Consider the following 115,343-nt stretch of genomic DNA (forward strand, 5'->3'; position numbering starts at 1 on the left):
TAAGGCATGCCGCCAGCGTTCAATCTGAGCCAGGATCAAACTCTTCAGTTTAATCTCTGTTACTTTGCCGTTTTACCGGCACCATCATTGCTGATGGGTCGCTCACTCAAAAAACTGACAGGCTACTTCCGAAGAAGTATCCTATTTCATTATTTCTTGTGAACATTTGATATATTTTAAGTATTACGCCAATCCGAAGATTGACGCTGCACTGACATCAAATGCCCACACTTATCGACTGTTAATTGTTAAAGAACTGTATTCGGTACTGCTTTCGCGCTATCGACAAAGCGTTGTGTTTGTCAGCTGCGAAGAAGGAAGAGTATGAAGCGTTTCGGCCATTTCGTCAACCTTCTTTTTTACTACCCAGCCTCGGAAGGCTGTCCCTTTTGTGCCGCAAACCAGTGCGTCTCATCGGGGAGGCGAATCATATCAAAGACCGTCGAAGTTTGGCAAGCGCTTTTCCAGGAAAGCGTGCATGCCTTCTTTTTGTGCAGGCGTACCGAAGGCGGCCTGGAATAAACGGCGCTCGTAGGCGACACCATCGGTCAAGGTCGTTTCAAACGCGCGGTTGACGCAATCCTTGATCATCATGGCCACCGAGGTCGGCATGGCGGCGATAGTCTTGGCGGCAGCCAGGGTTTCCTCCAGCAACTTATCGGCCGGCACCACGCGCGATACCAGGCCGATGCGCTCCGCTTCCGCTGCGTCGATGGTGCGCGCCGTCAGCAGCAGGTCCATGGCCTTGGCCTTGCCGATGGCGCGCGGCAAACGCTGCGTGCCGCCCGCACCCGGCGTGACGCCGACCTTGATTTCCGGCTGGCCAAATTTGGCGCTGTCGGCGGCGATCAGGAAATCGCACATCATGGCCAGTTCGCAACCGCCACCGAGCGCATAGCCAGCCACCGCGCCCACCACAGGTTTGCGCACGCGCAAGATATGTTCCCAGTTGCGGCTAATGTAGCCCTGGGTAAAGGTGTCCGGGTAGGTGTAATCGGCCATGGCGGCGATGTCGGCGCCGGCGGCAAACGCTTTTTCGCTGCCAGTGAGCACGATGCAGCCGATATTGTCATCCGCGTCGAATTTCAGCAAGGCGTCGCCCAGCTCATTCATCATGTTGTCGTTCAAGGCATTCAAGGCCTTCGGGCGATTCAGGCGGATGAGCGCCACTTTGTCCTGGATATCGATGATCAAGTCTTCGTATTGCATATAGTCTCCTCTGGATGAACACGGTGACAACGATTGTAGCGGCTAACGGCAGCGGCGCGGCAGGTGCACTGCTATTATTGTGAGCCTGATCATTTTCATATCGAGCAAGATATTTTCTCCTCCCTCTTCCAGTACTGCGCCCATTACCTGCGCGGCGACGGCAGCGCCGCCAGCGTGAATTTCCGCCGCCTGTGGTTCAGCAACGGCCTCAATTGCTTCGGCGCCCAGATCACCTCGCTGGCCCTGCCCCTGTGTGCGGTACTGTTATTGCATGCGACGCCGGAACAGATGGGCGTGCTGGTTGCCTTGCAGGCGCTGCCGTTCGCCCTGTTCGGCTTGCCCGTCGGCGTGCTGCTGGACCGGCGCAGCAAGCACCCGATCATGCTGTTCAGCGAAAGCATGTCCGGCCTGGCCCTGGCCAGCGTGGCAGTGGCCTATTGGTGCGGCGTGCTGTCGATGCCGTGGTTATATATAGTGGGGTTCATCATCGGCACGGGCTTCGTCGTGGGCGGCGGTGCCGAGCAGGTGTTTCTGACTTTCCTCGTGGGCCGCGATGGCTTGATCGATGCGCAGTCGAAATTTGCCGCCACCGAATCGGCGTCGCGCCTGATCGGCCCCGGCCTGGCCGGCGTACTGGTGCAAGTGCTGTCCGCACCCGTCGCCATCCTGTGCACGGCGTGCGGCTATCTGATTTCCGTCTTCAATTTGCGCGCCATGAGCGTGCGCGATCCACGGCCGGCGCCATCCGACAAGCACGCCTTGCGCGACATCGCCGACGGCTTGCTGTTCGTGTGGCGCGAACCGCTGCTGCGCGCGCTGGCCTGGGGCGCCGGCATCTGGCATTTCCTGTTTTACGCCAGCATGGCCTTGACGGTGCTGTTCGCCACGCGCGATCTGGGCATGAGTCCTGGCGTGCTGGGCATGACGCAGATGCTGGGCGGCGCCGGCGTGCTACTCAGCGCCTTCATCGTCAAGCCATTGACGAAGCGCTACGGCGCCGGCCGCACCATCCTGATCGGCCTGGCATCCACCTCCGTGTGCTTTGCCCTGACGCCAACGATTCCGGCAGCACTGTTCGGCAGCGCGGCCGCCAGCGCCGTGGCGTATGCCATATTGATGTTCTTTTTCGATTGCGGCGTGATGCTGTTCTTTATTCCCTACCTGGGCCTGCGCCAGAAGGTGACGCCCGACCCCATGCTGGGCCGCATGACGTCGACCATGCGCTTTCTGACGGTGGCGACGGCGCCGCTGGGCGCGCTGGCCGCCGGCTGGATCGCGGAACACTTTGGCGTGCGCAATGGTCTCGCTTGCATCGCGGCCGGCAGCATCCTGTTGACGGTGGCCATGGTGTGGGGCACGCCGCTGCGTAGCGTGCGCACCTGAAGCGATGAACGGGCATACACTGCTAAAAGATTGCCTTGGCGACACTATTCACGCCAAAGCCTGTGAGGTTTGATTTATATCAAGGTTTTAATTGATGTAAATCCATAAGCTGTCTTACATCACTTGAGGAGCACGCCATGTTTAACACCATCTTATTTCCCACCGACGGCTCGCCGTTGTCCGACAAAGCCGCCGAGACCGCCCTCGCCTTCGCCCAACTGAACAAGGCCAAGCTGGTCGCCATCAGCGTGGTGCAGCCCTTCCCGTTCTCGCCGATGGCCGACGGCGGCATCGTGCTCGACGCCAGCCTGTATGAACAGCAGATGCAGGAAGCGTCGCAACGCGCCATCGACAAGATCGGCGCAGCGGCAAGCGCTGCCGGCGTGCCTTTCGAAGGCGTGGTGGCCGTATCGCCGAGCCCGCACGATGAAATCGTCAATGCGGCGCAAACCTACCATTGCGACATCATCCTGATGGCCTCGCATGGCCGCAAGGGCTTGAACAAGTTGTTCGTGGGCAGCGAAACGCAAAAAGTGCTGGCCCACACCCATTTACCCGTCATGATCCTGCGCTAACCTTGCGCTAGCGCAATCCCCGCCCGGCGCCGCGATAAACTCAGCGCGCCGGCGCCTGCTTCGGCAACAACACCCACACGGCGCCGCTCTGTTTCATGCGGCCCGCATTCTCGGCCGCTTCCGCGCCAAAGCCAAAGAAATAATCGACACGGATCGGCCCGCGAATGGCGCCGCCCGTATCCTGCGCCATCACCAGGCGCTGCATGGGAATCTCGCTATTGGCTTGCGTGGTGGACAGGAACACGGGCGCGCCCAGCGGCAGGAAGCGCGAATCGATGGCCACCGAACGCTGCGGCGTCAGCGGCACGCCCAGCGCGCCCTTCGGCCCCACTTTCGGATCGGGCAAGCGCTCTTCCTTGAAGAAGACATAGCTGGGATTGGCGTTGAACAATTCATCCTTGCGCGTGGGATGGCCGGCGATCCACGCCTTGATGCCCTGCGCGGACGCCTGGCTCAGGGTCAGCTCGCCCTTGTCGACCAGGTAGCGGCCGATCGATTTATACGGATGGCCGTTTTGATCCGCATACGCCACGCGCACGGTTTCCTGCGTATCGGTCAGCTGCACGCGCCCGGAACCCTGCACTTGCAGGAAGAACGCCTCGACTTCGTCATCCACCCACAGCAATTCCTTGCCCGTGACGGACGTGGCGCGCTCGATGTCGGCGCGGGTTGCGTACGGTATCACCTTCTTGCCGACCAGCTTGCCCCGCAAGCGCATGTTTTTCAGTTCCGGATACACGCCGGACAAGTCCACCGAGACCAGATCGTCAGGCACCTTGTACAGCGGTGTCTGGTATGGACCGCCGCGCTTGCGCGCGCCGTGCAGCAATGGCTCGTAATAACCGGTCACCAGTCCAGTATTGGCGCCATCGGCGGTGACGACTTGATTTGGCACAAAGAAGGTCTCGAAAAACAGGCGGATGGCCTTGTCGCTGTCGGCATTGACCTGGCGCGCAATCGTGCACGATTCCTTCCAGTCCGGCCGTTTCACCAGCACGCCGCACGAAGCCATGAAGGCGGGCCAGGCGGCGCGCATGTCGTCGCGGGCCCAGCCTGGCAAGGCGGCAAACTTGGCGGGCACGAAGGTGGGCGCCGCCACATCCGTGGCATCCTTGGCATCGGCCGGCTTGGCAGGCACAGGCTTGACGACGGTCGGCGCAATGGCGGGCGCCTTGCCGCTGGAAGCAGCGGGCGGCGCGACGGGCGGCGTGGTGCAGGCGGACAAGACAAGCGCGACGGCGCCGATTGAAACGGGTAGACTACCGCGTGTAAACAGACGGCTGGTAAATGGGCTGCGGGTAAATAACATAGGGATGCGTATGTGGATCTTGATGATAGAGGCGCTGGTGGCGTTCTTCTTGCTGGCATTTATAGTCTGGTGGACCATGTATTCGGGCAAAAAGCCCGCACCGCCGGCACGCAAGCAGCTCAGTGAAGAACAGGACGCCACCGAAAAACTGAAATAAGGGGGCAAGCCCCCGGCGTTTCCTTAATGCAGGGTGCGCGGCACCGACAGCACGAACTCGGGAATCGGCGCTTCGAACTGATGGCCGTCTTCGGCCACGCAGAAGTATTCGCCGTGCATCGAGCCTTGCGGCGTGCCCAGCATGGTGCCGCTCGTGTATTCGAACTGCTCGCCCGGCTGCAACAGCGGCTGGTGACCGACGGCACCCAGGCCGCGCACTTCTTCCACCTTGTTGTTCGCATCCGTGATGACCCAGTGGCGCGAAATCAGTTGCGCGCCAGCCGTGCCCGTGTTGACGACGCGGATCGTGTAGCTGAACACGTGCCGCCCCTGGTCCGGTGCCGATTGATCGGGCAGATATTGCGTTTTGACCGTTACCGTAAATTCATAAGTCGCCATCGTCATTCCTCTTCAGACATTGCCAGTCATATTGTGTGTCGCGCGCGACGCATTGGCCATCGCGCGATGCGTATTCTGTGTTTCACCGTACTTCAATGAGGCATGGTAACGGCGTCAGGCGTAAAATAGCGCAAATCGCATTTTCTATCCTTTGGCTACTTCACCATGACAACATTCCGTATCGCTCCCAGCATCCTGTCCGCCGACTTTGCCCGCCTGGGCGAGGAAGTGCGCAACGTCGTTACCGCCGGCGCCGACATCATCCACTTCGACGTGATGGATAACCATTACGTGCCGAACCTGACCATCGGCCCGCTGGTGTGCGAAGCGATCCGCCCGCACGTGCAAGTACCCATCGATGTGCATCTGATGGTCAAGCCTGTCGATCGCATTATCCCGGATTTCGCCAAGGCTGGCGCGAACATCATCACCTTTCACCCGGAAGCGTCGGATCACGTCGACCGTTCCTTGCAGTTGATCCGCGACAATGGCTGCAAATCGGGCCTGGTATTCAACCCGGGCACGCCGCTGCACTACCTGGAACACGTGATGGACAAGATCGACATCATCCTGATCATGTCCGTCAACCCGGGCTTCGGCGGCCAGTCCTTCATTCCGCAAGCGCTGAAGAAAATCGCCGAAGCGCGCCGCATGATCGACGAATCGGGCCGTGACATCATGCTGGAAGTCGATGGCGGCATCAAGATCGACAACATCGCCGCCGCTGCCGCCGCCGGCGCCGACACCTTTGTCGCCGGCTCGGCCATCTTCGGCAAGCCGGACTACAAGGCAGTCATCGACGCCATGCGCGCCGAGCTGGCCAAAACGGTAGGCAACTGATGCAGGCGGGCACGGTGAAAGACCACGTACTGGCTGGCGTGCGCGCCGCCATCATCGACCTCGATGGCACGATGCTCGACACCGTGCCCGATTTTCATGTCGCCATCAATGGCATGCGCGCCGAACTGGACCTGGCACCCATCAGCGCCGACGCCATTAAGTTGATGGTGGGCAAGGGTTCGGAAAACCTGATCCGCACCGTGCTGGCGCTCGACTTCGATGACGCCGGCGTGGAACAGCGTTTCGAGCAGGCGATGGAGGGCTACCAGCGTCACTACCTGGCCATCAACGGCCAGTTCAGCACCCTGTATCCGGAGGTCGAAGCGGGATTGTCGGCGATGCAGGCGGCGGGCCTGCGCCTGGCCTGCGTCACCAACAAGCCGATCGCCTTCGCCCTGCCCCTGCTGAAACTGAAAAACCTGGACCAGTATTTCGAGATCGTCTATGGCGGCGATTCGCTGCCGCAGAAAAAACCGCACCCCATGCCGCTGCTGCAAGTGTGCGCGGACTTCGACCTGCCGCCATCCAAAGTGGTGGCCATCGGCGACTCCTCGAATGACGCGCAAGCGGCCAGGGCTGCGGCTTGCCCCGTACTGACGGTACCGTATGGCTACAATCACGGACACTCTATACACGATACCGATTCCGATGGTATAGTAAAGACACTGCTCGAAGCAGCCCGTTTTATTGGCATGCAAAACTAACCGGCATACTGACCAAACCCAACACCATATCGTGAACACGTTTCTCATCAAAAAACACAATGTCACCCAAACCGGCTCGATTGAGGCCTGGCTTTGGCGACGCTGGCAATCCTGGCAGGCTTAAGGGCCGAGCCGTTACGATTGCTGCCGGTTGTACGCACGTCGTTTGCGCATATTGCGCACGTTGCGTGTCCCGGCAAGTTTTTTGATAACCCACCGCAGGGTTTGTGCACTATGCACACTCATACCCTGACGGCATGGAGAGAAACATGACCGAACTCGAATTCAAATCGCTGGCCCAGCAAGGCTACAACCGCATCCCCCTGATCGCGGAAGCGTTCGCCGACCTGGAAACCCCGCTCACCCTGTACCTGAAACTGGCACAGTCCCAACAAGGCGGCAAGAACACCTTCCTGCTCGAATCCGTCGTCGGCGGCGAACGCTTCGGCCGCTATTCCTTCATCGGCTTGCCCGCCACGACCGTGTTGCGCAGCTATGGCAAACGCACCGAAATCGTCAAGAACGGCAGCGTGATCGAAGAACACGAAGGCAATCCGCTCGACTTCATCGAACAATTCCAGTCGCGCTTCAAGGTGGCCCTGCGCCCCGGCATGCCGCGCTTCTGCGGCGGCCTGGCCGGCTACTTCGGCTACGACACCGTGCGCCACATCGAGAAAAAACTCGCCGGCGGCGCGCCGAAAGATGACTTGAAGCTGCCCGACATCCAGCTGATGGTGACGGAAGAACTGGCCGTCATCGACAACCTGTCCGGCAAGCTCTACCTGATCGTCTACGCCGACACCACGCAACCCGAATCGTTTTCGAAAGCACAGCAGCGCCTGAAGGACTTGCGCATGATGCTGCGCCGCGGCGTCGATGCGCCCGTCACCAGTGCTTCCGTGCGCACGGAAACCATCCGCGACTTTTCCAAGGAAGACTACCTGAAGGCCGTCGCCAAGGCGCATGAATATGTGATGGCGGGCGACCTGATGCAGGTGCAGATCGGCCAGCGCATCCGCAAACCTTATGTCGATTCGCCTCTGACTCTGTACCGCGCCTTGCGTTCGCTCAACCCGTCGCCGTATATGTACTTCTATAATTTCGGTGACATGCAGATTATCGGCGCCTCGCCGGAAATTCTGGTGCGCAACGAGAAGACGGCGGACGGCGGCAAGAAAGTCACCCTGCGCCCCATCGCCGGCACCCGTCCGCGCGGCGCCACGCCAGAGCGCGACGCCGAATTGTCGGCCGAGCTGCTGGCCGACCCGAAAGAGATCGCCGAGCACGTGATGCTGATCGACCTGGCGCGCAACGATATCGGCCGCATCGCCGAAACGGGCAGCGTGCAAGTCACCGACCGCATGGTCATCGAAAAATACTCGCACGTGCAGCACATCGTCTCGAACGTGGAAGGCAAGCTGAAAGACGGCCTGTCGAACCTGGACGTGCTGCGCGCGACCTTCCCCGCCGGCACCCTGACGGGCGCGCCGAAAGTGCGCGCCATGGAAGTGATCGACGAACTGGAAATCACCAAGCGCGGCATCTACGGCGGCGCCTGCGGCTACCTGTCGTTTGGCGGCGAAATGGATGTGGCGATCGCCATCCGCACGGGCGTGGTCAAGGACGGCATGCTGTACGTGCAGGCCGCGGCCGGCATCGTGGCCGACTCCATCCCCGAAATGGAATGGCAGGAAACGGAAAACAAGGCGCGTGCCGTACTGCGCGCCGCCGAACAAGTGCAAGATGGCCTGGATGGAGGGTTTTAAGATGCTGCTGATGATCGACAACTACGACTCCTTCACCTACAACATCGTGCAGTATTTCGGCGAGTTGGGCGAAGACGTGCGGGTCTACCGCAACGATGAAATCACGATCGCACAGATCGAGGCGCTGAACCCGGACCGCATCTGCATCTCGCCCGGTCCGAAAGCGCCGGCACAGGCGGGCATTTCCGTGGAAGTGCTCAAGCACTTCGCCGGCAAGAAACCGATACTGGGCGTGTGCCTGGGCCACCAGGCCATCGGCGAAGCGTTTGGCGGCAACGTCATCCGCGCCAAGCAAGTCATGCATGGCAAGACTTCCTTTATCGCGCATACGGGCGTGGGCGTTTTCAAAGACTTGCCCAGCCCCTTCACAGTGATCCGCTACCACTCTTTGGCGATCGAACGCGCCTCGCTGCCTTCCTGCCTGGAAGTGACGGCGTGGACGGACGACGGCGAAATCATGGGCGTGCGCCACCGGGAATACGATATCGAGGGCGTGCAGTTCCACCCCGAATCGATCCTCTCGGAGCACGGCCACGCCCTGCTGAAGAACTTTCTCGAGCGCTGATTTTCCGCGCACGCCACGGCGTGCCATCAGTGTCCTCCTGCGCCATCATTGAAGAAGGAAGCATCATGCCGATCACACCACAAGAAGCCCTGCTGCGCTGCATCGAACACCGCGAAATCTTTCACGACGAAATGCTGTACCTGTTCCGCCAGATCATGTCCGGCGAAATGTCGCCCACCATGATCGCCGCCCTCACCATGGGCTTGCGCGTGAAAAAGGAAACCATCGGCGAAATCGCCGCGGCCGCGCAAGTGATGCGCGAATTTTCCACCAAGGTGCCCATGGCCGACACCACCAACCTGCTCGACATCGTCGGCACGGGCGGTGACGGCGCGCACACGTTCAATATTTCCACCGCCTCGATGTTCGTGGCGGCGGCAGCCGGCGCGCGCGTGGCCAAGCATGGCGGGCGCAGCGTCTCTTCCTCGTCCGGCAGCGCCGACGTGCTGGACTCGCTGGGCGTCAACATCAACCTGCAGCCCGAGCAGATCGCCCAGTCGATCGCGCAAACGGGCATCGGCTTCATGTATGCGCCCAACCACCACGCGGCCATGAAACATGCGGCGCCCGTGCGCAAGGAACTGGGCGTGCGCACCATTTTCAATATCCTGGGCCCCTTGACCAATCCCGCCGGCGCGCCGAACATTTTGATGGGCGTGTTCCACGCCGACCTGGTCGGCATCCAGGTGCGCGTGCTGCAGCGCCTGGGCGCGCAGCACGCCATCGTCGTGTATGGCCGCGACAACATGGATGAAGTGTCGCTGGGCGCGGCCACCATGGTCGGTGAACTGGTCAACGGCGAAATCCGTGAATATGAAATCCATCCCGAAGACTTCGGCATGTCGATGATCGCCAGCCGCAACCTGAAGGTGGCCGATTCCGTGGAATCGAAAGCCAAGATGATGGAAGCGCTGCGCGGCGAGCCCGGTGCGGCCGCCGACATCGTGGCCCTGAACGCGGGCACGGCGCTGTACGCGGCCGGCGTGGCCAGTTCGATCGAAGACGGCCTGGCGCGCGCGCGCACCGCCGTCAGTTCGGGCGCGGCCCTGGCGAAACTCGCTCAATTCGTGCAGGTCACGCAACAGCTGGGCACCCCGGCGCAAGCGTAAGCTGCCGCCCTCCTTTATAGAATAGCGACCATCATGTCCGACATACTCGATAAAATCCTGGCCGTGAAAGCCGATGAAGTAGCCAGGGCCAAGGCCCGCCGCAGCCTGGCCAGCCTGCGCGGCGACGTGGAAAGCGACAGCGCCCTGCGCGCCGGCCTGCGCGGCTTCGAAGCGAGCCTGCGCCAGCACATCGCCGCCGGCAAGCCCGGCATCATCGCCGAAGTAAAAAAAGCGTCGCCGTCGAAAGGGGTCATTCGCGCCGACTTCCGCCCGTCTGATATCGCCGCCAGCTATGCCGCGCATGGCGCGGCCTGCCTGTCCGTGCTGACGGATGAACAGTTCTTCCAGGGATCCGTGGAGTACCTGCAGCAGGCGCGCGCCGCCTGCGCCATCCCCGTGCTGCGCAAGGATTTCATGGTCGACATGTACCAGCTCTATGAAGCGCGCGCCATGGGCGCCGACTGCATCCTGTTGATCGTCGCGGCGCTCGACCATGGCCTGATGGCAGAGATGGAAGCGTGCGCCCACGAACTGGGCATGGGCGTGCTGATCGAAAGCCACGACGGCGACGAACTGACGGCGGCCCTGAAACTCAAGAGCGCATTGATCGGCATCAACAACCGCAACCTGCGCACCTTCGAAACGTCGCTCGACACGACCATCAAGCTGTTACCGCGCATCCCGCAAGACAAATTGATCATCACGGAATCGGGCATCCACGGCACGGCCGACGTGCAACGCATGCGTGATGCGCACATCCATAGCTTCCTCGTGGGCGAAGCGTTCATGCGCGCGCCCGACCCCGGCGTGGAGCTGGAACGCCTGTTCAGTTAAACCATGGTAGGCTGGTAGCATGAGATACGGAATTATCGTCCTTGCCGCCGCCAGCCTGCTATCGGCCTGCCAGACCGCGGCCCCGCCGGCGGTGAGTACGCCCACGTCCACGCCCCCTCGCACGCCGGCCGCGATACAGCTCGCGGCCAGCATCGACGCCTACAAGTCGCTGGTGGCGCAGCAGATCATGGCCGCCAACACCGCCTACACGTTCAGCGGGCGCCTGCCGCCCATGCTGCCGGCCATCGTCGTGCTCGACCTGAGCGTGGGCCCGGACGGCGAGCTGAAAAGCGTGCATGTGCACCGTTCGCGCGACAGCGAAGCATCGGCCGCGGCGCTGGCCGCCGTGCGGCGCGTGCCCACCCTCTTTCCGCCAGCGGCACACCTGATGCACCGCCACGCCCGGACCTTCGATTTCTCCGAAACCTTCCTGTTCAACGACCAGTACCAATTTCAGCTGCGGACCTTGTCCGGTCCTCAGTAAACGCGGCGGTATCGAGTTCGATGCGGTCGCGTCCCCGCTCCTTGGCCAGGTACAGGGCCGCATCGGCGCGCGACAACAGCTGTTCCAGCCCTTCCACCACCGACGCCTGGCAAGCGACGCCAATGCTGACCGTACACGGTGGCAGCTCCGCATGACTGGGCTCGCGCAGCAAGGCGCGGATGCGTTCGGCCACACCCAACGCATCATGCGCCGGCATGTCCGGCATCAGCACGACGAACTCCTCGCCGCCGAAACGCGCCACGCAATCCGATTCGCGCAGGGCGCCCTTGATAACGGTGGCCACATGCGCCAGCACCAGGTCACCCACCGCGTGACCGTGGCGGTCATTGATCGATTTGAAGTAATCGAGGTCGATGCTGAGCAATGTCAACGGCAAACGGCGGCGGCGCAGATTGTCTATCTCGCGCGCATAGGCGTCGCCAAAGCCGCGCCGGTTCAGCACCTGGGTCAGCGGATCGTGGGTCGAGCGGCGCTCCAGTATCTGCTGCAGGCGGCGCGTCGCCACCGTCATGAAGCCCACCGTCAGCAGCAGCGCCATGAAATTGGCAACCGCCAGATAGATGCCCGCCGGCGTGCCGGCCACCGTCAGGTTCACGCTGGCGCCGCCATGCAGCAAGGCAGACACGCCGCGCGCCAGCACCACGACGGCTTGCATCAGCATCAGCGCGGCAAAGAAAAAACTCGAGAAATGGCGCTCGCCGTGCCGCCACACCAGTTGCACCTGGCGCGCATAAAACAGGAATACCAGCAGGGAAAAGACCGCCACGCGCGCCGAGAAATCGGGGTGTACCAGCAACCACCAGCTATTGCCGGCGATGGCCAGGGCAAGTATCAGCAGATAGGCGCGGCGGCTGGGCGCCAGGCCAAAGAATTTTTCCGTGCCCAGCATCGACAGGCCGATGCCGGCCACCAGCGCCGCATTGGCCGCGATCATGGACAATGCCGGCGGCAGCACTTCACGGGTGCCGAACAGCAGGGACGCGCACACCAGCAACAGCAAGCCGGCCGCCCAATGCCCCAGGCCATGCACCTCGCGCCGGAAACTGCGATACACCGAGAACATGACGATGCTCATCGCCCCGCACATCAGGGTCGTCATCAGCATAATCGTTCGGGGATCGAGGGTTTGCACGTTGGGCGCGATCTAAAAGAAGCGGTTCGGCAATTTTAGTTTAGTTAAAGAAAAATTAGTTCATTTGCAGTAAATATGATGGCAAGCCGCCAGTTTCGGCGGATAAGTTGCATTTGGGAAATTGCTGTTTGAAATAGAAAACCGGCCAGTGACGGCCGGTTTTCTGTCTTACCGCATGAGCATCATGCCGCGCTAGGACGCTTCGGCCCCGTGGCTTTCTTCGGCGCCGGCAGCAGCGCCAGACTGACGCCGGGCACGCGGTCGCCCTGCAGCACGGCTGCAAACGTCATCAACTCGTCGCGGCGGAAGGCGTGGATGGCCACCTTGGCGCCGACGGCGTAGCGGCCCAGCAAGGTGTCCAGGTTGGCCGGGTGACCCGTCACGCGCAAGCCATCAATGGCCACCAGCACGTCGCCCGCCGACAGGCCTGCCAGGTGGGCGGCGCCGCCCTGGTGCACCTGCGCCAGCTTGGCATCGTTGCCGTCGCGGCCCAGGTTGACGTCCAGGCTTGCCTTTTCCGCCTTGCGCGCGTCGCTGTATTTCACGCCGAACGGCGCCAGCAGGCGCGCCAGCGGCACATCGTCCGTGCCGCGGATGTAGCGCTCGAAGAACGGTTTCAGGCGCGTGCCGGCAATTTCATCGAACAGGGCTTCGACTTCGGCCGGCGTCACGCCGCGGCCTTTGCCTTCTCCCTTGCCCTTGTAGAAATCGCGGCCATAGCGCTGCCACAAGGCCTGCATCACATCGTCCAGCGATTTCTCGCCATTCGTCTTCGTACGCAGTGTCAGATCGAAGGCCAGCGCGATCAGCGAACCCTTGGTGTAGTAGCTGACGATGGCGTTCGGCGCGTTTTCATCCTGGCGGTAGTACTTGCCCCAGGCGTCGAAGCTGGAATCGGCCACGCTTTGCTTCGTGCGGCCGCTGCCGCGCAAGACGCTGTTGACGGTTTTTCCGAGCAGCTTGAAATAGGCCGCTTCATCGATCAGGCCCGCGCGCACCAGCATCAGGTCGTCGTAATAGCTGGTGAATCCCTCGAACAGCCACAGCAGCGGCGAATAGCTTTCCGCCTGCAGGTTGTACGGCGCAAAGGCGGCCGGCTTGATGCGCTTGACGTTCCAGGTATGGAAGTACTCATGGCTGCACAGGCCCAGGAATTTCAGGTAGCCGTCGCCGATTTCCGTGCTGGTCGACGCCGTCGTCGGCAGGTCGGCACGCGCGCAGATCAGCGCCGTCGAGGCGCGGTGTTCCAGACCGCCGTATCCGTCGCCGACGGCCATGGTCATGAACACATAGCGGTCCATCGGCGCTTTCCTTGTCTTCGGCTCGAAGAAGGCGATTTGCGTTTCGCAGATGGCTTTCAGGTCGCGGCACAGGCGGTCCAGGTCCAGGTTCGGCACCTTGCCCGTGACGACGATATCGTGCGGCACGCCATGCGCGGTGAAAGTGGCCAGCGCGAAGTCGCCCATCTCCACCGGGTGGTCGATCAGCTCATCGTAGTTGGCCGCCTGGTAGCTGCCGAAGCCATAGCGTTTCGCTTTCAATTCCGGCAGGGTGGTGGCCACTTTCCACGTCTTGCAGGCCGCATCCTTCGGCTGCACGATATGCACTTCATGCGGCTCAGCCTCCTGGCCCAGCACGCGCAGGAACACGCTGGTGCCGTTGAAGAAGCCGTGGTTCTGGTCCAGGTGGGCGGCGCGCACGGACAAGTCCCAGGCATACACGTCGTATTCGACGGTCAACGGGCCCTTGCACGGGGCGGCTTGCCACGAATGCTTGTCCAGCTTGGTCAGCGCCACGGCCTTGCCCTCGGACTCGGCGCGGATGCTGACGATATTGCGCGAAAATTCGCGGATCATGTAGCTGCCCGGGATCCAGGCCGGCAAAGCAAATACCTGGCCGATGGCGGCCGGCGACTTGACGGTCAACGTCACCTTGAACATGTGACCGGCCAGGTCGGCTGCGGCAATGCTGTAGATGATGCCGGCGGCCGGTGTGGTTTTCACTGCGGTTTTTGCCGCGGCTTTGCTTGTGGCTTTGCCGCTTGCCTTGGCTCCCGCCTTGGCGGTGATTTTTTGAATCGGTGCTTTCTTCATGTTTTCCTCGTGTCTGGCATGGATGTTCTACAATCGCCCGGGCGCGCCAGGCGCCGGCGACAAATCGTCAGGTGTATCAATATCGCGCAAGATGCCGCTGTCGTCCACTGCTACTTCGCACACGGCATGGCTGTTGACGATGCTGCGCGCGCCCTGGTCGCCATCGAGTGCCAGCAGCAGCGGCAAGTGAAAGGTGCTGAACGCGACAGGATTGCCGCGCCGTCCCCGGAACACGGGCACGGCGATGCGCGCGCCATCGCCGATGGCGTGCGACAAGGCGGCGATTGTAGCCGCTTCCACACTAGGCATGTCGCCCAGGGCGATCAGCCAGCCCGGCGCACCGCGCACGTGACCGATGGCGCAGGTGAGCGAGGCGGCCATGCCCGTGTCGGCATCATGGCAGACGCGCACCTCGCAGCCCAGCGCACCGAGCTGGCGCGCGACCTCGGCATCGTCGGGGCGCACCACGGCCAGCACGCGCGGCAAGGCAGCCAGCATGTTCCTCGCTGCCGCCACCACCACCGGCAGACCCGCGTGCGGTCCTTCCGCCAATGGCTGCAATAATTTGTTCTGCACGCCGGCAGGGTCGAACCTGCGTCCCCTTCCGGCTGCCAGCAAGATGCCGACCGTGCTCAAAAAACCGCTACCGTCATGCGGCCGCCAAATCAAAAGGCAGCTTGCGCAAGCGCTTGCCCGTCAGCGCGAACAGCGCGTTGGCGAAGGCGGGCGCCAGCGGCGGCACGCCCGGCTCGCCCATGCCCGTCGGCGCATCGCCCGACGGCACCAGGTGCACCTCGATCACCGGCATGTCGGGCATGCGCGGCACGGGGTAGTCGCCAAAGTTCTGCTGCTCCACCACGCCATCCTTGAGCGTGATGGCTGCGCCGGGAATCGTCATGCCCAGCGCCATCAGCGCGGCGCCCTGCACTTGCGCCTCGATCGTCAGGGGATTGACGGCCAGGTTGCAATGCACGCCCGCCCATACCTGGTGCAGCTTGGGTGCGCCTTGTACCACCGACGCCGTCACCACATAGGCCACCACGGAATTGAACGATTCGTGCATGGCCACGCCCCAGGCTTGCCCCTTCGGCAGCTTCTTCTTGCCGTAGCCGGACTTGGCCACGGCCAGGTCCAGGGCGGCGATGTGGCGCGTATGCTTGGCGTCGATCAGCTGCTTGCGGTAGGCGACGGGGTCCATCTTCGCCACGTGCGCCGCCTCGTCGATCAGGGTTTCCATGACGAAGGCCGTGTGCGTCGAGCCGACGGAGCGCCACCACAGCACGGGCACGTTCGCCTTGGCCGTGTGCACGGACAGCTTCATCGGCAGGGTGTAGGGCTCGCCCATGCCTTCGACCATGGTGCCGTCGACGCCATTTTTCACCATGAAGGCTTCGAACGGCGTGCCGGCCATGATGGACTGGCCAACGATGGTATGGTCCCAGGCGAGGATTTTCCCTTTGGCGTCGAGGCCGATCTGCGCGCGGTGCACATGCGACGGCCGGTAGTAGCCGCCCTTGATGTCATCCTCGCGGCTCCACATCAGCTTTAACGGGCCGCCCTTGCCCGCCGCCCGGTATGCCTTGGCGACGTTAACGGCTTCGACCACGTAGTCGGACGAGGGCACGGCGCGCCGGCCAAAGCCGCCGCCGGCCATCATCGTGTGCAGGGTGACCTGCTCCGGTTTCAGGCCGGAGGTCGCCGCGATGGCCGCCTGGTCGCCCGTCTGGAATTGCGAACCCACCCACATCGTGCATTTGTCGGCCTGCAGGTCGACGACGCAATTGAGCGGCTCCATCGGCGCGTGCGCCAGGTAGGGGAATTCATACACGGCTTCGATCTTTTTCGGCGCCGAGGCCAGCTTGGCCATGTCGGCAGGTCTGGCGACCGTGCCCGGCGTTTTCGCCAGGGCCTTGAAGGCGGCCAGCTGCTTGTCGCTGCTGACCTTTTCCACGGCGCTCGTGTCCCATTCGATCACCAGCGCGTCGCGCCCCTGTTTGGCCGGCCAGTAGCCTTCGGCGATGACGGCCACGCCGCTGCCGCCACGGTCGGTTTTGACTTCCAGCACGTCCAGCACGCCCTTGATGGCTTTCGCCTTGCTGGCGTCGAATTTCGCCACTTTCGCGCCAAACACGGGCGGGCGCGCCACCATGGCCACTTTCGCGCCAGGCGGCTTGAAGTCGATGCCGAACTGCTGCTTGCCCGTGGATTTGGCGGCCGCATCCAGGCGTTTCACGGGTTTGCCGATGATGGCAAAGTCGCGCGGGTCCTTCAGCTTGACGGTGGCGGGCACTGGCTGGCGCATGGCCGCGTCGGCAAATTCGCCAAACGTGGCCTTTTGTCCGCCGGGGCCATACAGCACGCCCTTGGCGGCGCGCACCTGGTCGGGGCTGACTTTCCATTGCGCGGCGGCGGCGCCCACCAGCATGGCGCGCGCCTTGGCGCCGATTTCGCGGTACTGCGTAAACGAATGGGCGATGCTGCCCGAACCGCCCGTCATCTGCATGCCGTAGGCGGCATCCTTGTACTGCTCGCCGGCAGGCGCCAGCGCGCCGTGCACCAGGCTCCAGTCGGCGTCGAGTTCCTCGGCGATCAGCATGGGCAAGCTCGTTTGCACGCCCTGGCCGAATTCCAGCCGGTTCACCTGCACCGTCACCGTGTTATCGGGGGCGATGTGCAGGAAAGCGTTCGGTGCATACACGGGCTTGGCGGGTGCGGCATCGGCCGCCTGCGCCAGCTTGCCTGCACCCGGCAGGAAAAAGCCCAGCATCAAGCCGCCGCCGGCCACCGCGCCCGCCTTCATGAAACCGCGCCGCGACACGCCATCCGCCACGCCCGGCGAAGCCGATGCCAGCGCCGCGCCCAGGGTCACCCCGCCATGCTGCAATGCTTCCTGATTCAACCATTCGATACGCATGTCGCTCTCCTCAGGCCAGGGTCTTGGCCGCGTCCTTGATGGCCGCGCGGATCCGTTGATAGGTGCCGCAGCGGCAGATATTGCCGCTCATGGCGCCGTCGATGTCGGCATCGCTGGGCGCCTTGTTGGTGCGCAGCAGCGCCGTGGCACTCATCACCTGGCCGCTTTGACAGTAGCCGCATTGCGGCACGTCGTGCCGCACCCACGCCGCCTGCACGGCTTTGCCCACCTGGTCGTTTTCCATCGCTTCGATGGTGGTGATCTTTTGCGTGCCGACGGAGGAAATCGGCGTGATGCACGAACGGATGGCCTGGCCGTCGAGGTGCACCGTGCAGGCGCCGCACAGCGCCATGCCGCAGCCGAACTTGGTGCCCGTCATGTTCAGGTTATCGCGCAGCGCCCACAGGATGGGCGTGGAAGGATCGGCATCGACCTGCGTGTCGCGTCCGTTGATATTCAGGGTAATCATCTGCTGCTTCTCCTTTTTTGAATTGTTATGGCGTCTACAAACAACACTTAATGATACGACAGCGGAAAAAAGTGCAAAAAAAAGCGCGCCTTGCGAGGGCGCGCCGTCCAGCCTTCCTGGCGACAGCCCGGATTACTTAATGGTCGAGAATTTCTGTTCCAGCGTTTTCGCATCGACTGCGCCCGGAATGCGGCTGCCGTCGGCAAAGAAGATGGCAGGCGTGCCCGACACGCGCAATTGCTGGCCCAGGGCCAGGATTTTTTCATGCGGATTGGCGCAGGTGGCGGCCACCGTGGCTGGCGCCTTGCCGTTCAACATCCAGTCATCCCAGGCCTTGTTGCGGTCCGGCGCACACCAGACATTGCGCGACTTGACGATGGAGTCCGGCGACAGGATGTTGTACATGAAGGTGTAGACGGTGACGTTGTCGATTTCCTTCAGCGCGTTCTGGCGGAAGCGCTTGCAATAGCCGCAGTTCGGATCTTCGAACACGGCGATCACGCGCTTGCCATTGCCCTTGACGGTCTTCATGGCGGAATCGAGCGGCAAGTCGGAGAATTTGATGCGATTGACTTCGTCCAGGCGCACCTTGGTCAGGTCTTGCGACGTCTTGGCGTCGAAGACGTGGCCGACGAACAGGTATTGCGCGGCCTTGTCCGTGTACAGGATGTCGCCGCCCGTGCGCACTTCATACAGGCCGCCGTACGGCGTTTCCTTGACCGAATCGACCTTGGCGCCTTCGCCCAGACGCGGCTCGATCAGCTTCTTGATGCCCGCTTCCGTTGGCGTTTCCGCGCCGGCGCACGACATCATCAGGCCCGAGGCCAGTACCAATGCGATTCTGCTCATTTTTATCACTATCACTTCTCCACTTGAAACGCCTGGCGGGACTCGCCTCTGGCCCGGCATCGTTATCTCTTTGACAAAACGATCGCCGCAGACCAGCTGCGGCGACCTTGAATTTTCACTGCTGCCATTATCCGGCGATATCTTAAGATTCGCTGATATTTACTGATGTCCCAATGCGTGCGCAATCATTTTCCGCTTCAGGGCCGGTAATTTATCCAGCAAGTTTAATCCCAAATTGCGAACCACGCGCAACGGCTCCAGGTCGGCGCCAAATAATCGCGCCAGGCCATCGGTGGCCAGCTGCATCAGCAGCACGTCTTCCTTGCGCGCGCGCGCATAGCGGGCCAGCACGCGCTCGTCGCCGATGCCGCGGTGCGCTTCGCGTTCGGCGATCGTCTTGACCAGCTGCGCCACGTCGGCAAAACCCAGGTTCATGCCGTGGCCGGCCATCGGGTGCACCACGTGGGCGGCGTCGCCCACCAGGGCCACGCGCGGCGCCACCATGGCGTGCGGGCGCATCAGGGTCAATGGGAAGGCGCGCACCAGTTCTGGCTGCAACGGCGTCAGCTTGCCCAATTTGTCGTGGCAGTAGGCGGCCAGCCGCGCGGCCAGGGCATCGGCCGATTCGGCCATCAAGGTGTCGGCCAGCGCATCGGGCGCCGACCAGACCAGCGAGACGCGGTCGCCCGGCAGCGGCAGCAGCGCGACGATGCCTTCGCTGCCCGTGAACCACTGGTGGGCCGCGCCATGGTGCGGCTTTTCGCAGGCGAAGTTGCTGACCACGCCGCGCTGGCCGTAGGAGCGGTAATCGAGGCCGATATCGCACTGGCCCCGCACCCACGACTGGGCGCCGTCCGCGCCCACCACCAGCGCGCAGGTGATGGTGTCGCCGCCATCGAGGTGCACGACGGCCGAGTCATTCGTCCATTCCAGGCGGCTGGCGCGGCCCTGCACCACGTTGACGTTCGGCGCAAATTTCAAGGCGGCGTCCAGCGCCTGGCCCAGGTTGCGGTCTTCGATGATCCACGCCAGCGTGCCCACATGGGCGCCATACGCGTCGAAACCGAGTCCGCCCGCCTGCGCGCCGTCGCCGTTGACCAGCATGGCGTCGACGGGCGCCACCAGGTCGGCCTCCAGGGCGCCCCATACCTTCAGCGACGACAGCAGCTGGTGCGCCGTGTGATTGAGCGCATACACGCGCACATCCCAGCTGGCTTCGACCGGCTTGGCGGCCGAAGGGGATGTGGGCGCAGGAGGGCTCACCGGGGATAACAGGGTGACGCTTTGTCCTGCCTGGGCAAACGCCAGCGCCGTGGTTTTCGCGATGGCGCCATTGCCGACGATGCAAACGTCGCTGTGGCTATGCATGAAGCGCCGCATGGTAGGGGGAGTGGGACTGTTCATGCGGCCATTATAGCGTTTGCCCCACCCTTTTCAGATAGTCCGGAAGTACAGGACGCGTGTCCCAGATCAAGCGATGCCATGAAAGACGGGCAGCACGTGGTCCGCGATCTCCTGCATCGTCTCGGCCAGCGGGCGGCGGTTCTGCCGCAGCTGCAAGCCGATGTGCCGCACGCCGGCGTCGCGCATGGCCGTCAACTCGGCGATCAGGCCATCGCGCCCCGTGCGGGCACCAAAACGAAAGCGCTGCAGCGGCAAGTTCGGGTCTTCGTCCAGGTCCAGGTGAATGAAGCTGACGTAGGGTTTATCTTCCCCGGCGACGGCGTGCCATTGCGCCGAGCGCCGCGCATGGTCGTCCGGCGTGCCCGGATAGGCGAGCCAGCCATCCATTTTCTCGCCTATCCAGGCGGGCGACTGCTGCGCCAGCCCCGCCACCAGCAGCGGCAAGGGCGCGGACGGCTTGGGCAGCAGGCGGATGCCGGGCGGCAGATGCGTCTCGCCCCAGTCGCGCAGCATGGCTACCTGTTCGCGGAACGCTGCGCCGCGCTGCTCAAAGTCGCGGCCGAAGACGGGATATTCGACAGGACGGTCGCCGCTGGCCACGCCCAATAGCAAACGCCCGCCGCTCAACTGGTCGACGCTGGCCGCCGCTTTTAACGTCAATACAGGCTCGCGCAGGGGCAGCACCACGGCGGCCGTGCCCAGCAAGATGTTCTCCGTGATGCCGGCCAGGTAGCCAAGATAGGTAAATACCTCGAAGACCTGGGCCGCGTCGCCGAACGACGGGTCATACAAAGGCACGTCGCGCAGCCACAGGGCCCTGAAACCGAGGCGGTCGGCCAGTTTTGCCAGCGCCGCATGCTGTTGCAGGTCCGGTTCGCCCGGCACGCGGCCGGACGCCGCATTCGCCTGGCGCCCCGTGGACGACCAGTCATTATCGAGCGGCAGTTCCAGCCCGATACTGAAACCGCCCTGCCCGAGCTTCGTCATGGCGCCCATATCAATCCCACTGCGGCGCCAGGCCGTCCGGGTTGGCCAGGCGTTCGCCACGCTCCAGGGTCGCCATCTGCGCCATCTCGTCCGGCGACAGGGTGATGCGCTGGAAATGCAGGTTCGCTTCCAGGTTGGCCCGTTTGGTGGACGACGGGATCACGGCAAAGCCCTGCTGCAGCGACCAGCTCAGGGCCACTTGCGCCGGCGTCACGCCATGTCTTACCGCGATGGCCATGATGACGGGATCGACGACCACCTTGCCATACGCGAGCGGCATATAGGCCGTGATGTGGATGCCCTGGCTGCGCGCGAAGTCGATGACGGTGCGGTTTTGCAGGAAGGGGTGGATCTCGACCTGCTGCGTGGCGATTTCAGACGCGCCCACCGCAGCGATGGCTTGCCGCAGCTGCGCGTTGGTGAAATTCGATACGCCGATGGCTTTCGTCAGCCCCTGCGCCTTGGCGTCCGCCAGCGCCGCCATATACTCGGCGACGGGAATGGCGTCCTGCGGCGACGGCCAGTGGATCAGGGTCAGGTCCAGTTGCTCCAATTGCAGCTTGTGCAGGCTGTCCTTCAGGCTGGGAATCAGTTTGTCGCGCTGCAGGTTCTCGATCCAGATCTTGGTGGTGACGAACAGCTCGTCGCGCGGGACGGGGCTGGCGGCGATCGCCTGGCCCACTTCGGCTTCGTTGCCGTAGATTTGCGCCGTGTCGATATGGCGGTAGCCGACGTCGAGACCCGTGGTGACGGAATCGATGACGACCTGGCCCTGCAGGCGGAAGGTGCCCAGGCCGATTTCAGGGATGGCGGTGCGATTTGTGGTGGCGTTCATGCGGTAATCCTCTCAAGTCAATGTCGATGGCCACACTATGCGCCCATCCTTTGTTGAGAAAAATACCGCTGATATCAAATCATATTTGACCTACAAGCAAGTAAAACCATGTCCATGCAGGAAATCGGGGAAAAGTCGCAGCCGGCTCTTGCATTCCCGTTTTGGTCTGCTATAATTCGCCACCTTGGCCTGGTAGCTCAGTCGGTAGAGCAGAGGATTGAAAATCCTTGTGTCGGTGGTTCGATTCCGCCCCGGGCCACCAAGAATTCGTTTTACATTCAAAAACGCCACCTTCGGGTGGCGTTTTTGTTTATGGACTGTCTATACAACACGCAGGCCGTTTCCGGCCCGCAACCACTCCCCCGACGCCGTCAGCGCCGGGCAAACACCCCTCTTACCACATCAAATCATCAGGAATCTGGAACGCCGCATACGGATCGTCCTCGTCCACTTCCGTGCTGGCCTGTTTCACGCGCACGACGATGGCGGGGTCGCGTTCGGCGATCTTGTCGGCGATGATGCGCGGCACCAGTTCCACGGCGCCGTTCAGGCAGATGATGACCAGGCGGCCCGCCACCAGGTGGGCTTGCACGGCGGCCGTCACGTAGATGCGCTCGATCTTGTTATTAAATGTAAAGTTGTACGGCACGTCGCCGTTGTTGCCCTTGCTCTGGCGGTTCTTTTGCACCATTTGCGCGATCTGCGCCACGATGGCCTTCTGGTTGGCGGCCGCGTCGCGCTGGGCGTTCAATTCGCGCGCGCGCTCGGCATTCTTGCGCTGGGTCTCGAGCGCGGCCAGGCGCACTTCATCGACGCTTTGCGTGCCGCTCTTGCGCTCGTCCTTTTTCTGCTTGCTCTTGTCCTGGTTGGCCAGCTTGACCTTCTTCTTGTCGACCAGGCCGGCCTTTAAAAACTGCTCTTGCAACGAGACCATAACTACTCCGTATTGAGGGTGCGCCGGCCAAGGCAGCGGCATCGGCCGGTGGAAAGACGCTAGCATAGCAAAAAACAGGGGCGCTGCCGCCGCAAGATGGCTGCCCGGGCCAGCCGGCGGGCGCGTTCTGCCTGCCAGTAACAAAAAGACACACTCGAGTGGAAATTTTGTTGATAAATGTCATATAGTTAGTTACGTTTTGCATATCGGCATTCTCTGCCGATTGCATCGCCCCCTTCCACCGACTGCGTCTACAAGGATTTGCCATGAAACAATTAATCGCCCTCTGCATCGCCGCCGCGTTTGCCAGCACCGCCTTTGCCGCCGCACCGGAAGCGGCGCCCGCCGCCAAGACGGCCCAACAATCGAAGATGACGACCTGCAATGCGGACGCCGCCGGCAAGAAAGGCGATGAACGCAAGACCTTCATGAAGGAATGCCTGAGCGCCAAGCCAGCACCGGCCATGACGCAGCAAAACAAGATGAAAGCGTGCAATGTCGACGCCAAGGACATGAAGGGCGATGCCCGCAAAGCCTTCATGAAGGAATGCCTGAGCGCGCCGAAGAAATAAGCGCCTCGCCTGTTTGCCCCCCAACGCCAGCGTCGACGCTGGCGTTTTTTTTCACGGCGAGGCGTACGCCTGCATGAGGCGGTCAAGGAAACCGAACAGCTGGCCGTTCATGGCGTGCCAGTCGTGGCTGCGCAAGACCGCTGGCGGCTGCACGAAGCGGTGCGGCTCCAGCATGGCCAGTTCGGCTTCCGACGCGGCGATCAGCAGTTCGACCACCTCCGGCGTGAACTCCATATGGCACTGGAAGCCGTACACCAGCCTGCCGTATTCGATGATCTGGCGCGGACAGCCTTCGCTACAGGCGATGACCGTCGCGCTGTCAGTCAGGCCCGGCATGTCGCTATGCCAATGTCCGGTTTCCAGCACCTCGCCGAAATGGGCGAACTTGTCGTTCGCCCTTCCTTCCGCCGTCAGCATGACGGGGAACTTGCCGATCTCCTTTTCAGGGCTGTGCGCCTGGCGCGCTCCCAGGGCTGCGCCTATCAGTTGCGCCCCCAAGCAGACGCCGACGACCGCCTTGCCCGCCGCCGCACATGCGGCAATCAGGGCCTGTTCGGCTGCGGCGTCGAAATGCGGGCATTCCTCGCGCGTCGTCGACGGCGACTGCGGCCCGCCCATGACGACCAGCAGGTCGATGTCCGCGATGGACGGGGGCAGCGGCTCAAGGGCGTGGACGCGGGAATACGTGGCCGCGTAGCCGCGCTCGCGCACCCATGTCTCGTAGGCGCCCGGCGCCTCGAACGCTTCATGCACGATGAAATGGACTTTCATGATGTTCCCTTTCTGTGGCGAGGAATTAAAAAACTATGGCCGGCCCAGCACCTGGGCCAGCACGCCGGCGAACGCCTGCGCGCCCGCTTCATCCATGCTCGACACGGTGATCCGCAATCCCTGCGCCGGCGCCTGCACGCCGAACGCTTCACCACCGCGCACCAGCCAGCCATGCCTGGCCAGCGCCAGCACGGCCGCCTGGCTGCTGCCCGGCAGCGGCAGCCACAGGTTCAAGCCATCGGCGGGACTGGCGCAAACCAGGCCTTGCGCCGCCAGCGCATCGGCCAGGATGCCGCGGCGGCGCGCATAGTCTGCGCGGGCCAGGGCCACCTGCGCCAGCACGTGGGGCGACGACAGGCAGGCGCTCACGGCGTCCTGCAAGAGATGGCTGACCCAGTTCGTGCCGGGCGCCAGGCGCAGGCGCAGGCGGCGAGCGGTCTGTCCGTCACTGGCGACGACGGCCAGGCGCAGGTCGGGGCCGAATATCTTGGATACCGAACGGACCAGCGCCCAGCGCCGGGCGGCAGGGGGAATCACGTCCCGGTAGCCGGCGACGGACAGCAGCGAAAAATGGTCGTCAACGATGACCAGCACGTGCGGATAGGCGGCCAGCACCGCGCGCAGCTGGTCCGCGCGCGCAGCGCTCAGGCTGCAGCCGGTCGGATTGTGCGCGCGCGGCGTCACAATGACGGCTTGCGCGCCTTGCGCCAGTGCCCGTTCCAGCGCTCCGGCCTGCATCCCCTCGGCATCGACCGCCACGCCAACGGCGTGCAGCCCGGCGATGCGCAAGGTGTTGATGCTGCTGACGAAGCAGGGGTCTTCCACGGCCACCTTGTCGCCAGCGACCAGGTACGCGCCCAGCAGGCGCTCGACCGCATCGACCGCCCCATTCGTCAGGGTGATGTCGTGCCCTTCCGGGCAATCGCCGGCCAGCCAGCGCCGCGCCAGGGCTTCCAGCGCCGGGTCCAGCGTGGCCTCGCCATACAGGCGCGGGCGGTAGGGCTTGCGCGCCAGGGCCGCGCCGATATCGGGCAGCCAGGCCAGGTTCGGATTGCCGCCGCCCAGGTCGGCCAGCGGCGAGCCGGGCAGCAGGCCTTCCTGCTCGCCGGGATCGCGCTGCGCGCGGATGGCCGTGCCCAGGCGCCCTTGCGTGACCGCGATCCCGGCCGTCACCAGGCGCTTGTACGCCAGCGACACGGTATTGCGGTTGACGCCCAAGGTCGCCGCCAGCTCGCGCACGGTCGGCAGCGCCTGGCCCGGCGGCAGTTCACCCGCCTGCGTCAGCGCGCGGATGCTGTCGAACAGCTGCGCCGCGGTTTTCCCCGTCATCTTCATGATGGTCTCAGACATGATATATTTTGGCATAGGACAATCATACATCACTGCGGCGACTCCTGCCGCTCATAAGGCTGACACAAGGCTGACACATGAACAATGACACTCCCCTGCCCACTCCCACCATGCACGCGCAGCATGGGCGCTGGCCGCAAGCCGTTTCCGTGGACGACTTCCGCCGCAATCTGGCGGCGGTGCATGCGCGCATGGCGGCCGCATGCCAGCGGGTCGGGCGCGATCCGGCCGGCGTGCGTCTGCTGCCCGTCAGCAAGACCAAGCCCGAGGCGAGCCTGCGCCTGGCCTATGCCGCGGGTTGCCGCCTGCTGGGGGAAAACAAGCCGCAGGAAGCGGGCCGCAAGTGGGAAGCGATGGCGGACCTGGCCGACCTGCAATGGTCGGTGATCGGCCATTTACAGACCAACAAGGCCAAGCTGGTGGCGCGCTTTGCCAGCGAGTTCCAGGCGCTCGACAGCCTGCGCGTGGCCGAGGCGCTGGAACGGCGCCTGCAGGCGGAAGGGCGCGGGCTCGACGTATTCGTGCAAGTGAACACGTCGGGCGAAGCCAGCAAGTACGGCTTGCCGCCGGACGAAGTGGCTGCTTTCCTGCGCCAGCTGCCCGCCTTCCCGGCGCTGCGGGTGCGCGGATTCATGACATTGGCCCTGTTGTCGGCGGAAGCGGTGCGCGTGCGCCGCTGCTTCGTGCTGCTGCGCGAACTGCGCGACCGCCTGCGCCAGGACGCCCCGCCTGGCATCAGCCTCGACGAGCTGTCGATGGGCATGTCCGGCGATTATGAAATCGCCATCGAAGAAGGCGCCACCGTCGTGCGGGTCGGCCAGGCCATCTTCGGCGCACGGGACACGCCGGACAGCCACTACTGGCCCACGGCGCAGACGGAGTAGGCGGCCCGACGCGCCCCGCAGGTAGCCGCGCAGTCAACCATGCCGAATGATCAAGATGACATGCATAAAGATAGCGCGTAATATTTTTACCATACTGCTCAGCTCGGCAGCACAGCTCCTGGGGAAAGGACGGCAGCGTGGCCGCGTCAAACGATCTCGCGCACTGGCGCGGACAGATTTTTTCGCGCCTGCTGCAGGTAGTGTTGCTGCTTGGCATCATCACCGCCATCCCCAGCGCCTTGCTGGCGGCGCGCGAAGCTATCTGGCCCATAGTCGCCCTCGACGTGCTGGCCATCGGCTGGATCGGTCTCATCTGGCATCTGCGCGCCATGCTTTACCGCTGGCGCGTGTGGCAATTCCTCATCGTCGCCTACCTGGTGGGCGTGGGCCTGCTGTTGAAAATCGGCCCCGTCAGCCAGATCTACATGATGCTCATGCCCGTGCTGGCGGCCCTGCTGCTGGGGATGCGGCCAGCCTTGTCGACCCTGGCCCTGACTTCGCTGACCATCTTTTTCCTCGGCTTGCATCCCGACGTCGCCCTGCACGTGCAGGGCGTGCCCGACTCCCCCGTGCTGCGCGCGCTGATCGTGGCCCTGAACTTCCTGTTCATCGCCGCCGTGCTGACCCTGTCCTGCGCCTTCCTGCTGCGCCACCTGGAACGCAGCAGCCAGGCCCTGTCGCAGCTGAACGCCGACCTGCGCTTGACGGCCACGGCGCTGGCCCGCCTGAATGACATGGTAATGCTCGCCGAAGTGACCGATGCCCCCGGCGGCGCGGCGCCGGCCACGCGCATCATCTTCGTCAACGACGCCTTCGAGCGCAGCAGCGGCTATGCGCGCGCCGAAGTGCTGGGCCGCAGCCTGCTGTTCCAGCAGGGCCCCGCCACCGATGCGGGCGAACTGGCGCGCGTCGCCGCCGCCATGGCCAACGCCCAGCCGGCCAGGGCGGAATTGCTCAATTACAACAAGGCCGGCAAGGCGTACTGGGTCGAAGCGGAACTGGCGCCGTTCACGGATGCGGACGGCAAGCAGACGCACTGGGTGGCCGTCGAGCGCGAAATCGACGAGCGCAAGAAATCGGAAGCGGACATCCACCGCCTGGCCTTCTACGACGTGCTGACGGGCCTGCCCAACCGGCGCCTGCTGATGGACCGCATCGGCCACCTGCTGGCCGCCGCGCCGCGAGGGAATACCATCAGCGCGCTGATGTTCATCGACCTCGACCACTTCAAGCACATCAACGACGCGCGCGGCCACGCCACCGGCGACGCGCTGCTGCGCCTGGCCGGCGAACGGCTGGCGCAGCTGATGCGCAAGGCCGACACGGTGGCGCGCATCGGCGGCGATGAATTTGTCGTGCTGCTGGCGCACCTGGCAGAAGACCTCGACAGCGCCGCCCGCGCGACGGCCCAGGTGGCCGAGAAAATCCGCGCCGCCATCGCGCGCGACTTCGATATCGACGGGCAGTCCTATCATTGCAGCGCCAGCATCGGCGTGACCCTGCTGCCGAAAGCGGGCCAGCAGGCGCACGACCTGCTGCGCGAAGCGGACATCGCCATGTACCGCGCCAAGGCAGAAGGACGCAACGGCATCGCCTTCTTTGAAGCGGCCATGCAGGCGGGCGTGGAACGCCGCCTGACCCTGGAACGGGCGCTGGCGCGCGCCCTCGATGCCCATGCACTGTGCATGCACGTGCAGCCGCAGGTCGACCGCCATGGCCGGGTGACGGGGGCCGAATTGCTGATGCGCTGGCCGCAGGCGGACGGCAGCCATATCGCGCCCGGCATCTTCATTCCCATCGCCGAGGAATCGGGGCTGATCGTCCGGCTCGGGCACTGGGCCCTGCGCGAGGCGTGCCGCGCCGCCGCCATGCTGGCGCGGGCCGGGCAGCCCGTCGCCCTGTCCGTGAATGTCAGTCCGGCCCAGTTTCGCCAGCCCGATTTCGCCGCCCGCGTGCAGGCGGCGCTGGCCGAACACGGTACGCCGGCCGGCGCCCTGATCCTGGAACTGACGGAAGGCCTGCTGATCGACCAGCGCGACGCCTCGCTGGCGCGCATGCGCGAACTGGCGGCCCTGGGCATCCGCTTTTCCATCGACGATTTCGGCACCGGCTATTCCAGCCTCGCCTACCTGACCTCGATGCCGCTGTACGAACTCAAAATCGACAAGCGCTTCATCGACGACACGCCGCACGATGCGCGCGACACGGCCATCGTGCAAGCGATACTGGCCATGGCGCGCCATCTGGGCTTGCGCGTGGTGGCCGAAGGCGTGGAAACGCAGGAGCAGGCCGACTTCCTGCTCGCCCACGATTGCGACGGCTTGCAAGGCTACCTGTATGCGCGGCCCATGCCGCTGGACGACTTTCCCGGCTGGCTGGCCCGGTATCAGGCTTAGCTTTCCGACATTTCCTGCACGAAACTCCTCCGCTAGAATACCGGCCTCATAGCCTGTACCTTCACCATCCCCTTTGATTAAAGTGATCCCCGATGCGTCTGGTTCTTCCCCTGCTGCCGCTCCTGCTGCTCTCTCTGCTCCCCGCCGCCCATGCGGCTCCATCCACCGCGCCCACGCCCATCACCCTGGACCAGGCCATGGCCGATCCCGACTGGATCGGCACGCCCGTCGAAGCGGCATGGTGGGGCTGGAATGGCCAGCTCTACTACAAGCAGAAACGCCTCGGCTCGCCCCTGCGCGACACCTATCAATTGCCGGGCGCGAACGCCAAACTCAATAGCGGCAAGAAGGTCGACGATGCGCAGCTGGCCAATCTCGACGGCCAGCACATGGTGGTCAACCGGGCCGGCACGCGCGCCATCCTGCTGCGCAACGGCGACTTGTTCGAGCGCGACCTGAAAAGCGGCGCCTTGATCCAGATCACGCGCGGCGTGTCCGCCATCAGCGACCCGCAATACTCCGCCGACGGCGGCGCCGTGCAATACCGCAGCGGCACAGACTGGTTCAGCTGGAACCGGCTTGACCGCCTGAGCGCCCCCGTGGCCCTGTTGCGCGCCGTCAAGGACCCGGACGCCAAGCCGGAAGCGGACGCCCTGCGCGAACTGCAGCTGCGCCTGATCGTCAACCTGGCGCGCCAGAAGGAAGACCGCGACGCCAGCCGCGAACGCCGCCATGAAGAGCGCCGCCTGGACGCCACGCGCGCACCGGAACCGATCTACCTGGGCGACAAAATCACTATTTCCGGCAGCGCCCTGTCGCCGGACGGCCGCTGGCTGCTGTTCGTCACACAGGACAAGGCCGCCGAAAAGGGCAAGCTGGGCAAACTGGCCCGCTACGTCACGGAAACGGGCTATCCGGAAGCGGACGACGAGCGCACGCGCGTGGGCCGCAACATGCCGATCGCGCAAAGCCTGAAACTGGCCGACCTGCGCACGGGCCAGGTGCGCGAGATCGCCTTCGATAACCTGCCCGGCATCGCCGCCGACCCGCTGGCCGCCATGCGCGCCGAACAGAAGCTGCCGGCCCTGAAAGGCAACCGTCCCGTGCGCATCGACGCCCAGCGCGACGGCGTCGCCTGGACCGACGACGGCAGCAAGGCAGCCGTGCGCATCCGCGCCATCGACAACAAGGATGGCTGGCTCGCCAACGTCGACCTGGCCAACGCCGCCCTGCTGCCCGTGCACCGCATCAGCGACGCGGCCTGGGTCAACCGCCGCGCCGACGAATTCGGCTGGCTGCCCGACAACGCCACCCTGTGGTATCTGTCCGAGGAAAGCGGCTACGCCCACCTGTACACGAAAACGGGCGCGGCCCCGGCGCGCGCCCTGACCAGCGGCCAGTGGGAAGTGAGCGCCGTCGAATGGAGCCGCGACGGCAAAACCGCGTATTTCATGTGCAACCGGCAGGCGCCAGGCACGTATGAAGTGTGCGCCAGCACGGCCAAGGAGGGCGGCGCGCGCGAAGTCACAGGCTTGAAAGGCGTGGAAAACTTCGGCCTGTCGCCCGATAACGGCAAGCTGCTGCTGCGCTATTCCACCAGCTATATGCCGGCCCAGCTGGCGACGATTTCCATTGCCGGCGGCAAGGCCAATATCCTGACGGATACACGCAGCGACGCCTTCAAGGCGCGCAGCTGGGTCATGCCGGAACTGGTGCAAGTGCCGTCCACGCATGGCGCGGCGCCCATCTGGGCCAAGCTGTACCGCCCGGCCCAGCTGGAAGCGGGCAAGAAATATCCCATCGTCATGTTTGCGCACGGCGCCGGCTACCTGCAGAACGTGACCCAGCGCTATCCCGTCTACTTCCGCGAACAGATGTTCCACAACCTGCTGGTGGAGCAGGGTTACATCGTGCTCGACGTCGATTACCGCGCCTCGCTCGGCTACGGCAGCGCCTGGCGCACGGCCATCTACCGCCAGATGGGCCACCCGGAACTGGAAGATTTCATCGACGGCGCCCACTGGCTGGCAGCCCAGCACCAGGGCGACATCAAGAACGTGGGCATCTATGGCGGCAGCTATGGCGGCTTCATGAGCCTGATGGCCCTGATGCGCGCGCCGGAAATCTTCAAGTCCGGCGCCGCGCTGCGTCCAGTGACGGACTGGACCACCTACAACCACGAGTACACGGCGAATATCCTGAACACGCCGGACGTCGATCCGCAAGCGTATAAAATCTCGTCGCCGATCGAATACGCCGATAAACTGACGGGCAATCTCTTGATCGCCCACGGCATGATCGACGACAACGTGTTTTACCAGGATTCCGTGCGCCTGTCGCAGCGCTTGATCGAGCTCAAAAAGGATAACTGGGAAATGGCCAGCTACCCGATGGAGCGCCACGGCTTCGTGCAGCCGGAAGCGTGGTATGACGAGTACCGCCGCATCTATCAGTTGTTCCAGAGAACATTGAAATAAACCCCGATGCCCGCTTGATGCGGGCATTTTTCATGGACTCATTCAGTCAAACGGCACGGGCCGCGGCGTCGTATCCGACGATGGCGGCAGGATCGGCAGCACGATGTGCGGCTGCTTGCCCGTCAGGGTTTTCAGGAAGGCCACCAGCTTGCCATTTTCATCGGGCGTGAAGGTGCGGCCCAGCTGCAGGCGGCCCATCACGTCGACGGCTTGCGTCAGGGTTGCCGCCTCGCCATCGTGGAAGTAGGGATACGTCAGCTCCACGTTGCGCAGGGTCGGCACCTTGAAATTGAAGCGGTCCGCATCCTTGCCCGTCACGGCCGAGCGCCCCTCCGCCGTCATCGCCGTCTTGTACGGCTCGACGACACCCATCTTCTGGAAGGTGTTGCCGCCCACGGCGGGACCGTTATGACAGGCGATGCAGCCGCTCGATTTGAACAGCTGGTAGCCGGCCAGCTCGTCTTTCGTCAACGCGCTTTTCTTGCCCGACAGCCATTGGTCGAAGCGGGAACCGGGCGTCACCAGCACCTCTTCAAAGGCGGCGATGGCGCGCGTGACTTGCTCGATGGTCAATTTATCCTGTCCAAACACTTGCCGGAACTCCGCGCGGTAGGCGGGAATCGAGGCCAGTACGTCGATGGCAAGCTCATGCGTAAAAGCCATCTCGCCGGGATTGGCGATAGGGCCGCCCGCCTGCTCCTGCAAATCCTTGGCGCGGCCATCCCAGAATTGCGCCACGTTCATGCTGGAATTGAGCACGGTGGGCGAATTGATGGGTCCACGCTGCCAGTTATGGCCGATCGACGTCTTGATATTGTCCGTGCCGCCCATGCTCAGGTTATGGCAGCTATTGCAGGAGATAAAGCCCGAGCGCGACAGGCGCGGATCGAAAAACAGTTTCTTGCCCAGCTCGACCATGGCCGGATTGGCCACCTTGGCGGCGGTGATCGGCTGGATCGGCTCCTTGTCGGCGGCGTGCAGCACGTTGCCGAAAGTCAGGCTGGCGATGAAGAGGAAGGGGGATAAGGTGCGGCGCATAGTCTAACTCCTGGAAACATTCCCGAATCGGCGGCGCGCGCCGGCGCGGGAATGCAGCGCACCGGCCCGGTTGCCACCCGTACATCGCTGGTTGGATGTTGATTTATATTAACTTTGACTAGTTAATAAGGAAAATGACCGGGATCAAGGTTCTGCCCAAGTGCGAATCGCGCTTGCCATTTACGCAAGCGTGGCACATGATGAACGCATGCAAACGCCAACCTACTCCACCCTGCTGCGCGCCGCGTGCGCCAGCTTCCTGCTGCTGGCCGCCAGCGCCTGCGGCAGCGCCCCCACGCAAGATGATGCGCCGCCCGCCCCCGGCAATGCCGGCTTGCTGGCGCAGATCCAGGCGGAAGTGGGCGCCGCCGCGTGCGATTCCACCCAGCAATGCCAGACCATCGCCATCGGCGCCAAGGCTTGCGGCGGCCCCGAGCGCTATCTGGCGTGGTCCAGCAAAAGCAATGACGGCAAGAAACTCAAGGCACTGGCCCAGGCGCAAGCCGAGGCAAGCCGCAAACAGCAGCAGGCGGACGGCATGATGTCGACCTGCTCCATCATCACGGACCCGGGCGCCACTTGCCAGGCAGGGCGCTGCGTGCTGCAAAAGAGCGGCCTGGGCGGCAGCTCGGCCATGTAAAAAAGCCGCTGATTCAGCAGCTTATGAGGTTCGGCAACGCGTCAGGACTGCAATTGCAAGGTCTTGACGATCTTGCTTTCCACCTTCTCGCCCGCGCCCGACATGGCATTCTTGCTTTCCTTGCGCAGGAGCAATAAATGGTCGCCGCTGACGCCATACTGGCGCGTCTCGTCCGTCTTTTGCGTAAAGCTGATGACGACAAAGGCGCGCCCGCTCACATCCACGTGGAAATGGCTGGCCAGCGGCGTGCCGTCCGCCGCGATCCACACATCGAGGCCGCCTTCGAACTTCTTCACATACTTGCGGTCTTTCTCAGGCACCTTGTCGAGCGACAAGGTAAAGCTGAGCAGGCGCGCCGGCTTGCCCTTATAGCTATCCATTTTTTCGCCGCTGAACACGGCTTCCTCGATTTCGCGCGACAGGGTATCCGCCGCCGACACCATGGAACGCAGCTCCGGCGCCTTCATTTCCCCCAGCGCAAAGCCGATCGGCGCCTTGGCCTTCGGATCCTTCACCTTGGCGCGCTGCTCGGCCTCCACTTTCGCCAGCACCTCCTTGCTGTACAGCACCTGCAAGCCCGCCGGCCCGCCCTCGACCGCCACCGTGGCCTGGCCGCTATCCTCTTCCGCCGCCTTGCCCTCGCCTTCGCGGCGCCAGGTTTTCGATTCGACCTGCGCCTTGATCGGCATCTGCCCCTGCAAGCGCGCCAGCGCCGCGTTCAGCTCGGCCAACCCGTCGGCCCGCGCCGCGCCGCACAACAAACCGAACAAGCCCGCCACCGCCAGGCCTTGCACTCCAATACGTCGCTGCATCGCCACATCCCTTTCGGTCATACAAGGATGCCAAAACACCATGTTTTGGCCATCTGTTGCATTTGAACACAGCCAGCTCTGGTCAGGTGGAAAGTCTTTCTGCTATAATTCGCCGCCTTGGCCTGGTAGCTCAGTCGGTAGAGCAGAGGATTGAAAATCCTTGTGTCGGTGGTTCGATTCCGCCCCGGGCCACCAAGAATAAAAAAACGCCACCTTCGGGTGGCGTTTTCTTTTGTCCGCCACCGCCTTTCGCTCTCAGGCAAAACCGTACGCGTGACTTTTTTCTGTCGCCGCCGAACCCATTGTGCGAGAATGCCCCTCCCCACTGGATGGTGCGCATGATGATCAGACTCGCCGCAATCACAACCGGAATGACACTGCTGCTGGCAGCTTGCAAGCCCGCGGCCACAGTGCCCGCGCATGACATTCCTGCGGCAATGCGCCAGACCGCGACCACCCTGCTGCAGTCGAAACTGCTGCACGCGACCTCGATAGCCCTGGTTTATCGCGGCCAGGAGTTCATCCTGCATCAAGGCGAGCTGGAGACCGGCAAGGCCAATCCGCCCAACGATACAACGCTGTATGAAATCGGCTCAGTCAGCAAAACCTTTGCCGGCCTGCTGCTGGCGAACGCGGTGCTCGATGGGAAGGCGACGCTCGACGATCCCATACAAAAATACCTGCCGGCCGCCTACCCGAACCTGCAGTCGCAGGGGCAGCCCGTGCGCTTGCGCCATCTGATCACGCACACGAGCAATATGCCGGGCATGCTGCCATTGCAGGTGAACACCGTATTGCAGGATTTCACGGCGCACGCCACGCCGGCAAAACTCAACGCAGCCTATGCCAACTACGGACAACCCCAATTCTGGCAGGACTTGCATACAGTCAACATCAACGGTCCGCTGGGCAAGGACTACGCCTATTCCAGCGCCGGCACCGAACTCGTTGCGCACGCGCTCGAAACCATCTACGGCCTGCCCTATGAAGTGCTGCTCACGCAATTGCTCGCGCGCGAAGCCGGCATGCACGATACCAGGCTGAGAATCGCAGCTGGGGATAGCGACAGGCTGGCGCCCGGCTACCACAGCGACAATCCCGTCATCACGACACCGATGCCGCAACTGCCCTGGGGGGCCGCCGGCAACCTGAAGTCGACCATGCCGGACATGGCGAAATACCTGCGCCTGCAATTGAGCGCCCATCCCGCCGTCGTCGAATCGCACAAGCCGCTGCTACGCTTTCAGGATGACTTCAGCATTGCCTATTTCTGGAACATCGGCACGAATCGCCAGCTGGGCACGCATTACGTCCACCATGGCGGCGTGCCGCGTGCGCAAGGCTACGCCTACATCGTTCCCCAATATCAGCTCGGGGTCTACATCATCACCAACCAGAGCGGCGACGCCACCGCCGGCGCCATGGAAAGCGCGCTGGCGCATATCTTCGACACCGTGGCATCCATGGAAAGCGCGCAGTAGGCCGGGCCTTGTTTGGCACATCTTCGTGCCGCTGCTTCGATTCCGCCCCGGGCCAGCAAGAATGCAGCAGTACTGATCAAGACGCCACCTTCGGGTGGCGTTTTTGTTTGCTGGCGCCGAAAACAATAATGCCGTACGACAATATGACTTAAGTTACAATCATGCAATTTTATAAATTGCATTCCCATGACTCATTTGCGTATTATTTCAGCGACCAGCTTAATGCTCGCCTTGAGCGCCTGCGGCGGCGGCAGTACTTCACCGACATCGCCTCCCGCTCCACCCCCGACACCGCCCACACTGCCAACGCCCCTGCCGCCCGAGGTCAGCGCCGTTTCGCCCGCCAAGGCCAACATCGGCATGGTCACCACCTTTACTGTGACTGGCAGCAATCTGCCGGATAACATGCAGTTTGCGTTGACGGACTGCGCAGGTATCGCCGAGCTCAGCGGGGGTAGCAGCACGCAGCGTCAATTCAGCTGCACGCCGACCGGGCAATCGGGAGCGCGCCAGGGCGCCGTGTCCGCGAGCGCCGGCGCCGCATCGCCATTGCACAAGCTCTCCGTCGACTATCAGGCCATTGCCGCATTCGTCACCAGCCTGAATTGGCGCTACGCCGCCCTCAAATCTGATGGCACACTCTGGGGCTGGAACCCTCTCCAGCCCGTACCGGTCAAGATCGGCGACGGCTACGCCGATGTCGCAGTCAGCATCGCTGCCACCCTGGCCATCAAGAAAGACGGCTCGCTTTGGAGCTGGGGCAACAGCAATGACGCAGGCATCCAGGGCAATGGCACGAGCGGCTCAAACGCCACTCCTGTGCAGATCGGCAGCGATTTCGTCAAGGTCGTCGTCAAAGGCGAGAGAAGCGTCGCCGGCGAAAACGCCGAAGCCCTGAAAAAAGACGGCAGCCTGTGGGTCTGGGGCGCGCGTAGCCTGCAGCAACCCAACGCCATCGAACCGGAGCTGACGCCGCGCATGATAGACACGGGCTACGTGGATATCGCCCGTGGCAGTGGCGGGGCGTCACTGGGCCTCAAGCGCGACGGCTCGGTGTGGACATGGACCCAGAATCTGGCCAACCAGCCATTTACACCGGTCAAGATCGCGGATGGCTATGTTGCGATTGCCACCAGCTACGATGCGGTCTATGGCTTGAAGGCGGACCATTCGCTGTGGAACTGGGGCGGCAACGCGCCCAACCAGGCGCCCGCCGCCACGCCCACTGCCGCCACGCCGGTCAAGGTGGGAGATGGCTTCGTCAGCATATCGGCAGGCACTTATTATGCGCTTGCCGTCAAGTCCGACGGCACCTTGTGGGCAGGCGGCGATGGCAACAACGGCCAGTTCGGCGATGGCCAATTCAATCGCGGCGCCTTCCGGCAAGTCGGTACCGGGATTGCCGCCGCATGGGCTGGCAGCGCATGCTCCTTCATCCAGAAGACCGATGGCAGCTTGTGGGCGGCAGGCTTCTGCGACCTGGGGGATGGCAAATATGCGCGCTACATGCTCACGCCGGAACCCGTCACGCTGTAATTTTCCCTACTGCCCATCCGGGTCACCATCCTGGATTTAAGTGACATCAAAGGCCCGGCTCTGGCACAGCCATGGCCGTTTCAAGGTGACGCCAGCACAGGCGTAACTATTGAGAATGGACAAGTTCGATGAAGACTCTGGCAATTGTATTTAGCGCGTGTATGCTCGTCGTTGCCTGCGGTGGCGGCGGTGGCGACTCGTCGCCGGCCCCTGCAGCCCAGGCAGATTTGACCGTCAAATAAGCGTGCCAGGCAGCACCAGGCCCTCAGTCGCGGTGCTGCCACTCCAATTTGAACAGCCACAGCAACCTTCGGGTTGGCTTTTTTGTTTGTCCTTGCACAAAACCTCCACCCCGGCCCGCCGCTATGTACGCAAACGTACGGACTGCGGCTGTCCAAAAGCACATGCTGCAGGCAGACCACATCCCTTCCCGCCGCCAGCGCCCTGCGCGACACGGCGCAACGGCTACCTGATCCGATTCTCTCCGCCATACCGCCATGCGAAACTCGCGCCCGACGCCGTCGAGCCGTTCCGTACATCACGGCACACTGCCAAAGGATGCATCATGAAAACTACCCTGATATTGCTCGCGCTCGCCTCTACCCTCGCCCTGACCGCTTGCCAGCGCGAAGCGCCACCCGCGCCTACCGTCGTACAAGTCGTTCCCGGCCCTGCCGGCGCGCCTGGTCCTGCCGGCGCTACCGGTGCCAAGGGCGCCGAAGCCCCTGCCGGCGCGACGGGTGCCACCGGCGCCACGGGCCAGACGGGCGACAGCGGCATGCAAGGCAACGATGGCGCCAAGGGCGACGCTGGTGTTGCCGGCGATGAAGGCGCCAAAGGCGACACGGGCGCCAAGGGCAAGACGGGCGACACGGTGATTGTCGTTCCGCAACGCTGATACGCCTCACGCCAGACACCACAACGCCAACCCCTGCGGTTGGCGTTGTGCGTATGCGCAGTACCGCACAGTAACATCGGCCGCATCGGCCTACTCTGTTGTCATGACACAGGGAGATATCGCATGCTGACGATCATACTGATGCTGGCCCTGCTGGGCCTGGCTTTACTGTTTGCGCCCGGCCCCGTGCGCCGCGCCTTGCTTGCGCCGCACCTGCTCGCGCTGTTCAAGCGCATCTTGCCGACCATGTCCGAGACGGAACGCGACGCGCTCGAGGCGGGCACTACCTGGTGGGATGCGGACCTGTTTTCCGGCCGGCCCAACTGGCCCAAGCTGCTGGCGTATGGCCGCGCCATGCTCACTGCCGAGGAGCGCCACTTTCTCGAGCACGACGTCGAACGGCTGTGCGAACTGGTCAACGACTGGGAAACGCAGCAGCAACTCGACTTGCCACCGCAAGCCTGGGACTACATGAAAAGCCAGGGTTTCCTCGGCATGATCATCCCGAAACAATACGGCGGCAAGCAATTCTCCGCCTACATGCATTCGCAAGTGGTGATGAAGCTGTCGAGCCGCTGTTCTGCGCTGGCCGTGACCGTGATGGTGCCCAATTCGCTGGGGCCGGCCGAACTGCTGTTGCACTACGGCACCGAAGAACAGAAGGATTACTACCTGCCGCGATTGGCTGCCGGCACGGAGATTCCCTGCTTTGCGCTGACCAGCCCGTATGCGGGTTCCGACGCGGCCGCCATCCCAGACCTGGGCGTCGTGTGCATGGGCATGCATGAAGGGCGCGCCACTGTCGGTTTCCGCCTCAGCTGGAACAAGCGCTACATCACCCTGGCGCCCGTGGCGACCTTGCTGGGCCTGGCATTCCAGACCAGCGATCCCGACCATTTACTGTCCGACAACGATGCGCCCGGCATCACTTGCGCGCTGATCCCCGCCAGCCACGACGGCGTGGTGATCGGCCGCCGCCACCATCCCTTGAATGCCGCGTTCCAGAACGGCCCCACCTCGGGCCACGACGTCTTCATTCCCATCGACTGGGTCATCGGCGGCCAGGCGCAAGTGGGGAAAGGATGGCGCATGCTGATGGAATGCCTGGCCGCCGGGCGCGCCATCTCTCTGCCCTCGTCCAGCGTCGGCATGGGCAAGATGGCCGTGCGCGGCACCGGTGCGTATGCGGCCGTGCGGCGCCAGTTCAACATGCCAATCGGCAAGTTCGAAGGGGTGCAGGAAGCGCTGGCCCGCATGGGCGCCAACCTGTACTTGATGGATGCGGCCCGCACCCTGGCCGCGCACGCCGTCGACCTGGGCGAAAAGCCGGCCGTCATTTCCGCCATCGTCAAATACCACGTCACGGAACGGGGCCGCGCGCTTGTCAACGATGGCATGGACATTCTCGGCGGCAAGGGCATCTGCGTGGGACCGAACAATTTCCTCGCCAGCGCCTACCAGCAAATCCCCATCGCCATCACCGTCGAAGGCGCCAACATCCTCACGCGCAGCCTGATCATCTTTGGCCAGGGCGCCATCCGCGCGCATCCGTATGTGCTCAGGGAAATGGCCGCCGTCAGCGAAAGCGACGGTCGCAAAGCCGTGCGCGATTTCGATGCAGCCTTCTTTGGCCACGTGGGCTTTGTCCTGGGCAACCTGGCCATGGGACTGTGGTACGGCCTGGGCGGCGCGCGCCTGGCGGCCGTGCCCGACGCCGGCGCCGCGGAACTGGCGCCCTATTACCGCGCCCTGACGCGGCTGTCGACGGCCTTTGCCGTCATGACGGATATGTCGATGTTCGTGCTCGGTGGCGAACTCAAGCGCCGCGAGCGGCTGTCCGCCCGCCTCGGCGACGTGCTGGCGCAGCTGTACCTGGCTTCATCCGTGCTGAAGCGCTACGAGGACGATGGCCGTTTCGCCGCCGACCTGCCGTATGTGCACTGGTCGCTGCAAGATGCGCTGGTCAAGGCGCAGCAAGGCTTGACGGGCGTGCTCGACAATTTCCCCGCGCGCGGACTGGCCGTGCTGCTGCGCACCCTGCTGTTTCCGTTTGGCCTGCCACACCGTCCGCCGTCCGACGAGCTGGGCAGCGAGGTGGCGCTGGCCCTGCAAACGCCGGGCGCCGACCGCGAACGGCTGCTGGCCGACGGCCATGTCGCCAGCGACGCCGCAGATACTGTTGCCTGCGCCGAGCGGGCGCTGGCCTTGCTGCCCGACGTGCTGCACATCGAAAAACGCCTGAAAGACACGCCCGCAGGCGCGGCCCTGCGGCACTTGCCGCAAAGCTTGTCCGCCATGCAACAGTGGCTGGCCGCAGCCAAGGCGGCAGGCGCCGTCAGCTGCCAGGAGCACAATACCTTGCTGGAATATGCGCGCCTGGCCGATGGCTTGATCCAGGTCGACGATTTTCCGGCCGAAGCGGCGCAGCCAGCACACTTGCCCGTGCACTAGGCCGATACCGGCGGCCGCGCCGCCTAGGCGAATTTGCGACCTATACTGAATGGAGCGGGCGCGGTGCCCGCTCTTTGCAGAAAGGAGTCGATCATGACGCGCAAATTCATCGATTGCCGGGAATTTCCAAGCGACACACATTGCTCGGTGGCCATCTCGGCCGACAGCGAGGAAGAGCTATTGGGTATTGCCGTGGAACACGCGGTCTCGGTACACCATCACCACGACACGCCGGAGCTGCGCCAGCAGCTGCGTCAACTGTTCAAGGACGGCATGCCGCCCGAACACCTGCCCATGACGGGACAGGCCGGCAGCAGCGGGGCCTCGCACGCGCACTAGCCTGCCAGGGCTTGCGCCGGTTTCTGCAAGCGCAAGCCCAGCACGAGCGGCACCAGCGCCGCGTACACGACGATCACGGACAGCCAGACGGCACCGGGCCAGTACGCCCGGACGCCAAAGTAAATGCTGGAAAACACCAGCGGACACAGCACGGACGCCAGGCTCACGGCCGAGGCCAGCACGCCCTGGAACTGGCCTTGCCGGTCCTCGGCAACTTGCCGCGTCGCCAGCGACTGCAAGGCCGGCGCGCCGATGCCGCCCAGGGCGAACACGGGCATGATGGCGAAGATCATCCAGCTACGCGTGGCAAACGCCATGACGGTCAATGCCACGCAGGCGCAGGCCACGCCCGTCAGGATGGTGGCGCGTTCGCCCAGCAGTTTCACGGCCGGACCGGGCAAGAAGGCCTGGGCCAGCGCCTGGCACACGCCAAAAGCGCCCAGCGACAGGCCGATCCACAGTCCGTTCCACGCGAACGCATCGTGTCCCCACAAGGCCCAGCACACGCCATACACTTCCCCGGCCGCGCTGAAGGTAAAGAAGATGACGGTGATCGGCAGTAAGCTTTTCTCCGAGAAAACCCAGCGTAAGGGGCGCAAGGGATGCAATGCCGCCAGGTCGATTTTTCCGCGTGTCGGCGTTCGTGATTCGGGCAAGCTCAACCACGCCAGCAACAGATTGCCCGCATTCAAGACGGCTGCCGCCATGAACGGCAGGCGCAGCCCGTAGTCGCCCAGCGCGCCGCCCAGCACGGGGCCGATGATGAAGCCTGCGCCGAACATGGCGTTGAGCAAGCCGAAGCGGCGCGCCCGCTGGTTCTCGGCCGAAATATCGGTGAGGTAGGCGGTGGCCACGGAAACGTTGGCACTCGTCAACCCAGCGATGGCGCGCCCCAGCAACAGCATCCACAGGCTGGGCGCGAAGGCGAGGAACAGGTAATTGACGGCCGCGCCCGCCAGCGACAGCAGCAGCACGGGACGCCGGCCCAGGCGGTCGCTCAATGCGCCCAGTACCGGCGCAAAGATGAACTGCATCAGCGCGTACAGGGCCGTCATGATGCCGATATACGGCGCCACGTTATCGGCATGCGTGACGTCCCGCAGCAGCGCCGGCAAGATGGGAAAGACCAGGCCGATGCCGATGGCGTCGAGCACGACAGTGGCGAAAATGACGGGCAGCGCCGCCACGGGAAGGGATTTCTTCATATACTCAATCTAAATATGTACTCAGTACATAAATAGTATTCCCCATCTTGCCGCGCCATCAAGCGTTATCTGTACTCAGTACACTTCGTGTATGATCGGGGCAACATGACGATTCCTGCCGACCTCCGCTCCCGCAAACGCCTTGCCACCAGGCAAGCCATCTCGAATGCCGCCACGCGATTGTTCTTCGTGCACGGTTTCGAGCAAGTGACGGTGGACGAGATCGCGGCTGCGGCCAGCGTGGGACGCATGACGGTGTTCAACCATTTCCCCCGCAAGGAAGACATGTTCTTCGACCGCGAGGAAGAGGGACGCGAACTGCTGCGCGCCGCCCTGCGCCAGCGCGATCCCGCCATCGCTCCCATCGAAACCCTGCGCCTGCTGGCGCACCGCCTGGCGGCCGAGGACAGTCCCTACCTCACGTTTTCTGCCGCCGGCCAGGGTTTCATTGCCACCATCGAGGCCAGCGCTACCTTGAAGGCGCGGGCGCGGGCGATCCGCGACGAGCTGGCGCACGTGGTGGCGCTGGCGCTGACCGACGCCACGGGGCGCGATGCAAGCGATCCCCTCGCCCACCTGGCGGCCAGCCTGCTGCTGGCCACGTGGAGCACCGCCCTCATCGAAGCGCACCGTGCCTTCGCGCAACATGGCGACGCGCAACTGGCCAAGGCCGGCTTCCTGTCCCTGGTGGACCGGGGACATACGGGCTTGAACGCCGCCATGGCGGGCACGCCCTACGCCTGAAGCGACAGCCCCCTTCGTTCAGGCAGCCCATCGTCTGTCGCAGCGCAAGCCTTCGTACTTCCTTGTTTCATTTGCCAGCACCTGGGCTTGCGTACCGTCTGGCGCCTTCCTATCATGAAACCACGCGCTGGCAAACGATGCATGCAGGCCGGCACGCGGGGACAGTCCTCCTGCTTCCCGTCACCATACCCATAACCGCATGCAGCCGCTGGGAGGTACACGATGAATACCTTGACGAACGGCCAGCTCAATGAGTTGCAAGCCTCATTGAGAGGGCAACTGTTACAAACGAACGACGCCGGCTACGACAGCGCGCGCGCCGTCTGGAATGCGATGATCGACCGGCATCCGGCCCTCATCGCGCGCTGCGCGGGCACGGCCGACGTGCGCACGGCGCTGGCGTATGCACGCGACCACGGCCTGCCCCTGGCCGTGCGGGGCGGCGGCCACAATATCGCCGGCAGCGCCCTGTGCAACGATGGCCTGGTGATCGACCTGTCCGGCATGCGCTCGGTGCATATCGATCCGCAACAGCGCCGCGCCCACGTCGAAGGCGGGGCCACCTTGCACGACTTCGACCACGAGGCGCAAGCGTTCGGCCTGGCCACGCCGCTGGGCATCAATTCCACCACGGGCGTGGCAGGACTTGCCCTGGGCGGCGGCTTTGGCTGGCTCAGCCGCACGCTGGGCCTGGCGGCCGACAACTTGCTGGCGGCCGATGTCGTCACGGCCGACGGCCAGTTCCTGCATGCGAGCGCGACGGAGCATCCGGACCTGTTCTGGGCCTTGCGCGGCGGCGGCGGCAACTTCGGCGTGGTCACGCGCTTCGAATTCCAGCTGCATCCGGTGGGGCCGCAAGTGACGGCCGGCCTCATCGTGTTTCCCTACGCGCAAGCCAAGGCGGTGCTGACGAAATACCGCGATTTCGTCGACGGCATGCCCGATGCATTGACCGTCTGGGCCGTCTTGCGCAAGGCGCCGCCGCTGCCCTTCCTGCCGCCGGAAGTGCACGGCCAGGACGTGCTGGTTCTGCCCGTCTTTTCGCCCGTGCAATCTTCCGCCATGCAGGAAGCGATCGAGCGCATCGGCAGCTTCGGCCAGCCGCTGGGCATGCACCTGGGCAGCATGCCGTACACGGCCTGGCAACAGGCGTTCGATGCCCTGCTCACGCCGGGCGCGCGCAATTACTGGAAATCGCACAACTTCACGCAGCTCAGCGACGCGGCCATCGATACCGTCATCCGCCATGCCGGCAAGCTGCCGACGCCGCAATGCGAAATCTTCCTCGGCCTGCTGGGCGCGCAGGCGAGCCGGCCGGCGCCGCAGGATACGGCCTATCCGCACCGCGACGCCCTGTACGTGATGAACGTGCACACGCGCTGGGACGAGCCGGCCGATGACGCGCGCTGCATCGCCTGGGCACGCGAGTTCTTCAACGACGCGGCGCCGTATGCGACGGGCAGCGTGTACGTCAATTTCCTGACCGAGGATGAAAGCGGGCGCACGGCCGACGCGTATGGCGTGAACTATCCGCGCCTGGCGCGCATCAAGAAGCAATACGATCCCGCCAACCTGTTCCGCGCCAACCAGAACATCTGTCCGGCCGCCTAGGCTGCCACGGCGCAGCGCTTTGCAATCCCTTGATCCAGGGCAATGCAATGCGCTCGCCGCCCGCTTACAATCGCCGGCTTTGCCCCTCCTCCATGCGCCACGCTCCCGAACTTCTCCTGCCTGCCGGTTCCCTGGCCAAGATGCATGCCGCCTTCGACTATGGCGCCGACGCCGTCTACGCGGGCCAGCCCCGCTACAGTTTGCGCGTGCGCAATAACGATTTTTCGACCTTGCAAGCCTTGCAGGAGGGAATTGATGGCGCCCACGCGCGCGGCAAGCAATTCTTTGTCGCCAGCAATATCTTCGCCCACAACGCCAAGCTGAAAACGTATTTGCGCGACATGGAGCCTGTGATCGCCATGCGCCCGGACGCCCTGATCATGGCCGATCCGGGCCTGATCATGATGGTGCGCGACAAGTGGCCGGAGATTCCCGTGCACCTGTCCGTGCAGGCGAACGCCGTCAACTGGGCCGACGTGAAATTCTGGCACCGCATGGGCTTGACGCGCGTGATCCTGTCGCGCGAACTGTCGCTCGACGAGATCGAGGAAATCCGCCAGCGCTGCCCGGAAATGGAACTGGAAGTGTTCGTCCACGGCGCCCTGTGCATCGCCTATTCGGGCCGCTGCCTGCTGTCCGGCTACTTCAATCACCGCGACCCGAACCAGGGCACGTGCACGAATTCCTGCCGCTGGGATTACAAGGTGAAAAATGCCACCGAAGACGCCAGCGGCGACCTGGGCGGCATGCAAGTGGTGCCGCTGGAATTCCACCAGGCGCTGGCCGAGGCCGACAACAACGCGTTTTCCGCCCTGCACCAGCAGCCGCGCCACCCGCTGGCCGACCAGCCATATTTAATTGAAGAAGCCCAGCGTCCGGGCCAGCTGATGCCGATCCTCGAAGACGAGCACGGCACCTACATCATGAACTCGAAGGACTTGCGCGCCGTGGAACACATCGAGCGCCTGGTGAAAATCGGCGTCGATTCGTTGAAGGTCGAGGGCCGCACCAAGTCGCTGTACTACGCGGCGCGCACGGCGCAAGTCTACCGCCAGGCCATCGATGACGCCGTCGCGGGCCGGCCCTTCGACATCAGCCTGCTGGGCCAGCTGCAAGGCTTGGCCAACCGCGGCTATACGGATGGTTTCTACCAGCGCCACCACACGCAAGCGCACCAGAACTACATGCGCGGCGCGTCCGAGGCGGACCGCAGCCAGTACGTGGGCGACGTGCTGGGCGTGACGGACGGCTGGGCCAGGGTGGACGTGAAAAACCGCTTTGCCGTGGGCGACCGCATCGAAGCCGTGCATCCGGGCGGCAACCGCGACTTCACGATTACCCGCATGCTGGCCGACGATGGCGGCGAGATCCAGGTGGCGCCCGGCAGCGGCCACTTCGTGCGCATCGAACTCGACGTGTCCCTCGACAAGGCCTTGCTGGCCCGCTATTTGTAACCGCCAGTCTGGAGCGCGGGGTGGCGAACCAGTATGTAAGTGTTTGATTTGACAAGAAAAATTCCCGCTGGCACGGCCTGAATAATTTGTTTAGGCTTCAACATTGCTATACGATACGGCCACCCTGCGCCCGGGGGGCCTGATCGGCATCCCGTGCGTCCCTGACACGTTCACCGGAATCCCCGATGCCACCTGCCACCTCTGCCCTGATCACCAATGACGCCGTCGTCCTCGGCCTGCTCGCCATGACTCTGGGGGCCGTCTTCTGGACCGCCTCCCGCCAAAATGGCTTCTGGAAAAAGTTCTATACGTATATCCCGTCCCTGCTGATGTGCTATCTGATCCCGGCGTTGCTCAACACCTTCGGCATCATCGACGGCAACACGTCCGGCCTGTACGCCGTGGCGCGCGACTATCTGCTGCCCAGCGCACTCGTGCTGCTGTGCGTGGCCATCGATTTCGGCGGCATCATCCGCCTCGGCCCCAAGGCCATCATCATGTTTCTCACCGGCACACTCGGCGTGATGCTGGGCGCCCTCGTCTCGTTCGAAGCGCTGCGCCTGATCCACCCGGAAACGGTGGCGGGCGACACATGGCGCGGCATGACGACTGTCGCCGGCTCATGGATAGGCGGCGGCGCCAACCAGGCGGCCATGAAGGAAGTGTTCGAAGTGGACGCCACCCTGTTCGGCCAGTTCGTCGCCGTCGACGTGCTGGTGGCCAACGTCTGGACGGCCGTGCTGCTGTTCCTGGCTGGCCGCGCGGGCGCCTTCGACCGCTGGACGGGTGCCGATTTGACGGCCATCAATGCGCTCAAGGACAGCATCGAAAGCTACCGCGCCCAGCACGCGCGCGTCGCCACCCTGACGGACATCATGATCATCCTCGGCGTGGGCCTGGGCGTGACGGGACTGTCGCACTTCCTGGCCGGCCCCATCATCAGCTGGATCAATACCATGCCCGCCGCATGGCGCCTGCAGGATTACAGCCTGACGTCGAACTTCTTCTGGATCGTCGTGCTCGCCACCACCTTCGGCTTGCTGCTCAGCTTTACCCGGGCGCGCAGCCTGGAAGGCGCGGGGGCATCGACCATCGGCTCGGCCATGCTGTACGTGCTGGTGGTCACCATCGGCATGCACATGGATCTCGGCGCGCTGCTCGACAAGCCGTTCTTGTTCCTGCTGGGCCTGATCTGGATCGCCGTGCATGGCGGCTTGATGCTGCTCGTCGCCAAGCTGATCCGCGCACCCCTGTTCTTCATGGCCGTGGGCTCGCAGGCGAACATCGGCGGCGCCGCGTCGGCCCCCGTCATCGCCAGCGCCTTCCACCCGGCCCTGGCGCCCGTCGGCGTGCTGCTGGCCGTGCTCGGCTACGCGCTGGGCACCTACGGCGCCTACATCACGGGCTTGATCTTGCGCAGCATGGCGGGGTGACGCTCCTGGCAGCGCGGTAACGACAACGCCAGCCTTCGGGCTGGCGTTGTCGTTGGTTCTCGAATCAGCTTGCTACCGGCCATCAATAGTTGCTAGGGAGAGACATAAAACATAAATAAATAATAACTTTGTGCTATATATGGCATGAATTGAGATAATATTTTAAAGCAACATATTTTCAAGAAAGTAAATTCTTTAATTGCTTTAAAAGCATCATCGCACGCAACAGGGCATAGCCAGCCTCCCCCCCACTCATGAATGAACGTTTCCCCACTCCGTTGACTAATATCAAGTCAGTATGGACCGGCAGCATGCGTCCAACGCCCGCAGAAATGCGTGAGTTTCCTTACGATACGTCGTCGCCACTCCCCCATAAAAAGCTATTGGTATGCGCAGCGCCACGCGCATCGAGCAAACGCCTGGCCCGCCTGTTACTCGGCGCAGGGATCGGCGTGCCGCTGGAGTATTTCAACGACAATAGCGTGCAGGCGCTGACGGAGCGCTGGCAAATCAAGAAACAGGATTACCTCGCGCATATTTTTGCCAGGCGTTCTGCGAATGGCCTGTTCGCATCGAATATCCAGTTTCCCCAGATACAAAAGTGGCCGTATCCACACGACTTTACCGCCTTGTTCGAAGGAGCGACGGTCATTCATTTGATCCGCGACAACAAGCTCGCCCAGGCGGCATCCCTGGCGACCTGCATGATCACGGGGCGCTGGGGTTTCGAAATCGCCCCGGTAACAAAAAATTACTCGACCTGGCGCCTTAAACTGGCGGCGCGCAAGGCCATGCAGCTGATTGCCGTGGATGAGCAACTCTGGCAGGACTGGTTCAAGCAACGGGGTATCGAACCGCTCGTCATCAGTACCGAACGTGTCAACCGGCACGATCTGACGCTGATCGATGACATCGCCGCCTTGCTCGGCGTCAATGCCGATGCGGCAAGCGCCCAACGCATGCTGGACGTGGACCAGGGCGCCTACCCAGGGGACCAGGAACTGAAATCGCGCATACGCACGCTCGTCGAAGAACTTGCGGCACGCGGCTAGTCAACGCCCTGGCTTCCCCGTTTTCATTGAACACACACAACAAGACAGGACGAACATTGAATATCTTTATGGTGCGCCCCACCACTCGCAATATCGGCAACGATCTCATCGGCTACGCTACGGCAGAGCTCCTCTATGAGGTGTTCGGAGCGGCCACCAATGTCGTCAGCATTCCTGCCTTGAAGGGACCGCAATTTGGCGGCCTGGTGCCACGCCAGATTTACGACATGAACCGCCTCGCCGACGCCGTCATCGTGGGCGGCGGGAATCTGTTTGAAAACGGCCAGCTGTCCTATGATGCCCAGGCCGTCAATGCCTTGCGCCGGCCGATGATGCTGATGGGGCTATCCCACGGCCGCATCACGGGCCGCGACGGACAAATGGAAGACCGCACCGATGCGCTCAGCCCGACTGCGATACGGCACCTGGTCGAGCATGCCAAGGTGGCCATGGTGCGCGACACGGGTTCGCAGGAAATCCTCGCCGACCTTGGCGCCAAGGTGACGGTCGGTGGCTGCCCCACGCTGTACCTGCCGCCGAATGCCGAGGGCGATGCCGCCAAGGGCGGCGTGATCATTTCCATCCGTCACCCCATGCGCATGAGCGTTCCGGCCACCTTGCAGTGGCGCATCGCCGAAGACTTGCGCCGCCTGATTGCCGCCCTGCGTGCCGAATATGCGCAACCCGTCTACCTGGCTTGCCACGACTACATCGATCTCGAATTTGCCGCCGGCTTCCCGGAAGCGGCCCCCCTGTACTTTGACGAAGTCAGCCGCTACATCGAAGCGCTGCGCACCTGCAAGCTGCACGTCAGCTACCGCCTGCATGGTTTCCTGCCCTGCCTGGCCATGGGCTCGCACAGCATCAACCTGTCGTATGACGAACGGGGCCGCTCGATGCTGTCGACCATCGGCATGGCGTCGTGGGATGTTGATCTGATGCAAAGTGGCGACTGCGTGAGCGCCATCATGGACCGCGCGCGCTCGGTCGCGCAGTATCGCCGCGCGCGCCAGGACGCCCTGCCGCTGATACAGGAGTTGCGCCAGATCACGGTGCGCGGCTTGCAAACCTTGCGCACCCTGGCATCGGAGCAATGAAGATGAGCGCTCCATCCTCGACACAGGGCGTGTGGCTCAAGTGCCACGTCCGTGAACTCGCCCCGTGGGCAACGATGACCGAGCGCGTGCTCAGCGAAATTATTTCCACGGTCGAACAAATGAAGGGCGCCGCGGCAGCCCAGGTGCTGCGCCAGCATGGCATCGAGCGGCTGCACGAAGTGATCGACACCGACGACGTGACGTCCTTGCGCAACCAGGTGCTGGAACGCTTGCGCCAGCCCTTGCTGGCCATGGCGACGGCCGTCGGCCGCCAGGTCCTGGGCTGGGATGGCGATTTCTATGTGGATGACTATTTGATCCTGCGCATCAACTTCCCCTACGAAGTGGCGCGCAAGACCAATCCGGCGAGCGAAAATCCCGGCATTGGCCGCCTCAGCGCGGCCGTGCGCGAGCAGTTTCAGGCCCGTAAGGTCATTGACCCCGTGTACGCGCCGAAAGACTATCACCGGGGCCACCCGCCCGCCGCCTGGGCGCATGGTCCGCACATCGATAGCTGGGCCGGCCATTCGCGGGACGGACGCAATATCTGGTGGGCCATTGGCGAGGTGCCGGCGGAAGCGGGCATGGTGCTGTATCCGGAACTGGCCAACGCCTCGCTGCCCTGCGAGCGCCGCACGCTGTACCTGCAAGCGGGCTACCGCCTGCCGGTGCCGACTTATCTGCCGCTGGCGGCAGGCGAGATGCTGGTCTTCGATCCAGAAGTGCTGCACGGCACGCACCTCAATACGACGGACGCGACGCGCGTGGCCATCTCCATGCGCCTCAATGCTTCCCGCCCGACCTTCGATCCCGCCTGTTTTTACTCGCGCGAATTCTGGCGCCGGGCCGCCGATATCGAACAGGGCCACGATATAGTGCTGCACCTGCGACGCGAAGACAATTTCGGCGCGCCCGTCGTCGCCGCTCCCGTGCAGACGCCGGCAGCCGTTCCCGTCGTTGCCGGCCAGCTCGACCAGGCGAACGGCGTCATACATGGCCAGCTTCCTGCTGACGGGCCCGATACGCAGCGCATCATCGTCGATGCCGCGCCGTATCGCATCATGCTGGTGCGCACCAGCGACGGCACCCGCGCCTACGATGCGGCCTGCCCGCATTACGGCGTGGACCTGGCCGATGGCGGCTGCGACAGCGACAAAGTGTATTGCCCGGCCTGTGCCATCTCGTTCGACTTGCAAACAGGAAAATCGTCCTGCCCGTCATTGACACTGCAACCGTATGACATCCGGCAAGACGGCGCAGCCATCCGCATCCGTGTTGCGCCGCCAGAAGCCGTGGCGCCATGAGCGTCGCCCCCGTCAGCGTCATCATTTGCACCAGGAACGGCTGGTCCAGGGGGTTTCTCGACGACACCTTGCAATCGCTGCTGGCCCAGTCCCGGCCCGCGCAGGAAATCTTGCTGATCGACGATGCCAGCAGCGACGGCACTGCCGCTTACGTCCACGCTGCCTACCCGCACGTGACCATCGTGCACAATGCGGGCACCGGCCTGGCGGCCGCCAGGAATACGGGAGTGGCCGCCGCCCGTTGTCCATGGGTGGCCTTCATCGACGACGATGACATCTGGCTGCCTGAAAAACTGGCCGAACAACTGGCACAGGCAGAAGCATCCGACACGCCAGATGCGATTGTGTATGCATCGCAAGTTGCCACGCTTAACAGCCATGGCGGCAATCCCGTGGCCTGGGCAACGCCACGGCAATTTGCCGCCTGGCCCGCCTGCCTGTTGGGTTCTCCCATCCAGCCATCCGGCGTGCTGCTCAGCAAACGGCTGCTCTCCCGTATCGGGCCATTCAGCGAACAGCTGAAGGAAGGCGCCGCTTACGATTACTGGATACGCTGCCTGAGTGCCGGCATGTCCATACACTACAGTAGCAACGTCCTGCTGCACTATCGGCAACATCATCCGCAAATGACCGCAATATCGCGCAAGCTCGAGCATTTCCTGCATATCGACGCCATGCTCACGCCGCACCTTGCGCGACTGGCGCCAGCACTGGCCAACAGGATCCGCTCAGCGCGCAAGCTGAACAATCTGCGTTCCCTGCTGAACCATACCGGTATCCCGGCAGCAACACGTTACTGGCGCGCCAGCGCCCCTTGCCCGGTGCCCGGCCTGCGCACTCTTTCCTATTTCTTGCTAGATACTGTTGCATGCCGGGCTCCGCACCGGATTCGCCACACGCTGCGGCAGCGCGCCATGCAGCTGCTCATCGGCAAGGAAACGCCCTTGCCCGGGCTGCGCCCGAAACGATCCGGACACCTGACGTAAAGGTCCGCAACGCCAGCACTCACGCTGGCGTTTTTTGTTTTTCGGTCACTTTTTCCACCAGACCACTCTCTGTTTGGCCTCGCGGCTTGATGGGAAAGCGCGCCCCACAATGTAGCAGAAACCCCTCAAAACCAAATTTCCGCACCATTTTTGTGCAAAATCTGCGATGATAGTTGCCCAAATAACCGATTACCTCCATGGAATTCTGATGAAATACGCATCTGCTCACGAGTATGTCCAGCATGTCGCCGCACGCAATCCAGGTCAACCCGAGTTTCTGCAAGCCGTCACCGAAGTCATGGAGAGCTTGTGGCCATTCCTGGAACAGCATCCGAAATACGCGGAACAAGGCTTGCTGGAACGCTTGATCGAGCCGGAGCGCGTGGTGATGTTCCGCGTATCGTGGGTCGATGACCATGGGCAAGTGCAAGTCAATCGCGGCTACCGCATCCAGCACAGCATGGCCATCGGGCCGTACAAGGGCGGCATCCGCTTCCACCCGTCCGTGACCCTGTCCGTGCTGAAATTCCTTGCATTCGAGCAAACGTTCAAGAATGCGCTGACCACGTTACCGATGGGCGGCGGCAAGGGCGGCGCCGATTTCGATCCGAAGGGCAAGAGCCCGGGCGAAGTGATGCGTTTCTGCCAAGCCTTCGTGAGCGAACTGTTCCGCCATGTGGGTTCGGACACGGACGTGCCGGCCGGCGACATCGGCGTGGGCGGGCGTGAAGTGGGCTATATGGCCGGCATGATGAAAAAACTCAGCAACCGCGCCGACTGCGTGTTCACGGGCAAGGGCGCCAGCTTCGGCGGCTCGCTGATGCGTCCGGAAGCGACGGGCTACGGCACCGTGTATTTCGCAGAAGAAATGCTGAAAACGCAGGGCCGCTCGTTCGAAGGCATGCGCGTGTCCGTGTCCGGCTCGGGCAACGTGGCGCAATACGCGGTGGAAAAAGCCATGGCCATGGGCGCGAAAGTCATCACCGTCTCCGATTCGAGCGGCACCGTCATCGACGAGGAAGGTTTCACGCCGGAAAAGCTGGCCATCCTGATGGAAATCAAGAATCATCTGTATGGCCGGGTCAGCGATTACGCCGCGCGCACGGGCGTGCGCTTCGAGGCGGGCGTGTCGCCATGGCATGTGCCGGTCGACATCGCCCTGCCCTGCGCCACGCAAAACGAACTGGACATCGACGCTGCGCGCACCCTGATCGCCAATGGCGTGCAGTGCGTGGCCGAAGGCGCCAACATGCCCACCACCATCGAGGCCGCCAAGGCCTTCGAAGCGGCCGGCGTGCTGTACGCGCCGGGCAAGGCCAGCAATGCGGGCGGCGTAGCGACTTCCGGCCTGGAAATGAGCCAGAACGCGGCCCGCATATCGTGGCCGCGCGAAGAAGTCGATGCACGTTTGCTGCAGATCATGCAAGGCATCCACGCCGCGTGCAAGCAATACGGCACGCGCGCGGACGGTTCCGTCAGCTATGTGGATGGCGCCAATATCGCCGGCTTCGTGAAAGTGGCCGATGCGATGCTGGCGCAGGGTGTCATTTAACCCCAGGACAGATACGGGGAGCATCTTGAGAATTAACGACACCTGACAAAACCGTAGCGAGCGGAAGAGAGAGGTGGCCGAGAAGCGCAACCGTACTCGGGTACGGTGAGCATCGCAGGCCGCCTATATCGACGCGCAGTAGGTTTGGTCAGGTGTCCTACGACATTTCAGGCTTCATCAGACTCTTGCGGCTGATGGTGCGGCCCGATACCATGAACTCGCCGTTGCCACGGTAGTGCAGGGTTTCGGGCAGCTTGGGCGAGGTGGCCACGTGGGCTTTCACGCACTCGAAAATGAAGAAGCCGCCCTTCGGATTGCCTGCCACCTGGGCCAGCTTGCATTCGAAGTTGGCGTAGCACTCGGCGATCAGGGGCGCGCCCACCTGCTCGGCCGGCTGGGGCGTCAGGCCAAAGGCCGTGAACTTGTCCGTGTCTGCGCCGCTGCAATTGCCGATGGCGACCACCTGGTCGACCATGTCGGCCGTGGGCAGGTTGATCACGCACTCCACGCTGCGCTTGATCATTTCATAGCTGTGGTTCGCGTCGGAAATGAAGCAGCCCAGCAACGATGGCGAAAATTCCATCAGCATGTGCCAGGCCATGGTCATGACATCGCTTTCGCCCTGCCACGTTGAACTGACCAGCACCACCGGTCCCGGTTCGAGGAAGCGCCGGATGTCGGCGACGGGATAATCTTCTTTGTGGTAATTTTTCATGCAGTCTCCAGGACGCGGTACGCCACAGCATAGCCCAACGGCGCCTTGCCGGGCGCGCGGCTGGCCGCTGGCGGCGCTCGTCCGCGCCGCGATTTGTGCAGTTCATCGCAAATTTCTCCCCAATGGAGATGTTGCACAATAGAATACACTGATCAACTACTCAAGGAAACCGCCATGCGTCCTCTGCTCCTGTTGTCAGCCCTGTCCCTTGCCTGCCTCGCCACCCTCGCGCATGCCGACGAGCAAACCCGCACGGTCGGCGCCTTCAACGCCATCGATATCCGCGGCCCCATCAGCATCGAAGTCGAATCGGGCAAGGAGCAAAGCCTGCTGCTGCGCGGCGACCAGAAATTCCTCAGCGGCGTGATCACGGAAGTGGTCGATGGCGAACTGAAAATTTCCATGAAGGACAAGGACATCAAGAAGACCGAGGGCGACCCGCGCATCATCATCACCATGCCGACCTTGCGCAAGCTGATCGCGGAAGGCGCGGGCGAAAAGATATTGACCAAGCTCAATGGTCCAAGAGTCGACATCAGCTACAAGGGCGCGGGCCGCCTGGCCGCCGATGGCCAGGTCGACTGGCTGCGCCTGAAGGCGCAAGGCGTGGGCGAAGTCGATACGAAAGCCTTGCTGGCGAAAAACGTCGACGTCAATTTCGAAGGCATCGGCTCCGTCAAGGTGTATTCCTCGGGCGAACTGAACGCCGTGGTGCGCGGCATGGGCGAACTGACGTATTACGGCAAGCCGAAGATCGTGCACAAGTCGATCGCCGGCATCGGCAGCGTCAATGCCGCCAAGTAAGATTTCCTGAAAAAAACAAGGCCATCAGGCCAGGGGAGACCGCATGACCGCAATACCCGAAACCCAGGATAACGATGCGCCGCTGGTGCTGCGCGAAGACGAGGGTGGCCTGGTCACCCTGCGCCTGAACCGTCCCCTGCAATTCAATGCCCTGTCGGAAGCCATGCTGGCCGCGCTGCAAGAGGCGTTCGATGCCATCGCGCAGCAACCGCACGTGCGCTGCGTGGTGCTGGCCGCCGAAGGCAAGGCCTTTTGCGCGGGCCACGACTTGCGCCAGATGCAGGCCACGCGCCAGCTTGCGTATTATCAAACCCTGTTCGCGCAATGCTCGCGCGTGATGCAAGCCATTCAAACCTTGCCCGTGCCCGTGATTGCCCGCGTGCACGGCATCGCCACGGCGGCCGGCTGCCAATTGGTCGCCAGCTGCGACCTGGCCGTGGCGGGCGCGTCCGCGCGCTTTGCCGTCTCCGGCATCAACGTGGGCCTGTTCTGCGCCACGCCATCGGTCGCCCTGTCGCGCAATGTGTCGCCCAAGCGGGCCTTCGACATGCTGGTGACGGGCCGCTTCATCGACGCCGACACGGCCGCCGACTGGGGCCTGATCAATGAAACGGTGGCCGACGCGGCGCTCGACGAGGCAGTGGCGCGCCTGGCCCAGCAGATCATGGAGAAAAGCCCGACGGCCATCCGCTACGGCAAGCAGATGTTTTACCAACAGCGCCAACTGCCGCTGGACGAGGCGTATGCGTATGCGGGCGACGTGATGGCGCGCAACATGATGGAAGAGGATGCGGAAGAAGGCGTGGCCGCCTTTTTAGAGAAGCGGCCGCCCGACTGGGCGACCGTCAGGTAGCTTAACGCTGTTCCTTCATCTGCTGCTGGGCCGAAAGACTCAAGGTTCCCAGGTCTTCCTTGCCCAGCAGCGGCAATTGCGCCAGCAGCTGCATCAGGGCGGAACTGCCCGTCACGTCCAGCTCGGACGATTGCACCAGCACCGTGCCGGCACCCGTGAAATCGATCTGCTTTTCCTCGCCCGACAGGGTAAAACCCGTAAGCGCGCCGGCGGCCGAGGCCCAGCCCTGCACGTGGGCGTAATCGTAGTGATACGAGGGACTGGGGCAGTCGGCCCAGCCCAGCACGGCCTGCTCGTCCACGCGGCACGGCAATTCCAGGAAATGCACGGGGCCGTTCGACGAGGCGATGACTTTACCGGTGCCTATCATCGTCAGATAGCCGGGCAAGGTCGATTCCTGGCAAATCACATCCTTGGTAAAACCCAGCAGGTTTTTCGCGCGGATGGTCATGTTGGCGTTGTCCAGGTCGTAGCACGCCAGGTCGTTGCCGTTGTCGCCGAGGATCAATTGGCCCTGCCCTTGCGCCACGACAAAGTGGTGCACGTACTTGGGCGCATTGAAGGCGTTGCGCACGATCAAGTCGAGCACGCTGCTGCCCATGGCTTCGAAGCGCAGCTCGCCATAGAAGGCGATCATCTTGCCCTTGCGAATGAAGATCTGTTCCTTGACGTCGATGACATACGAAAAACGGTTCAGGTTATCGTTCTTCGGCAAGGTATCGGGATTGTAAATCGTCATGGCTTACCTTTCGCTCGCTTGGATATAGACCGTGCCCTGGCCCGTGAATTTCACCTGGTACGATTCGCCGGACGCCTGGCCGACGAAGGTTTTCCAGTTCAAGTCCGTGACGATGGTCGAGCTCAGCTGCCCCGTGTGGCCGATATACGCTTGCGGGTCGACAAACACGGGCACGTCCGACGTGACGGGCAAGCCGATGGCATTGCCGTCCGACAAAATCGCCACTTCGCCCGTGCCTTGCAAGGTGGTGGTAAACAAGCCCTGGCCCGAGGCCATGCCGCGTACCACGCCCTGCACGCCGCCTTGGTTGCCCAGGAACATGGTGCCGGCCGTCAGGCGCGCATCGAAGGCCAGCAGGGAATCGCTTTCCACATAAAACGTTTCGCCGCGCACGGGGACGATGCTGACGAACAGGCCGCCCTGTGCGTAAAACACGCTGCCCGTGCCGCGCGCCGACATCAGGGCGTAGCCCTCGTTCGTGACGGCGCGCATGGCCAGGCTTTGCACGCCCTGGCCGGCCAGGAAGGAGCGGCTGAACGCCACGTCGCCCTGGTAGGACACCATGGCGCCCTTGCGGGCGAATACTTCTTCATTGCCGAGTTTAACCTCGAGCATCTTTTCATTGATTTGCTGATAGACAGGCATGGCGGGTCCTCGCTGACTTAACGTTCGGCGGGCTGGATGAACACCACGCCCTGGCCTGTGAATTTATGCTGGTACGATTCGCCCGAGCTCTGGCCGATCATGGTGCGCCAGTTGACGTCGAAAACGAATTCCTGGCGGATGTCGCCCTTGAAGCCGACGAAGGCGTCCGGGTCCACGCGCAGCGGGTGCGCGGGCGTCACTTCCAGCATGATCAGGTTGCCGCGCGAAATGACGGCCAGGTTGCCATGCCCTTCGACGGTGGTGGAAAACAGGCCCTGGCCCGAACTGGCGCCGCGCAGACCCGCAAAGCTGGTGCCCGTCTTCAGGCTCGTGTCGTAGGCCAGCAAGCTGCTGCTTTCGATGGTCAGCTTTTCACCCGTCAACGGAATAACGGTGATCTCGGCCGCATTCTGCGCGAAAAACACGGTGCCCGTGCCGGCGGCCTGCATCACCTGCATGCCTTCGTTCGTCACCTTGCGCTTGAGCGCGCCGAACAGGCCCTCGCCGCCGAGCAGGGATTTCTCAAATTTGATGCTGCCCGTATAGGCGACCATGGCGCCGGCAATCGCCAGCACTTTTTCATCCTGCAGGCGCACTTCCAGCAGGCGGTCGGTATTGGTGCGGAAACTGGTCACGCGCGACTCCCCAAGAATGCCAGGGCACAAAGCCATGGCTATCCGACAAGATACCGTTGGCGTTACCACCATGCAAGTGCTATTCCTCCCGAACGGGGGTGGGTGAATAAAAAAAAAGCGTGCCCGGAGGCACGCCTTGCGTTCAAGCAAAGAACGGTTTACTCAGCCAGCACCGGCTTGGCGCCGCGCGCGTTCTGGAACAGCGGCACGGGATCGTTGGTATTGACCTCGACCACCGTCACGCCCTGCACCACGCCAGCCACCTGGTAGCCGACGGCGCCCAGGTGGCGCTTGCCTTCGGCCAGGTTGGACCAGCTCAGCGAGACAGTCGCCGTGCCGCCCGTGTAGGCCGTGCCCGGCATCAGCGCCTTGAAGCCGCCATTCGACAAGCCCGGCGCCAGCACCCACGACGACAAGGTGTAGTCGGCCTGGCCGTTTTGCGGCGCAAAGCCGATCACGCACACCTTGTAGGTGCCGGCGGCGGGCAGGCGCAGTTCCACTTGCTCATTGGAACTTTCATTGCCGCTGCTGCCGACCAGCACATTGGCGGCGTTGTAGACCTCCATGTCCATGTCGGTATTCGCGCCGCCCGTCGTTTCCGCATCGTAGGTGGCAAAGCGCGCCGCCAGGGTGCCGGCCGGGATCACCACATTGTGCACGTTCACGCCCGTGGCGCCGCCCGCCTTGCAGGCAGCCGATGCGGCGGCGCCCGTCGTCGCCTGGCCGATCGTGCGCGCCTGGCGCACGGCTTCGACGAGACCCGACTTGACGCCCACCAGCGCGCCCGAGAAGCCCGTGCCCAGGGTCAGCACCTTGCTGCCCGTGGCCGCTTCGCTGCTGACCAGCGGAATAGCCACCAGCGCCGTGCCGCGCGCCGTCAGCGGGCTGCGCACCGTGTGCGTGCCATCCGTCCAGCTCAGGGCGCCGTAGGTCCAGGTATTGGCCGGCGCCGTGGTGCGCGTCAGCTTGACCTGGTACTGGCCCTTGGCGCCCGGCGCCAGGCTCAGGCTCGTTGGCGTCACCGCCACCGTATAGCCCGGCAAGCTGGCCGAGACGTTGTAGACGGCGCTGCTGGCGCCCACGTTGGTCACCGTGCGCGTCAGGGTTTGCGTGCCCAGCACGTTGGCCGCCGTCAGCGACGCCAGGTTCAGGTTATAGGCCGCGATGGTACCGATGGCCTGGCACGTGGCAGCGCTGTAGACCTTCAGGTTCAGGCCGCACAGGAAGCGCGCATAGTCGATTTCCGACATGTCGTACACGAGGCCAGGATCGGCCGCGCTGTTCGGCGCGATGTGGCCGGCGCCCTGGCCCCACGGCAGCTGGCCCGAGTTCTTCGCCGTGGCATCCCACGACACGGAACCGTTCAAGCCATCCGAATACGTGCTGAAGGCCGTCGTCATCAGCGCCGACTTGATGGCCGCGGGCGACCAGTCCGGATGCTGCTGCTTGAGCAGTGCCGCCACGCCCGCCACGTGCGGGCTGGCCATCGAGGTGCCGGAATAGAAATCCCACTCGGCCGCCGGCGCCACGCCGCCCGCTGCCACGGCATCGCGCTGCGCCTGCGTCAGGTCGGCCGTCACGCCGGCCAGCACGTTGGTGCCGGGCGCCGAGAGATCCGGTTTCAGGATGTTCGCGTTGGCCACGTTCGGGCCGCGCGAGGAACGGTCGCTGACGATCGGCGCCAGCACCGTCGTGTCGGCGGTGGTGTGGATTTCGCCCAATGCCGCCGTGCCGTCGGGTGTCGCCGCCATGAAGGCCTTCAGCGCGTCGCCCTGCGCCTGCGCCAGGTGCACGGTCGACAGCGCGTGCGCCTGGTTGATGACGGTGTTGGCGCCGCCGGCCACGTTGGCGATGATCACGCCCGCCGCACCGGCCGTTTTGGCATTCGCGCTCTTGTTGACCAGCACGTTGCCGCCACGGTCGCACACGAGTATCTTGCCCGCCACTTTCGCCGGGTCCAGATACGCCGACGTGGCATCGGCCACTCCGAAGCAGCGCAGCAAGTTGACATCCGTCGGCAGCACGCCTGCCAGGCCCGCGTCGCGCGACTGGATCAGCGGCAGCGCCGGGGTATTCGCATTGCTCGATGCGCCTTCCAGTTTCGTGCCGCTGCTGAGAGTAACGTTGGCCGCGTACAGGCGGTTGTGGGTGGAATTGGCCACCGTTGCCAGCCATGGGCTGATGTGCGAGACGGGAGCCGGCACGTCGGGCGCAGGCGTGGCCGGGCCGGAATTGCCGCCCGACGTGGCGACAAACACGCCGGCCGCCGCCGCGCCGAGGAAGGCCACTTCCGTCGGTTCGTCGAAGGCGCCGCCGCCCGCGTTCGGGCCGATGGAGAAGTTGATGACGTTGACGCCATCCTTGACCGCCTGATCGATGGCGGCCACGCTGTCGGCCGTGGCGCAACCGTTGCGGCCCGTCGAGGCGGCCGTCCAGCACACTTTATAGGCGGCGATGCGGGCGCGCGGCGCCATGCCCGACGCCTTGCCCAGCGACACGCCGTTCGAAGTGGCCAGGGCGCCATTGTTGCCGCCCGCCGTGGACGCCGTATGCGTGCCATGGCCGCCGTGCCCCGTCAGGCCGGCGACGGAATCGCGCGGCGACATGAATTCCGTCCAGTGCAGCGCCGACGTGGCGGCGCGGTAGTAGCGCGCGCCGATCAGCTTATTGTTGCAATTCTCGGCGCTAAAGCCTTCGCCCGTCTGGCAAGTGCCCTGCCAGCTGGCCGGTGGCGCGCCGTACACGACATTGTTGCCGCTGTGGCTGGGCACGCCATTCTCGTCGAGGCGGTCGGCAAAGGCCGTGTTCTCGGGCCAGATGCCGCTGTCGACGATGCCGATGATGATGTCTTCGCCCGCGTGCGCCTTGCCGCCCAGCTGCTCCCAGATGCCGCCCGGCTTGTCCAGGCCCAGGAAGCTGGGCGTGTAGCTGGTGTCGAGCTGCAGGATGGAGTCGGCGCTGATGCTGGCCACGCCGCTGTTTTTCTTCAGGGCGCGCACTTCATCGTCCGTCAGCAAGGCGGAAAAGCCGTTGAAGACGACGCTGTACTGGTGCGTGATTTCCGCCGCGCTGACGGTGCCGGCCACGGCAGCCTGTTTGGTGTCGAGGTAGTTCAGGTAAGCCTGCACATCGGCCGCGCCCACGTTGATGCGCGCGCCCGGGGCCGGCTTGGTGGCGGCCAGGCCGTCGACCTGGCCCGTGTAGGTGGCGGCCGGCTTGTCGACCAGTTGCACGATGTAGGAGCGGCGTTCCTGCGCCTGCGCCGCTTGCACCAGGCTGGCGGCCAGCAAGAGGATGCCGAGTGAAACGGGACGTAATTTCATCTCATGCTCCTTGCACGGTGGAGGCGGCGAACTTGCCGCTGCGGCGGCGCGACAGCATGCCGATGGCGCCCAGTCCGGCCAGCATCAGCATGTAGGTCGACGGTTCCGGCACGGCGCTGATATTGATATTGTCGAGCGCGAACTGGCCCTGGTTGAAGGCAGGGAAATCGAGGGAATTGCTGCACGCGCCCGTGTCATTGAAAATGCACGCATTGAAGCTCAGGCCCGTAAACGCATAGTTGCTGAAACCGCCCAGCAGGGAAGCGCTCTGGAAATGGTAATTGCCATCGCTGCCCTGGCCGGGAAACGCCAGCGAGGTGCTGATCACCTGGCCGTCGCTGAGGGTGCCGCTCAGCTGCAGCTGGCCCCAATTCTGGTTCGGCAAGCCGGACACGGGGGCGATAAAGGAATAATCGAAACCGGCCAGGGTGAATGCCTGGTGGTCGGCGCGCGTGAAATTCACGCCGCCATCGTTGAGGATAGCCAGGTAATTGCCGGTGGCGCCCTGCGGGCAGGCGGCGATATCGCACGACGAACCCACGCGGCCATCGAGGATGGCGCCCACGCCGCTGACGCCGCCGCCGGCCGCCGTCGTCGGGTCGGCCAGGAACAGCAGGTTGTAGCTCGACGTATTGAGCGTCTGGCCGCTTTCATACACGTCGGGATGCAAGTTGTCGAAAGTCAGGACACCGGCCAGGGCCGGTGCCGAGCCCAGCACAGACAAGGTGGCCAGCGCGGCAAGGACGGCGACGCGACCGCGGGTAGCGGGCGGATTGGCGGTGGCGGGCGATACCCGCGCATGTGATAAACGATTCATTCTATTCCCTTGATTGTTGTGGATAGATAGGTCGGCAGGTCTGACGCCCGCTTTCAGCTTTTTCACAAAAGTGTCAACAAATATAGCAAATCGTATAAAACAAATATCATATTTTTAATATCATTTATTTATTTTTTATCTAACTCCGCGAAACTTTGTTTTGTTTTATCTATGAAAGTTTGAGGAATCTCAACGTTACATTTGAACAACAAGAACGCGCACTGCAGACGCGTACGCCAGCGGACCGGCCCGACTTCGGATAAGCTCGAAAACCGCGCCTGCCGCGTCGTCCTCCCCGTCACATCGCGGTACACCTGTTCCATCCTGGAACACTTGCCTGTCCCCTCCGCCCCGCATGAGCGGCCCCTCGCGCCCTTGCGCCGATGGCATGAAGCTTGCACAACAAGAAGATCGACCGTGCTCAGGGAGCAGCATCATGGAACACCATCAATTTGGCGCCCAGGCAAGCGCGCACGCCCGGCCGCGCCGGACCGTCCTGCTGTGCTGTGCGCTGGCGCTGGCTTTTTTCCTGCTGGCCGCCAGGCTGGACCTGGCCGAACGGCTGACGCAGTCGCTCTGGCGCCAGGAACATTGGCAGCTCGATGAACTGGCCCTGAGCCTGCTGGTGCTGGTGCTGGCGCTGGCCGGCTTTGCCGTGCGGCGCGGACGCCAGGTGGCGCTGCTGCTGGCGCAAAACCGCGCCCTCACGCAGCGTCTGCTGCGCGCGCAGGAAGAGGAACGCTGCGCGCTGGCGCGCGAGCTGCACGATGAAGTGGGACAGGACTGCACGGCCATCCGCGCCGCCGCCAGCTACATCCTGCGCGCGCGCGAGGGCGACCAGGCAAACGTGCAGGCGTGCGCCGCCAGCATCGCCCGCTCGTCGGAAGCGCTGCACGCGATGGTGCGCACGATGCTGCGCCGGCTGCGCCCGCCCGTGCTCGACAGCCTGGGCCTGGAAGCAGCGCTGCAGGCGCTATGCGACAGCTGGACCCAGCAGCATGGCATCGCCTGCCATTTCGCGGCGCACGCCATCCCCGCCGGCCTCGACGACAGCACCGCCACCGCCATCTACCGCCTGGTGCAGGAAGGCTTGACGAACGTGGCGCGCCACGCGGGCGCCGACCGGGCCACGGTGGAATTGCGCGCCGATGCGCACGGCTTGCTGCACCTGGCCATCGAAGACAATGGCCGTGGTTTGCGCCAGGACAAGACGCCAGCAGACGGTTTCGGCATGCTGGGCATGCGCGAGCGCGTGGCGGGCTTGCGCGGCCACATCCGCTGGATCAGCGCGCTGGGCAACGGCTTGCGCATCGAAGTGGCCCTGGCGGCACGGTGCGCGGCATGAGCGCCATGAACGCCATGCACAGCGGCATGCGGCCGATCCGCGTGATGCTGGTGGACGACCACCCCGTGGTGCGCACGGGCTACCGGCGCCTGCTGGAACAGGGCGGCGACATCGCCGTCGTGGCCGAGGCGGGCAATGGCGAAACGGCGTATGGCTTGTACCAGGAGCACGCGCCCGACGTCTGCGTGACGGATTTGTCCATGCCCGGCATCGGCGGCCTGGAATTGCTGCGCAAACTGCTCGCGCGCGACGCGGGCGCCCGCGTGCTGGTGTTTACCATGCACGACACGCCCCAGCTGATCGCGCGCGCATTTGACGGCGGCGCCTGCGGCTTCGTCAGCAAGCAGGCCGACCCGGAACACCTGGTCAACGCCGTGCGCGCCGCCCACGCGGGCCGGCGCTACCTGGACCCGCACAGCGCACCCGGCGTGCTGCAGGGCACGGCCAACATGGAAGCGGACCGCTTGAGCAGCCTGAGCCAGCGCGAATTCGAAATCTTCCGCCTGCTGGCCGAAGGCCGCAGCGCCGCCGACTGCGCCCGCCTGCTGCACGTCAGCAGCAAGACGGTGGCCAACCACCAGACTTGCATCAAGGAAAAGCTCGACGTGCCCGGCCCCGCCGCCCTCGTGCACCTGGCCCTGCGCAATGGCATCATCGAGCAGGTCCATCCTTAAAACGCGTAGCGCACGCCCACGTTCACGCTGCGCGGCGCGCCGGCCGCATAAAACGTCGCATTGACCATCGGATACTCGCCGTTCACGGCGGGCAGCGGGCGAGCGGCGAAATTGCCGTTGGCATCGAAACCCGTCGCGCCCAACTGGGCCGCCGTCGCATATTTCCGGTCGAACAGGTTATTTACCTGGGCAAACACGCTGAGGCGGGGCGTCAGCTGGTACTTGCCGTTCAGCTCGACCACGGCATAGCCGCCGCTCTTGCCCGCGCCCAGGTAGGCTGGCCCGCCCGCCTGGTGCGCATTGTTTTCATTGCCGCGCGCATACGCGCTGGAGACGGCCGTCATGGCCAGGCCCACCGTCCAGTCGCGTCCACCCTGAATATCCACATGCGCCTTCAGGATATGGCTCGGCGTCAAGGGAATGCGCTTACCGGGCGTGATGACGATATTGCCTTCCAGGCCGGGCGCGTCCGCATCGCTGCTGCTGTTGGCGCTGCCGTTGACGAGCTCCCGGCTTTGATACGTCGCCTGCAGCCACGTGTAGTTGACGCCGAAATCCAGCATGCCCGCCTTGCCATCAAGCGCCAGCTCCACGCCCTGGTGGCGCGTCTTGCCGAAATTCTTGAAATAGCCAAACCCCGCCTGGTTGTCGGCCACGAACAGGATATCGTCGTGATTTTCCGCGCGGAACACGCCCGCACTCCAGCGGGCCACCTCGCCCCACTGGCCGCGCACGCCCGCTTCCCACGTCTTCGTGATGACCTGCTTTAATGGCGGGTCGCCGGCCATGGCGTTGGGCAGGCGGCACGGGTTTTCCGGGTCGGCGCAACCGAGCTCGATGGCCGTCGGCGTGCGGCTGCCTTCGTTGTAGCCGAGATACGCGCTCACGCCCGCGGCCGGCGCATACGCCAGGCCAATGGCAGGATTGAAGCGGCTGAAACGGTGGTCGCCGTCCAGCGAGCCGCTGCCGCCGCCGGGCGTGATGGCGTCGCGGTTGCGCACCGTGCTGCGGTTGTAGCGGCCGGAGACGGTCAAGGTCAGGTCTTGATTCAACGCAATGCTGTCGCTCGCATACACGCTCCACGTGCGCATGCGCCCGCTCAAGTCGACCCGGTTGTCGACGGGCGTGCCGTCGTCATCGATTTCCGTGCCGTCGGCAAAGAAGTTCACAGGCGTGATGCTGCGGTCCGGATTCAGGTAGCCGAACTGGCTCGTCTGGCGGAACGTGGCGTGGCTCGTGTCATAGGCGGCGCCGGCCGTGACGGCATGGCGCGCTCCCGCCACGTCGGCCAGCGCGGTGAACTGGCCCGAAAGCCCATAGTTTTCCTGCCGCGTATGGCTGCGGTTGAGCATGCCATTGCATTTTTCGGCCGGCTCGTCGTTCAGCAGCACGTTGGCGATGCAGCGCCATTTCGGGAAGGGCGTATTGGCCGCGTTCGCCCCGCTGGCGGGAAAGCCCGTGTAGCCGGCCGCCGCCAGGGCCGCCCGCTCGGCCACGCCCGGCTGGTAGACGGACTGGTCGAGCGACTCGTCGTTCAAGTCGCCATTGAACGTGTGCGTGTCGATCTTGCGGTAGTACACATTGCCGGACAGCAGCAAGGCCGCGCCGGCCTGGTGCTTGCCCGTCAGGTTCAGCAGGGTCGATTTGTTCTGCGTCAAATCCGGCTTGGTATACACGCTGCGGTAATCGCGCGCCAGCAGGCGCTGTTCCTGCAAGCCGTTGCCCGTCAGCGCATTGTCCGCGTGGGCTACGGTAACGGCGATATCCGTGCGCGCATCGCTCCAGCCCAGCTTGCCAAACACCTGGCGCACGTCGGACGGCGAATCGTCGCGCCAGCCGTCTTCCTTGAAGCGGTTGCCCGTCACATACCAGTGCCAGCCTTGCGCATTGCTGCCGCCATGCTCGACCTCGACGGCGCGCCGTTTGTCGGAACCCAGGCGCGCTTCGATGGCGGTGCCGGGGCTGCTGCGGCCATCCTTGGTTTGCAGCGCCAGCGCGCCGCCCAGGGTATTCAAGCCGAACAGGGGGTTCGAGCCGGGCATCAGGGTCAGCGACTCGATGGCCATGCGCGGGATCAAGTCCCAGCTGACGACGTCGCCGAACGGCTGGTTCAAGCGCATGCCGTCCAGGTACACGGACAACCCTTGCGGCGTGCCCAGCAGGGGCGACGCCGTATAGCCGCGGTAGCTGACGTCGGGCTGGAACGGGTTGTTCTGTACCTCGTTCACGTAGACGCTGCCCAGGTTGCGGCGCAGGAAGGCGGAGATGTCGAGCGCGCCGCTGCGGGCGATCTGCTGCGCGCTGGCCGTCTGCACGGGCGCGGCCAGGGTGTCGCGCGGCTGGTCCACGGTGGGCAGCGGCATGCTGCCCGTGATGATGACAGTGGGCAAGTCACCCGAGGTGGCCAGGCTCGCGGCCAGGCTGGCGTCAGCGGCAAGGTCGGCGGCCTGCGCCTGGCACAGCGCCATGGCGGCGGCGGCCAATAAAGTCAGTTTCATGCTGGTCCCCAGTGGTTTTATCGTGGTTTTTATTACTGTCCAGTATCGGACAGCCACCATCGGGGAACCAGGGAAAAACTCCCGCCGTGCGGGGGGAACTAGCGTTGCAAGGGCAGGTAACTCTGTTTGAGCTGGCGCAACACGAAACTCGATTTGCTGTGGCGGATGCCGGGAATTTTATATAGACGCTCGCGCAGCAGGCGTTCATAGTCGCGCGTGTCGCTCACGGCGATGCGCAGGTAGTAATCGTAGTCGCCCGAGACGAGAAACGCTTCCAGCACTTCCGGGATCATGGCCAGCGCGTGGCCGAATTCGAACAGGGCCTGGTCGGAATGGTCGTCCAGGGTCACTTGCACGATGACGGTGTCGGCCAGCCCCACCTTGGCCGCGTTGACGTTCACCGTGTAGCCTTCGATGACGCCATCGTCTTCCATGCGCTTGATGCGCGCCCAGCATGGCGACGAGGTCAGGCCCACCTTGGCGCTCAGGTCGTGCAGGCTGATGCGGGCATCCTGCTGCAGGGCCGTCAGGATGGCGAGGTCGAATTTGTCCAGCTTCATTCTGTCATATCCTTATTTCACAGCAAATTTTACTGAATATCGCATTCTATACGAGAAAACCAGCAGCCTTTTCTGCCCCATCAGGCAGAAAATAAGGCCATGAAACCCGATCCCGCTCCCCTCCTCGCTCCCGCCGCCGACCTTGCGCCGCGCAACGGCGCCAGCACCCTGATCGACACCCTGCTGGCCCTGGGCGTCGACACCGTCTTCGGCTACCCGGGCGGCGCCGTGCTGCCCCTGTACGACGCGCTGCACGCGCAGCCCCGCCTGCGTCACGTGCTGGTGCGCCACGAACAGGCGGCCGTGCACGCGGCCGAAGGTTATGCGCGCAGCACGGGCCGGCCCGGCGTCGTCTTCGTCACGTCCGGTCCCGGCATGAGCAACACCACCACGGGCTTGCTCGACGCCCTGTGCGATTCGGTTCCCGTCATCTGCATCAGCGGCCAGGTGGCCAGCACCAGCATCGGCACCAACGCCTTCCAGGAATGCGATGCGCTGGGCATTTCGCGCCCCGTCACCAAGTGGAACCGGCAAATCCGCGCGGCCGAGGAAACGGCCGCCGTCATGCACGAAGCATTTATCCAGGCCACGCAGGGCCGGCCCGGCCCCGTGCTGGTCGATTTTCCCAAGGATCTGCAGCTGGCGCCCGTCACGCAGCACGCGCCGCTGCCGCCCGCCGCATCTGCCGCCGCCACGCCCCTGCCGGCAGCATCCGATCTGGAACGGGCCGCCAGCCTGATCGCCGGCGCGCGCCAGCCCGTGTTCTATGGCGGCGGGGGCCTCGTCAATTCCGGCCTGGATGCCTGCGCCGCCTTCCAGCAACTGGTGAAACTGGCCGCCGCGCCGTGCACCCTGACCTTATTGGGCCTGGGCGCCTTTCCCGCCTCGCACCCGGCCTTCCTCGGCATGCTGGGCATGCACGGCACGCTGGAAGCGAACCTGGCCATGCACCATGCCGATCTGATCGTCTGCGTCGGCGCCCGCTTCGACGACCGGGTCACGGGCCGCCTGGATGCGTTTTGTCCTGGCGCAAAGGTCATCCACATCGACATCGACCCGGCCTCCATACACAAGGTGGTGCACGCCGACGTGGCCTTGCGCGGCGATTGCGCGCCCATATTGGCCGCCTTGCTGGTGCAGCTGCGCGGACGCCTGCTGGCGGACCGCCAGCCGTGGTGGCAGCGCATCGACGCCTGGCGCGCCCAGGACAGCCTGGCGTTCGACGATACGCCGGAGGTGATCGCGCCGCAGGCGCTGATGCGGCGGCTGCAGGCGGCGCTGGACGGCATGGACGGCGGCGACGCCATCGTTTCCACCGACGTGGGCCAGCACCAGATGTGGGCGGCGCAGCACTTGCGCTTCGAGCAGCCGCGCCGCTGGCTCACCTCGGGCGGCGCCGGCACCATGGGCTATGGCTTGCCGGCCGCCATCGGCGCGCAGATCGCCCATCCGGGCAAGCGCGTCGTGTGCGTCAGCGGCGACGCGTCGATCTTGATGAATATCCAGGAACTGGCCACGGCGGTGCAGCACCGCCTGCCCGTGAAAGTGGTGTTGTCGAACAATGGCTACATGGGCATGGTGCGCCAGTGGCAGGAACTCATCCATGGCGGGCGCTACAGCCACAGCTACACGGAAGCGCTGCCCGATTTCGTCGCCCTGGCGCGCGCGTTCGGCTGGCAGGCGCGCACGGTGAGCCGGCGCGAGGAGCTCGACGCGGCACTGGCGGCCTGCCTGGCATCGGAGGGCCCGTACTTCCTCGACGTGCGCGTGCACGGCGCGGAAAACTGCTTCCCCATGATGGCGCCCGGCGCGGGGCACCATGAAGTGACCTTGCGCAAAGGCGTCGTCTACACCGGGTAACAAATCCTGTTCAACTCCACACCCTGTATATCCAGTAGCTTTCATCGTCGCGCATGGCGCGCGCCAGCTCGGTGGGGCTCAAGCCCGTGATTTCGCGCGTCTCGCGGCAAAAATGGGCCTGGTCGGCGTAACCGCCGCTGGCGGCGACGTCGGACCAGGACGCCGTGCCCTGCAGGATGGCGCCGCGCTCGTCGAGAAACAGCTGTTCCGCGCGGCGCATGCGGCGCAAGGTGCGCATGGGCTGGCCGGCCCAGGCCTTGATGCGGCGCTCGATATTGCGCGCGCTGCTGGCCAGGCCCGTCGATGCCGCCTGCACGGCCAGGCGGCGCACCCAGTCCTGCACGGCGCCGGCCGGATGGTCGCCGCTCTTGCGCGCCAGCGCCCAGCGCGGCGCGAGAAAATCCTCCACCAGCCTGACGCGGACCGCATCGTCGGGCGCCGCCAGCACGGCGTCCGACAGGGCCAGCCAGTCCCCATCGAACAGCGCGTCGAGCGGGCGGAACTGGTCCAGCAAGCCATCCATCGAGACGCCCGACAACGCATGCAGGGCGGCCGGGTAGAACATCACCACAAACGTATGCACGGGGCCGGGGTTGTAGCTGACCAGCGGATACGAGCGGGGGCCGCCGAACAGCGCGGGCGGCATGCGCACGTCCCGCAGCGACAGGCCCGGCGCTGCCGCTTCCACGTCGCCCGCGACGGTCCAGACGATGCTGCACATGGGCGCGGCGGGAAAGCGGTTCAGGCGCTGCGCCGGCGGCAGCGGCACGCAGCCCGTGGTGTCGCGCACGAGGAAGGCTCGCACGCAGGAAGCGAGCGCCGTGCGCGGCGCGATCAGGCGGGTCAGGGGCGTAGGGGCGGCAGGCATGGCGACGATTGTACCGGCAATTTCCGGCCGCGCCCGATGTCGTATTCGTTCAAGACGCGGACGCGCAAGCGCGCTACAGTGAAGTCATTGTCGCCATCCACCAGGAGTACGCCATGCCCCCGCTCGACCATGCCGCCGCGCCCGCCACCACGGCCCTGCGCCAGATTCGCCGCCTGCCGGGGCCATTCGCCCTGCCCATCGTCGGCAACAGCCTGCAGATCAAGCTCACGCGCATCCACCGCGACGTGGAAGAGTGGGTGCGGCACTACGGCCCCTACCTGCGCGTCTGGTTCGGCCGCACCCTGGTGCTGGTGGTGGCCGACAGCGAGGCTGTCGGCGCCGTGCTGCGCGACCGGCCCGACGGCTTTCGCCGCCCCCTGAGCAGTTCCATCGTTTCCGAGGAAATGGGCGGCATCCCCGGCCTGTTCCTGGCCGAGGGCACGGAATGGCGCAACCAGCGCCGCATGGTCATGGCCGGCATGGCGCCCGGCGCCGTCAAGGCCTACTTCCCGGCGCTGGCGACGGTGGCGCAGCGCCTGCGGCGGCGCTGGCATCTTGCCGCCACGCAAGGCCAGGCGATCGACCTCGATGGCGACCTGAAACGCTATACGGTCGACATCATCGCCGGCCTCGCCTTCGGCACGGAGGTCAATACGCTGGAAGCGGGCGAGGACGTGATCCAGCGGCACATGGACGCCATCCTGCCCGCCGTGGCGCGGCGCAGCCTGTCGATGTTCCCGTACTGGCGCTACGTCAAGCTGCCCGTCGACCGCCGCCTGGACCGCGACGTGGCGGCCCTGTCCGCCGCCGTGGCCGACCTGGTGCAGCAGGCGCGCACGCGCATGGCGCGCGATCCGGCACGCCGCGAGCGTCCGCCCAACCTGCTCGAAGCGATGATCGCCGCTGCCGACGAAAAGGACAGCGGCGTGAACGACCGCGCCGTGGCCGGCAATGTGCTGACCATGCTGCTGGCGGGCGAGGATACGACGGCCAATACGCTGTCCTGGATGATTTACCTGTTGCAACGCCATCCGCACACCCTGGCGCGGGCGCGCGAGGAAGTACGGCGCCTGGCGCCCGACGCGGCCCGCTTCACGATCGAGCAGATGGATAGCCTCGACTACCTGGGCGCCTGCGCCAGCGAAGCCATGCGCCTGAAGCCGGTGGCCCCCTTCCTGCCCGTCGAGGCGCTGCGCGACACGGTCATCGCCGATATCGCCGTGCCGGCCGGCACCCTCGTGTGGTGCGTGATGCGCCACGACACGGTGTCCGATGCGCACTTTCCCGAGGCGCAGGCATTCCAGCCCGAACGCTGGCTGGCCGAGGGCGGCGAGGCGAACAACAAGCGCGCTTCGATGCCCTTCGGCGCCGGCTTGCGCACGTGCCCGGGCCGCTATCTGGCCTTGCTGGAAATCAAGATCGCCATGGCCATGCTGCTGGGCAGCTTCGACATCGCCGGCGTCGACACGCCCGATGGCGGCGAGGCGCAGGAACTGATGGGTTTTGTGATGTCGCCCATCGGCTTGACGCTGCGCCTGGCGCGGCCGCAGTGATACCATGGGGGAAGTCCCATTCATTCGACCTCCCCATGACCATCCGCCTGGAATCGCCGCAGCAAGCCGACGTGCAAACCCTGATCGCCGAGCTTGATGCATATCAACAGACCCTGTATCCGGCCGAGTGCGTCTACTCGCTGGACCTGGCGTCCGTGCCGCCGGACACCCTGCTGTTTGCCGTCGCCCGCGATGCGGCCGGCGCGGCACGGGCCTGCGGCGCCATCGTCGTCACGCCCGCTTTCGGCGAGCTCAAGCGCATGTACGTGCACCCGGACAGCCGGGGACTGGGCCTGGCGAAACGTTTGCTGGCCTTGCTGGAAGAGCAGGCGCTGGCGCGCGGCTGCCGCTTGCTGACCCTGGAAACGGGCATCCACCAGCCCGAGGCGATCGCCCTGTACGCGCGCCACGGCTACCAGCGGCGCGGACCGTACGGCGACTATCCCGACGACCCATTCAGTGTCTTCATGGAAAAACCGTTGCAGGTGGCCGCATGAGCGCGCCCAGCGACAGCCTGCTCGACATCCGCGCGCGCCTGCGCGCCTTTGCCGACGAGCGCGATTGGGACCAGTTCCACACGCCGAAAAACCTGGCCATGGCCCTGTCCGTGGAAGTGGCGGAATTGGCGGAACACTACCAGTGGCTGGCCACGGGCGCGGATTGCGAACTGGACGAGGCGAAGCGCACGGGCATCCGCCACGAACTGGCCGACGTGCTGATGTATCTGGTGCGCCTGGCCGACAAGAGCGGCGTCGACCTGCACGCGGCCGTGCTGGAAAAGATGCAACTGAACGCACAGAAATACCCGGCGCAGCAGGTGCGCGGCGACGCGCGCAAATACAGCGAGTACTGATAGCGAGTACAGACACGCCCACCCGTGCGTGGCGGATGCGAAAAAAGGCGTAGCATCAAGCCATGCGTATTTATCGATTACTGCTGATCATAGGCTTGCTCCATGGCCCTATTGCGCTGGCGCAAACCGCGCCCGTGCCGCAGGTGAAGGTGGACGCCACGCGCGACCCCGTCGACAAGTCCTACCGCAAGATGCTGCAGGGCGTGGACCGCTTCGAGCGCGACCATGCGCTGGCGCCGCAGGCCGTGCTGCGCTTCCGCTTGCTGCCGCGCCAGCCCGGCGTGGACATGGCCGGTGTGCAGCTGCGCATCGCCGGCGACACGGTCAGCATCCCCTTGCCCTTGGCCGAGGACAACAGCTTTGCCCCCGTGCGCAATGCGCAAGCGGCGCGCGAGGACGCCGTGCTGCTGGCCAACCGCAAGGCCACCACCATGAGCTGGCGCGCCCAGGTCATCACGCCCGGCTTGCCGCCCGGCACGCGGCGCCTGGGCGACCTGCGCCTGGAATGCCGCGCCGGCATGGATTCCGGCCTGATCTCGAACGACCCGCAAATCATCGCCTGGCTGTCCAGCATGCTCTACAGCACAGATAAAGTGTGTTCCGAGCCGGATGGCAATTATCTGTTCTTCACGGACCGTCCCCTGTTCGGCGTCACCCTCGTGCACGGCGAGCGCCGCCTGGCATTGCCGTTCACCATGCTGTACGCGGGCGGCGAGCAAACGCCCGCCTCGCTGCCCTATTGCGATTGCCAAGTGCTGCTTGACCGCACGTATTACGCGCCCTTGTGGGATAGCAACTGGCCGGACGACACCCTGCTGGAATTTACTTACATGGACGAGGTGGCGCCATGAAGTGGCTTTCGCTGATCTTGTTGACGCTGCTGGCCGCCTGCTCCGGCACGCGCGCCTTGCAAGCAAGCAAAAATGTGCCCTACGCCACCCTGGAACAGACGGTGCAAGTGGGCAACAGCACGCGCGAACAGGTGCGCGCCGCACTGGGCGACAGCACGTCCATCCGTTTCGACAGCGGCAAGGAAGTGTGGATGTACACCTATCCGGCGGCCTCGGGCGCGCAGGGGGAATATGTGATTCTGTTTGGCGGGGATGGGGTGGTGAAGCAGGTGCGCGGCGGCGAGGTGTATCAGGTACGGAAGTGATTCCCGCCAGCATGGCGCTGGCGGGACTGACATGCTTATCGTGCCTTCAGCAAGGCCCGCGACGCGACGCCCGCGCCCACGCTGCGGCCCACGCCGGCAACCTTGCGCTTGGGCGACGCCTTCAATTTGAAGATGCCGATCGACTGGGCCACGCTGTCGGTGCGCTGCGCCAGGTTGGTGGCGGCCGCGGCCGCCTGCTCCACCAGCGCCGCATTCTGCTGCGTGATGCCATCCATGTGGATGACGGCCTGGTTGACTTGCCCGATGCCCTGGTTCTGCTCGCGCGTGGTCGAGGAAATCTCGTCCATCACTTCCGTCACGCGGGCTACCGAGGCGATCACTTCCGCCATGGTGGCGCCCGCATTGCTGGTCAGCACGCTGCCCGCGTTCACGGTGGCGATCGAATGGTCGATCAGGTTTTTCACTTCTTTCGCGGCCGTTGCCGAACGCTGCGCCAGACTGCGCACTTCGCCGGCCACGACGGCGAAGCCGCGACCGTGCTCGCCCGCGCGAGCTGCTTCCACGGCCGCGTTCAAGGCCAGGATATTCGTCTGGAAGGCGATGCCGTCGATCAAGCCGATAATGTCGAGAATCTTGCGCGACGACGAGCTGATCTCATCCATCGTGGTGACCACTTCGCTGACGATGGTGCCGCCCTTGGCCGCCACGGTGGACGCTTGCGCCGCCAGGTCGTTGGCCGTGGCCACATGGTCGGCGCTGTTTTGCACGGTCGACGTCAGTTCTTCCATGCTGGCCGCCGTCTGCTCGAGGCTGGACGCCTGCGATTCCGTGCGGCTGGACAAGTCCATATTGCCCGTGGCAATTTCCGCCGTGGTGATGCGGATATCCTCGAAGTTGGCGCGCACGTCGCCGATGATGCTGTGCAAGTTGATGTTGGTCTGGCGCAAGGCCGCCATCAATTGCCCCATGTCATCGTCGCGCACCTTGTCGATGACGCCCGTCAAGTCGCCGCCGGCCATCTTGCGCGCCACCGTGATGGCGTCGCCCAGCGGCGCGACGAGGGAATTGTGCAGATGGGCCCAGAAATACAGCATCAGCGCCACGGCAGCGGCGGCGGCACCGCTGAGCCAGCTGCGCGTGGCCGTGCTCGTGTCGCCGTCGATATTCCACACGGCGCAGCCGAGGATGGCCAGCACCACGCCGAAGACGATGCAATGCAGGGCCAGGTCTTGCGACAGGCTCAACTTGCGCCACTCGGCCAGCTTGGCAGCCCAGCCCTGGCGCACGACGCGGCCATTGCGGATCGCCAGGTTGGCGGAATTGCCGTCTTTGAAACTTTTATACAGGGCTGCCGCTTCGTTGATCTGCTCGCGCGTGGGCTTGGTGCGCACGGACATATAGCCGATCGGGCGGCCGCTTTCGATGACGGGCGTGATGTTGGCGAAGACCCAATAGAAATCGCCATTCTTGCAGCGGTTCTTGACCATGCCGGTCCAGGGCATGCCCGTCTTGATGGTGTCCCACAGGTCGGCAAACGCTTCGGCCGGCATATCGGGATGGCGCAGGATATTCTGTGGCGCACCCAGCAGTTCCATTTCTGAAAAACCGCTGACTTCAATGAAATACTGATTGGCGTAATTGATGTTTCCCTGTAAATCCGTGGTGGAAACAATCGTCATGCCTTCATTTAATACGTATTCATTTTGCGTGATAGGCGTATTGACCCGCATCGTCGCTCCTCTATTTTTTTTCAACTAGCATAACAAAAACATAAAAACAATATACCACATCAAGCACCCATGATATATCGCCTCGGCGACAGTGACGCCAGTCAAACAATTTAATAAAAGTCAATTTATTTATATTTTAGGATTTACTTTGATTCAACTTGATTGATTTTATTGAAATGCAAAATTTAAATTGCGTGCACATACAATAATTAATAAAAAATTATGTATCGATGCAGCAGGCAATAAAGATGGCGTTTACGCCGATAAAAAGATGCAAAGGAGCGGTGGCCATTGCCGGCAGATGGCGATACCTGCCGCCAACCATAACGCGGCAATCATGTTTATTTCTTGAGGGAAAATAAAAACTGGCGCGAATGCGCCAGTGGGGGATGTGTCTCCAATCCGCGACACAGGCGCCGGAGCGCCCGTGGGAATGGCTTACTTGTACGTTTTACGTGGCGGCGACTTCGGACGCGGCGGGGCAGGCTTGCGCTCCGTCGTGCCATCGTCCAGGCTGATGCGCAGTTTCTGACCAGAAACGACAACCGATTTCAGGTGGTCGAGGATTTCCGGCGGCATGCCTTCCGGCAAGTCCAGCACGCTGTAGTTGTCAAAGATATCGATGCGGCCGATATGCTTGGCTTCCAGGTTCGCTTCGTTGGCGATGGCGCCGACGATATTGCTTGGCGTTACGGCGTGCTCACGGCCCACTTCGATGCGGTAGGCCGTCACGCCCGGGCGTGGACGTTCCTTCTTCGGCGCGCGCGGGGCAACTTCGCCCGCGTCCGCCGGCGCATCCTTGAACGCTGGCGCGGACTTGGCGGCGAACGGCTTGCGCGGCGCGGCTGGCGGCGCCAGGTCCGGTGCGTCGCCGTCGCGGCTGATGCGCAGCTGCTGGCCCGCCACCCACACGGTTTTCAGCTGGTCCAGCAATTCTTTCGGCATGCTGTCTGGCAAGTCCAGGACGCTGTAGTCGTCATAGATTTCGATGCGGCCGATGTTTTTCGAATCGATGCCCGCTTCGTTGGCGATGGCGCCCACGATATTGCCCGGCTTCACGCCATGCTGATGACCTACCTCAATGCGGAAGGTTTGCATGCCGGCGTCGGCCGGACGCTGGATGCGTTCCTTTTTCGGGAAGGCCGGGCGCTCGCTGCGCTCGTTACGGTCGAAGCGGTCGCCCCGTTCCGGACGGTCGTTGCGTTCGAAGCGGTCTTGGCGCACTGGACGGTCGTCTTGCCACGTGGCTTGCTCGCGCGCCTTGTTCTTGTCCAGCAACAAAGGCACATTGCCACGCGCCATCTTCGCCAGGGCGGCGGCGATTTCGATGGCGGGAATGTTCTGCTCGCGTTCGAAATCTTCGATCAGCGACTGGAACTGTTCCAGTTCGCCCAGGGCCAGGGTTTCGCTGATCTGTTCCTTGAACTTGGCGATACGCACGTCGTTGACGGCCTGGATCGTCGGCAGTTCCAGCATGCCGATCGGCTGGCGGGTCGAGCGTTCGATGGCTTTGAGCAAGTTCTTCTCACGCGGCGTGATGAACAGGATCGCTTCGCCGCTGCGGCCGGCGCGGCCCGTGCGGCCGATGCGGTGGGTATAGCTTTCCGGATCGTGGGGCACGTCGTAGTTGACGACGTGGCTGATGCGCTCGACGTCCAGGCCACGGGCGGCCACGTCGGTGGCGACCAAAATGTCGATCTTGCCGTCTTTCAACTGCTGGATCGTGCGCTCGCGCTGGGCTTGCTGGATGTCGCCATTGATGGCGGCAGCCGAGAAGCCGCGGGCTTGCAGCTTGCCGGCCAGCTCTTCCGTACCCAGCTTGGTGCGGGCAAAGATGATCATGCCGTCAAACGCTTCCGCTTCCAGGATGCGGGTCAGCGCGTCGAGCTTGTGCATGCCCGACACCAGCCAGTAGCGCTGGCGGATGTTGTCGGCCGTGCCCGTCTTGGCGGCGACCGTCACTTCGGCCGGGTTCACCAGGTAGGTGGTGGCGATGCGCTTGATGACGGAAGGCATGGTGGCCGAGAACAGGGCCGTTTGATGGCCTTCCGGCGTTTCTTGCAAGATGCGTTCGACGTCGTCGATAAAGCCCATGCGCAGCATTTCATCGGCTTCGTCGAGCACCAGGGTTTTCAGCTTGGACAGGTCGAGCGAACCCTTGTCCAGGTGATCGATGACGCGGCCAGGGGTACCGACGACGACGTGCACGCCGCGGCGCAGGGCCGACAGTTGCGGGCCGTAGCTTTGGCCGCCGTAGATCGGCAGCACGTGGAAGCCGGGGATGTGGGCGGCGTACACCTGGAACGCTTCGGCGACCTGGATGGCCAGTTCGCGCGTCGGTGCCAGGACCAGGGCTTGGGGTGAGCTTTGTTTCAGATCGATGCGCGACAGGATAGGCAAGGCGAAGGCGGCGGTCTTACCCGTGCCTGTTTGCGCCTGGCCCAGCACGTCGCGGTTCGCGAGCAATAATGGAATCGTCGCCGCCTGGATAGGCGACGGTGTTTCGTAACCGACATCCTTGAGCGCGCGAATCAGCGGCTCGCTCAGGTTAAGGTCGGAAAATAAGGAAATTGGTGTATCAGACATGAAATCACTCACAAGTTCGCTCGAATCGCCCAATGCGAAAGAGTGTATCTGCTAGTTTACTCTTTACTGGACCTTACCGGGTGGCTGCATGCCGCAGAACGCCGTTTTTTGCGCCATATCTACGTAAAAAAGGCAGAAAAATCGGCGATCCGCACGCATTTGGCGCGTGATTTTGCCAACATTAAACGATACACAACAATATGCCGGCTGCGCCTGTTCTGCGTGGCAACAGCTACGGCGGGCGCCGCGCCGCCATGGCGCCCGCCCCCGTTTCAGGTGCGCAAGAACTCCAGCAAGTCCTCGTTCAGCCTATCCTTGTGCGTCGTCGCCAGGCCGTGCGGCGCGCCCGCATACACGAGCAATTTGCTACCGATGATGAGCTCGGCAGTGCGCCGCGCCGAGGCGGCGATCGGCACGATCTGGTCGTCGTCGCCATGGATCACCAGGGTCGGCACGTCGAATCTGGCCAGGTCGCCCGTGAAATCCGTTTCCGAAAACTGCTTGACGCACAGGTAGGCGGCCGGCATGCCCGCCTGCATGCCTTGCCGCCAGAAACTGTCGCGCACGCCCTGCGACGGCTTCGCGCCGGGCCGGTTGTAGCCATAGAAGGGCTCGCTCAAGTCGCGGAAAAACTGGCTGCGGTCGGCCTGCACGCCCGCGCGGATGGCGTCGAACGCGGACAGCGGCAAGCCCAGCGGATTATCGGCCGTCTGCAGCATCAGCGGCGGCACGGCGCCCACGAGCACGGCGCCGGCCAGGCGCTGCGTGCCGTGGCGGCCGATGTAGCGCGCCACTTCGCCGCCGCCCGTCGAATGGCCGACGAGGGTGGCGCCCGTCAAGTCCAGCGCGGCGATCAGGGCGGCCAGGTCGTCGGCATAGGTATCCATGTCGTTGCCGCCGAACGGCTGGCTGGAACGGCCGTGGCCGCGCCGGTCGTGCGCGATGACGCGGTAGCCGCGCGAGGCCAGATAGAACATCTGGTCTTCCCAGGCGTCGGACGACAATGGCCAGCCGTGGCTGAAAACGACGGGCGGGCCGCTGCCCCAGTCCTTGTAGTAGATCAAGGTGCCGTCGGCGGTACGCAGGGTATTGCTCGATTGCAAGTCAGGGCGAGTCATGGAACGCTCCTTGTCGGTGGACCAGCAGCCATTGTGGCCCCAATCGGCTGGCGCGCGCCGCGCGCTACGCCAGAGCATTGCGGTAGAGTAAGATTACCGCTGCTTTGCTTTCCCGTATTCACTTTTGGAGTTGTCATGCGTTTTCCCTTCGTCCTCGTCGCCAGCCTGTTCAGCACGGCTACCCTCGCCCAACCGCTCGTTGCCGAGGCGCCCCTGCGCGCCCACCTGTCCTTCCTGGCCGACGACTTGCTGGAAGGACGCGGCACGGGCCAGCGCGGCGGCGACCTGGCCGTGCGCTATCTGGAAACGCAGGCGGCCGTGGCCGGCTTGCAGCCGTTGCCGGACGGCACGTATCGCCAGGCGCTGACCATCGTCGGCAGCAAGGCCTTGCCATCGAGCACAGTGACCTTCAGCGCGGGCGGCAAGACCTTGTCCCCCGCCTTCGGCCAGGACATCGTCTTTGGCGCGGCCAATGGCCAGCAGAAAGTGGAGTTCGACGCGCCCGTCGTGTTCGCCGGCTACGGCATCCGCGCCCCCGAAGAGCAGTGGGACGACTTCAAGGGTGCTGATTTAAAAGGAAAAATGGTCATCCTGATGGTCAACGACCCGCAGCCGACCGTTGCCGAACCGAACCGCTTTGCCGGCAAGTCGCTGACCTGGTACGGCCGCTGGGTCTACAAGTACGAGGAAGCGCTGCGCCAGGGCGCCGCCGGCGTGCTGCTGATCCACACGACGGCGTCCGCGTCGTATCCGTGGTCGGTGCCGGCCAACGGTTTCGGCCATGAACGCTTCAACCTGGCCGGCGCGGGCAATGCGATGGAAGGCTGGCTGCAGGAAGACATGGCGCGCGCCCTGTTCCAGGCGGGTGGGCAAGACCTCGATGCCTTGCGCGCGCAGGCGGAAACGCGCGAATTCCGTCCCGTGGCCTTGAACGCCACGGTCAAGGTGGTCTTGAACAGCCAGATCCGCAGCATCGAGCAATTCAACGTGGCCGGCATCGTGCCGGGCACGGATCCGAAACTCAAGGACGAAGCCGTGATTTACTCGGCCCACTGGGACCACCTGGGCAAAGATGACGAAGGCAACAGCCGCAGCGGCCAGAGCGACCACATCTACAACGGCGCCATCGACAACGCCTCGGGCGCGGCGGCCCTGCTGGCCATGGCGCAAGTTGCGGTAAAACAACCTGCACGGCGCACGCAGATCTTCCTGTGGCCGGCCGGCGAGGAAACGGGCATGCTGGGCAGCACGGCCTACACGCGCAAGCCCCTGTGGCCGCTGGCGAAAACGGCCGCCGACCTGAACCTCGACAGCATGAATTTCGTCGGCAAGACGCACGACATCGGCGTGGCCGGCGCCGAGCGCAGCAGCCTGTACGCGAGCGCCGCAAAGGTGGCCAAGCGCATGGGCCTGCGCCTGGCGCCCACCATTCCCGACCTGTCCGGCGCGTTTTACCGGGCCGATCATTTTGCGTTTGCCAAGGCTGGCGTGCCCGCCTTCAACGTGGGTTCGGCCGTGTTTTCCGGCGACGGCTCGTTCGACTTCGTCAAGGAGCCGAAAGCGTCCAGCGAGCGCCTGGTGGCGTTCAAGAAGGATTACCACCAGGTAACGGATGAATACCACCCGTCGTGGGACCTGTCGGGCATGGTGCAGCAGGCGCAGTTCACCCTGAATCTGGGCTATGAAGTGGCGAACGACAAGAATTTGCCTACATGGAACAAGGGCGAAGCGTTTGGCAAGGTCAAACGCTAGGCGCCATGAAAAACACCGGCCTGTGCCGGTGTTTTTTTAAGAGTGCTGGACAAAATGTTCAGGGCTAGGCGTGTTGCCGAAGACAGTACGAATGTACGGCGAGGCAACGCAACAACGCCATGGACTTTTTGTCAGGCGCTCTAAATTGCCATGATGCGTTTCAGGTCGACGAAGGCCGTTTCATACAAGTGCTGGAAGGCGCCGATCATGACGTCTTCCACGCCTTCGGCCGCGTCGAACTCGCTGGCCCATTCCGCCACGCAGGAAGCGCCGCCCGGCTCGCCCGTGACGCGCAGGGTGGAGCGGTAGTTCTTGACGGGGATCGGCCCCGAGACGATGGTGTAGCTGTAGCTCTTGTCCGCCTCGCTGTAGCTTTGCAGGCGTTCGGCGATGATGGCGCCGTCCGTGGTTTTCAGGCGGCGCACGCGGCCGCCGTGTTCGGACAGGCTGGTCTTGATCGAGCTCGACCATTCAGCCAGCGACTGGAAGCCGCCGATAAAATCCCACACGCGTTCGGCGCTTGCCGCCAATGTTACAGAAACAATTACTTGGGCCATCTTTAATTCGGTTCCTCATCCAGGTTTGCCGGGCGTTGCCCGGCACAGCCGCTATTTTAGCGCCCATGCGGCTTTGCTGCTGGGCGGATATCGACATGGACGTCGGCGGCTGGCCTGGCTGACGGGAACGCCTTACAGGTTTTCCGCCAGGAAAATCAAGGAATTGCCGTGCGCGTGGGCGGCGGCGCGCTGCTGGTAGCTGTCGCGGTGGGTGCAGTTGAAACCGTGCTCGGCGCCCGGGTAGATGTGGATTTCCACGTCTTGCCGGTCTTCGAAGCGTTCGGCGATCTTTTGCACGGCTTCCGGCGGAATGTGGCTGTCCTGGCCGCCGAAATGCATGAGCAACGGCACCTGGATGCGGTCGGCCAGGTCCAGCTTGTTCTGGATGCCGCCGCCGTAATAGGCGATGGCCGCGTCGACCAGGCCAGCCGCGGCCGTCTGGAACGATAAACGGCCGCCGAAGCAGTAGCCGACCGAAGCCAGCTTGCCCGTCACTTCCGGACGCGCGCGCAGGACGGCGATGGTGGCCTTGATATCGCTCAAGGCATGTTCGTTATCGGTAGCCTGCATCAGTTCGACGGCGCGCTTCCAGCCGTCCGCGTCATAGCCCAGTTCGATGTGCGCACCGGCGCGCCAGAACAGGTCGGGCACCAGCACCACGTAGCCATCGGCCGCGTACTGGTCGGCCACGGCGCGGATGTGCTCGTTGACGCCGAAAATTTCCTGCAACAGGATGATGGCGGGGCCCTTGCCCACGTGCGGCACGGCCAGGTAAGCCTGGAAGCTGCCGTCCGGGCCGGCGATATCGATCCACTGCGATGTTGTGCTCATAGAAACTCCAGTCTGAGGTTGGGGGGAATGCCACAGCCAGGCATGTTACTGGTTTTTCCCTCTTTCTGCGCCCACCCTTTGTCCTGGCTCAATACATCTCGCGCAGGTAAATCACCGGGCCCGACTTGAAGACGCCAAAGACGACGGTGCCCACGGTGCTGGGCAAGTACGCGATGCCGGGCACGGACACATCGACGCTGCCGGTCTTGCCGGCGCCGGGCGCCGCCACAATCAGGCGTCTATTCGGCGGCAAGATGCCTTTGTCGAACGTATAAGTAATAACCGTGTTAGCGGGGAATGCAAAGTCCTTGCACACCAGTGTTTTCTTACAATTGGCAAACACCACCTGCGCGCTGCCGAAGGCGCTGATGCTGTCCAGCAGACTGGTGACCCAGGTCTTCCCGTCCCAGTACTGCGCCTGCACGGCCAGGCGCACGGGATAGCGCTCGGAACCGTAGTCATGCGGCACCATCAGGCGGCCCGTGAACACGGTCAGCTGCGCTTCCTTCCCATCGGCCGGCGCCGAGCTCACATTGCCAGCCGCCGGATAGGCATACGTCGCGCGCAGCAGCAGCCCCGTCGGCGATGCCAGCGCTGTCGGCTGCTTGGGCACGGCATAGGCGGCGGGGAAGCTGTAGGCGATGGCGCGCGTGGCAACGCCATTGGTAAAACTGGTGACGGGTACGCCCGTCACGGCCGCAGGTACTGTTGCCCCATCCGTCAGCGTGCTGCCCGATGGCGCCGTGGGCGGATAGCTGTTGTTCCCCGTGGCCGCGTCATACGGAACCAGCGGCACCTGCGTTTTGTTGATGTCGGCATTCCTGGCGTCGAAGTTCTTCGTCTCGTTGCCGGCGGCCGTCTGGGCGCGGATGGTCAGGTCGAAGGGCTGGCGCGAATACACGGCGCGGTTGCCGGCGCACACGAGCGGCGCGCTGCACGGGAAAGGAAACGGCATCATCACGCCCCCCCCGATATCCACTTGCTTGACGACCAGTTCCGTCACAAAGTGGTGCGGATAAAAGAGCACGGGGTCGCTCGTCCCCGGCGACGTCAGGCTGCTGCCCAGATAACCGTTTTGCAGCGCGGCCGTGAAATTGATCTTGCCCACTTCGGGCCAGACCAGCGGCGGCGCCGCGATGATGCCCCCTTTTTTCAAGAAATCGAGATCGCCGCCGACCGTCGGATTGGCAGGCGTGTTAACGTCCGGGTTTTCGTAGACCGGCGCCAGCAAGATATTGCCAAGCACGACTTTTTGCACGGCGACACCGCTTTCGTTGCCGAAATTCTTCGTCACGGCACCGGCCGCGTTGACGGCCGACAGCATGATGGTCGTACCGGACGTCAAGGGCGCCGCCGCCAGGCCCGCGCGCTGAATCAGCGCCAGCTTCGTGAACAGAAATTTCGCTGGCGCCACGATGACCGTGCCGCTGCCGCTCATGTCCAGGCCGTTATCGCTGCCGCTTTTCGGATTGTAGGCAGCCGTCAGGAGCAACGCTCCCGCATCGGCATACAGCATGTTCGGCTTGGCCACGCCATCGGCGCCAAACGTCACATTCACCTTGGTGCTCGCCACGGCGCAGCTGCTCTGGTCGCTGCCAGCCAGGGCGACATAGCTATTTTGGACGCTGTCAAAGATGCGCGCAGGCAATGTTCCCTTGTCCGGATTGCTGTACCCGCAAGTCAGGTTCAATTGCTTGGTCTGGCTGGCGAACATGGGCACGCACACGTCCCTGTTGCCGGACGAGGTCTGCAAGGCGCTGATTTCCAGTACGGCCACGTCCTCCGCGTAGCGCGGAACGCCGCTTACCTGGAAGCCGCTGGAGAGAAAGCTGATCTGGCAATTGCTCGTATTGCCGCCGCTCTTGCACACCAGCGCGCCCGTCGTGGCGGGCGTGCTGACCAGGCTCAGGGTGGCGATGCCCACCGTGGTCTGGCGCACCGTGACATTGGCGTTGACGCCGCTGGCATCGATCTGCGTCGGCACGCCGCCCGGGCTGACGGTGACGCTGGGACTACCCTTGTACACCGCGCTGCAGCTGGCGTCGGCGCAGGCAGTCACCGTCACCGTGGGCACCTGGCAAGTGAGCGCCGTCAGCGGGTGCTCGATCTGGAAATGGTGCAGTCCACTCGGCGTGCCGGGCCCGCACTTCGGCCCCATCGGTTCATTGAAGGCCCAGCCGCTGTTGTTCGTCACGCAACTGCACGGGTTCGACGGCGTATACGCCTTGCAAGTGATGGTTTGCTGCACCCGGCCCTGCCAGCCCAGGGTGATGTGGTCGACCAGCGCATTGCCCGTGATATACGCGTTGGACGAGTCCAGCGTGACGTTGCCGCCCTCGACATTGCCCTTCACGCCATTGCCGGAGGCGATGCTCAGGGAGCTGGACGCTTTCACGTCGCCCGTGACCAGCAGACCCGAGGCCTTCAAGTCGATGGTCGGCGACGTCAGGTTGCCCTTCACCTGGCTGCCCGAACCGACTGTCAGCGAGGTGCTGGCCGTGATATCGCCCTGCACCTGGCTGTTCGCTGCTTCGATGCTGACGACGGGCGCCTTGGTGGTGCCATTCAGGTTGCTGCCCGAACCAAGGCTGAAGGAATTGACCGCCGTCACGTCGCCAGTAATCGACACGCTGGAACTGGTGGTGATGCTGCTGCCGTTGACGGGTCCCGTTATGGTCGAGCTGGAGCCGATGCTGACGTTGCCGCTGGCCTTCACGCTGCCCGTGATCGTGACCTTGGAGTTGCCGCTGATCGAGCCGCCGCTGATGGCGCCATTCAGCGTCGAGCCGGAGGAAATGTCGATATTGCCCGTGGCCGTGATATTGCCCGTCACCTTCACGGGCGTGCCGCCCAGGGAGACGGACGCCGCCGAGATATCGGCCACGAGCACGGTGCCGCCCTGCGACCCCACCTTGAAATTGCCGCCCTTGGCCGTCAGGCTGCCGCCCGTGATCTTCAGGTTGGGCGGATTGACATTGCTGATGTCGATATTCTTGTTGGCCGTCAGGGCCGCCGTGCCGCTCATGCTCAGGCCCTGGTTGTAGTCGATGCTCACATCGCTGTTGACTGTCACGCCATAGCCGCTGGCGATGACGACGTTGTCGGTGCTGCCCATGATCAAGCTGGCGCACGTGTATTGGGTGCTGGACGCCGGCAGGGTGCAGCCGCTGACGGCGCCGCCATTGAAATTGAGCGTGGCCGCGTGGGCAAGGGATGCGCCCAGCAGCAATGTCAGGGCGGCAAAAATGTGGAGTAAGCGCACGATATCGAGGAATCCGGTGGGTGGGGAGCCAGCGGGCGCGCGGATTATTTCATGCTAACCTACGCCATCGCTGTTGTTGCATTATGGCAGTATTTATCCCCCTCGCGCATATCGCATGATCAAGCAAAGCCCCAAAGAATTCCCCCTGCGCACCGTCGACATCATCGTCTATCCCGGCTTCAAGGCGCTCGAAGCCATCGGCGCCATGAAAGTGTTTGACTACGCCAACACCCATTTGCGCCTGCGCAATCTGCCCGGCGGCTACGACGTGCGCATCGCCTCGACAGCCATCGGCCCGGTCGAGTCGGACACCCTGATGTCGCTGCACGCCAGCAAGGCGCTCGATGTGAACCGCCTGCCCGACCTGGCCGTCATCGTCGGCTGCCACCACGTCGAGCAAGTCTTGCAGGACATTCCCGCCCTCGCCGCCTGGGTGGCCGAGGCGGCGCCGCGCATCGATACCCTCGCAGCCCTGTGCACGGGCTGCTTCTTCCTGGCCGAGGCCGGCGTGCTCGACGGCAAGAGCGCCGCCACGCACTGGAGCGCCGTGGATAGCCTGCGCCAGCGCTATCCATTGATACAGGTCAATGCCGATGCGATTTTCGTGCGGGAAGGGAAATTCTGGACGTCGGCCGGCGTGACGGCCGGCATCGACCTGGCGCTGGCCCTGGTGGAAGACGATTTCAGCCGCGATATCGCGCTGGAAGTGGCGCGCGACCTGGTCGTGTATCTGAAGCGGCCCGGCGGCCAGTCGCAGTTTTCCGTGCACCTGTCGAGCCAGATGACGACGCACCCGACCATCCGCCAGTTGCAGGGCTGGATCATGGAGCATCTTGCCGAAGAGCTTACCGTGCCGCTGCTGGCGGCCAGGCTGGCCATGAGCGAGCGCAATTTTACGCGCGTGTTCCAGCGCGAAACGGGCACCAGTCCCACGGAATTCATCGACACGGCCCGCTTTGAAGTGGCGCGTCGCTTGCTGGAAGACAATGTGTCTTCCTTAAAACAGGTGGCAGTGCAAGCGGGCTTGCACAGCGAAGACAGGTTGCGCCGCCTGTTTCAAAAGAAACTCGCCATCACGCCGCGCGATTACCGCGAGCGCTTTTCCAGCACGGCGCGCTAGGCGCTGCGGGAATCAGCGCGGCTTGCCGTGACGCACGTGGCGCGTCGCCAGTTGGCGGCTCTGCCGGGCCAGCGGCGTAAACAGCAGTGCGCACAGCAGATACGTGGCCAGCAGCGCCAGCCAGATGGCGGGCGTGGCGAGGCTGGCGGCATTACTCCACCACAAGGCCAGCAGGGAAGACAGGGCCGCGCCGAGGAAGACGGGCAGCATGCGGCGCAAGGTCGCGAGGTAGGCAGTGGCAAACATGGACGGCTCCCGAAGCAAGGCGGTGATGTCTTCACACTAGCAGGGGCAGGCAGCGAAGTACAGCGCGCCGCCCTGCCCCGTCCGTCAAGTGTTGCGCAATGAGTACAGTCAGATAAAATTAATACAACACGACGGACCGGATCGATTCGCCGCTCTTCATCAGGTCGAAACCTTCGTTGATGCGTTCGAGCGGCAAGCGGTGCGTGATCAGGTCGTCAATGTTGAGCTTGCCTTCCATATACCAGTCGACGATCTTCGGCACGTCCGTGCGTCCGCGCGCGCCGCCGAAGGCCGAACCGCGCCATTCGCGTCCCGTCACCAGCTGGAACGGACGGGTGGAAATTTCCTGGCCCGCCGCCGCCACGCCGATGATGAAGGACTTGCCCCAGCCCTTGTGCGTGCACTCGAGCGCCTGGCGCATCAGGGTGGTGTTGCCGACGCATTCAAACGAATAATCGGCGCCGCCATCCGTCAGTTGCACGATGGCGTCGACGACGTTTTCCACCTCGTTCGGGTTGATGAAATGCGTCATGCCGAACTTGCGCGCGATGGCCTGGCGCGCCGGATTGATGTCGATGCCGATGATTTTATCGGCGCCCACCATCTTCGCCGCCTGGATCACGTTCAGGCCGATGCCGCCCAGGCCGAACACGGCCACGTTGGCGCCCGCCTCGACCTTGGCCGAGAACAGCACGGCGCCCACGCCCGTCGTCACGCCGCAGCCGATGTAGCAGACCTTGTCGAACGGCGCGTCGGAGCGGATTTTCGCCAGCGCGATTTCCGGCACGACGATGTAGTTGGAAAAGGTGGACGTGCCCATGTAGTGGAACAGGGGCTGGCCATTCAGCGAAAAGCGGCTGGTGGCGTCCGGCATCAGGCCGCGGCCCTGCGTGGAGCGGATGGCCTGGCACAGATTGGTCTTTTGCGACAGGCAGAATTTGCACTGGCGGCATTCCGGCGTGTACAGGGGAATGACGTGGTCATCCTTTTTCAGGGTCGTCACGCCCGGACCCACGTCGACGACGACGCCGGCCCCTTCATGGCCGAGAATGGCGGGAAAGATGCCTTCCGGGTCGGCGCCGGACAGGGTGTAGTAATCGGTATGGCAGATGCCCGTGGCTTTCAGCTCGACCAGCACTTCGCCGGCGCGCGGGCCGGCCAGGTCGACTTCTTCGATGGTCAGCGGGGCGCCCGCTTTCCAGGCAATCGCGGCTTTGGTTTTCATGTGTGTCATTCCTGCTCGGTTTCAGATGCGCCATTATCGGGCGCCGGCGGGCGCGGCGGCGCAAGTGCCGGCGCGCTTGTCTGAAAACGCGGCGCATTTGTCCGATGCCACCGTACGTTTGCGCCAGCTCAAACTTCCCGCCGCAAAGACGCGCATTCTTGGCACAAGCCCATCCCCTCTTGAGCAGCCATTGCGTCGTGCCCGCAGGAGACTGACATGCGCCATTTCCTTTCCCGCTTGCCGCTGCCCTGGCTGGCCCCGCTGCTGGCATGCTGCCTGGCGCTGCTGGCTGCCTGTGGCGGCGGCCATCACCACCCAGCGCCGGGCGCCACCACGGGGAACCTGACAGTCACCATCGGCGGCTTGCCGGCCGGCGTGGCGGGCGCCGTCACGGTCACGGGGCCTGCGTCGTACAGCAAGACGCTGACGGCCAGCACCACGCTCACTGGCCTGGCGCCCGGCGCCTACGCGGTTGGCGCCGCCAGCGTGACGCAAGGCACGGGGACGCTGGCGCCCACGCCCGTCACGCAGCAGGTGCAAGTCACTGCGGGGGCGACGGCCAGCGCCAGCGTCACGTATGCGGCAGCCACGCCGCTGGCCCTGCGCCTGCAGGAAGTGGCCAGCGGACTGGATGCCCCCCTCTTCCTCACGGCGCCGCCCGGCGACAGCCGTTTGTTCATTGTCGAACGGGCCGGCCGCATCCGCGTGGTGCAGAACGGCAGCCTGCTGGCCACGCCCTTCCTCGACATCAGTACGCTCACCACCACCAGCGGCGAACGGGGCTTGCTGTCGCTGGCCTTCCATCCGCAGTACGCCAGCAATGGCTATTTCTTCATCTATTACACCAACCTGGCCGGCGACATCGTCATCGAGCGGCGGCAAGTGTCGGCCGGCAACGCCAACGTGGCCGATCCCTTGTCCGCGCTGGCCATCCTCACGATTGCCCACCCCACCTTCAGCAACCACTATGGCGGCTTGCTCAGCTTTGGCCCGGACGGCTATCTGTATGCGGGCACGGGCGACGGCGGCAGCGGGGGCGACCCGCCCGGCAACGCGCAAAACACGAATGTGCTGCTCGGTAAACTGCTGCGCCTGGACGTCAACGCCAGCAGCGTCGCCCAGCCGTATGCCATTCCACCCGGCAATCCCTTTGCCTCGGCAGGCGGACGCCCTGAAATCTGGGCCTACGGCTTGCGCAATCCGTGGCGCTACGCCTTCGACGTGCCGGCCCTGCTGCTGTATATCGCCGATGTGGGCCAGGCCAGCTGGGAAGAGGTCGACGTGCGGCCCGTGGGCCAGGCGGGCAACAACTATGGCTGGAACATCATGGAAGGCACGCAGTGCTACAACAGCGTCAGCTGCAACCAGGCGGGGCTGGTCTTGCCCGTCATCACCTACGGCCACGATGCAGCCGGCGGCTGCTCGATCACGGGCGGCTATGTGTACCGGGGCGCGGCCCTGCCGGAACTGGCGGGGCAATACCTGTATTCCGACTACTGCAGCGGCTGGCTGAAGAGTTTCAGCTACGGCAATGGCACGGCCTCGACCGTGACGGACTGGGGCATCGCGAACGTGGGCAACATCGTGTCGTTCGGCCAGGATGCTCAAAACGAGCTGTACATGCTGAGCGGCACAGGGAAAGTCTACCGGATCGTACGCAAGTAGGGCCCCTGCGCGATGCCTGCAGCACACGGACGATGGGACGTTTTTCGACGGGACGCGGGGAACCGGCTAGAATTGGTTTTTTCCGCCGCGCCCTGCGCCCCAGCTCAAGAGAACACCATGGCCCGTTTGAAACTTGAATTCCCCGAAGACCAGTACTGCTATTCCTCGCAACTGACAGTACGCACGACGGACATCAACGCCGGCAACCATCTCGGCAACGATTCCATGATTTCCATGATTTCCGAGGCCCGCGCCCGCTTCCTGTTCGAATATGGCGTGCGCGACATCGAAGCGGACGGTACCGGCATCATCGTCACCGACCTGGCCACCACCTACCGCGCCGAAGCCCATGCACGCGACCAGTTGCTGTTCGAAGTGGGCGTCATGGATTTCAACAAGTATGGCGGCGACATCACCTTCCGCATCACGCGTCCGCGCGACAGCACCCTGATCGCCATGGCCAAGTCCGGCTTTGTGTTTTTCAACTATAAGCTCAGCCAGGTCGTGCCCATGCCGGAAGATTTCGGCAGCAAGTTCCCGCAGGTGAACTGGATCGATTGAGGCGCGGTACATTCCGGCCATCATCCTGTATCCTTGTCAGGATGATATGTAAAATTGACCTGCGCCGCGCCGGCGCCTGCCTGCTGGCCGCCGTCTGCGCGATGGCCGCCCCCGGCATCGGCCATGCCGCGCCGCAAACCGTTATCCTGTACGGCGACGACGACTATGCGCCGTACAGCTATGTGGAAAACGGCGTCTTCAAGGGCATGTATGTCGATATCCTGCGCCAGGCGGCCAGCGCGATGCCCGGCTACCGGCTGGAACTGCAGCCGCGCCCCTGGAAGCGGGGCCTCGATGCGCTGGAAAAGGGCCAGGTTTTCGGCCTGTTTCCGCCCGGACGCAAGACGGAACGGCCCTACGTGCAGCCGTATTCGGCCATGCTGTACCGCGAATCGGTGGTGCTGTTTTGCCATGACGCCGTCATGCGCACGCCGCGCACGCGGTTTCCCGCCGACTTTGCCGGCCTGACCATCGGCGTCAATACGGGGTTTTTACTCTCGGAAAAACTGATGGCGCCGGCCCGCGAGGGACTGCTGCGCCTGGAAGCGGCCAAGGGCAATGAAGCCAATCTGAAAAAACTGGCCTTGCGGCGCATCGATTGCTACGCCAGCGACCGCGGCGCGGCACGCCACACGGCGCGCCGGCTGGGCGGCGAACTGGCCCGTTACGGCTTTGCCTTGCACGAAGTGCTGGAATTGTCGTCCGAAGCCACGTATATCGCCTACAGCGCGCGCAACACGCCGGCCTACAAGGCCGATTTCGTAGCGCAGATGAATGCCGCCCTGCTGGCCCTGCGGCATAGCGGCCAGCTGGCGCGCATCGAACACGCTTATTTGCGTTGATCAGCCCGGCACTTCGCGCCGCGGCAAGATCATTTGCGTACCGGACTCTTCACTTGCGCGCCGAACGTGCTCGCAAACCAGTCATCGATCATCTGCTTCTCATAGCGCAGCTTGTCGCCGCTGGAATAACGATTGATGCGCGTCAGATAGGACATATCGGACAGGGCCGCATCGGCGCTGCCGATGACCTTGCCATCTTGCTCCAGCACATAGTGCAAGCGTATGCGCGGCCAGTCGGCCTGGCCGGTCATCACGCGGAAATCCTGCGCAGAGCGCATGGCGGGATTTTCACGGCCAGCCATGTCCAGATCCGTCACATCGATCTTCAGGGTTAGCCCGGGCTTGAGCGCCTCTCCCCGTTTTGCGAAGTGCGCCGCCAAGTCCTTGAGGACATTCTCACGCTCCGTCCGATCGAAAGACACATCCGAGAATTGTTCCGGCTTGGTGAAATGCACTTCCGTGCCCGCCCAGGCGGCAGTGCTCGCCAGCAAGGCAAGACCAGCAATGAAGGTACGCGTCGTTTTCGTTTTCATGATGAGTCCTTTCAAGAATGTGGATGGCCTGCGGCCATTTTTTACTTCTCAATATAGCGCGATGCGTTTCATTCTAAAGGGAAACTAATACATTGTTACTTTTCTTGCACCGCGTAACGAACGAAGCTTCGTCCCACCGATTTTTTTTACAGATTCATTGGCAATATTAATTAAAACAAAGTATTGTCTTGAAAATATAGTTGCCTAAGCGATAAAGTATACATAGTGCCGGCAGCGTGGATTTAAAGTGCTTTTTTGATATGCATGTTGCATGAGTTTAGTCAATTATTCTTGCTTGTTGTTAATACTTGGCTGTCAGTCTACAATCGATAAAATGCGCCCGAAAAACGCGCAACGCCAGTAGTGGCGCACAGGCAAGCCTGGCGCGGGCGTCTCAGTATTGCGTCAGTTATGCCTTTTAGCGGAACTCGCCCTTATGTCATTTTTGTCTTCAGCATCGCCCAAGTTACCTCCCTGGAAAGTCCTGCTCGTCGACGATGAACCCGACATCCATGACATCACCGAACTGACACTGAGCCGTTTTCGCCTCGAGGGCCGCGCCCTGAGTTTCGTGCATGCCTACAGCGGCGCCGAAGCCAAGCAGGTGCTGGCGCGCGAAGCAGGCATCGCGCTGGTGTTTCTCGACGTGGTGATGGAGCGCGAAGACAGCGGCCTGGAAGTGGCGCGCTGGATGCGCGAAGACCTGGGCAACCAGTTTACGCGCATCGTGCTGCGCACGGGACAGCCGGGACAGGCGCCGGAAGAGCGGGTGATCGTCAACTACGACATCAACGACTACAAGGAAAAGACGGAACTGGACCGCACCAAGCTGTTCACCACCACCTTTGCCGCCCTGCGCGCCTACCGCGACATCATGAAGGTGGAAGAGGCGCGCCAGGCCCAGCTCCATTACCGCGAGGGACTCGAGCGCGTCATCGCCGCCTCGGCGCACATCTTCAAGCAGCGCAACCTGCGCGACTTCGCCAGCGGCCTGCTACAGCAAGTCGTCGCCCTGCTGCGCCTGGAAACGAGCATGCTGCTGCGCCTGCGCGGCGCCAGCGCCATTTCGGGCGAACAGGATTATGAAATCCTCGCGCAGATCGGCGACACGGACGACGGCATCCTCAGCCCTTCCCTGCTGTCGCAGCTGGACGACGCCAAGAGCAACAAGATCTCGCGCCTGCACGGCGACACCTATGTCGGCTATTTCCCGAACAGCAGCGGCAAGGCGTCCTTACTGGTACTCAAGGGCGTGGAAGAAATCTCCGACCTCGATGCGCAATTGCTGGAAGTCTTCTGTTCCGGCGTGGCGATCGCCTTCGACAACATCCTGCTGACGCAGGAAATCACCGATACCCAGGCCGAGCTGATCCTGCGCCTGGGCGACGTGGTCGAATCGCGCTCGCACGAAGGGGGCAACCACGTGCGCCGCATGGCCGAAGTGTGCCAGCTGCTGGCGCAGGCGTCCGGCATGTCGGACGAGGAAACCATGGTGCTGCGCCATGCGGCGCCCATGCATGACATCGGCAAGATTTCCACGCCCGACGCCGTGCTGCTCAAACCGGGCAAGCTCGACGCGGCCGAATGGGAAATCATGAAGCAGCATCCGACGGTAGGCATGTCCATCCTGGACGGCTCGCAGCGCCCGCTGCTGAAGGCGGCCGCCGTGATTGCCCACCAGCACCATGAAAAATACGACGGCAGCGGCTACCCGCAGGGCCTGGTCGGCGAGCACATCCACAAATACGCGCGCATCGCCGCCGTCGCCGACGTCTTCGACGCCCTCATGCACAAGCGCTGCTACAAGGACGCCTGGCCCCTGGAGCGCGTGGTGGGCTACCTGCGCGAAGTCAGCGGCAGCCACCTCGATCCGCAATATGTGGAATTGCTGATTGCGAATCTGGATGCAGCGCTTGCGTTGAATCAACGTTTTCCAGACTAGCAGACCGGATTACGCGGTTCGTCCAAGAACCAAGTGCCCCCTGAGCAATACGCACGCCGGCAAAACACGCTTCGGCCCACGCCCCCAACACGGGCATTCCGGGCCAAGCGGACCTGAAAAACGTCGAGGGCAAGGCGCAGCGACGCAGACAGTACGCATGTACGGCAAGGAGCTGCAACGCCGCCATCGGCATTTTCTCAGGCCCGCGTCTCCGGCCCGCCGCTTTTAGGTTTTCAAGGACACATCATTGAACCCGAGCGGGAAACGGATTTTATAGTGCAATCCCATGCCTGGCGCGCTGACCACCTTCACCGTGCCGCCCAGCGGTCCCGTCACCAGGTTGTAGAGGATATGCGCGCCCAGGCCGCTGCCGCCGGAACCGCGCTTGGTCGTGAAGAAAGGGTCGAACAACTGGCCCAGGGTGGCGCTGTCCATGCCCATGCCGTCATCGCTGTAGTCGAGTTCCAGCATCTCGCCGGCCGTGCGCACGCTGATCCTGATCTTGCCCGGCTCGCCTTCGACAAAGCCATGCACGAGTGAATTGACCACCATGTTCGTGACGATCTGCGAGACGGCGCCCGGATAGCTGCGCAGCTGCACCTCGGGCGGGCAATCGATCTCCACCTTGACGGGCTTGCCCTTCAGCTTGGGCTGCAAGGACAGCAGGATTTCATCGAGGTATTTGCGCAAGTTAAAGCTGCGCAATTCGTCCGACGACTGGTCCACGGCCACCTGCTTGAAGCTGCGCACCAGCGCCGCGGCGCGCTGCGTGTTCGTCGTCATGATGCGCAAGGTCTGGTCGATGATGTCGAAAAATTGCCGCAAGCCATCTTCATCGAGCTGGCCGCCTTCCAGGTCTTCGCGCGTGAGCTTCAATTCCTGCACCAGGTGGCTGGTGGCCGTCACGCAAATGCCCAGCGGCGTATTGATTTCATGCGCCACGCCCGCCACCAGGCGTCCCAGCGAAGCCAGTTTTTCCTGGCGCACCAGTTCCGACTGCGCCTCCTGCAAGGCGCTCAGGGCGCTGTTCAGGGCCGCGTTCTGCTCTTCCAGCGCTTCCTTGGCGCGGCGCATGGCGCTGTCGGCCTGGATGCGGGCCATCGCCACGGCCACGTGGCTGGCCATGAAGGCCAGCACGTCCAGTTCCGCCTGGCCATACACGACGGACGTGTCATAGCTTTGCACGATGATCACGCCATATTTCCGGTCGCCCAGCAGCATGGGCGCGCCCATCCAGCTGGCGATGCTGGTATTGCCCAGCGGCTCTTCCATCTCGCCGCGGGCCACCAGCGCCGCATAGCTGTCCGCATCGAGCAGGCAAGCCTGGCGCCGCGCCAGCACATAGGAACTCATGCCGATGCCGTAATGAAAGCGTTTCACGGGCGCCTGCGCATCCTTCTCGTCGACGAAATACGGGATCGTGATGTCCTTGTTGTCCGGGTGATACAGGGCGATGAGGAAATTCTTCGCCGTCACCAGCTCGCTGATGATGGCGTGCAGGCGCGCGTACAGGGTCGTCGCATCGGATGCCTGCGCCGACAGGTTGGCGATTTCATACAGCGCATGCTGCAGGTTTTCCGCGCGGCGCCGCTCGGCCACCTCGTGCGCCAGCAGGGCCGTGCGCTCCTGCACCGCCTTTTCCAGGCGGTCCATGCTTTGCATGCCTTGCAGCGCGCTCGACACGTGCGTGGCGATCAGCGCAAACAGGGCCTGGTCTTCCAGGCTGAAGCGGTGCTGGGCGTCGTAGCTCTGGATGACGATGGCGCCCAGCACCTGGTGCTGCTGGTCCAGCAGCGGACAGCCGATCCAGTGCTCGGCCGCCGTGCCCCCGCCCCAGGCGCCGCCGCCGATGGCGCGCATGGCGTCGTCGTCGGCCGTCATCACCAGCTGCTTGCGGTTGACGATGACCCACGCCGTGGGCGACTGCGCCGCGCTGGCCAGGCGCACGCCCTCGTCCGGGTCGGGCGCGGCGTCGAATTCGTCGACAAAATAGGGAAAGCGCACGAGGCCGTCGTCGCGGTCGCTGAGCGCGACATAGAAGTTCGCCGCATACATGATGCGTCCCAGCGCCGCATGCACCGCCTGCAGGAATTCACTGATATCGCTGCAGGTGCTCGAGCGCTGCCCGATTTCCAGCAACACGGTTTGAACGGCTTCCAGGCGACTGAGGCGGCTTTCCATGGGTGACTATGTACCTTGTGCAAGTATATGTTCTGAAAATCAATATTATCAGTTCAGCCCAGCCTTGGCACGGCATAAAACGGAGAATCTTGCCTTGAGGCAGAGCAACACACGCCACGCGCGCATTTGCCACGCTGGCAATACAGTGGCAGACTAGGCCCCTTCCTACAGACCAGACCGTCCTCATGACTGCCACGCTACGCGCCTCGCTTCGCCCCTACACCCTCGCCGGCCTGCTGGCCTTTGCCGCGCTGGGCATGCCGCCGCTGTGCGCCGCGCCAGCCAAGGCGCCGGCGGCGGAAACGGCCGATGGCGGACGCTATTTCGGCCCCCTCGTCGCGGGCAAGATGCATGGCCAGGGCCGGCTCGAATATGCGAGCGGCGCGTTTTACGAAGGGGGCTTCGCGCGCGGCGTGTTTTCCGGCCAGGGCAAGCTGCGCCAGGCGTCCGGCGTCGAATACACGGGCGCGTTCAGTCAGGGCGCCTTCGACGGCCTCGGCCGCTACACCTCGCCCAAGGGCGAAATTTATACGGGCAACTTCGTCAAGGGCAGCTTCGAGGGCGTGGGCCGCTTCCAGGGCGCCGACGGCGCCACCTTCGAAGGCCATTTCAAGCACTGGCGCCCGCACGGCGCCGGCAAGCTGACCGACACGGACGGCACCGTCTTCGAAGGCGAATTCGTCCAGGGCCAGGTGCAGGGCAAGGCCACCGTCACCACCAGCGACGGCATCCACTACGAAGGCGAGCTGAAGGACTGGAAATTCGAAGGCCAGGGCGTGCTGCGCACGGCCGAAGGCGACGAATACCGGGGCGGCTTCAAGAATGGCCAGTTCGACGGCAAGGGCGTGCTGCGCTACGCCGTGGCGCAGGCGGACGGCCGGCGCGAAGACAGCGGCAACTGGACGGAAGGCCAGCTGGACGACCCGGCCCTGGACAAGCTCACGCGCGACAATATCGAGCTGGCCCTGTACAACCAGCGCACCTTGCTCGACGGCGCCCTGGCGCGCATCGCGCCGCGCGATGCGGCGAAAAAGATCAATCTGTATTTGCTGGGCGTGGCCGGCGATGGCGCACAGGAAGTGTTTCACCGCGAAACGGCCTTCGTGCAGCGCCAGTTCGACCGCGATTACGGCACCGTGGGCCGCTCCCTGATGCTCGTCAACAGCCGCAACACGGTGGCGCAGCAGCCGATGGCCACGCGCACCAGCATCGCCGCCAGCCTCGACGCGCTGGGCGCGAAGATGGACAAGGCCAACGACATCCTGTTCCTGTTCCTCACCAGCCACGGCTCGCCCGAGCACGAACTGGCGCTGGCGCAAAACGGCATGGACCTGCACAGCCTGCCCGCGCAGGAACTGGCGTCCATGCTCAAGCACAGCGGCATCCGCTGGAAAGTCATCGTGATCTCGGCCTGCTATGCGGGCGGCTTCATTGCCCCCTTGAAAGATGACAATACCCTCGTCATCACGGCCGCGCGCAGCGACCGCACCTCGTTCGGCTGCGACGACCAGAACGATTTTACGTATTTCAGCGAAGCGTATTTCAAGGAAGCCTTGCCGAAAAGCAGCAGCTTCACGGAAGCGTTCGACAAGGCCAAAGTACTGGTGCAGGCGCGCGAGGCGGCCGATTTCAACGAGGGCGGCATGGAAGCGGAAGAGCATTCCGAGCCGCAACTGTTCCAGGGCAAGGCCATCGCCGCGCAATTGAAAGCGTGGCGCGCCCAGCCGCGCTGACATGGGCACGCCCGCCCGCCTTTCTGTACAATAGCCGTCACCATGCGTAAATTCTTCCTCATTTTGCTGCTGTTCGTGCTTCCGCTCCAGATGTCCTGGGCCGCGGCGAGCGCGTATTGCCTGCACGAGGAAGGCAAGGCGGCGCAGCACCTGGGCCATCACAGCCACCAGCACAAGGCGGATGCGGACAAGCAGCCCGCCGGCGATAAAAAAGTGACGGACCAGCAGAAAAAAGGCCAGCCGCACAGCGATTGCAACGTCTGCCACGGCATCGGCCACGCGTGGCTGCCGGCCGGCTCCAGCCTGCCCGTCGGCGACATGGCCTCCGTGAACGCGGACACGTCCCCCTTCTTTTACGCTTCCCACATCCCGGACGCTCCCAAGCGCCCCGACTGGTCGTCGGCCACCTAGGCCGACGGGACGTCCCCTTTTGTCATAACGCAATACGCGCCCTGAGATAATCCGGGCGCAGGCCTGCGCGTCCCGTCGAATTCTTTTTCCATACCTTGGAGAATTCGATGCACCGATCCATGTATCTATTGCTACTCTCTGCTGGCCTGCTGGCCGGCAACTTTGCCCATGCGCAATCTGGCGTGGAACCCGCCGCGCCCCTGACCCTGCCCGCCGCGCTGCTGCTGGCCGAAGGCGGCAACGCCACCCTGTCGGCCGCCCGCCATGAATTGGCGGCGCAAGGCGGCGCCCTGCTGCAGGCGCGCGCCTTGCCCAACCCGGAACTGCAAACCGTGCTGGAAGACACGCGGCGCGCCACGCGCAGCACCACCGTGCAACTCAACCAGCTCATCGAGCTGGGCGGCAAGCGGGGTGCGCGCACCGCCGTCGCCCAGCGCGGCGCAGACCTGGCGCAGGCGGACCTGTCCCTGCAACAGGCCGACACGCGCGCCGCCGTCACGTCCGCCTTTGTCGACGTGCTGGCCGCGCAGGAAGGCTTGCGCCTGGCCGACAGCGCGCAAGCGCTGGCCGCGCGCGCCAGCGACATCACGGCGCGCCGGGTGACGGCCGGCAAGGCGTCCCCGGTCGAGGAAACCCGCGCCAGGGTGGCCGAAGCGAGCGTGCGGCTGGAACTGAACCTGGCGCGCAGCACCCTGGCCAGCGCCCGCCAGCGCCTGGCCGCCCTGTGGGGCAACGCCACGCCCCGTTTCACCCTGGCAGAGGGACGCCTGGAAACCTTGCCGGAGCTGCCCCCGGCCAGCGAACTGGCGGCGCGCCTGGAGCAAGCCCCGGCCGTGCGCCAGGCGCAAAGCGCCCTGGCCCAGAGGCAAGCCATGCTGGACGTGGAACAGCGGCGTTGCACGCCCGACGTCACGCTCAGCATCGGCATGAAGCGCTCGGAAGAACTGGGCCGCAACCAGGCCATCATCGGCCTGGCCCTGCCGCTGCCCCTGTTCGACCGCAATGCGGGCAACAAGCTCGACGCCTTGCGCCGCAGCGACAAGGCCAGCGACGAGCTGGCCGCCGCCCGCATCGCCGTGCAAACGGCCGTGGCCGCCGCCAGCGAACGCCTGGCCACGGCCCGGCTCGACGTGGAAAGCTTGCGCCAGGACATCTTGCCTGGCGCGCAAAGCGCCTACGACGCGGCCAGCAAGGGCTTCGAGTTCGGCAAGTTCGCCTTCCTCGACGTGCTCGACGCCCAACGCACCTTGCTGCAAGCCAAAAACCAATACCTGCGCGCGCTGACGGAAGCGCAGCACGCCGCCGCCGACATCGAGCGCCTGCTGGGCACACCAGCTCCCCTGTAAGGAAGACCCGACATGAATATCACACGCAACAAAAAGCAGGCGATCGCCATCGCTTCCATCGCCGCCGCCGGCATCGTGCTGGCCGTTCTCATCCTTGGCACGGGCAAGTCCAGCGCCCCGGCAGTCCCGGCCGCCAAGGCGGAAGCACATGCGGAAAAGAAAGACGAACATGGCCACGAAGAAGTGGAAGGCAAGCTGGAATTGACGGCTGCGCAAAGCCGCGCAGCCGGCGTCGTCATCGCCACGGCCGCGCCCGGCCGCATCAAGACGACGGTGGCCCTGCCCGGTGAAATCCGCTTCAATGAAGACCGCACGGCCCACGTCGTGCCGCGTCTGGCTGGCGTGGTGGAAGCCGTGCACGCCGACCTGGGCCAGCTGGTCAAGAAGGGGCAAGTGCTGGCCGTCATCGCCAGCACGGAACTGTCGGAACAGCGCAGCGCACTGCTGTCGGCGCAGCGGCGGCTGTCGCTGGCCCGCTCCACGTATGAGCGCGAAGAAAAACTGTGGCGCGAGAAGATTTCGGCCGAGCAAGATTATCTGCAGGCGCAGCAAGCGTGGCGCGAAGCGGAAATCGCCGTGCAAAACGCCCAGCAAAAGCTCAGCGCGCTGGGTGCCAATGGTTCCGGGACCGGAGCCAGCAAGGGCCCGCTGAACCGCTACGACATCCGCGCGCCGTTCGACGGCATGGTGCTGGAAAAACACATCACCTTGGGCGAAGCCGTCAAGGAAGATGCAAACATCTTCGTCATTTCCGACCTGTCGACCGTGTGGGCGGAAATCGCCGTGCCCGCGAAAGACCTGGCCACCGTGCGCATGGGAGGCAAGGCGGAGGTGAAAGCGTCCGCGTTTGATGCCAGCGCGCAAGGCACGATCACCTATGTGGGCGCGCTGCTGGGCGAGCAGACGCGCACGGCCAAGGCACGCATCAGCTTGCTGAACCCGGACATGGCGTGGCGCCCGGGCCTCTTCGTCACGGTGGAAGTCGTGTCCGGCGAAGCGGACGCGCCCGTCACCGTGCAGAGCACGGCCATCCAGACGGTGGAAGACAAGCCCGTCGTCTTCGTGCAGGTGAAAGATGGCTACCAGGCCACGCCCGTGGTGTTGGGCCGCAGCGATGGCAGCTTGACGCACATCAAGCAGGGCCTGGCCGCCGGCACGCCGTACGCGGCGCAAGGCAGTTTCGTCCTGAAGTCCGAGCTGGGCAAGGACTCCGCCGGTCACGAACACTGATCACGTCAAGGCTAAGGAAACCATCATGTTTGAACGCTTGATCCGCTTTGCCATCGACCAGCGCTGGCTGGTGATGCTGGCCGTGGCCGCCATGGCCGGCCTGGGCATCTACAGCTATCAAAAGCTGCCCATCGACGCCGTGCCCGACATCACCAATGTGCAGGTGCAAATCAATACCCAGTCCGCCGGCTATTCGCCGCTGGAAACCGAACAAAGGGTCACCTTCCCCATCGAAACGGCCATGGCCGGCTTGCCCAACCTGGAGCAGACGCGCTCGCTATCGCGCTACGGCCTGTCGCAAGTGACCGTGATCTTCAAGGATGGCACGGACATCTATTTTGCGCGCCAGATGATCAACGAGCGCTTGCAGGAAGCGAAAGAAAGCTTGCCAGCAGGCATCACACCGAAGATGGGTCCCGTTTCCACGGGCCTCGGCGAAATCTACCTGTGGACGGTGGAAACGCAGGACGGCGCGAAGAAGCCCGACGGCACGCCGTACACGCCGACGGACTTGCGCGAAATCCAGGACTGGATCATCAAGCCGCAGTTGCGCAATGTCACGGGCGTGACGGAAATCAATGCCATCGGCGGCTACGCCAAGCAATACCAGGTGGCGCCCTACCCGGAAAAACTGGCCGCCTACGGCATCAGCCTGCAAGACGTGGTGACGGCGCTCGAGCGCAACAACAGCAACGTGGGCGCCGGCTACATCGAACGGCAGGGCGAGCAACTGCTGATACGCGCGCCGGGCCAGGTGGCGTCCAAGGACGACCTCGGCAACATCGTCGTCGCCAATGTGCAGGGCGTGGCCATCCGCATCCGCGACGTGGCCGACGTGGTGCTGGGGCGCGAGCTGCGCACGGGCGCGGCCACGGAAAACGGCCGCGAAGTGGTGCTGGGCACGGTGTTCATGCTGATCGGCCAGAACAGCCGCGCCGTCTCGCAAGCCGTCGACAAGAAAATGGTGGAGATCAACCGCAGCCTGCCGAAAGGCGTGCACGCCGTCACCGTGTATGACCGCACGGTGCTGGTCGACAAGGCGATCAATACGGTGAAGAAAAACCTGCTGGAAGGCGCCGTGCTGGTGATCGCCATCCTGTTCCTGTTCCTTGGCAATATCCGCGCGGCAATCATCACGGCCATGGTGATTCCGCTGGCCATGCTGTTCACGTTTACGGGCATGGTGCAATACCACGTGAGCGCAAACCTCATGAGTTTGGGGGCGCTGGACTTCGGCATCATCATCGACGGCGCCGTCGTGATCGTGGAAAACTGCGTGCGCCGCCTGGCCCATGCGCAGCAAAAACTGGGACGGCCGTTGACCTTGCAGGAACGTTTTCACGAAGTGTTTGCGGCATCGCAAGAGGCGCGCCGGCCCTTGCTGTATGGTCAGCTGATCATCATGGTCGTGTACCTGCCCATCTTCGCGCTGACGGGCGTGGAAGGCCGCATGTTTACGCCGATGGCCCTGACGGTCGTCATCGCCCTGCTGGGCGCCATGCTGCTGTCGATCACCTTCATCCCGGCCGCCGTGGCGCTGTTTATCGGCGACAAGGTGGCGGAGAAGGAAAACGCCATCATGCGCGCCGCCAAGCGCTGGTATGCGCCGCTGCTGGACAAGGTGATGCGCAACACGCCCGTCGTGCTGACGGGCGCGGCCGTGGCCGTGGTGCTGTCGGGCTTGCTGGCCACGCGCATGGGCAGCGAATTCGTGCCCAGTCTGAACGAGGGTGACATCGCCATCCAGGCCTTGCGCATCCCCGGCACCAGCCTGACGCAATCGCTGGCCATGCAGCAACAGCTGGAAAAAAAGCTGATGAGCAACCACAAGGAAATCGCGCGCGTGTTCGCCCGCACGGGAACGGCCGAGATCGCGTCCGACCCCATGCCGCCGAATATTTCCGACGGTTACATCATGCTCAAGCCCCGCGACCAGTGGCCGGAGCCGAAGAAATCGCGCGGGCAATTGCTGGCGGAAATCGAAGCGACGGCCAGCAGCTTGCCCGGCAACAACTACGAGTTTTCGCAACCGATCCAGCTGCGTTTCAATGAACTGATTTCCGGCGTGCGCAGCGACGTGGCCGTGAAACTGTTCGGCGACGACATGCTTGTCCTCGACGGCACGGCGGCAAAGATCGCTGGCGTACTGGGCAAGATTGCGGGCGCCACGGAAGTGAAAGTCGAGCAGACGACGGGGCTGCCCATGCTGACGGTGCAGATCGACCGCGAGCAGACGGCCCGCTATGGCCTCAACATTGCCGACGTGCAAGCGGCGATTGCCACGGCCATCGGCGGGCAGGAAGCGGGCACGTTGTTCCAGGGCGACCGCCGCTTCGACATCGTCGTGCGCCTGCCCGACAGCCTGCGCAGCGACCTGGAGCAACTGAAACGCTTGCCCATCGCCCTGCCCCTGGGCGCGGCGGCGGAAGGCCGCGCGCGCTTCATCCCGCTCGGTGAAGTGGCCAGCCTGCAAGTGGCGCCGGGGCCGAACCAGATCAGCCGCGAAGATGGCAAGCGCCGCATCGTCATCAGCGCCAACGTGCGCGGGCGCGACATCGGCTCGTTCGTGGCCGACGCCACGCAGCAGCTGCAAGCGCAGGTGGCCATTCCTGCCGGCTACTGGACCAGCTGGGGCGGCCAGTTCGAGCAATTGCAGTCGGCCACGAAACGCCTGGAGCTGGTGGTGCCCGTGGCGCTGGCCCTCGTCTTCGTCTTGCTGTTCGCCATGTTCGGCAACGTGAAGGATGGCTTGCTCGTGTTCAGCGGCATCCCGTTCGCCTTGACGGGCGGCATCGTCGCCCTGTGGCTGCGCGACATTCCCATGTCGATCTCGGCGGCCGTGGGCTTCATCGCCCTGTCCGGCGTGGCCGTGCTGAACGGCCTGGTGATGATCGCCTACATCCGCCAGCTGCGCGAACAGGGCATGCCCTTGCAGGAGGCGATACGCGTAGGGGCCATCACGCGCTTGCGGCCCGTGCTGATGACGGCGCTGGTGGCCTCGCTGGGTTTCGTGCCGATGGCCATCGCCACGGGCACGGGCGCTGAAGTGCAGCGGCCGCTGGCCACCGTGGTGATCGGCGGCATCCTGTCGTCGACAGCCTTGACCCTGCTGGTGCTGCCGCTGCTGTACCGGCTGGCGTACCGCAAGGAAGACGAGGTGGAAATGCACACCGCGCCCGAAGGCGCGGCGGTACAGCTGAGTAAATAGAGGGAAGCGCTACCGCAATCGGCTTAACCCGGCCGGCGGTAGCCGCCTTCGATCCAGTTCGCCGCCGACGTGGCGTTGAACTTGAACGCGGCCGAGGTACGCACCTTGGCGATCTGCTCGCCGTCGGCGTCGTAGGCGCTCAGTTCCGCATACGGGTGGTCTTCGTCGGGCACGATGTCGAACATCACCTTGATCTGCCCCTCGTCGGTGGCGACGAACAGGTTCTTGTGCAATTGCGCATGCAGCTGCTGCTCGTGGCGGCGCAGCACTTCCGAGGCCGTCTTGACCAGCGTGTTGAACGCGTTGACGTCGAGCGGCTTCGGGTTTTTCTTGTCGCGGCCCATGGTCCACGGGCCCACCAGGGCTGGCTCCGGTTCGCCATCCTTGATCATGGCCACGGCCCAGCCTTCATCTTCCTCGTTCTTGATCACGCGCGCCGTCCAGCCATTGCCTACCCACAGGCGCGGCTCCTGGATCGGGGCGTCGTTGTCCTGCTCGGCTGCTTCGTCGGAAAAATCGGGGAAATCGGTACTCATGGCGGTGCTCGTGATGGAAGGTCGGGGCTAGCATGATAGTCGAAAACGTCCACCCGTGCCGCCTTGCCGCAAGCGCGACGGCACGTCATACAACACGAGGCAGCCTGCCGCCGCGGCGGCTGTCAGCACATGGACATGGCAGGCCGGTTGGGCCAGGTCAGCGGCGGACCGGGCGGTACCCAGCGCGGGTCGATGGCCGGCAGCGGCGCATGGTAATTGAAGGGGTTGATGATGATCGGCGGTATCGCCGATGGCGCGCCGACGGGCTCGGCGCAGGACTGCGTGGCGCTACGCTGGCGCATGATGCGATGGTCAGGGGGGGATAGCGATTGATCCCCGGTATCTGCAAACAAAAGCATGTTGCCCTCCTTGCGAGACTGAGGTATTCAGTATAGGACGGCTTGCGCGCATTACAAGAAAAGAAATCTTGTTCCAGATCAGCGTTTTTCTGCCCCCCAGCGCCTTCCATACCGTGAAAATGACGGCCTGTCGCACGCCGCTGGCGGCGAGCCGGGCGCATCCCTACAGTGTGAGCATGCAACACCCCATCACCCACACACCGAGGCCTATCATGAAAAAATTGCTCACCTTCGTCCTCATCGTCATGCTCGCCTGCCTGTTCCTCGACAAGATCAGCGGCAGTGGCAGCGACATGCACATGCAGTTCAACGGCGACGATGTCGACGGGCCGCTGGAGTGGCTGTTCGGCCTGGTGTTTGCCGGCGGCGGCTTGCTGATCGCCGCCATCGCGGTGGTGTGCGCCGCCGTCATCACGGGAGTGGTCCTGGCCGGCGTGGGCGTGGTGCTGATCGCGGTAGTGGCGCTCTGCGTGGTGCTGGCACTGGCCTTGAGCACGCCCGTGCTGCTGCCGCTGCTCATTCCCGTCGCCATCGTCTGGCTGATCGTCAGCCGCAACCGCAAGCAGGCGCAAGCAGGCGCAAGCGCGTCAGCACAGCCTGTAATCACTGCGCCATGAACTTGCTGAGCACGCCGTCGCCGCCGCCGTCATTCTGTTCGATGCGGTTGCGCCCGCCCCGCTTGGCCCGGTACAGCGCCTCGTCGGCGCGCGCCAGCACGGCGTCGCAATCGGCATCGGTACCGGCCATGGCGGCCATGCCGATGCTCACCGTGATGGTGATCACAATGCCGCCATCGATGGTCAGCGAACTTTCCGCCACGCGCCGGCGCAGCCGTTCGGCGAACACGGCGGCGGCGCTCAGATCCGTGCCAGGCAGCAAGATGGCGAATTCTTCGCCGCCCACGCGGCCCGGCACGTCGACCTTGCGCAGCGCCTGGCACATCAGTGCGCCCAGGTGGCGCAGCACGGCATCGCCCACTGCGTGGCCATACTCGTCGTTGACGCGCTTGAAGTGATCGATATCGAGCATCAGCACGCTGGCGCAGCTGGCCAGCTCGCGCTGCAGCCGCGCATGCTCGTTTTCCAGCGCCGCCATGAAGTGGCGCCGGTTCGGCAAGCCGGTCAAAAAATCCGTGGTGGCCAGTTGCAGCAGTTCCGCGTTCATGCGCTTGCGCTCGGTGATATCGAGCGAGGACACCATGACGAAATCGAGGCTGTCCGCATGGCCCGGCATCACCAGCAAGCTCAATTCATTTTGCCGCGCCGCACCATCGAGACGCACGAAGCTGCTCTCGCACTCGTACAGGTGGGCGCCGCCAGCCAGCGCCAGCAGCGCATCGCCAAAGCGCGGCAAGGCGCTGTCGTCGAAATTCTGCGCCAGACCCAGCGCGCCGCGGCGCTGGTCGCCCTCGTTGGCGCGCACCTGCGCCAGCGCGGCGCCGTTCGCATCGATGATGCGCACCAGCCCCGCCAGCCGCTGCAGCGCCTCCGGATGGGCCTGGAAATGGGCGCCCAGGTCGCGCACGCCCGCTTGCTCGAGAACATCGAGCGCGGCGCGCACGGCCGACCAGTCCTGTTCCCACAGGGCCACGGGCGCATGGTCGTACAGGCTGCGGAAACGCGCTTCGCCGGCGCGCAGGGCCAGTGCCACTTGCGCCTGCTCAATGGCCATGCCGGCCAGGTGCGCCGCCTCGCTCAGCCGCGCCAGATGCGCCGCGCCCGGCAAGGTGGGCTGGCGGTGATACGCCATCAGCACGCCCAGCAGCTTGCCCGAGCCCCCACGCACGGGTTCGGCCCAGCACGATTGCAGCTGGGCCCGCCACGCCAGTTCCATCGTCTCCTGCGCATCGGCAACGGCGTGCAAGTCGCCCACGATCACGCGCAGGTCATCGCGCAAGGCTTGCGCGGCGATGCCATGCACGCCCTGCAGCGTGTCGAGGTCATGGCCATGGCTGGCCAGGTTGAAGAATGCGGGCAAGCCCGGCGCCGCGCCCAGCACCAGGCGGTGGCGGCTTTCATCGAGCAGCAAGATGCTGCACAGCATGGCAGGATGGTCCGCCTGCACGCTCAGCACCACGCTTTCCAGCACCCGTTCCAGCGGCGCGCCCGTGGCCAGCATTTCCAGCACTTGCCGCCGCGTATGCTCGCGCCGCTCCATCTGGCTGCGCTCGCTGATATCGCGAAACGTCCACAAGCGCGCCTGTTCATTGCCCAGTTGCATGCTGCGCACATATTGCTCGACCACCCGTCCATCGCGCAGGTGCAGCAGGTCGCGCCGCTCGCGGTGGCCGTGCGGCGCGTGGACGCGTGCCCCGAGGAAAGGCGCCGCCTGCTCCAGCTGGCTTTCCACATGGCGCACCAGCGCCGCGCCGTCGGCTTGCCAGTCGAGCGCGTCGGGCACCTGCCACAGGTCGCGGAAGCGCCGGTTCGACGTGAAGATGCGGCCATCGATGTTGTCGACCAGAATGCCGTCGATGGTCGAATCGAGGATGCTGCGCAGCATGGCCTGGCTGCGCTGCGCCGCCTCGGCCATCGCCAGCACGCTCGCCTGCCCCTGCTCCAGCTGGCCCGTCAGTTCGCTCGAACGCGCCAGCGCCGCCTGGGCACGGGCGCGGCCCGCCGCCAGCAGCCAGGCGGTCAGCGCCAGCACGATGCTGGCCAGCAAGCCGGTCAAGGCCACCAGGCGGGGCCGCGCCAGCAGTTCGCCATCGAAACCGGGCATGGCGCGCACGCGCAAGGTCCAGGCATGGCCGGCGATGGTGATCGTTTCCTGCGCCACCAGGCTGTCCGAGGCGGCAGACGACAAGGCGCCCGGCAAGCTGTCATACATCAGGGCCGCCTCGGCCAGTTGCGCGCCATCATAGATTTCCAGGTCCAGCTGGCGCGCGCTCTCGCCGCCCACGCCCGCCATCAGGTCGCCCATGCGAAATGGCGCAAAGACCCAGGCGCGCAAGGCGGCGCGCCGCTGCTCCACGCTGCCGTGCAGCAAGCTATTCTCATACACGGGCAGCACGATGAGAAAACCATGCGCCTGGGCGCTGCCGCCATCCTGCACCAGGTGGATCTTGCCCGTCATCGCAGCTTGCCCCGTGTCGCGCGCCTGTTCGAGCGCGGCGCGGCGCACGGGTTCGGAGCCGATGTCGTAGCCGAAGGCCAGCAGGTTGCTCTCGCTCAAGGGTTCCAGATAGGTGATCGGCGCATGCCAGGCGCGCTGGCCGTGCGGACGCACGGCATAGCCGGGATAGCCTTCCGCGCGCACGCCGGCCTCGTGCCGCGCCAGGGCGGCACCGGACAACAGCGGCAGGTAGCCGATGCCATGGATGCCGGGAAAGTGGCGGTCCACCTGCTGCACCGCCAGGTAGGCATGGAATTCGCGGCGCGTGACTTCCTGCGAACTGGCATACAGTCCCTGCACCCCGTGCAGCACCTGGATATAGGTCTGCATGCGGCCGGCGATGTTATTGACCAGTTCGCGCACGCGGAAATCGAAATCGGCCCGCACCTGCTGTTCGCTGGCATCGTGGGCATTGCGCCAGGCGCCATACGTCAACCCCAGGCACAGCGCCAGCACCAGCGCGGCCAGCACGCGCGGTCCCATCCAGTGCGACACTGGCCCAGCAAACCACGACGTAGACGCGCGTGTAGGCATGACAGGATGACAAGCAGAACGGATATCAAACCGCTTCACGGCCAGCGACGTGGCTGGCGGCGGGCTGCAGGACTACCATCGGTAGTCGATGAGAATGATAGTACGTTACAGCGGGCGGCCTTGCAATGCTGAATATTGTATTAAAAAAATCACATATTTCGCCAATGCAATGATGTGTGCTCCAGGAAAATTCGATGCCGTGAAAACAATCCACCACTCGCTGATATGATCGCCCCGCAATCCATCACCTGGGAGTCGCGTTTGCAACAGGATAGCTGGCAGGGAACACTCTGGCTGGCGTCGGACTTCGCCATCTTGCATGGCGCGGCGGGCGCCACGGCCAGCCACGCCCATTATGCGCACCAGTTGATGCTGAGCACCGGGGCGCCTTTCACGGCCGAGCTCGACGGCATCGTCCACACGGCGCGGCACTTGCTGGTCGATAGCCTGCGTCCGCACGCCATCCTGGCCGCCCCGGCGCCCCTGCTGACCATCTATGCGGAGCCGCAGCGCCTGGGCGGCCCGGCCCTGCTGGCAGCGGCCGGCAGCGCAGGCATGCCCAGCCTGGACAGTCTGGCCGCCGCGCTGCAGGCGCAGCCGCGCGAACACTTGCCCGATCCCCGCTTGCGGCGCGCGCTGGACAAGGTCGACACGTTGTTGTCAGGCAAGGTCAGCGCGGCCGCCGTGGCCGAGGCGGCGCATTTGTCGCTGAGCCAGCTGGAACGCCTGTTCAGCGCCCAGCTGGGCTTGCCCGTGCGGCGGCTGGTGCTATGGCGCCGCCTGCGCCTGGCCATCCGTTTCATCTTGCTCGGCAGCACCCTGACGGAAGCGGCCCACGGCGCCGGCTTTGCCGATGCCGCGCATTTTTCGCGCACCATGCGCAGCCTGTTCGGCGTGCGCGCCGACCGCAGCTTGCGCCAGCTCAACGTCAAGCTGCTCGATTGATGGCTTTACGCAAGTCCGCCGGCAATGCGGGCGCGCGCACGCCCTCTTCCGCGCGAAACGGTTCCAGCAGCTGCGCCCCGTACGCGGCCGGGTAATCGGGACGGCTGCCGATGCCCAGGTCCTCGCCCCGCATGCGGTAGCCGGGCGCGTCGAAACGCGTGCCCAGCAAGCGGTCCCAGCAGGTAAAGAACAGGCCGAAATTCACGTCGCCGGCCGTGCCGTATTTCATGTGGTGAAAACGGTGCAATGGCGCCCAGGCAAACACGTGACGCAATGGCCCCATGCGCATGTCGACATTCGCGTGCTGCAGCAGCAGCTGGATCGCCACGGCAAACGCCAGCACACCCATGACACGCTCCGGTATGCCCAGCAGCAACAAGGGCAGCATGCCGCCCGCCGCTTCCAGCAGCAGGTGCAGCGGGTGCTTCATCCAGCCGTTGAAACCGTACAGGCGCGTCACGCTATGGTGCACGGCATGCAGTTTCCACAGAAAATAATAGCGGTGGCTCAGGTAATGCACGAGCGTGATGCCGCAATCGGCGATGAGGATGGCCAGCAGCAACTGCGCCCAGAACGGCAACTGGCCGGGCCAGAACGAACCCAGCGCCAGGTGCCCGGCCAGCAGGGGGAAGATGGCCAGTCCCAGCAGGTACAGCGCTTCATTGACGAGCGCGTGCGCAATGTCGCGTCCGCCGTCGCCATGCTCGTGGTTCCACGCGCCGTCATACGGCAGGTAACGCTCGGCCAGGAAGGATGTGAGCAGGGCCAGCAGCAATAACGGCGGCAAGACCCGGAGGGAGAATTGGCAAAGCGCCACCAGCACGGTGGCGGCGCCGATGAAGCCGGCCCAGAACACGGGGCCGTACAGCGCGGCAAAGAGAGATTTCATGGCAAGACGCTCCTGTGGCAAAAACCACAGCATGGCCTTGTCCCCCTCCCCGCCGCTTGAAGAAACGGCGCAAACTGCTTATTTGACAGCCGGCTTCGCAGCCTTGCGCGCCGCGTATTGCTGGTAACCATTCGCGCGCAGGGCGCAGGCGGGGCAGGTGCCGCAGCCATAGCCCCAGTCGTGCAGCTCGCCCCGCTCACCCAGGTAGCACGTATGCGTGCCGCTGCGGATCAGGTCGACGAGCGGCTGGCCGCCCAGGTCTTCCGCCAGGTCCCAGCTTTGCGCCTTGTCCAGCCACATCAGCGGCGTTTCCAGCTTCAGGCGCGTATCCATGCCCAGGTTCAGGGCCACTTGCAGGGCCTTCATCGTGTCGTCGCGGCAATCCGGATAGCCGGAGAAATCCGTCTCGCACATGCCGCCGACCAGCACCGTCAAGCCGCGGCGGTAGGCCACGGTGGCGGCCACCGTCATGAACAACAAGTTGCGTCCAGGAACAAATGTGTTCGGCAAACCGTTTTCCTGCATGACGATCTCGACGTTCTGCGTCATGGCCGTATCGGAAATGGCGGAAATCAGGGACAGGTCGATCATGTGATCCTGGCCCAGGCGGCTATCCCACTCGGGCGATTGCCGGCGCATCTGTTCCAGCACGCCGGGACGCACGGTCAGTTCGATCGCATGGCGCTGTCCATAGTCAAAGCCGATAGTTTCCACGCGGCTATAGTGTTTCAAGGCCCAGGCCAGGCAGGTGGTGGAATCTTGTCCACCGCTAAAGAGCACCAGTGCGGAGTCCGTTGCTAGCATAATTTCTTTCTTTGAGTTTTGTTCTGTCCAATAGTGCGCGGGGAAACGAGATTCCCCATGCAAAAAATACTTATTCGTCCGCCATCAGTTTACCTATTCCGGTAACATGCAGTCAGCATTTACTCATCTGGAGCACCATGTTTTCTGCACGACCCATACGGCATACGGCTGCCGGCAAGGCGATACGACCACGAATTTTGGCACAAGTAGTGACAAAAGCAATGGGTCAACTGACACTGGCGGCCGCCGGCAGTGTCATCTTGCTGTTCCCCATCGCCCAGGCCGCCGCGCAGGAGGGTGCGCAACAGAGCGCGCAAGATGCGCCCGCCGACAGCGCCGCCACGGAAGCGGCGCCCGCCCCGCTGCAGTACGAGGTCAAGGTCAATGCACCGGGCGACCTCGATGAGTTGCTTGAAAAAAACCTGGACCTGGAACGCTTCCGCGGCAACCCGCGCATGGACCGCGAGCAATTGCAGCGCCTCGTCCGTGATACGCCCGAGCAAGCCAGGAACCTCGTCGCCACGGCCGGCTACTATACGCCCGTCGTCACGGTGCGCGTCGATACGAGCGGCGCCAAGCCTGTCGTCATCGTCGACGTCGATCCGGGCGAGGCGGTCACCATCGACAAGGTCGAGCTGGAATTGCGCGGCTTCGACCCCACGCCGCCGCTGGCCGCCAGCGAGCCCTACGATACGGAAGCCCTGAAGCGCAGCTGGTCGCTGAAGACGGGCAGCGTGTTTCGCCAGGCCGACTGGGAATCGGCCAAGCGCGCCCTGCTGCGTGAAGTGGTGCAGACGCGCTACCCGCGCGCCCAGCTGGTCGACACGCAAGCCGTGGTCGACCCGGAAACGCATAAAGTCTCGCTGCTGGTGGTGCTCGACAGCGGCCCCGAGCTGCGCTTTGGCGAGCTGCGCATCGAAGGCTTGAAACGCTACGATCCCAGCATCATCCGCAACCTCGACAAGATACGCCCGGGCGAGTACTACAGCGAATCGGCGCTGCAATCGTTGCAGGCGCGCCTGCAGGACACGGGCTACTTTGCCAGCGTGGAAGTGAGCGCCGACATGAGCAGCATCCTCAGCGAGCAGATCGAGGCCGGCCAGGAAAGCCAGCAAGCCGAGGCCGAAGGTGGCAGCGCCGCCGCCGAAGCCAAGCCCGTCAACCGCGGCCCCGCACCGCTGCTGCCGCTGGTGGTGCGCGTCACGGAAAACAAGCAGCAGAACGTCAGCGCCGGTCTCGGTTTCAGTACGAACACGGGCAATCGCGCCCAGCTCAACTATGACAACCTGAACGTGTGGGGCACGCGCTTCAAGAGCGCGATCACCATGGAAACGAAGAAACAGGCGGCGCACGCCAATTTTTACTTTCCGACGACCGAGCGCGGCTACAACGACAGCGCGGGCGCCTCGTTCGAGCGCAGCGACATTTCCAACGAAATCACGGCCGTCACGACCATCTCGGCCAAGCGCAACTGGGGCGGCACCAACCTCGAGCGCAGCCTGACGTTCGAGTTCCTCAGCGAAGACAAGACGGTGGTCGGCCTGGAACAGACGCGCAGCAAGAGCTTGCCGCTGACCTATGCCATCACCAAGCGCAGCCTCGACAGCCTGCTGTTCCCCACCAGGGGCTATGTCATCAACGCCCAGGTGGGCGGCGCCCTGCTGCCCGTGCTGACGGACGAGCGCTTCGTGCGCGTGGCCGGCAAGGCCGTGTATTACCGTCCGCTCGGTGAAAAAGGCGAGCTGATCGTGCGCGGCGAAATGGGCGCGCTGGGCTCGAAAGAAAAACGCGGCGTGCCGGCCGTCTACCTGTTCCGCGCGGGCGGTGACCAGTCCGTGCGCGGCTATGGCTACCAGGAACTGGGCGTCAAGGAAGGCGACGCCACCATCGGCGGGCGCTACATGCTCACCGGCAGCGCCGAATACCAGTACTGGTTCAAGCCGAAGTGGGCCATTGCCGCCTTCTATGATGCCGGCAACGCGGCCGATACCGTCAAGGCGGCCATGACGCCGAAATCGGGCTACGGCCTGGGCGGACGCTACAAGAGCCCCGTCGGCCCCATCAATGTCGACGTGGCGTATGGCCACGCCGTCCATGCTTACCGTTTGCACTTCTCTCTGGGATTCACTTTCTGATGTCCGATATTACTACCGAGTCCCCCAACGGCGCCGCGCCGCCACCGCCGGCGAAAAAGGCCCGCCGCTGGCCCCGCTATGTGGCGATCGCCGTCGCCAGCCTGGCCGTGCTGCTGGGCGGCGCCTTCTGGTTCCTGGGCCGCGAATCGACCCTGCAGATGCTGGTGCAAAAAGTGGCCAGCGCCAGCGGCGGCGAGATCGCCGTGTCGGGCGTGTCCGGCTCGCTGTACAACCGCATGCACCTGGGCCACGTCAGCTACCGCAGCAAGACGCAGCACATCACGGCCGAGAATATCGACATCAACTGGTCGCCGTTCCAGTTCTTCTCGGAAGGCATCGCGATCAGCGAACTGCACGTGGCCAGCCTGTCCGTGGAAAGCACGGCGCCCTCCGAGGAACCGTCGACGATGCCCGCCAGCCTGGCTTCGCCGTTCAAGATCGGCATTGCCGACGCGCGCCTGGACAAGGTGACCTTGGTGAGTCCGGGCGGCAACACGGTATTTGAAAAGATCCATTTCACCTTGTCGGGCGACAAGACGCAATGGCAGCTGGAAGACGCCTCGGCCCTCACACCGTTCGGCCAGGCCACGGCCAGCGCGACGATTGCCGCCACGCAACCGTTCAAGCTATCTGGCAAAGCCGGCTTGACGCAGATCAACCCCGCCGCCGGCGAAAAACCGGCCGCCCTGGCCCTGCAACTGGGCGGCGACCTGAATGTGCTGAACGTGACGGCCAAGGGCAGCGCGGGCGCGGCCACGGCCGACGCCCAATTGGCGCTGGCGCCGTTCGACCCCGTCATCATCCTGCGCTCGGCCAGCATCAAAGGCCGCAACATCAATCCGGGCAAGTTTGACGCGACCTTGCCGCAGGCGGACCTGAGCCTGGAACTCGACGCCGCCATCGATACGCGCCCAAGCGCGCAAACCGTCTCGGGCAAGCTGGCCATCCTCAACCACGCGACACCGGGCCCCATCGACCAGCAAAAGCTGCCGCTGCGCCAGTTCGAGGCGAGATTAGGCGGCACCCTGACGGCCACCACCCTGGAGTCGGCCCTCATCGATTTCGGCACCGCAGGCAAATTCACGGGCAGCGGCAAGCTGAACCGCGACGCGGCCGATGCCCCCATCGGCAATGCGCAGCTGACCTTGCACACAGACAAGATCGACTTGCAGCACATTTACAGCAGCATCAACAGTACGAAGATCGTCGGCGATATCGTGCTCGACAGCGACGGCAAGACGCAAACCCTGCGCGCCAAGCTGGGCGAAGCCAAGCTGCGCCTGGACGTGGAAGCCACCCTGGCCGATTCTCTCGTGCAATTGCGCAAGGCGACCTTGCAAGCCGGCAAAAGCAGCGTCAACGCGACGGGCCAGATCAGCCTGAAGGATGAGCAACCGTTCAAGGCCGTAGCCAGCACCAGCCGTCTCAATCCCGCCGACTTCGGCGCCTTCCCCGTGGCCGACCTGAACCTCGACGTGCGCGCCAACGGCCACGTGGCGCCGCAATGGCTGGCGAATGCGGACTTCACCGTGCGCCCCAGCAAGCTGCTCGACCAGCCCCTGTCCGGCAAGGGCAAGCTGACGGCCGATGCGGCCCATTTCAGCGGCATCGACGTGCAATTGGCGCTGGGCAAGAACAACGTGACGGCCAAGGGCAACTTCGGCGGCGCCGGCGAAAAACTCAACTGGAACGTCGATGCGCGGCAACTGTCCGCCCTGCAGTCCGACTTGCTGGGCAGCGTGCTGGCCAGCGGCGTGGTGCAAGGCACCATGCAGCAGCCGCGCACGACGTTTGTTGCCGATGCGAAAGGGCTTGGCTTGACCAGCGGCAAGCGTCCCGCGCCGGACAGCGCCATCCATGCCAGCGGCGACGTGGGCTTGACGGGACCGAAGCAGGCAGCGGAACTGAAAGTGACGGGTTCCTTGCAAAAGATCAACCCGGCCGCATTTGGTGCTGCACTGCCCAACGGCAACGTCAACGCGGATTTCAACGGCAGCGGCCGCCTGAGCGGCGACTGGCAAGTGGCCCTCAACCTGGCCCTGCGCGAATCGACCTTGCAAAATGCCCCGCTGGCCGGCTACGCCAAGCTGTCGGCCAATGCGAAACGGGTCGATAGCGTGGATACGGAACTGCGCCTGGGGCCGAACAGCCTGCTGGCCAAGGGCGCGCTGGGCGGCGCCACGGACAAGCTGACGTGGAAACTTGATGCGCCGCAACTGTCGACCCTGGGCCCCCGCTTTGCCGGCGTGCTGCAAGCGTCCGGCTCCGTCAGCGGCAAGATGGACGCGCCGGCCGCGCAGCTGACGCTCGATGGCCGCGATCTGACCTTCTTTGGCGACCAGCAATTGAAATCCATCAAGGGCAGCGCCAGCGTGGGCGCCGGCCAAGGCGCGCTCGACCCCATGGTCAGCAGCCTCGACATCACGGGCTACAGCACGCCCACCTTCAAGCTGGGCAGCGCCCGCCTGGCCACGACGGGCACGCGCGGCAGCCATACCGTGAGCCTGGCGGCGCGCAACGACGATTTCGATGCCACCGTGCAAATCCGCGGCAGCCAGAGCGGCGCCAGCTGGACGGGCACGATCGACAGCCTGCAAAACAAGGGCCGCTATGCGCTCGTGCTGCAAGCGCCCGTGCCCGTGAAAGTGGCGGGCCCTGCCGGCAGCGGCGTGGCGGGCCTGGGCCAGCCGGAGCAGATCAGCGTGGGCAACACCGCCATCAAATTGCCAGCAGGCAGCATCACCATGCAAAGCCTGGTCAAGAACGGCCCCCGCTGGACCAGTTCCGGCCAGGCGGCGGGCGTGGCGCTGACGTATCTGGCGCAAGTGATTCCCTCGCTGCAAGCCAATGCGCGCAGCGACCTGACCCTGGGCGCGCAATGGTCGCTCGACATGCAGGTGCCGACGGCGCAGCAGAAAGATCCCTCCCTGGCGGGCATGCTGCACATCTACCGCGAAAAAGGCGACGTGACGGTGGGCGTGGAACAGCCGCTGGCGCTGGGCTTGCGCACCCTCGACGCCCGCGTGGATGTCGCC

At 64.0% G+C, this 115,343-nt stretch carries 96 protein-coding genes and 2 tRNA genes (1 of these 98 running past the window's edge); 56 read left to right on the forward strand and 42 right to left on the reverse strand.

Going from position 1 to position 115,343, the window contains the following annotated elements:
- Positions 1–432: 432 nt before the first annotated feature.
- On the reverse strand, positions 433–1,209 hold the full coding sequence (locus OX460_RS17095; RefSeq protein ID WP_251349235.1) for an enoyl-CoA hydratase: 777 nt from the start codon (positions 1,207–1,209) through the stop codon (positions 433–435).
- Between the two features lie 63 nt (positions 1,210–1,272).
- Between OX460_RS17095 and OX460_RS17100 the strand changes: the two genes are divergently transcribed.
- Together OX460_RS17100 and OX460_RS17105 are read left to right on the forward strand one after the other, a co-directional pair.
- Positions 1,273–2,592, forward strand: a complete 1,320-nt coding sequence (locus tag OX460_RS17100) for an MFS transporter (protein WP_289899381.1) — start codon at positions 1,273–1,275, stop codon at positions 2,590–2,592.
- Between the two features lie 137 nt (positions 2,593–2,729).
- The gene (locus tag OX460_RS17105) at positions 2,730–3,167 is read left to right on the forward strand and encodes a universal stress protein (RefSeq protein ID WP_289899382.1); all 438 of its coding nucleotides are present in this window, start codon (positions 2,730–2,732) and stop codon (positions 3,165–3,167) included.
- Between the two features lie 40 nt (positions 3,168–3,207).
- Here OX460_RS17105 and OX460_RS17110 read toward each other — a convergent pair whose 3' ends face one another.
- Positions 3,208–4,392 (reverse strand): murein transglycosylase A, encoded by a 1,185-nt coding sequence (locus OX460_RS17110; RefSeq protein WP_306558300.1) that lies wholly within the window; start codon positions 4,390–4,392, stop codon positions 3,208–3,210.
- A 106-nt stretch (positions 4,393–4,498) separates the two neighbouring features.
- Here OX460_RS17110 and OX460_RS17115 point away from each other — a divergent pair, with 106 nt between their 5' ends.
- Positions 4,499–4,633, forward strand: coding sequence for a hypothetical protein (locus tag OX460_RS17115; protein WP_257218751.1), 135 nt, complete (start codon positions 4,499–4,501; stop codon positions 4,631–4,633).
- A 23-nt stretch (positions 4,634–4,656) separates the two neighbouring features.
- On the opposite strand, the gene apaG is transcribed toward OX460_RS17115, so the two are convergent.
- Positions 4,657–5,031, reverse strand: coding sequence for a Co2+/Mg2+ efflux protein ApaG (gene apaG / locus OX460_RS17120; RefSeq protein ID WP_034785627.1), 375 nt, complete (start codon positions 5,029–5,031; stop codon positions 4,657–4,659).
- 165 nt (positions 5,032–5,196) lie between these two features.
- Between apaG and rpe the strand changes: the two genes are divergently transcribed.
- The 7 genes from rpe (at position 5,197) to OX460_RS17155 (ending at position 11,333) form a co-directional block, all read left to right on the forward strand.
- Entirely contained in the window at positions 5,197–5,871 is a 675-nt protein-coding gene (gene rpe / locus OX460_RS17125; RefSeq protein WP_077399332.1) for a ribulose-phosphate 3-epimerase, read from the forward strand.
- Positions 5,871–6,575, forward strand: coding sequence for a phosphoglycolate phosphatase (locus OX460_RS17130; RefSeq protein WP_289899383.1), 705 nt, complete (start codon positions 5,871–5,873; stop codon positions 6,573–6,575). The genes rpe and OX460_RS17130 overlap by 1 nt, the downstream gene beginning before the upstream one ends.
- Positions 6,576–6,844: 269 nt before the next feature.
- The gene (gene trpE, locus OX460_RS17135) at positions 6,845–8,341 is read left to right on the forward strand and encodes an anthranilate synthase component I (RefSeq protein WP_289899384.1); all 1,497 of its coding nucleotides are present in this window, start codon (positions 6,845–6,847) and stop codon (positions 8,339–8,341) included.
- Between the two features lies 1 nt (position 8,342).
- Positions 8,343–8,906, forward strand: a complete 564-nt coding sequence (locus OX460_RS17140) for an aminodeoxychorismate/anthranilate synthase component II (RefSeq protein WP_077399324.1) — start codon at positions 8,343–8,345, stop codon at positions 8,904–8,906.
- Between the two features lie 65 nt (positions 8,907–8,971).
- Positions 8,972–10,015 (forward strand): anthranilate phosphoribosyltransferase, encoded by a 1,044-nt coding sequence (gene trpD, locus OX460_RS17145; RefSeq protein ID WP_289899385.1) that lies wholly within the window; start codon positions 8,972–8,974, stop codon positions 10,013–10,015.
- 33 nt (positions 10,016–10,048) lie between these two features.
- Positions 10,049–10,849 carry an indole-3-glycerol phosphate synthase TrpC gene (gene trpC, locus OX460_RS17150; protein ID WP_289899386.1) on the forward strand — a complete coding sequence of 267 codons (801 nt, stop codon included), beginning with the start codon at positions 10,049–10,051 and terminating at the stop codon, positions 10,847–10,849.
- A gap of 19 nt (positions 10,850–10,868) precedes the next feature.
- On the forward strand, positions 10,869–11,333 hold the full coding sequence (locus OX460_RS17155; RefSeq protein WP_289899387.1) for a hypothetical protein: 465 nt from the start codon (positions 10,869–10,871) through the stop codon (positions 11,331–11,333).
- Here OX460_RS17155 and OX460_RS17160 read toward each other — a convergent pair.
- The 9 genes from OX460_RS17160 to dkgB form a co-directional block, all read right to left on the reverse strand.
- Positions 11,284–12,453, reverse strand: a complete 1,170-nt coding sequence (locus OX460_RS17160) for a GGDEF domain-containing protein (RefSeq protein WP_289899388.1) — start codon at positions 12,451–12,453, stop codon at positions 11,284–11,286. The two genes, OX460_RS17155 and OX460_RS17160, sit on opposite strands and share 50 nt — an antisense overlap.
- Positions 12,454–12,668: 215 nt before the next feature.
- On the reverse strand, positions 12,669–14,579 hold the full coding sequence (locus tag OX460_RS17165; protein ID WP_289899389.1) for a M61 family metallopeptidase: 1,911 nt from the start codon (positions 14,577–14,579) through the stop codon (positions 12,669–12,671).
- Positions 14,580–14,606: 27 nt separating this feature from the next.
- A complete protein-coding gene (locus OX460_RS17170) occupies positions 14,607–15,215 on the reverse strand; it encodes a nucleotidyltransferase family protein (protein WP_289899390.1) in 609 nt (202 codons plus the stop codon).
- Positions 15,216–15,228: 13 nt separating this feature from the next.
- The gene (locus OX460_RS17175; protein WP_289899391.1) at positions 15,229–17,493 is read right to left on the reverse strand and encodes a xanthine dehydrogenase family protein molybdopterin-binding subunit; all 2,265 of its coding nucleotides are present in this window, start codon (positions 17,491–17,493) and stop codon (positions 15,229–15,231) included.
- A 10-nt stretch (positions 17,494–17,503) separates the two neighbouring features.
- Positions 17,504–17,962 (reverse strand): (2Fe-2S)-binding protein, encoded by a 459-nt coding sequence (locus tag OX460_RS17180; protein WP_289899392.1) that lies wholly within the window; start codon positions 17,960–17,962, stop codon positions 17,504–17,506.
- Between the two features lie 132 nt (positions 17,963–18,094).
- Positions 18,095–18,811, reverse strand: a complete 717-nt coding sequence (locus tag OX460_RS17185; protein ID WP_289899393.1) for a DsbC family protein — start codon at positions 18,809–18,811, stop codon at positions 18,095–18,097.
- Positions 18,812–18,970: 159 nt separating this feature from the next.
- On the reverse strand, positions 18,971–20,179 hold the full coding sequence (locus OX460_RS17190) for an FAD-dependent monooxygenase (protein WP_289899394.1): 1,209 nt from the start codon (positions 20,177–20,179) through the stop codon (positions 18,971–18,973).
- Positions 20,180–20,281: 102 nt separating this feature from the next.
- Positions 20,282–21,211: an LLM class oxidoreductase gene (locus OX460_RS17195; protein ID WP_289899395.1), complete on the reverse strand. Its 930-nt coding sequence runs from the start codon at positions 21,209–21,211 to the stop codon at positions 20,282–20,284.
- 1 nt (position 21,212) lies between these two features.
- Positions 21,213–22,037 (reverse strand): 2,5-didehydrogluconate reductase DkgB, encoded by an 825-nt coding sequence (dkgB, locus tag OX460_RS17200; RefSeq protein ID WP_251349247.1) that lies wholly within the window; start codon positions 22,035–22,037, stop codon positions 21,213–21,215.
- A gap of 186 nt (positions 22,038–22,223) precedes the next feature.
- Here dkgB and OX460_RS17205 point away from each other — a divergent pair.
- Positions 22,224–22,299: transfer RNA gene (locus OX460_RS17205), tRNA-Phe, on the forward strand.
- Between the two features lie 132 nt (positions 22,300–22,431).
- Here the strand turns inward: OX460_RS17205 and OX460_RS17210 are convergent.
- The gene (locus OX460_RS17210; protein WP_077399286.1) at positions 22,432–22,971 is read right to left on the reverse strand and encodes a DUF2058 domain-containing protein; all 540 of its coding nucleotides are present in this window, start codon (positions 22,969–22,971) and stop codon (positions 22,432–22,434) included.
- Positions 22,972–23,237: 266 nt separating this feature from the next.
- Here OX460_RS17210 and OX460_RS17215 point away from each other — a divergent pair, with 266 nt between their 5' ends.
- Positions 23,238–23,543, forward strand: a complete 306-nt coding sequence (locus tag OX460_RS17215; protein ID WP_289899396.1) for a PsiF family protein — start codon at positions 23,238–23,240, stop codon at positions 23,541–23,543.
- 51 nt (positions 23,544–23,594) lie between these two features.
- Here the strand turns inward: OX460_RS17215 and OX460_RS17220 are convergent, their stop codons facing one another.
- Positions 23,595–24,314: a hypothetical protein gene (locus tag OX460_RS17220; protein WP_289899397.1), complete on the reverse strand. Its 720-nt coding sequence runs from the start codon at positions 24,312–24,314 to the stop codon at positions 23,595–23,597.
- Positions 24,315–24,347: 33 nt separating this feature from the next.
- Complete coding sequence (gene ptsJ / locus OX460_RS17225; RefSeq protein ID WP_289899768.1) at positions 24,348–25,649, reverse strand: transcriptional regulator PtsJ; 1,302 nt, start codon at positions 25,647–25,649, stop codon at positions 24,348–24,350.
- Between the two features lie 92 nt (positions 25,650–25,741).
- Between ptsJ and OX460_RS17230 the strand changes: the two genes are divergently transcribed.
- The 3 genes from OX460_RS17230 (at position 25,742) to OX460_RS17240 (ending at position 31,421) form a co-directional block, all read left to right on the forward strand.
- The gene (locus OX460_RS17230) at positions 25,742–26,548 is read left to right on the forward strand and encodes a YggS family pyridoxal phosphate-dependent enzyme (protein WP_289899398.1); all 807 of its coding nucleotides are present in this window, start codon (positions 25,742–25,744) and stop codon (positions 26,546–26,548) included.
- A 137-nt stretch (positions 26,549–26,685) separates the two neighbouring features.
- Entirely contained in the window at positions 26,686–28,944 is a 2,259-nt protein-coding gene (locus tag OX460_RS17235) for an EAL domain-containing protein (protein ID WP_289899399.1), read from the forward strand.
- 92 nt (positions 28,945–29,036) lie between these two features.
- Positions 29,037–31,421 (forward strand): S9 family peptidase, encoded by a 2,385-nt coding sequence (locus OX460_RS17240; protein ID WP_289899400.1) that lies wholly within the window; start codon positions 29,037–29,039, stop codon positions 31,419–31,421.
- Positions 31,422–31,463: 42 nt separating this feature from the next.
- Here OX460_RS17240 and OX460_RS17245 read toward each other — a convergent pair whose 3' ends face one another.
- Positions 31,464–32,459, reverse strand: coding sequence for a cytochrome-c peroxidase (locus tag OX460_RS17245; RefSeq protein ID WP_099665580.1), 996 nt, complete (start codon positions 32,457–32,459; stop codon positions 31,464–31,466).
- A 208-nt stretch (positions 32,460–32,667) separates the two neighbouring features.
- On the opposite strand from OX460_RS17245, the gene OX460_RS17250 reads away from it, so the two are divergent.
- Entirely contained in the window at positions 32,668–33,099 is a 432-nt protein-coding gene (locus tag OX460_RS17250) for a hypothetical protein (RefSeq protein WP_289899401.1), read from the forward strand.
- Between the two features lie 41 nt (positions 33,100–33,140).
- On the opposite strand, the gene OX460_RS17255 is transcribed toward OX460_RS17250, so the two are convergent.
- Positions 33,141–33,911 carry a hypothetical protein gene (locus OX460_RS17255; protein ID WP_251349253.1) on the reverse strand — a complete coding sequence of 257 codons (771 nt, stop codon included), beginning with the start codon at positions 33,909–33,911 and terminating at the stop codon, positions 33,141–33,143.
- 119 nt (positions 33,912–34,030) lie between these two features.
- Between OX460_RS17255 and OX460_RS17260 the strand changes: the two genes are divergently transcribed.
- From OX460_RS17260 to OX460_RS17285, 6 genes are all read left to right on the forward strand, one after another.
- A tRNA-Phe gene (locus OX460_RS17260) sits at positions 34,031–34,106 on the forward strand.
- Between the two features lie 134 nt (positions 34,107–34,240).
- Positions 34,241–35,392, forward strand: a complete 1,152-nt coding sequence (locus OX460_RS17265) for a serine hydrolase domain-containing protein (RefSeq protein WP_289899402.1) — start codon at positions 34,241–34,243, stop codon at positions 35,390–35,392.
- Positions 35,393–35,578: 186 nt separating this feature from the next.
- Positions 35,579–36,928: a hypothetical protein gene (locus tag OX460_RS17270; protein ID WP_289899403.1), complete on the forward strand. Its 1,350-nt coding sequence runs from the start codon at positions 35,579–35,581 to the stop codon at positions 36,926–36,928.
- A 565-nt stretch (positions 36,929–37,493) separates the two neighbouring features.
- Positions 37,494–37,826: a hypothetical protein gene (locus OX460_RS17275; protein ID WP_077399256.1), complete on the forward strand. Its 333-nt coding sequence runs from the start codon at positions 37,494–37,496 to the stop codon at positions 37,824–37,826.
- 123 nt (positions 37,827–37,949) lie between these two features.
- A complete protein-coding gene (locus OX460_RS17280; protein ID WP_289899404.1) occupies positions 37,950–40,277 on the forward strand; it encodes an acyl-CoA dehydrogenase in 2,328 nt (775 codons plus the stop codon).
- Between the two features lie 93 nt (positions 40,278–40,370).
- On the forward strand, positions 40,371–40,616 hold the full coding sequence (locus OX460_RS17285; RefSeq protein WP_099665586.1) for a DUF1059 domain-containing protein: 246 nt from the start codon (positions 40,371–40,373) through the stop codon (positions 40,614–40,616).
- Here the strand turns inward: OX460_RS17285 and OX460_RS17290 are convergent.
- Positions 40,613–41,821, reverse strand: a complete 1,209-nt coding sequence (locus tag OX460_RS17290; RefSeq protein WP_289899405.1) for a TCR/Tet family MFS transporter — start codon at positions 41,819–41,821, stop codon at positions 40,613–40,615. The two genes, OX460_RS17285 and OX460_RS17290, sit on opposite strands and share 4 nt — an antisense overlap.
- 105 nt (positions 41,822–41,926) lie before the next feature.
- On the opposite strand from OX460_RS17290, the gene OX460_RS17295 reads away from it, so the two are divergent.
- The 9 genes from OX460_RS17295 to gdhA all read left to right on the forward strand — a co-directional run bounded on the left by OX460_RS17295 (position 41,927) and on the right by gdhA (position 53,054).
- The gene (locus OX460_RS17295; RefSeq protein ID WP_289899406.1) at positions 41,927–42,565 is read left to right on the forward strand and encodes a TetR/AcrR family transcriptional regulator; all 639 of its coding nucleotides are present in this window, start codon (positions 41,927–41,929) and stop codon (positions 42,563–42,565) included.
- A 222-nt stretch (positions 42,566–42,787) separates the two neighbouring features.
- The gene (locus OX460_RS17300) at positions 42,788–44,176 is read left to right on the forward strand and encodes an FAD-binding oxidoreductase (RefSeq protein ID WP_289899407.1); all 1,389 of its coding nucleotides are present in this window, start codon (positions 42,788–42,790) and stop codon (positions 44,174–44,176) included.
- 92 nt (positions 44,177–44,268) lie between these two features.
- Positions 44,269–45,630 (forward strand): tRNA 5-hydroxyuridine modification protein YegQ, encoded by a 1,362-nt coding sequence (gene yegQ, locus OX460_RS17305; RefSeq protein WP_289899408.1) that lies wholly within the window; start codon positions 44,269–44,271, stop codon positions 45,628–45,630.
- 185 nt (positions 45,631–45,815) lie between these two features.
- A complete protein-coding gene (locus tag OX460_RS17310) occupies positions 45,816–47,063 on the forward strand; it encodes a DUF819 family protein (RefSeq protein WP_289899409.1) in 1,248 nt (415 codons plus the stop codon).
- A 311-nt stretch (positions 47,064–47,374) separates the two neighbouring features.
- Entirely contained in the window at positions 47,375–48,115 is a 741-nt protein-coding gene (locus OX460_RS17315) for a Stf0 family sulfotransferase (RefSeq protein ID WP_289899410.1), read from the forward strand.
- A 56-nt stretch (positions 48,116–48,171) separates the two neighbouring features.
- Positions 48,172–49,212: a polysaccharide pyruvyl transferase family protein gene (locus tag OX460_RS17320; protein ID WP_289899411.1), complete on the forward strand. Its 1,041-nt coding sequence runs from the start codon at positions 48,172–48,174 to the stop codon at positions 49,210–49,212.
- Positions 49,213–49,214: 2 nt separating this feature from the next.
- Entirely contained in the window at positions 49,215–50,516 is a 1,302-nt protein-coding gene (locus OX460_RS17325) for a Rieske 2Fe-2S domain-containing protein (RefSeq protein WP_289899412.1), read from the forward strand.
- On the forward strand, positions 50,513–51,502 hold the full coding sequence (locus OX460_RS17330) for a glycosyltransferase (RefSeq protein ID WP_289899413.1): 990 nt from the start codon (positions 50,513–50,515) through the stop codon (positions 51,500–51,502). Before OX460_RS17325 ends, OX460_RS17330 begins: the two co-directional genes overlap by 4 nt.
- A gap of 208 nt (positions 51,503–51,710) precedes the next feature.
- Positions 51,711–53,054 (forward strand): NADP-specific glutamate dehydrogenase, encoded by a 1,344-nt coding sequence (gdhA, locus tag OX460_RS17335; protein ID WP_289899414.1) that lies wholly within the window; start codon positions 51,711–51,713, stop codon positions 53,052–53,054.
- A 157-nt stretch (positions 53,055–53,211) separates the two neighbouring features.
- Here gdhA and OX460_RS17340 read toward each other — a convergent pair whose 3' ends face one another.
- The gene (locus OX460_RS17340) at positions 53,212–53,769 is read right to left on the reverse strand and encodes a flavin reductase family protein (RefSeq protein WP_289899415.1); all 558 of its coding nucleotides are present in this window, start codon (positions 53,767–53,769) and stop codon (positions 53,212–53,214) included.
- Positions 53,770–53,943: 174 nt separating this feature from the next.
- Here OX460_RS17340 and OX460_RS17345 point away from each other — a divergent pair, with 174 nt between their 5' ends.
- The gene (locus OX460_RS17345) at positions 53,944–54,573 is read left to right on the forward strand and encodes a head GIN domain-containing protein (protein ID WP_289899416.1); all 630 of its coding nucleotides are present in this window, start codon (positions 53,944–53,946) and stop codon (positions 54,571–54,573) included.
- A 43-nt stretch (positions 54,574–54,616) separates the two neighbouring features.
- Positions 54,617–55,426 carry an enoyl-CoA hydratase gene (locus OX460_RS17350; protein ID WP_289899417.1) on the forward strand — a complete coding sequence of 270 codons (810 nt, stop codon included), beginning with the start codon at positions 54,617–54,619 and terminating at the stop codon, positions 55,424–55,426.
- A gap of 1 nt (position 55,427) precedes the next feature.
- Here the strand turns inward: OX460_RS17350 and OX460_RS17355 are convergent, their stop codons facing one another.
- The 5 genes from OX460_RS17355 to OX460_RS17375 all read right to left on the reverse strand — a co-directional run bounded on the left by OX460_RS17355 (position 55,428) and on the right by OX460_RS17375 (position 61,585).
- Entirely contained in the window at positions 55,428–56,165 is a 738-nt protein-coding gene (locus OX460_RS17355; RefSeq protein ID WP_289899418.1) for an AIM24 family protein, read from the reverse strand.
- A 3-nt stretch (positions 56,166–56,168) separates the two neighbouring features.
- Positions 56,169–56,810 carry an AIM24 family protein gene (locus tag OX460_RS17360; RefSeq protein WP_096233707.1) on the reverse strand — a complete coding sequence of 214 codons (642 nt, stop codon included), beginning with the start codon at positions 56,808–56,810 and terminating at the stop codon, positions 56,169–56,171.
- A gap of 17 nt (positions 56,811–56,827) precedes the next feature.
- Positions 56,828–57,481, reverse strand: a complete 654-nt coding sequence (locus OX460_RS17365; protein WP_077399203.1) for an AIM24 family protein — start codon at positions 57,479–57,481, stop codon at positions 56,828–56,830.
- Between the two features lie 122 nt (positions 57,482–57,603).
- Positions 57,604–60,768: a S8 family serine peptidase gene (locus OX460_RS17370; protein ID WP_289899419.1), complete on the reverse strand. Its 3,165-nt coding sequence runs from the start codon at positions 60,766–60,768 to the stop codon at positions 57,604–57,606.
- Position 60,769: 1 nt separating this feature from the next.
- A complete protein-coding gene (locus OX460_RS17375; protein WP_289899420.1) occupies positions 60,770–61,585 on the reverse strand; it encodes an NF038120 family PEP-CTERM protein in 816 nt (271 codons plus the stop codon).
- Positions 61,586–62,021: 436 nt separating this feature from the next.
- On the opposite strand from OX460_RS17375, the gene OX460_RS17380 reads away from it, so the two are divergent.
- Positions 62,022–62,930: a histidine kinase gene (locus OX460_RS17380; protein WP_289899421.1), complete on the forward strand. Its 909-nt coding sequence runs from the start codon at positions 62,022–62,024 to the stop codon at positions 62,928–62,930.
- Positions 62,927–63,604, forward strand: coding sequence for a response regulator transcription factor (locus tag OX460_RS17385; protein WP_289899422.1), 678 nt, complete (start codon positions 62,927–62,929; stop codon positions 63,602–63,604). Before OX460_RS17380 ends, OX460_RS17385 begins: the two co-directional genes overlap by 4 nt.
- On the opposite strand, the gene OX460_RS17390 is transcribed toward OX460_RS17385, so the two are convergent.
- The gene (locus OX460_RS17390) at positions 63,601–66,102 is read right to left on the reverse strand and encodes a TonB-dependent receptor (RefSeq protein ID WP_289899423.1); all 2,502 of its coding nucleotides are present in this window, start codon (positions 66,100–66,102) and stop codon (positions 63,601–63,603) included. The genes OX460_RS17385 and OX460_RS17390 overlap by 4 nt on opposite strands.
- 98 nt (positions 66,103–66,200) lie before the next feature.
- Entirely contained in the window at positions 66,201–66,662 is a 462-nt protein-coding gene (locus OX460_RS17395) for an Lrp/AsnC family transcriptional regulator (RefSeq protein ID WP_070217690.1), read from the reverse strand.
- Between the two features lie 99 nt (positions 66,663–66,761).
- Between OX460_RS17395 and ilvB the strand changes: the two genes are divergently transcribed.
- Entirely contained in the window at positions 66,762–68,522 is a 1,761-nt protein-coding gene (gene ilvB, locus OX460_RS17400) for a biosynthetic-type acetolactate synthase large subunit (protein WP_251349273.1), read from the forward strand.
- A gap of 10 nt (positions 68,523–68,532) precedes the next feature.
- Here the strand turns inward: ilvB and OX460_RS17405 are convergent, their stop codons facing one another.
- Entirely contained in the window at positions 68,533–69,390 is an 858-nt protein-coding gene (locus OX460_RS17405) for a helix-turn-helix domain-containing protein (RefSeq protein ID WP_289899424.1), read from the reverse strand.
- Positions 69,391–69,503: 113 nt separating this feature from the next.
- On the opposite strand from OX460_RS17405, the gene OX460_RS17410 reads away from it, so the two are divergent.
- From OX460_RS17410 to bamE, 5 genes are all read left to right on the forward strand, one after another.
- Entirely contained in the window at positions 69,504–70,943 is a 1,440-nt protein-coding gene (locus OX460_RS17410) for a cytochrome P450 (protein ID WP_289899425.1), read from the forward strand.
- Positions 70,944–70,978: 35 nt separating this feature from the next.
- Entirely contained in the window at positions 70,979–71,440 is a 462-nt protein-coding gene (locus OX460_RS17415; RefSeq protein ID WP_289899426.1) for a GNAT family N-acetyltransferase, read from the forward strand.
- A complete protein-coding gene (locus OX460_RS17420) occupies positions 71,437–71,796 on the forward strand; it encodes a nucleotide pyrophosphohydrolase (protein ID WP_289899427.1) in 360 nt (119 codons plus the stop codon). Before OX460_RS17415 ends, OX460_RS17420 begins: the two co-directional genes overlap by 4 nt.
- A 62-nt stretch (positions 71,797–71,858) precedes the next feature.
- The gene (locus OX460_RS17425; protein WP_099665609.1) at positions 71,859–72,647 is read left to right on the forward strand and encodes a hypothetical protein; all 789 of its coding nucleotides are present in this window, start codon (positions 71,859–71,861) and stop codon (positions 72,645–72,647) included.
- The gene (bamE, locus tag OX460_RS17430) at positions 72,644–72,952 is read left to right on the forward strand and encodes an outer membrane protein assembly factor BamE (protein ID WP_289899428.1); all 309 of its coding nucleotides are present in this window, start codon (positions 72,644–72,646) and stop codon (positions 72,950–72,952) included. Before OX460_RS17425 ends, bamE begins: the two co-directional genes overlap by 4 nt.
- A 35-nt stretch (positions 72,953–72,987) precedes the next feature.
- On the opposite strand, the gene OX460_RS17435 is transcribed toward bamE, so the two are convergent.
- The 3 genes from OX460_RS17435 to OX460_RS17445 all read right to left on the reverse strand — a co-directional run bounded on the left by OX460_RS17435 (position 72,988) and on the right by OX460_RS17445 (position 78,347).
- Positions 72,988–74,643, reverse strand: coding sequence for a PAS domain-containing methyl-accepting chemotaxis protein (locus tag OX460_RS17435; protein ID WP_099665611.1), 1,656 nt, complete (start codon positions 74,641–74,643; stop codon positions 72,988–72,990).
- 438 nt (positions 74,644–75,081) lie between these two features.
- A complete protein-coding gene (locus tag OX460_RS17440) occupies positions 75,082–77,229 on the reverse strand; it encodes a DEAD/DEAH box helicase (protein WP_289899429.1) in 2,148 nt (715 codons plus the stop codon).
- Positions 77,230–77,501: 272 nt separating this feature from the next.
- Positions 77,502–78,347, reverse strand: a complete 846-nt coding sequence (locus OX460_RS17445; protein ID WP_289899430.1) for an alpha/beta hydrolase — start codon at positions 78,345–78,347, stop codon at positions 77,502–77,504.
- A 135-nt stretch (positions 78,348–78,482) separates the two neighbouring features.
- Here OX460_RS17445 and OX460_RS17450 point away from each other — a divergent pair, with 135 nt between their 5' ends.
- The gene (locus OX460_RS17450; RefSeq protein ID WP_289899431.1) at positions 78,483–80,099 is read left to right on the forward strand and encodes a M28 family peptidase; all 1,617 of its coding nucleotides are present in this window, start codon (positions 78,483–78,485) and stop codon (positions 80,097–80,099) included.
- Between the two features lie 140 nt (positions 80,100–80,239).
- Here the strand turns inward: OX460_RS17450 and OX460_RS17455 are convergent, their stop codons facing one another.
- The 3 genes from OX460_RS17455 to OX460_RS17465 all read right to left on the reverse strand — a co-directional run bounded on the left by OX460_RS17455 (position 80,240) and on the right by OX460_RS17465 (position 84,749).
- A complete protein-coding gene (locus tag OX460_RS17455) occupies positions 80,240–80,656 on the reverse strand; it encodes an SRPBCC family protein (RefSeq protein ID WP_289899432.1) in 417 nt (138 codons plus the stop codon).
- Positions 80,657–80,788: 132 nt separating this feature from the next.
- Positions 80,789–81,487, reverse strand: coding sequence for a dienelactone hydrolase family protein (locus OX460_RS17460; protein WP_289899433.1), 699 nt, complete (start codon positions 81,485–81,487; stop codon positions 80,789–80,791).
- Between the two features lie 88 nt (positions 81,488–81,575).
- Complete coding sequence (locus tag OX460_RS17465) at positions 81,576–84,749, reverse strand: DUF6701 domain-containing protein (protein WP_289899434.1); 3,174 nt, start codon at positions 84,747–84,749, stop codon at positions 81,576–81,578.
- Positions 84,750–84,864: 115 nt separating this feature from the next.
- On the opposite strand from OX460_RS17465, the gene OX460_RS17470 reads away from it, so the two are divergent.
- Positions 84,865–85,869 (forward strand): helix-turn-helix domain-containing protein, encoded by a 1,005-nt coding sequence (locus OX460_RS17470; protein WP_077399151.1) that lies wholly within the window; start codon positions 84,865–84,867, stop codon positions 85,867–85,869.
- A gap of 12 nt (positions 85,870–85,881) precedes the next feature.
- On the opposite strand, the gene OX460_RS17475 is transcribed toward OX460_RS17470, so the two are convergent.
- Positions 85,882–86,115: a hypothetical protein gene (locus tag OX460_RS17475; protein WP_034784311.1), complete on the reverse strand. Its 234-nt coding sequence runs from the start codon at positions 86,113–86,115 to the stop codon at positions 85,882–85,884.
- 118 nt (positions 86,116–86,233) lie between these two features.
- Positions 86,234–87,340, reverse strand: a complete 1,107-nt coding sequence (locus OX460_RS17480) for an S-(hydroxymethyl)glutathione dehydrogenase/class III alcohol dehydrogenase (protein ID WP_034753481.1) — start codon at positions 87,338–87,340, stop codon at positions 86,234–86,236.
- Between the two features lie 216 nt (positions 87,341–87,556).
- Here OX460_RS17480 and OX460_RS17485 point away from each other — a divergent pair, with 216 nt between their 5' ends.
- From OX460_RS17485 to OX460_RS17495, 3 genes are all read left to right on the forward strand, one after another.
- On the forward strand, positions 87,557–89,005 hold the full coding sequence (locus tag OX460_RS17485; protein WP_289899435.1) for a PQQ-dependent sugar dehydrogenase: 1,449 nt from the start codon (positions 87,557–87,559) through the stop codon (positions 89,003–89,005).
- 117 nt (positions 89,006–89,122) lie between these two features.
- A complete protein-coding gene (locus OX460_RS17490) occupies positions 89,123–89,566 on the forward strand; it encodes a thioesterase family protein (protein ID WP_077399141.1) in 444 nt (147 codons plus the stop codon).
- Positions 89,567–89,607: 41 nt separating this feature from the next.
- Entirely contained in the window at positions 89,608–90,408 is an 801-nt protein-coding gene (locus OX460_RS17495) for a transporter substrate-binding domain-containing protein (protein ID WP_289899436.1), read from the forward strand.
- Between the two features lie 29 nt (positions 90,409–90,437).
- On the opposite strand, the gene OX460_RS17500 is transcribed toward OX460_RS17495, so the two are convergent.
- Positions 90,438–90,941: a DUF3016 domain-containing protein gene (locus tag OX460_RS17500; protein WP_099665620.1), complete on the reverse strand. Its 504-nt coding sequence runs from the start codon at positions 90,939–90,941 to the stop codon at positions 90,438–90,440.
- A gap of 436 nt (positions 90,942–91,377) precedes the next feature.
- On the opposite strand from OX460_RS17500, the gene OX460_RS17505 reads away from it, so the two are divergent.
- Complete coding sequence (locus OX460_RS17505; RefSeq protein WP_099665621.1) at positions 91,378–92,883, forward strand: DUF3369 domain-containing protein; 1,506 nt, start codon at positions 91,378–91,380, stop codon at positions 92,881–92,883.
- 225 nt (positions 92,884–93,108) lie between these two features.
- Here the strand turns inward: OX460_RS17505 and OX460_RS17510 are convergent, their stop codons facing one another.
- Entirely contained in the window at positions 93,109–95,064 is a 1,956-nt protein-coding gene (locus OX460_RS17510) for a GAF domain-containing sensor histidine kinase (RefSeq protein WP_289899437.1), read from the reverse strand.
- 185 nt (positions 95,065–95,249) lie between these two features.
- On the opposite strand from OX460_RS17510, the gene OX460_RS17515 reads away from it, so the two are divergent.
- The 5 genes from OX460_RS17515 to OX460_RS17535 all read left to right on the forward strand — a co-directional run bounded on the left by OX460_RS17515 (position 95,250) and on the right by OX460_RS17535 (position 102,992).
- Complete coding sequence (locus tag OX460_RS17515; RefSeq protein ID WP_289899438.1) at positions 95,250–96,797, forward strand: C13 family peptidase; 1,548 nt, start codon at positions 95,250–95,252, stop codon at positions 96,795–96,797.
- A 42-nt stretch (positions 96,798–96,839) separates the two neighbouring features.
- A complete protein-coding gene (gene czcI / locus OX460_RS17520) occupies positions 96,840–97,208 on the forward strand; it encodes a cation efflux protein, CzcI family (protein ID WP_289899439.1) in 369 nt (122 codons plus the stop codon).
- A 107-nt stretch (positions 97,209–97,315) separates the two neighbouring features.
- Positions 97,316–98,554, forward strand: a complete 1,239-nt coding sequence (locus OX460_RS17525; protein WP_289899440.1) for a TolC family protein — start codon at positions 97,316–97,318, stop codon at positions 98,552–98,554.
- A gap of 12 nt (positions 98,555–98,566) precedes the next feature.
- Positions 98,567–99,784 carry an efflux RND transporter periplasmic adaptor subunit gene (locus tag OX460_RS17530; protein ID WP_289899441.1) on the forward strand — a complete coding sequence of 406 codons (1,218 nt, stop codon included), beginning with the start codon at positions 98,567–98,569 and terminating at the stop codon, positions 99,782–99,784.
- Positions 99,785–99,809: 25 nt separating this feature from the next.
- Positions 99,810–102,992 (forward strand): CusA/CzcA family heavy metal efflux RND transporter, encoded by a 3,183-nt coding sequence (locus OX460_RS17535; protein ID WP_289899442.1) that lies wholly within the window; start codon positions 99,810–99,812, stop codon positions 102,990–102,992.
- A 23-nt stretch (positions 102,993–103,015) separates the two neighbouring features.
- Here the strand turns inward: OX460_RS17535 and OX460_RS17540 are convergent, their stop codons facing one another.
- Together OX460_RS17540 and OX460_RS17545 are read right to left on the reverse strand one after the other, a co-directional pair.
- Positions 103,016–103,528 carry a hypothetical protein gene (locus OX460_RS17540; RefSeq protein ID WP_152252198.1) on the reverse strand — a complete coding sequence of 171 codons (513 nt, stop codon included), beginning with the start codon at positions 103,526–103,528 and terminating at the stop codon, positions 103,016–103,018.
- A 122-nt stretch (positions 103,529–103,650) separates the two neighbouring features.
- Positions 103,651–103,887, reverse strand: a complete 237-nt coding sequence (locus OX460_RS17545; protein ID WP_251349295.1) for a hypothetical protein — start codon at positions 103,885–103,887, stop codon at positions 103,651–103,653.
- A gap of 212 nt (positions 103,888–104,099) precedes the next feature.
- Between OX460_RS17545 and OX460_RS17550 the strand changes: the two genes are divergently transcribed.
- Complete coding sequence (locus OX460_RS17550) at positions 104,100–104,504, forward strand: hypothetical protein (RefSeq protein ID WP_289899443.1); 405 nt, start codon at positions 104,100–104,102, stop codon at positions 104,502–104,504.
- Here the strand turns inward: OX460_RS17550 and OX460_RS17555 are convergent.
- The gene (locus tag OX460_RS17555; protein WP_289899444.1) at positions 104,491–107,496 is read right to left on the reverse strand and encodes a CHASE domain-containing protein; all 3,006 of its coding nucleotides are present in this window, start codon (positions 107,494–107,496) and stop codon (positions 104,491–104,493) included. The genes OX460_RS17550 and OX460_RS17555 overlap by 14 nt on opposite strands.
- A 264-nt stretch (positions 107,497–107,760) precedes the next feature.
- On the opposite strand from OX460_RS17555, the gene OX460_RS17560 reads away from it, so the two are divergent.
- Entirely contained in the window at positions 107,761–108,480 is a 720-nt protein-coding gene (locus tag OX460_RS17560) for an AraC family transcriptional regulator (protein ID WP_289899445.1), read from the forward strand.
- Here the strand turns inward: OX460_RS17560 and OX460_RS17565 are convergent.
- Together OX460_RS17565 and queC are read right to left on the reverse strand one after the other, a co-directional pair.
- Positions 108,464–109,369, reverse strand: a complete 906-nt coding sequence (locus OX460_RS17565; protein ID WP_289899446.1) for a sterol desaturase family protein — start codon at positions 109,367–109,369, stop codon at positions 108,464–108,466. The two genes, OX460_RS17560 and OX460_RS17565, sit on opposite strands and share 17 nt — an antisense overlap.
- Positions 109,370–109,447: 78 nt before the next feature.
- Complete coding sequence (gene queC, locus OX460_RS17570) at positions 109,448–110,173, reverse strand: 7-cyano-7-deazaguanine synthase QueC (RefSeq protein ID WP_289899447.1); 726 nt, start codon at positions 110,171–110,173, stop codon at positions 109,448–109,450.
- Between the two features lie 221 nt (positions 110,174–110,394).
- Here queC and OX460_RS17575 point away from each other — a divergent pair, with 221 nt between their 5' ends.
- Both OX460_RS17575 and OX460_RS17580 read left to right on the forward strand, forming a co-directional pair.
- Positions 110,395–112,308, forward strand: coding sequence for an autotransporter assembly complex family protein (locus OX460_RS17575; RefSeq protein WP_289899448.1), 1,914 nt, complete (start codon positions 110,395–110,397; stop codon positions 112,306–112,308).
- Positions 112,308–115,343 carry the 5' portion of a translocation/assembly module TamB domain-containing protein gene (locus OX460_RS17580; RefSeq protein WP_289899449.1) on the forward strand. 1,392 nt of this gene lie beyond the right edge of the window, so 3,036 of the gene's 4,428 nt are visible here — the first part of the coding sequence; it begins with the start codon at positions 112,308–112,310; its stop codon lies beyond the right edge, outside the window. The genes OX460_RS17575 and OX460_RS17580 overlap by 1 nt, the downstream gene beginning before the upstream one ends.

The sequence above is a fragment of the Janthinobacterium sp. SUN033 genome (genome assembly GCF_030397595.1).
GTDB classification, from domain to species: domain Bacteria; phylum Pseudomonadota; class Gammaproteobacteria; order Burkholderiales; family Burkholderiaceae_D; genus Janthinobacterium; species Janthinobacterium kumbetense.

What these genes read in the sequence shown, in the direction of transcription:
- OX460_RS17095 (WP_251349235.1), bottom strand. Translation starts at nt 1,209, where the DNA reads ATGCAATACGAAGACTTGATCATCGATATCCAGGACAAAGTGGCGCTC.
- OX460_RS17105 (WP_289899382.1), top strand. Translation starts at nt 2,730, where the DNA reads ATGTTTAACACCATCTTATTTCCCACCGACGGCTCGCCGTTGTCCGAC.
- OX460_RS17115 (WP_257218751.1), top strand. Translation starts at nt 4,499, where the DNA reads ATGATAGAGGCGCTGGTGGCGTTCTTCTTGCTGGCATTTATAGTCTGG.
- apaG (WP_034785627.1), bottom strand. Translation starts at nt 5,031, where the DNA reads ATGGCGACTTATGAATTTACGGTAACGGTCAAAACGCAATATCTGCCC.
- rpe (WP_077399332.1), top strand. Translation starts at nt 5,197, where the DNA reads ATGACAACATTCCGTATCGCTCCCAGCATCCTGTCCGCCGACTTTGCC.
- OX460_RS17130 (WP_289899383.1), top strand. Translation starts at nt 5,871, where the DNA reads ATGCAGGCGGGCACGGTGAAAGACCACGTACTGGCTGGCGTGCGCGCC.
- trpE (WP_289899384.1), top strand. Translation starts at nt 6,845, where the DNA reads ATGACCGAACTCGAATTCAAATCGCTGGCCCAGCAAGGCTACAACCGC.
- OX460_RS17140 (WP_077399324.1), top strand. Translation starts at nt 8,343, where the DNA reads ATGCTGCTGATGATCGACAACTACGACTCCTTCACCTACAACATCGTG.
- trpD (WP_289899385.1), top strand. Translation starts at nt 8,972, where the DNA reads ATGCCGATCACACCACAAGAAGCCCTGCTGCGCTGCATCGAACACCGC.
- trpC (WP_289899386.1), top strand. Translation starts at nt 10,049, where the DNA reads ATGTCCGACATACTCGATAAAATCCTGGCCGTGAAAGCCGATGAAGTA.
- OX460_RS17155 (WP_289899387.1), top strand. Translation starts at nt 10,869, where the DNA reads ATGAGATACGGAATTATCGTCCTTGCCGCCGCCAGCCTGCTATCGGCC.
- OX460_RS17160 (WP_289899388.1), bottom strand. Translation starts at nt 12,453, where the DNA reads ATGACGACCCTGATGTGCGGGGCGATGAGCATCGTCATGTTCTCGGTG.
- OX460_RS17165 (WP_289899389.1), bottom strand. Translation starts at nt 14,579, where the DNA reads ATGAAGAAAGCACCGATTCAAAAAATCACCGCCAAGGCGGGAGCCAAG.
- OX460_RS17175 (WP_289899391.1), bottom strand. Translation starts at nt 17,493, where the DNA reads ATGCGTATCGAATGGTTGAATCAGGAAGCATTGCAGCATGGCGGGGTG.
- OX460_RS17180 (WP_289899392.1), bottom strand. Translation starts at nt 17,962, where the DNA reads ATGATTACCCTGAATATCAACGGACGCGACACGCAGGTCGATGCCGAT.
- OX460_RS17185 (WP_289899393.1), bottom strand. Translation starts at nt 18,811, where the DNA reads ATGAGCAGAATCGCATTGGTACTGGCCTCGGGCCTGATGATGTCGTGC.
- OX460_RS17190 (WP_289899394.1), bottom strand. Translation starts at nt 20,179, where the DNA reads ATGCATAGCCACAGCGACGTTTGCATCGTCGGCAATGGCGCCATCGCG.
- OX460_RS17195 (WP_289899395.1), bottom strand. Translation starts at nt 21,211, where the DNA reads ATGGGCGCCATGACGAAGCTCGGGCAGGGCGGTTTCAGTATCGGGCTG.
- dkgB (WP_251349247.1), bottom strand. Translation starts at nt 22,037, where the DNA reads ATGAACGCCACCACAAATCGCACCGCCATCCCTGAAATCGGCCTGGGC.
- OX460_RS17210 (WP_077399286.1), bottom strand. Translation starts at nt 22,971, where the DNA reads ATGGTCTCGTTGCAAGAGCAGTTTTTAAAGGCCGGCCTGGTCGACAAG.
- OX460_RS17215 (WP_289899396.1), top strand. Translation starts at nt 23,238, where the DNA reads ATGAAACAATTAATCGCCCTCTGCATCGCCGCCGCGTTTGCCAGCACC.
- OX460_RS17220 (WP_289899397.1), bottom strand. Translation starts at nt 24,314, where the DNA reads ATGAAAGTCCATTTCATCGTGCATGAAGCGTTCGAGGCGCCGGGCGCC.
- ptsJ (WP_289899768.1), bottom strand. Translation starts at nt 25,649, where the DNA reads ATGAAGATGACGGGGAAAACCGCGGCGCAGCTGTTCGACAGCATCCGC.
- OX460_RS17230 (WP_289899398.1), top strand. Translation starts at nt 25,742, where the DNA reads ATGAACAATGACACTCCCCTGCCCACTCCCACCATGCACGCGCAGCAT.
- OX460_RS17240 (WP_289899400.1), top strand. Translation starts at nt 29,037, where the DNA reads ATGCGTCTGGTTCTTCCCCTGCTGCCGCTCCTGCTGCTCTCTCTGCTC.
- OX460_RS17245 (WP_099665580.1), bottom strand. Translation starts at nt 32,459, where the DNA reads ATGCGCCGCACCTTATCCCCCTTCCTCTTCATCGCCAGCCTGACTTTC.
- OX460_RS17250 (WP_289899401.1), top strand. Translation starts at nt 32,668, where the DNA reads ATGCAAACGCCAACCTACTCCACCCTGCTGCGCGCCGCGTGCGCCAGC.
- OX460_RS17255 (WP_251349253.1), bottom strand. Translation starts at nt 33,911, where the DNA reads ATGCAGCGACGTATTGGAGTGCAAGGCCTGGCGGTGGCGGGCTTGTTC.
- OX460_RS17265 (WP_289899402.1), top strand. Translation starts at nt 34,241, where the DNA reads ATGGTGCGCATGATGATCAGACTCGCCGCAATCACAACCGGAATGACA.
- OX460_RS17270 (WP_289899403.1), top strand. Translation starts at nt 35,579, where the DNA reads ATGACTCATTTGCGTATTATTTCAGCGACCAGCTTAATGCTCGCCTTG.
- OX460_RS17275 (WP_077399256.1), top strand. Translation starts at nt 37,494, where the DNA reads ATGAAAACTACCCTGATATTGCTCGCGCTCGCCTCTACCCTCGCCCTG.
- OX460_RS17280 (WP_289899404.1), top strand. Translation starts at nt 37,950, where the DNA reads ATGCTGACGATCATACTGATGCTGGCCCTGCTGGGCCTGGCTTTACTG.
- OX460_RS17285 (WP_099665586.1), top strand. Translation starts at nt 40,371, where the DNA reads ATGACGCGCAAATTCATCGATTGCCGGGAATTTCCAAGCGACACACAT.
- OX460_RS17290 (WP_289899405.1), bottom strand. Translation starts at nt 41,821, where the DNA reads ATGAAGAAATCCCTTCCCGTGGCGGCGCTGCCCGTCATTTTCGCCACT.
- OX460_RS17295 (WP_289899406.1), top strand. Translation starts at nt 41,927, where the DNA reads ATGACGATTCCTGCCGACCTCCGCTCCCGCAAACGCCTTGCCACCAGG.
- OX460_RS17300 (WP_289899407.1), top strand. Translation starts at nt 42,788, where the DNA reads ATGAATACCTTGACGAACGGCCAGCTCAATGAGTTGCAAGCCTCATTG.
- yegQ (WP_289899408.1), top strand. Translation starts at nt 44,269, where the DNA reads ATGCGCCACGCTCCCGAACTTCTCCTGCCTGCCGGTTCCCTGGCCAAG.
- OX460_RS17310 (WP_289899409.1), top strand. Translation starts at nt 45,816, where the DNA reads ATGCCACCTGCCACCTCTGCCCTGATCACCAATGACGCCGTCGTCCTC.
- OX460_RS17315 (WP_289899410.1), top strand. Translation starts at nt 47,375, where the DNA reads ATGCGTCCAACGCCCGCAGAAATGCGTGAGTTTCCTTACGATACGTCG.
- OX460_RS17325 (WP_289899412.1), top strand. Translation starts at nt 49,215, where the DNA reads ATGAGCGCTCCATCCTCGACACAGGGCGTGTGGCTCAAGTGCCACGTC.
- OX460_RS17330 (WP_289899413.1), top strand. Translation starts at nt 50,513, where the DNA reads ATGAGCGTCGCCCCCGTCAGCGTCATCATTTGCACCAGGAACGGCTGG.
- gdhA (WP_289899414.1), top strand. Translation starts at nt 51,711, where the DNA reads ATGAAATACGCATCTGCTCACGAGTATGTCCAGCATGTCGCCGCACGC.
- OX460_RS17340 (WP_289899415.1), bottom strand. Translation starts at nt 53,769, where the DNA reads ATGAAAAATTACCACAAAGAAGATTATCCCGTCGCCGACATCCGGCGC.
- OX460_RS17345 (WP_289899416.1), top strand. Translation starts at nt 53,944, where the DNA reads ATGCGTCCTCTGCTCCTGTTGTCAGCCCTGTCCCTTGCCTGCCTCGCC.
- OX460_RS17350 (WP_289899417.1), top strand. Translation starts at nt 54,617, where the DNA reads ATGACCGCAATACCCGAAACCCAGGATAACGATGCGCCGCTGGTGCTG.
- OX460_RS17355 (WP_289899418.1), bottom strand. Translation starts at nt 56,165, where the DNA reads ATGACGATTTACAATCCCGATACCTTGCCGAAGAACGATAACCTGAAC.
- OX460_RS17360 (WP_096233707.1), bottom strand. Translation starts at nt 56,810, where the DNA reads ATGCCTGTCTATCAGCAAATCAATGAAAAGATGCTCGAGGTTAAACTC.
- OX460_RS17365 (WP_077399203.1), bottom strand. Translation starts at nt 57,481, where the DNA reads ATGGCTTTGTGCCCTGGCATTCTTGGGGAGTCGCGCGTGACCAGTTTC.
- OX460_RS17370 (WP_289899419.1), bottom strand. Translation starts at nt 60,768, where the DNA reads ATGAAATTACGTCCCGTTTCACTCGGCATCCTCTTGCTGGCCGCCAGC.
- OX460_RS17375 (WP_289899420.1), bottom strand. Translation starts at nt 61,585, where the DNA reads ATGAATCGTTTATCACATGCGCGGGTATCGCCCGCCACCGCCAATCCG.
- OX460_RS17380 (WP_289899421.1), top strand. Translation starts at nt 62,022, where the DNA reads ATGGAACACCATCAATTTGGCGCCCAGGCAAGCGCGCACGCCCGGCCG.
- OX460_RS17385 (WP_289899422.1), top strand. Translation starts at nt 62,927, where the DNA reads ATGAGCGCCATGAACGCCATGCACAGCGGCATGCGGCCGATCCGCGTG.
- OX460_RS17390 (WP_289899423.1), bottom strand. Translation starts at nt 66,102, where the DNA reads ATGAAACTGACTTTATTGGCCGCCGCCGCCATGGCGCTGTGCCAGGCG.
- OX460_RS17395 (WP_070217690.1), bottom strand. Translation starts at nt 66,662, where the DNA reads ATGAAGCTGGACAAATTCGACCTCGCCATCCTGACGGCCCTGCAGCAG.
- ilvB (WP_251349273.1), top strand. Translation starts at nt 66,762, where the DNA reads ATGAAACCCGATCCCGCTCCCCTCCTCGCTCCCGCCGCCGACCTTGCG.
- OX460_RS17405 (WP_289899424.1), bottom strand. Translation starts at nt 69,390, where the DNA reads ATGCCTGCCGCCCCTACGCCCCTGACCCGCCTGATCGCGCCGCGCACG.
- OX460_RS17410 (WP_289899425.1), top strand. Translation starts at nt 69,504, where the DNA reads ATGCCCCCGCTCGACCATGCCGCCGCGCCCGCCACCACGGCCCTGCGC.
- OX460_RS17415 (WP_289899426.1), top strand. Translation starts at nt 70,979, where the DNA reads ATGACCATCCGCCTGGAATCGCCGCAGCAAGCCGACGTGCAAACCCTG.
- OX460_RS17420 (WP_289899427.1), top strand. Translation starts at nt 71,437, where the DNA reads ATGAGCGCGCCCAGCGACAGCCTGCTCGACATCCGCGCGCGCCTGCGC.
- OX460_RS17425 (WP_099665609.1), top strand. Translation starts at nt 71,859, where the DNA reads ATGCGTATTTATCGATTACTGCTGATCATAGGCTTGCTCCATGGCCCT.
- bamE (WP_289899428.1), top strand. Translation starts at nt 72,644, where the DNA reads ATGAAGTGGCTTTCGCTGATCTTGTTGACGCTGCTGGCCGCCTGCTCC.
- OX460_RS17435 (WP_099665611.1), bottom strand. Translation starts at nt 74,643, where the DNA reads ATGCGGGTCAATACGCCTATCACGCAAAATGAATACGTATTAAATGAA.
- OX460_RS17440 (WP_289899429.1), bottom strand. Translation starts at nt 77,229, where the DNA reads ATGTCTGATACACCAATTTCCTTATTTTCCGACCTTAACCTGAGCGAG.
- OX460_RS17445 (WP_289899430.1), bottom strand. Translation starts at nt 78,347, where the DNA reads ATGACTCGCCCTGACTTGCAATCGAGCAATACCCTGCGTACCGCCGAC.
- OX460_RS17450 (WP_289899431.1), top strand. Translation starts at nt 78,483, where the DNA reads ATGCGTTTTCCCTTCGTCCTCGTCGCCAGCCTGTTCAGCACGGCTACC.
- OX460_RS17455 (WP_289899432.1), bottom strand. Translation starts at nt 80,656, where the DNA reads ATGGCCCAAGTAATTGTTTCTGTAACATTGGCGGCAAGCGCCGAACGC.
- OX460_RS17460 (WP_289899433.1), bottom strand. Translation starts at nt 81,487, where the DNA reads ATGAGCACAACATCGCAGTGGATCGATATCGCCGGCCCGGACGGCAGC.
- OX460_RS17470 (WP_077399151.1), top strand. Translation starts at nt 84,865, where the DNA reads ATGATCAAGCAAAGCCCCAAAGAATTCCCCCTGCGCACCGTCGACATC.
- OX460_RS17475 (WP_034784311.1), bottom strand. Translation starts at nt 86,115, where the DNA reads ATGTTTGCCACTGCCTACCTCGCGACCTTGCGCCGCATGCTGCCCGTC.
- OX460_RS17480 (WP_034753481.1), bottom strand. Translation starts at nt 87,340, where the DNA reads ATGAAAACCAAAGCCGCGATTGCCTGGAAAGCGGGCGCCCCGCTGACC.
- OX460_RS17485 (WP_289899435.1), top strand. Translation starts at nt 87,557, where the DNA reads ATGCGCCATTTCCTTTCCCGCTTGCCGCTGCCCTGGCTGGCCCCGCTG.
- OX460_RS17490 (WP_077399141.1), top strand. Translation starts at nt 89,123, where the DNA reads ATGGCCCGTTTGAAACTTGAATTCCCCGAAGACCAGTACTGCTATTCC.
- OX460_RS17495 (WP_289899436.1), top strand. Translation starts at nt 89,608, where the DNA reads ATGATATGTAAAATTGACCTGCGCCGCGCCGGCGCCTGCCTGCTGGCC.
- OX460_RS17500 (WP_099665620.1), bottom strand. Translation starts at nt 90,941, where the DNA reads ATGAAAACGAAAACGACGCGTACCTTCATTGCTGGTCTTGCCTTGCTG.
- OX460_RS17505 (WP_099665621.1), top strand. Translation starts at nt 91,378, where the DNA reads ATGTCATTTTTGTCTTCAGCATCGCCCAAGTTACCTCCCTGGAAAGTC.
- OX460_RS17510 (WP_289899437.1), bottom strand. Translation starts at nt 95,064, where the DNA reads ATGGAAAGCCGCCTCAGTCGCCTGGAAGCCGTTCAAACCGTGTTGCTG.
- OX460_RS17515 (WP_289899438.1), top strand. Translation starts at nt 95,250, where the DNA reads ATGACTGCCACGCTACGCGCCTCGCTTCGCCCCTACACCCTCGCCGGC.
- czcI (WP_289899439.1), top strand. Translation starts at nt 96,840, where the DNA reads ATGCGTAAATTCTTCCTCATTTTGCTGCTGTTCGTGCTTCCGCTCCAG.
- OX460_RS17525 (WP_289899440.1), top strand. Translation starts at nt 97,316, where the DNA reads ATGCACCGATCCATGTATCTATTGCTACTCTCTGCTGGCCTGCTGGCC.
- OX460_RS17530 (WP_289899441.1), top strand. Translation starts at nt 98,567, where the DNA reads ATGAATATCACACGCAACAAAAAGCAGGCGATCGCCATCGCTTCCATC.
- OX460_RS17535 (WP_289899442.1), top strand. Translation starts at nt 99,810, where the DNA reads ATGTTTGAACGCTTGATCCGCTTTGCCATCGACCAGCGCTGGCTGGTG.
- OX460_RS17540 (WP_152252198.1), bottom strand. Translation starts at nt 103,528, where the DNA reads ATGAGTACCGATTTCCCCGATTTTTCCGACGAAGCAGCCGAGCAGGAC.
- OX460_RS17545 (WP_251349295.1), bottom strand. Translation starts at nt 103,887, where the DNA reads ATGCTTTTGTTTGCAGATACCGGGGATCAATCGCTATCCCCCCCTGAC.
- OX460_RS17550 (WP_289899443.1), top strand. Translation starts at nt 104,100, where the DNA reads ATGAAAAAATTGCTCACCTTCGTCCTCATCGTCATGCTCGCCTGCCTG.
- OX460_RS17560 (WP_289899445.1), top strand. Translation starts at nt 107,761, where the DNA reads ATGATCGCCCCGCAATCCATCACCTGGGAGTCGCGTTTGCAACAGGAT.
- OX460_RS17565 (WP_289899446.1), bottom strand. Translation starts at nt 109,369, where the DNA reads ATGAAATCTCTCTTTGCCGCGCTGTACGGCCCCGTGTTCTGGGCCGGC.
- queC (WP_289899447.1), bottom strand. Translation starts at nt 110,173, where the DNA reads ATGCTAGCAACGGACTCCGCACTGGTGCTCTTTAGCGGTGGACAAGAT.
- OX460_RS17575 (WP_289899448.1), top strand. Translation starts at nt 110,395, where the DNA reads ATGGGTCAACTGACACTGGCGGCCGCCGGCAGTGTCATCTTGCTGTTC.